The 115,343-nt window shown below is 45.2% G+C and carries 102 protein-coding genes and 1 tRNA gene (2 of these 103 only partly in view); 63 read left to right on the forward strand and 40 right to left on the reverse strand.

Annotation, left to right across the window (positions count from 1 at the left end; all coding sequences use genetic code 11):
- From OO016_RS02035 to OO016_RS02070, 8 genes are all read left to right on the forward strand, one after another.
- A protein-coding gene (locus OO016_RS02035) for a tetratricopeptide repeat protein (RefSeq protein ID WP_266010386.1) crosses the window boundary here: on the forward strand, positions 1-111 show its 3' end. The gene continues 738 nt to the left of window position 1, outside the view; only the last 111 of its 849 coding nucleotides appear in the window; the start codon falls outside the window, past its left edge; its stop codon occupies positions 109-111.
- A 23-nt stretch (positions 112-134) separates the two neighbouring features.
- Entirely contained in the window at positions 135-1,892 is a 1,758-nt protein-coding gene (locus OO016_RS02040) for a BatD family protein (RefSeq protein ID WP_266011920.1), read from the forward strand.
- Positions 1,893-1,894: 2 nt separating this feature from the next.
- Entirely contained in the window at positions 1,895-2,653 is a 759-nt protein-coding gene (locus OO016_RS02045; protein ID WP_266010388.1) for a tetratricopeptide repeat protein, read from the forward strand.
- 54 nt (positions 2,654-2,707) lie between these two features.
- A complete protein-coding gene (locus OO016_RS02050) occupies positions 2,708-3,007 on the forward strand; it encodes a hypothetical protein (protein ID WP_266010390.1) in 300 nt (99 codons plus the stop codon).
- Positions 3,008-3,083: 76 nt separating this feature from the next.
- Positions 3,084-4,664 (forward strand): SulP family inorganic anion transporter, encoded by a 1,581-nt coding sequence (locus OO016_RS02055; protein WP_266010391.1) that lies wholly within the window; start codon positions 3,084-3,086, stop codon positions 4,662-4,664.
- A 21-nt stretch (positions 4,665-4,685) separates the two neighbouring features.
- Positions 4,686-5,315 carry a carbonic anhydrase family protein gene (locus OO016_RS02060; RefSeq protein ID WP_266011921.1) on the forward strand — a complete coding sequence of 210 codons (630 nt, stop codon included), beginning with the start codon at positions 4,686-4,688 and terminating at the stop codon, positions 5,313-5,315.
- A gap of 105 nt (positions 5,316-5,420) precedes the next feature.
- Positions 5,421-7,280, forward strand: coding sequence for a SulP family inorganic anion transporter (locus OO016_RS02065; RefSeq protein ID WP_266010392.1), 1,860 nt, complete (start codon positions 5,421-5,423; stop codon positions 7,278-7,280).
- A gap of 108 nt (positions 7,281-7,388) precedes the next feature.
- Entirely contained in the window at positions 7,389-8,408 is a 1,020-nt protein-coding gene (locus OO016_RS02070; protein ID WP_266011922.1) for a phenylalanine--tRNA ligase subunit alpha, read from the forward strand.
- 17 nt (positions 8,409-8,425) lie between these two features.
- Here OO016_RS02070 and OO016_RS02075 read toward each other — a convergent pair whose 3' ends face one another.
- Both OO016_RS02075 and OO016_RS02080 read right to left on the reverse strand, forming a co-directional pair.
- On the reverse strand, positions 8,426-8,926 hold the full coding sequence (locus OO016_RS02075; protein ID WP_266010393.1) for a YciI family protein: 501 nt from the start codon (positions 8,924-8,926) through the stop codon (positions 8,426-8,428).
- A complete protein-coding gene (locus tag OO016_RS02080; protein WP_266010394.1) occupies positions 8,920-9,387 on the reverse strand; it encodes a CYTH domain-containing protein in 468 nt (155 codons plus the stop codon). The genes OO016_RS02075 and OO016_RS02080 overlap by 7 nt, the downstream gene beginning before the upstream one ends.
- Before the next feature lie 57 nt (positions 9,388-9,444).
- Between OO016_RS02080 and dinB the strand changes: the two genes are divergently transcribed.
- Both dinB and OO016_RS02090 read left to right on the forward strand, forming a co-directional pair.
- Positions 9,445-10,542: a DNA polymerase IV gene (gene dinB / locus OO016_RS02085; RefSeq protein ID WP_266010395.1), complete on the forward strand. Its 1,098-nt coding sequence runs from the start codon at positions 9,445-9,447 to the stop codon at positions 10,540-10,542.
- Positions 10,543-10,859: 317 nt separating this feature from the next.
- Positions 10,860-11,381 (forward strand): PAS domain-containing protein, encoded by a 522-nt coding sequence (locus tag OO016_RS02090; RefSeq protein WP_266010396.1) that lies wholly within the window; start codon positions 10,860-10,862, stop codon positions 11,379-11,381.
- Between the two features lie 27 nt (positions 11,382-11,408).
- On the opposite strand, the gene pyk is transcribed toward OO016_RS02090, so the two are convergent.
- From pyk to OO016_RS02115, 5 genes are all read right to left on the reverse strand, one after another.
- On the reverse strand, positions 11,409-12,851 hold the full coding sequence (gene pyk / locus OO016_RS02095) for a pyruvate kinase (protein WP_266010398.1): 1,443 nt from the start codon (positions 12,849-12,851) through the stop codon (positions 11,409-11,411).
- 3 nt (positions 12,852-12,854) lie between these two features.
- Positions 12,855-13,316: an IPExxxVDY family protein gene (locus OO016_RS02100; RefSeq protein WP_266010400.1), complete on the reverse strand. Its 462-nt coding sequence runs from the start codon at positions 13,314-13,316 to the stop codon at positions 12,855-12,857.
- Between the two features lie 113 nt (positions 13,317-13,429).
- Complete coding sequence (rnc, locus tag OO016_RS02105; protein WP_266010402.1) at positions 13,430-14,167, reverse strand: ribonuclease III; 738 nt, start codon at positions 14,165-14,167, stop codon at positions 13,430-13,432.
- A gap of 9 nt (positions 14,168-14,176) precedes the next feature.
- The gene (gene fabF, locus OO016_RS02110) at positions 14,177-15,427 is read right to left on the reverse strand and encodes a beta-ketoacyl-ACP synthase II (RefSeq protein WP_266010404.1); all 1,251 of its coding nucleotides are present in this window, start codon (positions 15,425-15,427) and stop codon (positions 14,177-14,179) included.
- A gap of 107 nt (positions 15,428-15,534) precedes the next feature.
- Positions 15,535-15,768 carry an acyl carrier protein gene (locus OO016_RS02115; protein WP_009778413.1) on the reverse strand — a complete coding sequence of 78 codons (234 nt, stop codon included), beginning with the start codon at positions 15,766-15,768 and terminating at the stop codon, positions 15,535-15,537.
- Positions 15,769-15,965: 197 nt separating this feature from the next.
- Here OO016_RS02115 and purN point away from each other — a divergent pair, with 197 nt between their 5' ends.
- The 4 genes from purN (at position 15,966) to OO016_RS02135 (ending at position 20,105) form a co-directional block, all read left to right on the forward strand.
- The gene (gene purN / locus OO016_RS02120) at positions 15,966-16,535 is read left to right on the forward strand and encodes a phosphoribosylglycinamide formyltransferase (RefSeq protein WP_266010430.1); all 570 of its coding nucleotides are present in this window, start codon (positions 15,966-15,968) and stop codon (positions 16,533-16,535) included.
- Entirely contained in the window at positions 16,536-17,165 is a 630-nt protein-coding gene (locus tag OO016_RS02125; protein ID WP_266010432.1) for a ribonuclease H1 domain-containing protein, read from the forward strand.
- 76 nt (positions 17,166-17,241) lie between these two features.
- The gene (locus OO016_RS02130) at positions 17,242-18,168 is read left to right on the forward strand and encodes a PfkB family carbohydrate kinase (protein WP_266010434.1); all 927 of its coding nucleotides are present in this window, start codon (positions 17,242-17,244) and stop codon (positions 18,166-18,168) included.
- A 38-nt stretch (positions 18,169-18,206) separates the two neighbouring features.
- A complete protein-coding gene (locus OO016_RS02135) occupies positions 18,207-20,105 on the forward strand; it encodes an amidophosphoribosyltransferase (protein WP_266010436.1) in 1,899 nt (632 codons plus the stop codon).
- Between the two features lie 706 nt (positions 20,106-20,811).
- Here OO016_RS02135 and OO016_RS02140 read toward each other — a convergent pair.
- Positions 20,812-21,420 carry a superoxide dismutase gene (locus tag OO016_RS02140; protein ID WP_266010438.1) on the reverse strand — a complete coding sequence of 203 codons (609 nt, stop codon included), beginning with the start codon at positions 21,418-21,420 and terminating at the stop codon, positions 20,812-20,814.
- A gap of 118 nt (positions 21,421-21,538) precedes the next feature.
- Here OO016_RS02140 and OO016_RS02145 point away from each other — a divergent pair, with 118 nt between their 5' ends.
- The 4 genes from OO016_RS02145 (at position 21,539) to OO016_RS02160 (ending at position 30,137) form a co-directional block, all read left to right on the forward strand.
- Entirely contained in the window at positions 21,539-24,658 is a 3,120-nt protein-coding gene (locus OO016_RS02145) for a UvrD-helicase domain-containing protein (protein ID WP_266010440.1), read from the forward strand.
- Between the two features lie 4 nt (positions 24,659-24,662).
- Positions 24,663-25,856, forward strand: a complete 1,194-nt coding sequence (gene kbl / locus OO016_RS02150; protein WP_266010442.1) for a glycine C-acetyltransferase — start codon at positions 24,663-24,665, stop codon at positions 25,854-25,856.
- A 114-nt stretch (positions 25,857-25,970) separates the two neighbouring features.
- Positions 25,971-27,329: an OmpA family protein gene (locus OO016_RS02155; RefSeq protein WP_266010444.1), complete on the forward strand. Its 1,359-nt coding sequence runs from the start codon at positions 25,971-25,973 to the stop codon at positions 27,327-27,329.
- A 63-nt stretch (positions 27,330-27,392) separates the two neighbouring features.
- On the forward strand, positions 27,393-30,137 hold the full coding sequence (locus OO016_RS02160) for a PD-(D/E)XK nuclease family protein (RefSeq protein WP_266010446.1): 2,745 nt from the start codon (positions 27,393-27,395) through the stop codon (positions 30,135-30,137).
- A gap of 2 nt (positions 30,138-30,139) precedes the next feature.
- On the opposite strand, the gene OO016_RS02165 is transcribed toward OO016_RS02160, so the two are convergent.
- From OO016_RS02165 to OO016_RS02175, 3 genes are all read right to left on the reverse strand, one after another.
- Positions 30,140-30,853 carry an SDR family oxidoreductase gene (locus tag OO016_RS02165; RefSeq protein ID WP_266010448.1) on the reverse strand — a complete coding sequence of 238 codons (714 nt, stop codon included), beginning with the start codon at positions 30,851-30,853 and terminating at the stop codon, positions 30,140-30,142.
- 127 nt (positions 30,854-30,980) lie between these two features.
- A tRNA-Ala gene (locus OO016_RS02170) sits at positions 30,981-31,054 on the reverse strand.
- Between the two features lie 67 nt (positions 31,055-31,121).
- Positions 31,122-31,919 (reverse strand): universal stress protein, encoded by a 798-nt coding sequence (locus OO016_RS02175; RefSeq protein ID WP_266010450.1) that lies wholly within the window; start codon positions 31,917-31,919, stop codon positions 31,122-31,124.
- Positions 31,920-31,968: 49 nt separating this feature from the next.
- Between OO016_RS02175 and OO016_RS02180 the strand changes: the two genes are divergently transcribed.
- The 5 genes from OO016_RS02180 to OO016_RS02200 all read left to right on the forward strand — a co-directional run bounded on the left by OO016_RS02180 (position 31,969) and on the right by OO016_RS02200 (position 35,941).
- Positions 31,969-32,469, forward strand: a complete 501-nt coding sequence (locus OO016_RS02180; RefSeq protein WP_266010452.1) for a GNAT family N-acetyltransferase — start codon at positions 31,969-31,971, stop codon at positions 32,467-32,469.
- 12 nt (positions 32,470-32,481) lie between these two features.
- On the forward strand, positions 32,482-33,816 hold the full coding sequence (locus OO016_RS02185; protein WP_266010454.1) for an MATE family efflux transporter: 1,335 nt from the start codon (positions 32,482-32,484) through the stop codon (positions 33,814-33,816).
- 19 nt (positions 33,817-33,835) lie between these two features.
- Complete coding sequence (locus tag OO016_RS02190; RefSeq protein WP_266010456.1) at positions 33,836-34,609, forward strand: enoyl-CoA hydratase/isomerase family protein; 774 nt, start codon at positions 33,836-33,838, stop codon at positions 34,607-34,609.
- A gap of 66 nt (positions 34,610-34,675) precedes the next feature.
- Complete coding sequence (locus OO016_RS02195) at positions 34,676-35,128, forward strand: 6-pyruvoyl trahydropterin synthase family protein (protein ID WP_266010457.1); 453 nt, start codon at positions 34,676-34,678, stop codon at positions 35,126-35,128.
- Positions 35,129-35,152: 24 nt separating this feature from the next.
- Positions 35,153-35,941, forward strand: coding sequence for a UDP-2,3-diacylglucosamine diphosphatase (locus OO016_RS02200; protein ID WP_266010459.1), 789 nt, complete (start codon positions 35,153-35,155; stop codon positions 35,939-35,941).
- Here the strand turns inward: OO016_RS02200 and recJ are convergent.
- Together recJ and OO016_RS02210 are read right to left on the reverse strand one after the other, a co-directional pair.
- Positions 35,925-37,613, reverse strand: a complete 1,689-nt coding sequence (recJ, locus tag OO016_RS02205) for a single-stranded-DNA-specific exonuclease RecJ (protein WP_266010460.1) — start codon at positions 37,611-37,613, stop codon at positions 35,925-35,927. The two genes, OO016_RS02200 and recJ, sit on opposite strands and share 17 nt — an antisense overlap.
- A gap of 73 nt (positions 37,614-37,686) precedes the next feature.
- Entirely contained in the window at positions 37,687-38,115 is a 429-nt protein-coding gene (locus tag OO016_RS02210) for an OsmC family protein (RefSeq protein WP_266010461.1), read from the reverse strand.
- Positions 38,116-38,165: 50 nt separating this feature from the next.
- On the opposite strand from OO016_RS02210, the gene OO016_RS02215 reads away from it, so the two are divergent.
- On the forward strand, positions 38,166-38,759 hold the full coding sequence (locus OO016_RS02215; RefSeq protein WP_266010462.1) for a carboxymuconolactone decarboxylase family protein: 594 nt from the start codon (positions 38,166-38,168) through the stop codon (positions 38,757-38,759).
- Between the two features lie 30 nt (positions 38,760-38,789).
- Here the strand turns inward: OO016_RS02215 and rsmI are convergent, their stop codons facing one another.
- Together rsmI and OO016_RS02225 are read right to left on the reverse strand one after the other, a co-directional pair.
- Positions 38,790-39,455: a 16S rRNA (cytidine(1402)-2'-O)-methyltransferase gene (rsmI, locus tag OO016_RS02220; protein ID WP_266010463.1), complete on the reverse strand. Its 666-nt coding sequence runs from the start codon at positions 39,453-39,455 to the stop codon at positions 38,790-38,792.
- A 91-nt stretch (positions 39,456-39,546) separates the two neighbouring features.
- Positions 39,547-40,227, reverse strand: coding sequence for a DUF8457 domain-containing protein (locus OO016_RS02225; protein WP_266010464.1), 681 nt, complete (start codon positions 40,225-40,227; stop codon positions 39,547-39,549).
- A 104-nt stretch (positions 40,228-40,331) separates the two neighbouring features.
- Between OO016_RS02225 and OO016_RS02230 the strand changes: the two genes are divergently transcribed.
- From OO016_RS02230 to arfB, 7 genes are all read left to right on the forward strand, one after another.
- On the forward strand, positions 40,332-40,976 hold the full coding sequence (locus OO016_RS02230; protein ID WP_266010465.1) for a thymidine kinase: 645 nt from the start codon (positions 40,332-40,334) through the stop codon (positions 40,974-40,976).
- Positions 40,969-42,075: an alanine racemase gene (gene alr, locus OO016_RS02235; protein WP_266010466.1), complete on the forward strand. Its 1,107-nt coding sequence runs from the start codon at positions 40,969-40,971 to the stop codon at positions 42,073-42,075. The genes OO016_RS02230 and alr overlap by 8 nt, the downstream gene beginning before the upstream one ends.
- A gap of 77 nt (positions 42,076-42,152) precedes the next feature.
- Positions 42,153-42,554, forward strand: a complete 402-nt coding sequence (gene mscL, locus OO016_RS02240) for a large conductance mechanosensitive channel protein MscL (RefSeq protein WP_266010467.1) — start codon at positions 42,153-42,155, stop codon at positions 42,552-42,554.
- A gap of 194 nt (positions 42,555-42,748) precedes the next feature.
- On the forward strand, positions 42,749-43,738 hold the full coding sequence (locus tag OO016_RS02245; protein ID WP_266010469.1) for an aspartate-semialdehyde dehydrogenase: 990 nt from the start codon (positions 42,749-42,751) through the stop codon (positions 43,736-43,738).
- 90 nt (positions 43,739-43,828) lie between these two features.
- On the forward strand, positions 43,829-45,985 hold the full coding sequence (locus OO016_RS02250; protein WP_266010471.1) for a prolyl oligopeptidase family serine peptidase: 2,157 nt from the start codon (positions 43,829-43,831) through the stop codon (positions 45,983-45,985).
- A gap of 30 nt (positions 45,986-46,015) precedes the next feature.
- Complete coding sequence (locus OO016_RS02255) at positions 46,016-47,023, forward strand: ABC transporter ATP-binding protein (protein WP_369413820.1); 1,008 nt, start codon at positions 46,016-46,018, stop codon at positions 47,021-47,023.
- A gap of 2 nt (positions 47,024-47,025) precedes the next feature.
- Positions 47,026-47,430 (forward strand): alternative ribosome rescue aminoacyl-tRNA hydrolase ArfB, encoded by a 405-nt coding sequence (arfB, locus tag OO016_RS02260; protein WP_266010473.1) that lies wholly within the window; start codon positions 47,026-47,028, stop codon positions 47,428-47,430.
- A 29-nt stretch (positions 47,431-47,459) separates the two neighbouring features.
- Here arfB and OO016_RS02265 read toward each other — a convergent pair whose 3' ends face one another.
- From OO016_RS02265 to pdxA, 9 genes are all read right to left on the reverse strand, one after another.
- A complete protein-coding gene (locus OO016_RS02265; protein ID WP_266010475.1) occupies positions 47,460-48,791 on the reverse strand; it encodes a GntP family permease in 1,332 nt (443 codons plus the stop codon).
- A gap of 116 nt (positions 48,792-48,907) precedes the next feature.
- A complete protein-coding gene (locus tag OO016_RS02270) occupies positions 48,908-49,555 on the reverse strand; it encodes a hypothetical protein (RefSeq protein WP_266010477.1) in 648 nt (215 codons plus the stop codon).
- A 9-nt stretch (positions 49,556-49,564) separates the two neighbouring features.
- The gene (locus tag OO016_RS02275) at positions 49,565-50,680 is read right to left on the reverse strand and encodes an NAD(P)/FAD-dependent oxidoreductase (RefSeq protein ID WP_266010479.1); all 1,116 of its coding nucleotides are present in this window, start codon (positions 50,678-50,680) and stop codon (positions 49,565-49,567) included.
- Between the two features lie 43 nt (positions 50,681-50,723).
- Positions 50,724-52,073, reverse strand: a complete 1,350-nt coding sequence (accC, locus tag OO016_RS02280) for an acetyl-CoA carboxylase biotin carboxylase subunit (protein WP_266010481.1) — start codon at positions 52,071-52,073, stop codon at positions 50,724-50,726.
- A gap of 87 nt (positions 52,074-52,160) precedes the next feature.
- Positions 52,161-52,649, reverse strand: a complete 489-nt coding sequence (accB, locus tag OO016_RS02285) for an acetyl-CoA carboxylase biotin carboxyl carrier protein (RefSeq protein ID WP_266010483.1) — start codon at positions 52,647-52,649, stop codon at positions 52,161-52,163.
- A 27-nt stretch (positions 52,650-52,676) separates the two neighbouring features.
- Entirely contained in the window at positions 52,677-53,672 is a 996-nt protein-coding gene (locus OO016_RS02290; protein WP_266010485.1) for a beta-ketoacyl-ACP synthase III, read from the reverse strand.
- 166 nt (positions 53,673-53,838) lie between these two features.
- Entirely contained in the window at positions 53,839-54,036 is a 198-nt protein-coding gene (gene rpmF, locus OO016_RS02295) for a 50S ribosomal protein L32 (RefSeq protein ID WP_266010487.1), read from the reverse strand.
- 8 nt (positions 54,037-54,044) lie between these two features.
- On the reverse strand, positions 54,045-54,578 hold the full coding sequence (locus OO016_RS02300) for a YceD family protein (RefSeq protein ID WP_266011924.1): 534 nt from the start codon (positions 54,576-54,578) through the stop codon (positions 54,045-54,047).
- A gap of 106 nt (positions 54,579-54,684) precedes the next feature.
- Complete coding sequence (gene pdxA, locus OO016_RS02305; RefSeq protein ID WP_266011926.1) at positions 54,685-55,731, reverse strand: 4-hydroxythreonine-4-phosphate dehydrogenase PdxA; 1,047 nt, start codon at positions 55,729-55,731, stop codon at positions 54,685-54,687.
- A gap of 59 nt (positions 55,732-55,790) precedes the next feature.
- Between pdxA and OO016_RS02310 the strand changes: the two genes are divergently transcribed.
- Positions 55,791-56,381, forward strand: coding sequence for a riboflavin synthase (locus OO016_RS02310; RefSeq protein ID WP_266010489.1), 591 nt, complete (start codon positions 55,791-55,793; stop codon positions 56,379-56,381).
- Between the two features lie 18 nt (positions 56,382-56,399).
- Here the strand turns inward: OO016_RS02310 and OO016_RS02315 are convergent, their stop codons facing one another.
- Both OO016_RS02315 and OO016_RS02320 read right to left on the reverse strand, forming a co-directional pair.
- Positions 56,400-57,488 (reverse strand): acyltransferase family protein, encoded by a 1,089-nt coding sequence (locus OO016_RS02315; protein WP_266010491.1) that lies wholly within the window; start codon positions 57,486-57,488, stop codon positions 56,400-56,402.
- 4 nt (positions 57,489-57,492) lie between these two features.
- Positions 57,493-59,304, reverse strand: coding sequence for a sodium:solute symporter family protein (locus OO016_RS02320; RefSeq protein WP_266010493.1), 1,812 nt, complete (start codon positions 59,302-59,304; stop codon positions 57,493-57,495).
- A 140-nt stretch (positions 59,305-59,444) separates the two neighbouring features.
- Here OO016_RS02320 and OO016_RS02325 point away from each other — a divergent pair, with 140 nt between their 5' ends.
- Complete coding sequence (locus OO016_RS02325; RefSeq protein ID WP_266011928.1) at positions 59,445-60,131, forward strand: sulfite exporter TauE/SafE family protein; 687 nt, start codon at positions 59,445-59,447, stop codon at positions 60,129-60,131.
- Positions 60,132-60,153: 22 nt separating this feature from the next.
- On the opposite strand, the gene OO016_RS02330 is transcribed toward OO016_RS02325, so the two are convergent.
- Entirely contained in the window at positions 60,154-61,521 is a 1,368-nt protein-coding gene (locus OO016_RS02330; RefSeq protein ID WP_266010495.1) for a glucoamylase family protein, read from the reverse strand.
- A gap of 162 nt (positions 61,522-61,683) precedes the next feature.
- On the opposite strand from OO016_RS02330, the gene OO016_RS02335 reads away from it, so the two are divergent.
- The 4 genes from OO016_RS02335 (at position 61,684) to OO016_RS02350 (ending at position 64,339) form a co-directional block, all read left to right on the forward strand.
- A complete protein-coding gene (locus OO016_RS02335) occupies positions 61,684-62,019 on the forward strand; it encodes a tellurite resistance TerB family protein (protein WP_266010497.1) in 336 nt (111 codons plus the stop codon).
- 134 nt (positions 62,020-62,153) lie between these two features.
- Positions 62,154-62,330, forward strand: coding sequence for a hypothetical protein (locus OO016_RS02340; protein ID WP_266010499.1), 177 nt, complete (start codon positions 62,154-62,156; stop codon positions 62,328-62,330).
- A gap of 158 nt (positions 62,331-62,488) precedes the next feature.
- The gene (locus OO016_RS02345; RefSeq protein WP_266010501.1) at positions 62,489-63,010 is read left to right on the forward strand and encodes a DinB family protein; all 522 of its coding nucleotides are present in this window, start codon (positions 62,489-62,491) and stop codon (positions 63,008-63,010) included.
- Positions 63,011-63,046: 36 nt separating this feature from the next.
- The gene (locus OO016_RS02350; protein WP_266010503.1) at positions 63,047-64,339 is read left to right on the forward strand and encodes an APC family permease; all 1,293 of its coding nucleotides are present in this window, start codon (positions 63,047-63,049) and stop codon (positions 64,337-64,339) included.
- A gap of 7 nt (positions 64,340-64,346) precedes the next feature.
- On the opposite strand, the gene OO016_RS02355 is transcribed toward OO016_RS02350, so the two are convergent.
- Both OO016_RS02355 and OO016_RS02360 read right to left on the reverse strand, forming a co-directional pair.
- The gene (locus tag OO016_RS02355) at positions 64,347-65,024 is read right to left on the reverse strand and encodes a class I SAM-dependent methyltransferase (protein ID WP_266010504.1); all 678 of its coding nucleotides are present in this window, start codon (positions 65,022-65,024) and stop codon (positions 64,347-64,349) included.
- Between the two features lie 17 nt (positions 65,025-65,041).
- Positions 65,042-66,352 carry a DUF418 domain-containing protein gene (locus OO016_RS02360; protein WP_266010505.1) on the reverse strand — a complete coding sequence of 437 codons (1,311 nt, stop codon included), beginning with the start codon at positions 66,350-66,352 and terminating at the stop codon, positions 65,042-65,044.
- 147 nt (positions 66,353-66,499) lie between these two features.
- On the opposite strand from OO016_RS02360, the gene OO016_RS02365 reads away from it, so the two are divergent.
- From OO016_RS02365 to OO016_RS02425, 13 genes are all read left to right on the forward strand, one after another.
- Positions 66,500-66,628: a hypothetical protein gene (locus OO016_RS02365; protein ID WP_266010506.1), complete on the forward strand. Its 129-nt coding sequence runs from the start codon at positions 66,500-66,502 to the stop codon at positions 66,626-66,628.
- A 2-nt stretch (positions 66,629-66,630) separates the two neighbouring features.
- Positions 66,631-67,512 (forward strand): aminotransferase class IV, encoded by an 882-nt coding sequence (locus tag OO016_RS02370; RefSeq protein WP_266010508.1) that lies wholly within the window; start codon positions 66,631-66,633, stop codon positions 67,510-67,512.
- Positions 67,513-67,551: 39 nt separating this feature from the next.
- On the forward strand, positions 67,552-68,289 hold the full coding sequence (locus OO016_RS02375; protein WP_266010510.1) for a DUF6090 family protein: 738 nt from the start codon (positions 67,552-67,554) through the stop codon (positions 68,287-68,289).
- Positions 68,286-69,011, forward strand: coding sequence for a DUF6090 family protein (locus tag OO016_RS02380; protein ID WP_266010512.1), 726 nt, complete (start codon positions 68,286-68,288; stop codon positions 69,009-69,011). Before OO016_RS02375 ends, OO016_RS02380 begins: the two co-directional genes overlap by 4 nt.
- A 205-nt stretch (positions 69,012-69,216) precedes the next feature.
- The gene (locus OO016_RS02385) at positions 69,217-71,913 is read left to right on the forward strand and encodes a prolyl oligopeptidase family serine peptidase (RefSeq protein WP_266010514.1); all 2,697 of its coding nucleotides are present in this window, start codon (positions 69,217-69,219) and stop codon (positions 71,911-71,913) included.
- Positions 71,914-72,060: 147 nt separating this feature from the next.
- On the forward strand, positions 72,061-74,673 hold the full coding sequence (locus OO016_RS02390; RefSeq protein WP_266010515.1) for a DUF2339 domain-containing protein: 2,613 nt from the start codon (positions 72,061-72,063) through the stop codon (positions 74,671-74,673).
- A gap of 151 nt (positions 74,674-74,824) precedes the next feature.
- Entirely contained in the window at positions 74,825-75,712 is an 888-nt protein-coding gene (locus OO016_RS02395; RefSeq protein ID WP_266010517.1) for an ABC transporter ATP-binding protein, read from the forward strand.
- A gap of 9 nt (positions 75,713-75,721) precedes the next feature.
- Positions 75,722-79,366 (forward strand): ABC transporter permease/M1 family aminopeptidase, encoded by a 3,645-nt coding sequence (locus tag OO016_RS02400; protein WP_266010519.1) that lies wholly within the window; start codon positions 75,722-75,724, stop codon positions 79,364-79,366.
- Positions 79,367-79,587: 221 nt separating this feature from the next.
- Positions 79,588-80,175: a DUF998 domain-containing protein gene (locus tag OO016_RS02405; protein ID WP_266010521.1), complete on the forward strand. Its 588-nt coding sequence runs from the start codon at positions 79,588-79,590 to the stop codon at positions 80,173-80,175.
- Positions 80,176-80,275: 100 nt separating this feature from the next.
- Entirely contained in the window at positions 80,276-81,409 is a 1,134-nt protein-coding gene (locus tag OO016_RS02410; RefSeq protein WP_266010523.1) for a helix-turn-helix domain-containing protein, read from the forward strand.
- A gap of 341 nt (positions 81,410-81,750) precedes the next feature.
- A complete protein-coding gene (locus tag OO016_RS02415) occupies positions 81,751-82,299 on the forward strand; it encodes a hypothetical protein (RefSeq protein WP_266010525.1) in 549 nt (182 codons plus the stop codon).
- A 134-nt stretch (positions 82,300-82,433) separates the two neighbouring features.
- Entirely contained in the window at positions 82,434-83,867 is a 1,434-nt protein-coding gene (locus tag OO016_RS02420) for a hypothetical protein (RefSeq protein ID WP_266010526.1), read from the forward strand.
- Between the two features lie 120 nt (positions 83,868-83,987).
- Positions 83,988-84,416, forward strand: coding sequence for an FKBP-type peptidyl-prolyl cis-trans isomerase (locus OO016_RS02425; RefSeq protein WP_266010528.1), 429 nt, complete (start codon positions 83,988-83,990; stop codon positions 84,414-84,416).
- Between the two features lie 100 nt (positions 84,417-84,516).
- On the opposite strand, the gene OO016_RS02430 is transcribed toward OO016_RS02425, so the two are convergent.
- Entirely contained in the window at positions 84,517-86,007 is a 1,491-nt protein-coding gene (locus tag OO016_RS02430) for a serine hydrolase domain-containing protein (protein ID WP_266010530.1), read from the reverse strand.
- Positions 86,008-86,188: 181 nt separating this feature from the next.
- Here OO016_RS02430 and OO016_RS02435 point away from each other — a divergent pair, with 181 nt between their 5' ends.
- On the forward strand, positions 86,189-87,133 hold the full coding sequence (locus tag OO016_RS02435; protein ID WP_266010532.1) for a DUF2268 domain-containing putative Zn-dependent protease: 945 nt from the start codon (positions 86,189-86,191) through the stop codon (positions 87,131-87,133).
- A 246-nt stretch (positions 87,134-87,379) separates the two neighbouring features.
- Here OO016_RS02435 and OO016_RS02440 read toward each other — a convergent pair whose 3' ends face one another.
- The gene (locus tag OO016_RS02440; RefSeq protein WP_266010534.1) at positions 87,380-89,008 is read right to left on the reverse strand and encodes a nitrilase-related carbon-nitrogen hydrolase; all 1,629 of its coding nucleotides are present in this window, start codon (positions 89,006-89,008) and stop codon (positions 87,380-87,382) included.
- 119 nt (positions 89,009-89,127) lie between these two features.
- Positions 89,128-90,237 (reverse strand): helix-turn-helix domain-containing protein, encoded by a 1,110-nt coding sequence (locus tag OO016_RS02445; protein ID WP_266010535.1) that lies wholly within the window; start codon positions 90,235-90,237, stop codon positions 89,128-89,130.
- 217 nt (positions 90,238-90,454) lie between these two features.
- Between OO016_RS02445 and OO016_RS02450 the strand changes: the two genes are divergently transcribed.
- Entirely contained in the window at positions 90,455-91,918 is a 1,464-nt protein-coding gene (locus tag OO016_RS02450; RefSeq protein ID WP_266010537.1) for a YiiX/YebB-like N1pC/P60 family cysteine hydrolase, read from the forward strand.
- A 31-nt stretch (positions 91,919-91,949) separates the two neighbouring features.
- Positions 91,950-92,351 carry a hypothetical protein gene (locus OO016_RS02455; RefSeq protein ID WP_266010539.1) on the forward strand — a complete coding sequence of 134 codons (402 nt, stop codon included), beginning with the start codon at positions 91,950-91,952 and terminating at the stop codon, positions 92,349-92,351.
- 39 nt (positions 92,352-92,390) lie between these two features.
- Here the strand turns inward: OO016_RS02455 and hemG are convergent, their stop codons facing one another.
- Entirely contained in the window at positions 92,391-92,918 is a 528-nt protein-coding gene (gene hemG / locus OO016_RS02460; protein WP_266010541.1) for a menaquinone-dependent protoporphyrinogen IX dehydrogenase, read from the reverse strand.
- A gap of 159 nt (positions 92,919-93,077) precedes the next feature.
- Between hemG and OO016_RS02465 the strand changes: the two genes are divergently transcribed.
- The 6 genes from OO016_RS02465 (at position 93,078) to OO016_RS02490 (ending at position 97,280) form a co-directional block, all read left to right on the forward strand.
- Positions 93,078-93,593 carry a hypothetical protein gene (locus OO016_RS02465; RefSeq protein ID WP_266010543.1) on the forward strand — a complete coding sequence of 172 codons (516 nt, stop codon included), beginning with the start codon at positions 93,078-93,080 and terminating at the stop codon, positions 93,591-93,593.
- A gap of 117 nt (positions 93,594-93,710) precedes the next feature.
- Entirely contained in the window at positions 93,711-93,896 is a 186-nt protein-coding gene (locus tag OO016_RS02470; protein WP_266010545.1) for a hypothetical protein, read from the forward strand.
- A 23-nt stretch (positions 93,897-93,919) separates the two neighbouring features.
- A complete protein-coding gene (locus tag OO016_RS02475; RefSeq protein ID WP_266010547.1) occupies positions 93,920-95,326 on the forward strand; it encodes a Gfo/Idh/MocA family protein in 1,407 nt (468 codons plus the stop codon).
- A 20-nt stretch (positions 95,327-95,346) separates the two neighbouring features.
- Positions 95,347-95,820, forward strand: a complete 474-nt coding sequence (locus OO016_RS02480) for a cupin domain-containing protein (protein WP_266010549.1) — start codon at positions 95,347-95,349, stop codon at positions 95,818-95,820.
- A 4-nt stretch (positions 95,821-95,824) separates the two neighbouring features.
- Positions 95,825-96,598 (forward strand): DUF6090 family protein, encoded by a 774-nt coding sequence (locus tag OO016_RS02485; RefSeq protein ID WP_266010551.1) that lies wholly within the window; start codon positions 95,825-95,827, stop codon positions 96,596-96,598.
- 175 nt (positions 96,599-96,773) lie between these two features.
- Entirely contained in the window at positions 96,774-97,280 is a 507-nt protein-coding gene (locus OO016_RS02490; RefSeq protein ID WP_266010552.1) for a VOC family protein, read from the forward strand.
- A 61-nt stretch (positions 97,281-97,341) separates the two neighbouring features.
- On the opposite strand, the gene OO016_RS02495 is transcribed toward OO016_RS02490, so the two are convergent.
- Genes OO016_RS02495 through OO016_RS02510 form a run of 4 tightly spaced genes read right to left on the reverse strand, consistent with a single transcriptional unit; the run spans position 97,342 to position 103,216 of the window.
- Positions 97,342-98,769, reverse strand: coding sequence for a TolC family protein (locus tag OO016_RS02495; protein ID WP_266010553.1), 1,428 nt, complete (start codon positions 98,767-98,769; stop codon positions 97,342-97,344).
- Positions 98,770-98,788: 19 nt separating this feature from the next.
- Positions 98,789-101,224, reverse strand: a complete 2,436-nt coding sequence (locus OO016_RS02500) for an ABC transporter permease (protein WP_266010554.1) — start codon at positions 101,222-101,224, stop codon at positions 98,789-98,791.
- A 30-nt stretch (positions 101,225-101,254) separates the two neighbouring features.
- Positions 101,255-101,932 (reverse strand): ABC transporter ATP-binding protein, encoded by a 678-nt coding sequence (locus tag OO016_RS02505; RefSeq protein ID WP_266010556.1) that lies wholly within the window; start codon positions 101,930-101,932, stop codon positions 101,255-101,257.
- A gap of 30 nt (positions 101,933-101,962) precedes the next feature.
- A complete protein-coding gene (locus OO016_RS02510; RefSeq protein ID WP_266010558.1) occupies positions 101,963-103,216 on the reverse strand; it encodes an efflux RND transporter periplasmic adaptor subunit in 1,254 nt (417 codons plus the stop codon).
- Positions 103,217-103,417: 201 nt separating this feature from the next.
- Here OO016_RS02510 and OO016_RS02515 point away from each other — a divergent pair, with 201 nt between their 5' ends.
- Positions 103,418-104,764, forward strand: coding sequence for a sigma-54-dependent transcriptional regulator (locus OO016_RS02515; RefSeq protein WP_266010560.1), 1,347 nt, complete (start codon positions 103,418-103,420; stop codon positions 104,762-104,764).
- Complete coding sequence (locus OO016_RS02520; RefSeq protein WP_266010562.1) at positions 104,754-106,094, forward strand: sensor histidine kinase; 1,341 nt, start codon at positions 104,754-104,756, stop codon at positions 106,092-106,094. The genes OO016_RS02515 and OO016_RS02520 overlap by 11 nt, the downstream gene beginning before the upstream one ends.
- A 23-nt stretch (positions 106,095-106,117) precedes the next feature.
- Here OO016_RS02520 and OO016_RS02525 read toward each other — a convergent pair whose 3' ends face one another.
- The 3 genes from OO016_RS02525 to OO016_RS02535 are packed head-to-tail and all read right to left on the reverse strand — an operon-like array spanning position 106,118 to position 112,264.
- Positions 106,118-107,524: a c-type cytochrome domain-containing protein gene (locus OO016_RS02525; protein WP_266010564.1), complete on the reverse strand. Its 1,407-nt coding sequence runs from the start codon at positions 107,522-107,524 to the stop codon at positions 106,118-106,120.
- A complete protein-coding gene (locus OO016_RS02530) occupies positions 107,524-108,945 on the reverse strand; it encodes a DUF1501 domain-containing protein (protein ID WP_266010566.1) in 1,422 nt (473 codons plus the stop codon). Before OO016_RS02530 ends, OO016_RS02525 begins: the two co-directional genes overlap by 1 nt.
- A 1-nt stretch (position 108,946) precedes the next feature.
- Positions 108,947-112,264, reverse strand: a complete 3,318-nt coding sequence (locus tag OO016_RS02535; protein WP_266010568.1) for a DUF1553 domain-containing protein — start codon at positions 112,262-112,264, stop codon at positions 108,947-108,949.
- A 282-nt stretch (positions 112,265-112,546) separates the two neighbouring features.
- On the opposite strand from OO016_RS02535, the gene OO016_RS02540 reads away from it, so the two are divergent.
- Both OO016_RS02540 and OO016_RS02545 read left to right on the forward strand, forming a co-directional pair.
- Positions 112,547-114,139 (forward strand): FG-GAP repeat domain-containing protein, encoded by a 1,593-nt coding sequence (locus tag OO016_RS02540; RefSeq protein ID WP_266010570.1) that lies wholly within the window; start codon positions 112,547-112,549, stop codon positions 114,137-114,139.
- Positions 114,140-114,302: 163 nt separating this feature from the next.
- Positions 114,303-115,343, forward strand: partial view of an acyltransferase family protein gene (locus OO016_RS02545; RefSeq protein WP_266010572.1) — the 5' portion only. Its footprint extends 198 nt past the window's final position; the window shows 1,041 of its 1,239 coding nt (coding positions 1-1,041); it begins with the start codon at positions 114,303-114,305; its stop codon lies beyond the right edge, outside the window.

Consider the following 115,343-nt stretch of genomic DNA (forward strand, 5'->3'; position numbering starts at 1 on the left):
CAAATAAAGAACCTGCTGGAAGCCATGCAAAATGAAGAGAAGAAGGTGCAGGAAAAAATGGATGCTAAAAAGGTGAAAGGAGCAAAAATTAAAAACGTAAAAGACTGGTGATAAGAAAAGGGCTTACATACCTGATGTTTTTGTTTGCCCTGGTGCTTTTTGTTCCCACTCAGGCACAGGATAAGGACGAGGTACTCTTTGAAGTAAAGCTCAGTAAGAAATCACTCGGGATTAACGAGCGCCTTTCTGTTGAATTCAGCATGAACCGCGACGGCGATAATTTTCAGCCACCTGATTTTGAAGGTTTTAGAGTTGTCATGGGACCTACCCAGTCTATCAGCTCCATGTGGGTAAATGGGGTGAGGAGCTTTTCAAAATCCTATTCTTACATTCTGGCTCCCACAGCGCGCGGGACTTTTACCATAAAACAGGCAACCATTGTGATTGATGGAGAAACCTATAAATCACTCCCTGAAAAAGTAACGGTAACGGCAGCTGTAGACAAGCCAAGTGATGAAAAAACCGTAGATGATATCGCAAGTGAAAACCTGCATCTGGTTGCCGAGGTTTCCAAAACAGACCCCTATCTGAATGAGCCTGTGAGCGTGGTATATAAACTTTATGTAAGCCCTGCTATCAATGTAAACGACTTCAGGCCCCTGGACAACCCAAAATACAATAACTTCTGGAGCCAGGATCTACCCCTGACCCGATACACGGTTGAAAACACCACCTATCAGGGCAAACCATATCGCTATGTGATCCTGAAACGGGTGGTCCTGTACCCTCAGAAAAGTGGAAAGCTGGAGATTGAACCCCTCTCATTGGATGTAACCCTTGATGTACCAACAGACAAGCGCGACTTTTTTGGACGCCGTACTTACAGGCAAACCAACATGACCGTAAGCGCTGGTAGGCGGACTATTAATGTAAAAGCCCTTCCCCTTGCCGGGCGGCCGGAATCCTTCAACGGTGCTGTTGGTAAATTTGATTTCTTTGTAAGCACTTCAAAAGAGGTACTCAACGCATCTGAGTCCCTCCAGGCAAAAGTATCTGTTAAGGGAAAGGGCAATCTGAAACTCTTTCAACTTCCTGAACCCAGCCTGCCAAGTGCCCTGGAAGTCTATGAGCCAGAGTTTGATGAAAATATAAGGACCACCCTGACCGGTATGCAGGGGGAGGTAAGCAATTCGTACACCATTGTACCGGCGTATCGCGGGAAATATCCCATTCCGGGGATCTCCTTTACCTATTTTGATCCGGAACTGGAGAAATATATAACGCAGAGTTCTGAGGAGATTACTATCAATGTGCTCGAAGGGCCTCAACGCGAAAGCCCTACAAAAGAAGCCACTACCACCAGACGACAGGCCGTGACCGTTGAAGCGGGGAGCCAGTTTAATTTTATTAAGCTCAAACCCAACTTACAGGAAATAGGATATAAATTTTTCTTTGGTTCAACCGGTTTTTATCTCTGGCTGCTCTCTCCCGTATTATTGATCCCTATCGCAGTTTTATTTGGGAAAAAGCGGGAAGCCATCGCCAAAGATATTGAAGGCAGCAAGGTCAAAAAGGCCAATAAACTGGCCAGAAAATACCTGTCTACCGCTAAAAAAGCACTGGGAAACAAAGAAGCCTTTTATGTGGCCATGGAAAAAGCGCTTCATAATTACCTGAAAGCGAAACTAAAGATTGAAACCTCCGAATTTGCCAAGGAAAAAATTGCCGCCCTTCTGAAAGAGAAGGGGTCGGATTCAGTGACGATAAATGGGTTTATAGGCCTGATCCAGAACTGTGAAATGGCCAGGTATAGTCCATTTTCCAATGTGCAGATGCAACAGGATTATGAGAATGCAAGTGACGTAATCTCCTCATTGGATAAACAGCTATGATTATGAAACGGCACCTGTTTTTGCTAATGCTTTTTCTCGCCCCAACGGCTTATGCTCAGTTGGAGGTTCGTTTTGACAGCGCTACCGTGGCCTACAACAACGGGGACTATGAGAAGGCCATCTCGTATTATATGGAGATCCTGGATGAAGGGCAACACTCGGCGGCCCTGTATTACAATCTGGGTAACAGCCACTACAAACTGAATCAAATTGCCCCAAGCATTTACTATTACGAGAAGGCCCTATTGCTGGCTCCCAACGACCAGGAAATCCGGAATAACCTGGTTTATGCCCAAAATATGACCCTGGATGCCATAAGCCCCCTTCCGGAAACTACTTTATCCCGCTTCTACAAGCAGGTTACAGGAATCCTCAGTTTTGATGGTTGGTCTTATCTGGCGGTTGTTTTTGTTTTGGCCTTTGTTTTGTCCTATATACTTTTCTATTACCTGAGATCTTCCACACACAAACGAATTGCCTTTATCAGCAGCCTGATTGCCATTACCCTAACGGTAATTTCGGTTGTAATTGCCTTTCTGCGTTACCAGGACTTTATGGAAGACCAACCAGCCATTATTTTTGACGAGGAGGTAAACGTCAAGGCGGAACCCAATGAAAGGAGTGAAATTGCATTCACCCTGCATGAAGGCACCAAAGTGAATGTCCTTGAGGAGTTTGACGCCTGGAAAAAGATTGAGCTTTCAGACGGACAAACCGGCTGGATGCTCTCCGAATCCCTCAAAGAACTAAAGGATTTTTAGTTTTTTAACAGCCTATTTCCCGTATTCTTTTATATTTGTTAGTAACGGTTTGGAATGTACAGAGCAAAAATCATACATGCGCTGCTGGCTATATGGCTATTTGCAGTTATTGCTCCCCCGCTGATCACCCTGGTCAACGAGGATGAGCGGGTATATATTTCCATTAACCAGAATGAGGAAGAACAGGAACAGGGAAAGAAAGACAATACTGAAGAAAAAATAGTACAGGAAAGCCTGGAATACGCTAGTCTGCTTTTTTTCAGGACAAGCAGGAACTTTAATTCTGAAAACACAGGCGAAGTACTTCCCTGCTTCCTTGAAATCCCGTTACCTCCCCCCGAATACAAGGTGTAGCCTAAGCCTTCAATTATTTCAACAAACCAATTATTAATTCACCTTAAAAGCAATTGAGGTGTAACACTTTTGTATTATGTTCAAGTATTTAAAAAATGACCTGCCGGCAAGCGTGGTAGTGTTCTTTGTAGCGCTTCCCTTATGCCTCGGGATCGCCCTTGCCAGTGGCGCTCCTTTATTTTCTGGTTTGATCGCCGGGATTGTAGGAGGTATTTTTGTTGGCTCCCTGAGCGGTTCCCACATAGGAGTAAGTGGACCCGCCGCCGGATTAGCAGCCATTGTTCTGACTGCCATAGCTACCCTGGGTAGTTTTGAAAACTTCCTCCTTGCCGTTGTACTGGGGGGTGTTATTCAGCTCCTTTTCGGGGTTCTTAAAGCAGGTATAATCGGGTATTATTTTCCTTCCTCGGTAATCAAAGGAATGCTTACCGGCATAGGAATTATCATCATTCTTAAGCAAATCCCCCATTTTTTCGGGTATGACGCTACTCCGGAAGGGGATTTTTCCTTTATTCAAATGGATGGGGAAAATACCTTCACCGAAATTTTGCAAAGCCTCAAATACATCAGTCCGGGAGCTACCTTAGTAGCAGTAATCGGACTTGGTATTCTGATCCTGTGGGATCGGGTACTCACCAAAAAGGCCAAAATATTCAAACTGATCCAGGGACCTCTGGTGGCTGTTATTGTGGGAATCGTTTTCTACGTACTTACCCAAAACAACAGCTTGTGGGGTATTTCCTCAGATCACCTGGTAAGCGTTCCCGTGCCAGGGGATATAGACTCCTTTCTGGGGCAGTTCAGTTTTCCCAATTTCGGGGCCATCCTGAACACGGAAATCTGGATTACCGCCTTTACCATAGCCCTGGTAGCCAGCCTGGAAACCCTGCTTTGTGTTGAAGCTACCGACAAACTAGATCCCGAAAAAAGGGTTACACCAACCAACCGCGAACTTCTGGCACAGGGAACCGGGAATATCATTTCCGGTATGATAGGTGGACTGCCCATTACCCAGGTAATCGTTAGGAGTTCGGCTAATATACAATCCGGAGGGCGCACCAAATTATCAGCTATTATACACGGTTTTTTCTTGCTCATTTCAGTATTGCTTATACCCAGGTTACTCAATATGATACCCCTTTCTGTTTTAGCAGCTATTCTTTTTATAGTGGGTTATAAACTAGCCAAACCGGCATTATTCAAGCAAATGTATGCACTGGGCTGGAAGCAGTTTGTTCCATTTACGGTGACCGTACTGGGTATAATTTTTACGGATTTGCTGGTTGGTATCGGATTAGGATTGGGTGTTGGTATCGTGGTTATCTTAATAAAAAGCTACCAGAACTCCCATTTTCTGCATATTGAAGACAGGAGCAATGGCAGGCACAAGCTTAAGATGACCCTCGCTGAAGAGGTTACTTTTTTCAACAAAGGAGCGATACTTAAAGAACTGGATGCCATCCCCGAAAATTCTTACCTTAAGTTAGACATTAGGAATACCCGCTATCTGGATAACGACATTGTTGAGATCCTTGAGGACTTTTCCGAAAAAGCCAAATCCAGGCACATAGATATTATCATTGTATCCGAAAGGGGAGAAGTAGAAAATCCGGATAGTTACATAGAATTTTTCAAACTGTGGCCGAAATCGGCTTAACCTTTTAAAACAAATAGCATGATAAACGCACAAACCAAAGAATCTCAGTCCCAAATTACACCGGAAGGGGCTGTATCACTTTTAAAAGAGGGCAATGCTAGATTTCGGGAAAATAGGAAGGCAGACCGTGACCTGATGGTACAGGTATCTCAAACAGCCGGTGGGCAATATCCCTTTGCCACCATCCTGAGTTGCATAGATTCACGCGTTTCCGCGGAACTGATTTTTGATCAGGGTGTTGGAGATATTTTCAGTGCCCGTGTGGCTGGCAATATTGTCAACGAAGATCTTTTAGGTAGTATGGAATTTGCCTGTAAGCTGGCTGGAACCAAAGTGATTGTTGTGCTTGGACATACCAGTTGCGGGGCTGTAAAAGGGGCCTGTGACGATGCCAAACTAGGTAACCTCACAGTACTTGTTAGCAAGATCAAACCAGCGGTGGAAGCTGTTACCCAGCCCGAGGATCCAAAAATGCGAAACTCCAAAAACCTCGATTTTGTTGACCGTGTAGCTGAAATGAACGTTAAGCTAACCATAGAAGACATCAGAAGGAAAAGTCGGGTGCTTCAGGACATGGAGGAATTTGGTGAAATCCAGATTCGCGGAGCCATGTATGATATTAAATCCGGTAAAGTTACCTTTATGGATTAAGGATAGTTGTTTAGAAGGTTCTAAAGCCCCTGAAACCAAAATCAGGGGCTTTTTTCATTTTAATACTTTAATTTGTATCCTCAACCTTTTCAACCTGACTAAAAATTGAGAAAGCATTTTGCGCATTTTAGGGGAGACCTGCTTGGGGGTATAACCGCTGGTGTTGTAGCCCTTCCTCTGGCACTGGCATTCGGGGTTTCTTCCGGTTTAGGGCCGAGCGCCGGGCTTTACGGTGCTATCTTTATCAGTTTTTTTGCAGCCTTGTTCGGAGGCACCAATACGCAGATATCCGGACCCACTGCCCCAATGACCGCTGTCAGTATGGTGGTCATTTCAGGGATAATTGGCCTTTATGATGGTAGTGTGGAAAAGGCTCTCCCCGCCATTCTCTCAGTATTTCTCCTTGCGGGCCTCTTCCAAATAGGGCTGGGCCTTCTAGGTATTGGCCGCTACATTCGCTATATCCCCTACCCGGTGGTTTCCGGCTTTATGACGGCAATTGGGGTCATCATCATAATTACCCAGATCATGCCGGCCATTGGCTATTATCCCAAGGAAGACGAGGCTTATGTTGAACCTTTTAAACCGCTGGCAGAAGAATTGATCCTCGAAAACATTTTAAGGGAGGAGGCTGGGGAAGGCATCCTGGTCCTTGAAGATTTTGAGGAAACTATAAAACGGGCAGAAGAAATCAGCGATTATACTATCGCTGAAGAAGCCCGTACCCTGGCCGCTAAGGAAGCTTCAGGTGTTATGGGCGCCATAAAGGCACTGCCCAGGGGGTTTAAAAACATCAATTGGCTGGAGCTCATCCTTACACTGGTCACCGTTGCCATAATTTACAGTTTTAAGCGCATTACGAGAGTAGTTCCCAGCACACTGGTGGCTCTGGTGATTGTTTCCGGGATTGCCTACGGATTTGGACTGGACTACAGGACTATTGAGGAAATTCCCGCAGGTTTTCCGGTTCCCAATCTCGAGGTTTTTACCGAATTTAAGTTCAGTGTAATCAGTCCCTACATATTCACAGCCCTGACACTGTCACTCCTGGGAGCCATCGATTCCCTATTGACTTCTGTAGTGGCCGACAACATGACCAAAACCAAGCACAAACCAAATAAGGAACTGGTGGGTCAGGGTATCGGGAACACCATTGCTGCCGTTTTTGGTGGTATCCCTGGTGCCGGAGCAACCATCAGAACAGTAGTCAACATAAACTCAGGAGGAAGAACCCGACTTTCCGGGATGATATCAGGTGTTTTACTATTGATGATCCTGCTGGCCATGGGGCCCGTTGCCTCCAGGATACCTGCGGCCGTACTTGCTGGCATCCTGATCACAGTTGGCATCAGCGTTATGGATTACAAAGGCCTCAGGGCAATCCCCAGCCTTCCCAGGGATATTAAATTAGGCCCGCTGAAATTGAGCTCAGAAGTAATTATAATGCTGGTGGTACTCGCACTTTCAACCTTCTGGAACCTTGTCTATGCCGTTGGGATAGGGCTGGTAATTGCTTCATTGATGTTTATGAAGCGTATAGGCGACCTTACCGGTAAAAGGTCTGATGTAAAATCATTGTCCAAGGAGGTTGCCTGGGCCGATGAAAAGAACTTCCCCTCATCCCTGAAAGACGAAGTCTTTATAAAACACCTTAAAGGTCCCTTGTTTTTTGGGACTGCCAGTGATTTCCTGCAATTGGCCCAGCAAATACCAGATACTGCCAGGACGGTTATTATTCGTTTGGGGCGCACGCAGTACATGGATCAATCCGGGCTGTATGCCATGGAAGAGGTACTGCAGGAATTACGGAAAAAGAAGGTTCAGGTATTGTTTGTGGATGTTATGGATCAGCCGCGTTACATGATGGAACGAATTGACATTATTCCGGATCTCGTGCCCCTGGAGCATATTTTTCAAACCTTCGATGAATGTGTGATCTGGATAAGGGAACAAAATTCCCAATAAAAAGGGTGTTTGCATATCATTTACTTTATCTCCGTGCACTAAAGGAAGAAATTTAAGAATTGTATTACCTTTGTCCCGGTCTGAAAAGCCCTGATCATGGAGCACAACATGATAAATGAACTCAAAGAGCATATAGCCGAGGTAGAAAATTTTTCTGCGGAAAACCTGGAAGCAGTAGAATCCTTTCGGATCAAATATTTGGGCAAAAAAGGGGTGTTGAACCAATATTTTGCTGCCTTCAAGACCATTCCCAATGATCAGAAGAAAGAATTCGGGAAGACCATAAACCTGCTCAAATCAAAGGCAACGGATAAGGTGGCTTCCCTGAAAAGTAGCCTGGGTGGCCAGGAGGCTACTGGCAAAAAGTATGGAGACCTAACCCGGCCGGCTGAGAGTATGCCCCTGGGATCAAGGCATCCTATTTCCATTGTAAAGAACCAAATAATTGATATTTTTTCACGGATAGGATTCAATGTTTCGGAAGGCCCCGAGATTGAGGACGACTGGCACAATTTCACGGCACTGAACCTCCCGGAACACCACCCTGCACGTGATATGCAGGATACTTTTTTTATCCAGACCAACCCGGACATACTGTTAAGGACGCATACTTCCTCCGTCCAGGTTCGCTATATGGAAAAACACAAGCCGCCAATCCGGACTATCTCCCCGGGACGGGTATATAGGAATGAAGCCATTTCTGCCCGTTCGCATTGCTTTTTCCACCAGGTGGAAGGTTTGTATATAGACAGAAATGTCTCTTTTGCTGATCTGAAGCAAACCCTCCAATATTTCACACAGGAACTTTTCGGAAAGTCAAAGATCAGATTGCGCCCCTCTTATTTCCCATTTACAGAACCTAGTGCCGAAGTAGATGTATACTGGGGCCTGGAGACAGAAACCGATTATCGTATGACCAAAGGCACCGGCTGGCTGGAGATCATGGGCTGTGGCATGGTAGACCCCAATGTACTGGACAACTGTGGGATTGATTCCAAGGAATATTCCGGATTTGCTTTTGGTATGGGAATTGACCGCATTGCCCTGCTGCTTCACCAAATTTCAGATATCCGCCTACTCAGCGAAAACGATATCCGTTTCCTGGAGCAATTCAGGAGTGCTCTTTAGGCTAATTCCAGGCATACTTATCTCAGTCCAAAGCCTTTGGCAGCCCACCACGGGTGGATCTCAATTTCGAGTCTGCCTGCTTCTACCATAGGATCCATTCGCGCCAGGCTGTCTGCCATTTCAAGGGTAGGTGTATTATAGATGGTAATGCCCCTTATCTCACCCTCATCCCCAAACGGACCAGATATATCGGCATATCCCTCCTCGTACATCCGGCCCAAATGTGCGAGGTGAAGTCCCTGTAAACTATCGGCTTCTGCTTTGGATTGGGATCTATTGGGTCCGCTCTTAAGGAAAGCGATAAAATACTGCTGCATAATAATGGTATCACCGGTCTTCCCATCAACATAATCGAAAACCTGATAGCCTTTGTCAACCAGCGTTTCTTTCAGTGAGGCCGTTGAAACCCTATCCCCGGATTCAACAACTGGTTTTTCACTAGTCCCTGTTTTACGCTGATTGCAACTTGTAAGTAAGAGCATGCCCATGAACAGGACTGCTAAAAAATATCTCACCATTGCTTATAGGAATTTATGCTTAGTTGGGCGTTGTAGTATTTAGGGTCTCCAGTGACCTCCCTGCCCAGCCAAGCGGGTTTTTCAAAATATTCGTCGGCAGTTTGAAGCTCTACCTCAGCCACGATCAATCCGGCGTTAGACCCTTCAAATACATCAACCTCAAAAATGTGGTTGCCAAAGGGTACCCTGTACCTGGTTTTGGTAATTTCAGTGCCGGTACACAGCTTCAGAAGCTGACCAGCTTCATCCCCGTTAATTTCGTGTTCCCATTCAAACCTGCTGATCCCGGCCTCATCCGATATCCCTTTTACCGTTATTTTCCCGAAACCATCCTGCAATCGGACCCTTACAGTCCTTTCTGGATCAGCACAGAGGAAGCCCTGCCTGATGTGCAATGCAGATTCAGCTGATGTCCTGAAGTCTTCAGAAGTGACTAAAAACTTTCGTTCTACTTCAATCATATGGATGTATCCCCTGAATGGTTGCCCCTCTAACGAAGATAAGCTTTAAATTTGTTTATGGAAGCGTCCCTGCCAATACGTAAGATCATTCATGTTGATATGGATGCCTTTTATGCTTCAGTGGAGCAACTGGACAATCCGGAGCTCAAAGGAAAGCCCTTAGCCGTAGGAGGAGGTGAAACCAGAGGCGTGGTTTCTGCAGCCAGCTATGAAGCGCGGAAATATGGTGTAAAAAGTGCTTTGAGCGGTTATCTGGCCAAACAGCGCTGCCCGGACCTCATCTTTGTAAAGCCCCGGTTTGACCGCTATCGGGAAGTATCACGTGCTATCAGGCAAATTTTCTTCGACTATACCGATCTGGTAGAACCACTTGCCCTGGACGAGGCTTATCTGGACGTAACCGAAAATAAAGTGGGTAACCCCTCTGCAACCCTAATTGCCAGGGAAATAAGGGCACGTATTTTTGATGAACTGGGCCTGACAGCCTCTGCCGGGATATCTATCAACAAATTTGTGGCGAAGGTGGCCAGTGATATCAACAAACCCAACGGTCAGAAGACGGTTGGACCGGAAGAGGTACTGCCCTTCCTGGAAAAACTGGAGATCCGGAAATTTTACGGGGTAGGCAAGGTTACTGCGGAAAAAATGTATCAGCTCGGTATATTTACGGGGCTGGACCTGAAAGGCAAATCCAGGGAGTTTCTGGTAACCAATTTTGGGAAAAGCGGCATACACTACTATGATGTAGTTAGAGGTATTCACTACTCCCCCGTAAAAACAGACCGGAACCCCAAAAGCATAGGGGCAGAGAGAACTTTTTCGGAAAACCTCAGCAGTGAGATTTTTATGCTGGAGCGGCTGGAGCGAATTGCCAAAGAACTGGACAGCAGGCTTTCCAAAAGAAAGCTGGCAGGCAAGACCGTTACTCTTAAGATCAAATACAGTGATTTCAATTTGCAAACCCGAAGCAAAACACTTCAGCAATTTGTTTCCAGCCAGCAAGATATTCTCAGAGAGGCCCGGTCTCTGTTGTATCAGGAAAAATTACATAACTCGGTACGACTGCTTGGGATATCACTGTCCAACCTGAATACAGAAGAGGATATGGAAAAGGATGATGAGAGTGTCTCCGTCCAACTGAGATTCGAATTCTGAGGCTGTTTGTTTGGAGAGATAAGCATTGCAAAACCGATTAAACAGGTCTGATTTTAGAATGTCCAGGCACAGCTTTTCAGCATAGTTCTTACCTATATCCCCATTTTTTTTGTTTATTCTTTCCCCTTTATTAATGAGGCTAACCGATCATCTTTTAAACAAAACTGTTAATCTGCTGCATATATTTTACGGGTTCTCAGGCTTTTCCTAGTATTGAATAAAAATTGTTATGAAAATGAAAGCTTTTTGTATCAATTCTGCTGCAAAAAACAGACTGTACAAATAGTTTAGAACTAAACTTCCCAAGCAATCCCTTTATGCAGGAAATAAAGAACTTTGATAAAGCCGCTAAGAAATATTACAACACGCTAAGCCTGAATCCGCTCCCATTGCTGTCCTGGGATATTTTTGGGCAACATTACCAGAAAATTAGCGCGTTTTTCAATGACCTGAGCGAGTTTAATGTTATTGCAAAAGACAGCAACTGGAAAGGAACCTCAGACATTAAAAAGGCGTTACTGGAAAAAGACCAGATTGTAGTGGTTACAGATCCGGAACTCAATATTGTAAAGGCCTCTCACAACATATTTGATATGAACGGGTACACCCAGGAGGAAATCATAGGTCAAAAACCAAAGATCTTTCAGGGGCCGGACACCTGTGCCGAGACCACCCTTTATATATCAAAAGCGATTAAACAGCAGAAACCTTTTGAAACTACGGTCCTGAACTATCGCAAGGACGGAAGTGCATACCGCTGCTGGATTAAGGGAGAACCCGTTTTCGATAAAAAAGGCAAGGTGGTACACTTCATTGCCTTCGAAAAAGAAGTTGCCTGATATATTCCCCAAATAAATAACCCTGATTTAGAAGCTGCAGGTTTCTATCTCTGTAACCCGGAGTGTATTGACCATCCCCTTGGCCTTTATGGGCATAGCTGCCAGGCTGATCAGCATATCGCCTACATCAAGGAATCCCTTTTTACAAGCAATGGCATTTACATCCTCGATAGTTTCATCTGTGGAGACGAAACGGTCGTAGTAAAAGGCTTTTACCCCCCAAAGCAGATTCAATTGGGTGAGGATTCGCTTGTTGGAAGTAAACACCAGGATATGGGCACTAGGGCGCCAGGCAGAGATTTGAAAGGCCGTATATCCACTATTGGTGAGCGTTGAAATAGCCTTTGCCTTAATCTCATTGGCCATAAGGGCTGCATGATAGCAAACCGATTTGGTGATATAGCGTTTGGTCCGTATATGTGGTGGTTCCTGGGGAACCTTGATCAGATCTGAACCCTCTACACTATGTAGTATGCTGGACATTTTTTCTATTACCTGAACCGGGTAATTACCCACTGAAGTCTCCCCGGAAAGCATCACAGCATCCGCACCGTCCATAACCGAATTGGCCACATCGTTTACTTCCGCCCTTGTGGGTGTTAAACTGGTGATCATGGTTTCCATCATCTGCGTAGCTATGATCACGGGGATACGTGCCTTTTTAGCTCTTAAAACCAGCTTTTTCTGAATAAGGGGCACTTCCTGAGCCGGAATCTCCACGCCAAGATCACCCCTTGCCACCATGAGTCCGTCGCAATAGGAAACAATCTTGTCTATATTCTGAACGGCTTCCGGTTTCTCAATTTTCGCAACAATAGGAATCTTATGTTCAGAGTTTTCCCTTATCAGGTTCTGTAAATCAATAAGGTCCTGGCTGTACCGAACGAACGAAAGAGCAATCCAATCTACCTGTTGTCCAATAGCGAACAAGGCGTCCTTAACGTCTTTTTCTGTAAGAGCTGGCAGCGAAATATTGGTATTGGGTAGATTCACCCCCTTTTTGGATTTAAGTGGTCCTCCCTGAACCACGCGTGCCTTTACTTTCTTTTTATGGTCGGTTTCCAGGATTTCAAAAATCAGTTTGCCATCGTCAAGCAAAACACGCTCTCCCGGATTTACATCCCTGGGAAAGTTCTGGTAATTCATATACACACGTTCCGCATCACCTTCAAATGGCTCACCGGTTTCAAAAACAATTTCATCACCGGGCGAAACTACTACTTCACCTCCCATGACCCCAACCCTGAGCTTGGGACCCTGCAGGTCGGCAAGGATGGCGGTAAATATTCCCAGTTCCTCATTTAATTCGCGGATCATGGCAATGCGCTCCTTAACATCGTCATAATCTGCATGCGAGAAATTTATCCTGAAAACATCCACACCGGCATTGATCATATCTCTAATGATATCCTTATTGCTTGTGGCTGGTCCTAATGTGGCTACTATCTTGGTCTTTTTTGTGTTTGGCATGTCCTAAAAAATCAGGTTTTCTTTTGACTTGAGCTTTTCCGTGTTAATTGAATAAGCGGTAATGACATGAGAAATAGCCAGAATTTTATTGCTGATAACTGCTGCTTGTTCATGCATTCCCAATTCCATCCGCAATATATAATCTGCATCTTTAAATTCCGGTATCAGGTAATGTCGATTTACGGTAAGCTCATCCGGAAACAGATTTCCCATTTGCTGGCTCCCGCTGCTAACACCACTGTTACAGAGCAGGTGCCAGTTCAGGTCCTGCACTTCATCTTTCCATTCAAAACAGGGGAATGAAACAAGATTATTTAAATCGTAATCTGAGCGGGAGCGTTTCAATTTCAATTTTAATGCTTGGTTAAGAGCAAAAGCCATAGCATGGTCTTCCACATTGCTGTGGATGGCGAACAGGCTGAAGTCTTCTTCGCTGTAATCATCAAAAATCCGGTGTGTTATCATAGCCAGATCCCTGGGGTTAAAGATAGGACTATTAAGCAAATACGCCTAGGGAGTAACTACAGAATAGCCTCTAAACCTGTTTCGAAAACGATTTCGCGGGTTTTAATGTCCGTTCAATTCTTACTAATGCGGTCCTGAAGCGCATAAAACGCCCTTTTAGATGCCTTTTCCTCTGCCTTTTTCTTTGAGGTTGCCCTTGCCTTTGCCATGACCTTACCGTTTATGTAGAGTTTTACGCCAAAATGCTTGACAGGATCATTGCCGGTATCTTCATATACTTCATACTCAAATGAGTACTTCTGTTTCTGGCACCATTCAATTACCAGGCTTTTATAGCTGATAACCTTTCCTTCGAGTTGTTCGATATCCACATAGGGGACAATTACTCGGTCGTGAATAAATTTTTCACAATACGTGTACCCCCTGTCCAGGTAAATAGCACCTATCAGGGCTTCAAAAACATTTCCGTGGATATTATCCCCAAAATGTGCCTTGGGGATCTTGCTTTCCACATGCTCAATCAGGTTAAGGTCCTTGCCCAGTTCATTCAGGTGTTTACGGCTGACTATCTTGGATCTCATTTTGGTGAGGTAGCCCTCATCTCCGGCAGGCACTTCCGTATACAGGTGTTTGGAAATAATAGTACCTAACATGGCATCACCCAGGAATTCCAGTCGTTCGTAGTTAAGAGGGTTCCCTTTTTTATCTCTTTTATTAACGGACCTGTGCAGGAACGCTTTTTTGTATACACCAAGCTTGCGTGGTTTGAAACCCAGGATTCTGGTCATCGCCAAAAAAAAATCCCCATCCTCTTTAGAATGGGAATTGAAAATTTTGCTGGCGATGTTCATTATGTGCTGTTAGCTTATTTTCCGAAATACTACACAGGCATTATGGCCCCCAAAACCAAAAGTATTGCTCATGGCCACATTAACCTCGCGTTTCTGGGCTTTATTGAGTGTAAGGTTCAACTTTGGATCGATATTCTCATCAACCGTAGTATGATTTATCGTAGGAGGTACCAGGTTGTTTTCCATAGCCAGTATTGAAGCTATGGCCTCAATAGCGCCAGCGGCTCCTAACAGGTGCCCGGTCATGGACTTTGTGGAATTAATGTTTATCCTGGTGGCGTGTTCTCCAAAGACCTTGGATATGGCCTTGAGTTCTGCCACATCACCCAATGGTGTAGAAGTGCCGTGGGTATTGATCGCATCCACATCTTCAGGATTCAGGCCGGCATCCTTCAGGCAATTCTCCATTACGCGTACCACACCAATACCATCCGGGTGAGGTGCTGTCATATGGTAAGCATCACTGGACAGGCCGCCTCCTGCTACTTCAGCATATATCTTGGCTCCCCTGGCTTTTGCATGCTCATATTCTTCAAGGATCAGGGCTCCAGCTCCCTCTCCAAGAACAAATCCGTCACGTGTGGCATCAAATGGCCTGGAAGCTGTTTCCGGGCTTTCATTCCGGGTAGAAAGTGCATGCATGGCATTGAAACCACCCATACCCGCAATAGTTACAGCGGCTTCACTCCCTCCGGTAACTACCACGTCACAATATCCCATACGGATATAATTGAGTGCATCGATCAAAGCGTTGGCAGAAGATGCACAGGCTGAAACCGTAGTGTAATTTGGTCCCATAAAGCCGTGGTTGATCGATATATTACCCGGGGCAATATCCGCAATCATCTTTGGAATGAAAAAGGGGTTAAAACGTGGAGTACCATCTCCCTGGGCATAACCAATCACTTCGTTCTGAAAAGTCTCCAATCCGCCAATTCCTGCTCCCCAGATAACCCCAACACGAAACTTGTCTACCTTGTCCATGTCAAGACCGGAGTCGGCAATCGCTTCGTTGGAGGATACCATTGCATATTGGGCAAACTTGTCTAGTTTCCTGGCTTCCTTTCTGTCAAAAAAGTCATTAGGGTTATAACCTTTTAGTTCGCAGGCGAACTTAGTTTTGAATTTCTCTGTATCAAAATAGGTTATCGGAGCGGAACCGCTTTTACCGGTCCGTAATCCTTCCCAGTATTCATCCTTGGTATTTCCTATAGGTGTTAGGGCACCAAGGCCGGTAACCACAACTCGTTTTAATTGCATGCAAACAAATTTTATGTTGTTTAACCTATGTGAAAATTAAAAAAAATTATCCATGCAGAACGTCTACTACATGGATAATTTTGATTCTATATGATTAGAGAGGGTTCTTATTTTGCCTCTTCTATGTAACTGATGGCTTGTCCTACAGTGGCAATGTTTTCAGCTTGATCATCAGGGATTTGGATATCAAATTCCTTTTCGAATTCCATGATCAGCTCAACAGTATCCAATGAATCTGCCCCTAGGTCGTTGGTAAAGCTAGCCTCGGCTACTACTTCATTTTCATCAACGCCCAACTTATCTACGATGATAGCTTTAACTCTTGATGCGATGTCTGACATAACTATATTGGTTTTAAATTTAAATTGTTGGCAAAAATAAAAAACTTTGGATTAATACCGCCTTTTGTCGATAAAATGTCTGTCAAGATAAGAAATTAATGTACAGGAGTAGTATTTTTACGGGATAAATCGAACCTCAGAAAAGGGTTTTTAACCACCTGTAAGGGCTCCGTCCAGAACCATACGCCAAAATTACCATGAAACGAATTGTTCTGTTTGCTTCCGGTTCCGGAACCAATGCCGAAAACATCATAAAATACTTCCGGGATAAGGATAAGGCAGAGGTTGCAGCCGTGCTGACCAACAAGCGCGATGCCGCAGTAATAGATCGGTGCAACAAACTCAGAACGCCTGCACTGTATTTCAATCGCAGCGCTTTTGAGGAAAATGATTTCCTCCTCCAAATCCTGCAATCCTTGAACCCTGATCTAATCGTACTAGCAGGTTTTCTTTGGAAGATACCAGCCGCTATTGTTGCAGCCTACCCGGATAAGATCGTCAATATTCATCCTGCGTTATTACCAAAGTACGGGGGCAAGGGAATGTATGGCAGGAAGGTCCATGAGGCCGTCCTTGCCAACGGAGATTCCGAGACGGGCATATCCATCCATTATGTTAACGAGATCTATGACGATGGTGCTATCATTTTTCAGGAATCCACGGCAATAGGCCCTGAGGATACCCTAGAATCTGTAATGAAAAAGGTTCACGAGCTTGAGTACCGTTACTATCCCCGGGTAATTGAAAATTTGTTATTCTCCTCCTAGATGGCAAAAAAGAATAAGTACTATGTGGTGTGGAAGGGGAAACGTCCGGGTATCTACAAAAGCTGGACTGACTGCCAGGCAGAAATAGAGGGGTTTAAAGGAGCACAGTATAAAGGTTTTCCTACCCTCGCAGAAGCCGAGGAGGCTTTTGAAAGTAATTATGAAGCCTACAAGGGCAAAAAAAAACCGGGTTATACCAGTGCTGAATTATTGAAACTGGGCGAGCCTAACTATCACTCCATAAGCGTTGATGCGGCATCCAGTGGCAATCCTGGAATCATGGAGTATCGGGGAGTAGATACCAGAACCGGCAGGGAATTATTCCGCCAGGGGCCCTTCCGGCAAGGAACCAATAACGTAGGGGAGTTCCTGGCTATCGTTCACGGATTGGCCTATTTGAAAAAAAGGAACAGCAACAGGGTGCTCTACTCAGATTCACGGACTGCAATGGGCTGGGTACGAAAAAAGAAATGCAACACCAAGCTGGCAAACACCAAAGAAAATCAGATTATTTTTGAATTGATCGAGAGGGCTGAAACCTGGTTGAAATCTAATTCCTACAACACGCCCCTGGTAAAATGGGAAACCAAGGCCTGGGGAGAAATCCCTGCTGATTTTGGCAGGAAGTAGCCATATTTTACAAATTGGGCTTTTGTGAAATTTTGGAATTTCAAAAGCGTATATTTGCAGCAAATTTCTATCCCCCATGGGTAAACTCCTTGTTGTTGGTACTGTAGCATTTGACGCCATAGAAACCCCTTTTGGCAAAACCGATAAGATACTGGGGGGTGCTGCCACATTTATTGGGCTGGCAGCCGCCCAGTTCGATGTGCAAACGGCCATTGTATCTGTAGTTGGAGAAGATTTTCCTCAGGAATACCTGGACATCTTTACCGATCTTAATATGGATGTCAGTGCAATTGAACGTGTGAAGGGAGGCAAAACATTCTTCTGGAAAGGCAAATACCACAATGATTTGAACAGCAGGGATACCCTTTCCACTGAATTGAATGTACTGGCAGATTTTAACCCGGTGGTTCCGGAAGCTTATAAAAATGCCAATGTAGTAATGCTTGGCAACCTGCATCCGAATATACAATTGAGTGTTCTTGATCAAATGACCTCAAGGCCACAGTTAGTGGTCCTTGATACTATGAATTATTGGATGGATAATTCCTGGGACGAATTGATTCAGGTAATGAAACGCATCGATGTGATTACCATAAACGATGAAGAGGCAAGGCAACTGTCCGGGGAATATTCCCTGGTCCGGGCGGCCAACAGGATACAGGCCATGGGACCTAAATATGTGGTTATCAAGAAAGGAGAACACGGTGCTCTTCTTTTTCATCACGACAATGTCTTTTTTGCCCCGGCATTGCCTCTGGAAGAAGTTTTTGATCCCACTGGTGCGGGCGATACCTTCGCAGGCGGGTTTGTCGGGTATTTGGCAGAGACCAGGAACACTTCGTTTAACAGCCTGAGAAATGCTGTTATTCACGGTTCCAACCTGGCATCGTTCTGCGTGGAAAAATTTGGAACAGAACGTATGCTGAGGCTTACCAAGAAAGAGGTCGAGCAGCGATTGAAGCAGTTTAAAGAACTAACACAATTTGATATCGAGTTATTATGATGCCCTTAATTTAACGGGCATTTTTTAGTTTTATCTCTATGAGCGATTCCATTAAACACGAATGCGGGATTTCACTGATCAGGTTGCTCAAGCCCCTTGAATATTACAGGGAAAAGTACGGGTCCATATTTTATGGCATCAACAAGATGTACCTGATGATGGAGAAACAGCACAATCGGGGTCAGGATGGTGCTGGTTTCGCAAGTTTAAAACTCGATATGTCACCCGGGGAACGATATATGAGCAGAGTAAGGTCTGCCCAGCCCCAGCCCATACAGGACATTTTTGACCAGATTAACAATCGGATAAACAATGTACTTGCCGATTATCCGGAGATTATAGATGACGTAAGCGCACAGAAAAGCAAAATACCCTATGTGGGGGAGGTGCTCCTGGGCCATGTTCGCTATGGTACTTTTGGGAAAAACAGCATAGAGAGTGTTCACCCATTCCTCCGGCAGAACAACTGGATGCACCGCAACCTTATCGTGGCCGGGAATTTCAACATGACCAACGTAAGCGAATTATTCGACAACCTGGTGCAGCTTGGTCAGCATCCGAAGGAAATGGCAGATACAGTCACCGTTATGGAAAAGATCGGGCACTTCCTGGACGATGCGGTTGCAAAATTATACAAGCAGATCAAAAAACAGGGGTACACCAAGATGGAGGCCTCTGCCCTTATCGCAGAGCGCATTCAGGTAACCAAAATACTTAAGAAGGCTGCCAAAAACTGGGATGGGGGTTATGCCATGGCCGGAATGCTGGGACATGGTGATGCCTTTGTTCTAAGGGACCCTGCGGGTATCCGCCCTGCCTACTATTACCAGGATGAAGAGGTTGTGGTGGTTGCTTCAGAAAGGCCGGCTATACAGACCGTTTTCAATACTACCTATGAACAGGTGTCTGAACTACCCCCGGGCAATGCACTTATCATCAAAAAAGATGGCAAGGTTTCCGTAAACGAAATCCTCCGTCCGCTGGAGCGCAAAGCCTGTTCCTTTGAGCGCATCTATTTTTCCAGGGGAAATGACAAAGAGATCTATGAAGAGCGAAAGGCCCTTGGTAGATTGATATTTCCCAAGGTCCTGGAATCCGTTCAGAACGATCTGAGAAATACGGTGTTCTCCTACATCCCCAATACCGCAGAAACTTCTTTTCTGGGTATGATCAGGGAAGCACAAAGCTACCTGAATGAAGCGAAGGAGAAGCAAATCCTCGAATTGGGTTCCAAGCTCAGTCCTGATTCGCTGCGCGAGATTCTTGCGGTTAGGCCCAGAATTGAGAAAGTAGCCATTAAGGATGCCAAACTCAGGACGTTCATCACCCAGGACAGTAGCCGGGACGACCTGGTTGCTCACGTCTATGATATATCCTACGGTTCTGTCAAACCAAAGGATAATCTCGTAATCATAGACGATAGCATTGTAAGGGGTACCACCTTAAAAAAGAGTATCCTGGGCATATTGGATCGGCTCGAGCCCAAAAAGATTGTTGTGGTCTCTTCAGCCCCCCAGATACGATACCCGGACTGCTATGGCATTGATATGGCCAAGCTGGAAGACTTTATAGCATTCAGGGCTGCCCTCGCGCTGCATAAGGAACGCAACTCAATGGATATTGCAGAACGTATTTACCAGAAGTGCAAAGAAAGTGCGGCCAGTGATTCCAGTGAGGTTGAAAATCATGTCAAGGAGTTTTACGCTCCATTTACCGCAGAAGAAATCTCGGCAAAGATAGGACAGTTACTAAGCCCTGATAAGATTAAAGCTGAGGTTCAGATCATATACCAAACTATCGAAAACCTGCATCAGGCATGTCCCGGAAATCTGGGCGACTGGTATTTCACCGGAAATTACCCTACTCCAGGTGGCAACAGGGTAGTAAATCGCGCCTTTATCAATTTCTACGAGGGCAAAAATCAGAGGGCATATTGACCTGAAATTCGGTAAAATGCGTAAAACTGTGCATTTCGTCGATAAAATAGTCCTTTTGTCGGAATTATGGTTACCCGGGAACAAACCCATTTACTTTTAGACTTGCCATAGCATAAGTAGGTTAAGTTCATGGTAAGATTTGGGGCAAAAAAGGTGGAGACTTCTCCGCCTTTTTTATTTGCATCCCAAACCAAATACATTTCCCCAATTCACATTTCATCTATCAGCACAGGTTCTGCATGATGTTCATAGTTGTACGACTATTCTTCAATCTTTATAGGGCTTCCTTGCATTAATGGCAGTTCATCCAATTAACGGGAATTTTATCCAAAACCTTTTTGGGGCGCGAAATGAACGCATATTTTTGGAGAACCATAGCATAAGTAGGTTAAGTTCATGGTAAGATTTGGGGAAAAAAGGCGAGATAACTCTCGCCTTTTTTATTTCTGACAATCAATTCTTTAGCTGTAATAAGTCTTGAATAGTACTGCTCAGACAGTGTATTTCCTTGTAAGAAATGGATTAAAAAAGCCTGAAATTTTTTGTTATTTCACACAATACCAGTAATTTAGTGCTGCCATAGCATAAGTAGGTTAAGTTTATGGTAAGATTTGGGACGAAAAGGGTAGAGGCTTCTCTACCCTTTTCTATTAAAAAAGCGCGACCAATAGGTCGCGCTTTTTTATTTATGTATGGAATTCCTTCCTTATTTGTTCGCGGCGTAGTTTTCTGCTACTTTGCTCCAGTTTATCACACTGTAAAATTCCTTGATGTAATCAGGGCGCCTGTTTTGATAGTGCAGGTAGTAGGCGTGTTCCCATACGTCAATCCCCAGAATGGGATATCCTCCACAACCAATACCCGGCATCAAAGGATTGTCCTGATTTGCCGTAGAGCAAACTTTTAGTTTCCCTCCCGGGTGCACACAAAGCCATGCCCATCCAGAACCAAATCTGGTAGCGGCCGCGGCACTAAACTGCTCCTTGAAGTTTTCGAATGATCCAAAAGATTCGTCTATTGCAGCTGCAAGTTCTCCTTCGGGAGCACCTCCACCATCAGGGGACATGATTTCCCAGAAAAGTACGTGGTTATAGAAACCCCCTCCATTATTCCTGACCGCACTATTGTCCATATCCATATTCCTCAGGATATCCTCAATAGACTTCCCGTCAAGATCGGAACCTTCTATTGCAGCATTCAATTTTGTTGTATACCCATTGTGGTGCTTGGTATGGTGAATTTCCATGGTCCTGGCATCAATATGCGGTTCTAAGGCATCATATGCATAGGGTAAATTCGGTAATTGAAAAGCCATTTTATCGGTTTTTATAGTTAACATTTTAATTGCCTCAAATTTACACTATTAAGCAGGATAATCCTATAAGAAATTGTTAAGAACCCGCAAAGAATCCTTACTTTGTAAGCAAAAAAGGGTGCAGGATTCCGCATTCAAAATTTACAACGCATCAGCAGGCTCCGGAAAGACCTTTACACTGGTCAGGGAATACCTGAAAATCGTTCTGGCTCCTGCCCACACGCCAGGTTTCCGGCAAATCCTGGCCATTACCTTTACCAATAAGGCTGTAAATGAGATGAAGCAGCGAATTCTCAAAAGCCTTTATAAATTTTCTACATCCAGCCCCGGAAAAAATGAGGATCCCCTGTTCCTGTCCTTGTGTGAGGATCTTTCATGCAGTCCCGAACAATTACAGCATCAGGCACAAAAGGCTTTGCGCTATGTACTTCACAACTATGCCTTCTTTGATGTATCTACCATCGATAAATTTACCCACCGCCTGATCCGAACCTTTAGCCGTGACCTGAAGCTCCCCTATCAATTTGAGGTTGTACTGGATCTGAAGGAATTAATGCAGGAAGTTGTAGGAAGACTATTGAGTAAGGCGGGCAGCGATGCTGAGCTCACTAAGACCCTCATTGCGTTTTCACTTGAGAAAATTGACGCGGACAAAAGCTGGGACATTGCAAATGATCTGAATGAAACCGGCGGGCTGTTGTTCGATGAAAACCAGCTCAGATACCTCGAGGCACTGGGCTCCAAGTCTGCAAAAGAATTCAGGGAACTTAAGTCATTTCTCAGGGAACAGGTATCGGCATCAGAATCAGAAATAAAAGAAACTGCTCTCCTATGCCTTGATTTAATAAGGACCAATGGCCTGGAAAGAACCGATTTCAAATCGGGGTACTTCCCAAAATTCCTGGATCAAATAGTAAATGATCAGGGGTCTCTGAATTTCGATGCCGGCTGGAAGGTTAAATTTGGTGAGGAACCCCTTTACAGTCAGAAGGTAGCCCTTGAAAAAAAGGAAATTCTGGATACCCTGCTTCCCCGGTTCGCTGAGCATTTCAACACAATCCGCAATGCCTTCTACAGAGCGGCCTTTCATAGGAATGCATATGGAAATCTGGTACCTCTTGCAATACTCAACGCCCTGCAGGCCGAACTGGAAGAACTTAGCAGGGAACGCGAACTACTTCCCATTTCCAAATTTAATCAGCTAATTGCCCGTGAAATCAAGGATCAGCCTGCACCCTACATATATGAACGCCTTGGTGAGAAATACCGGCATTACTTTATTGACGAATTCCAGGATACATCCGAATTGCAATGGAATAACCTCGTTCCCCTGATCAGTAATGCTCTGGAAGGTCAGGACGAGTCTGGTCGCAAAGGTTCCCTCTTTTTAGTGGGCGACGCCAAACAGGCCATTTACCGGTGGCGTGGTGGTAAAGCAGAACAATTTCTGAACCTGATTAATCTATCGGATCCGGTTTTTACCATCTCCCCCGAAATCAGAAACCTTCCCCGAAATTATCGCAGTCACAGGTGCATAGTGGAATTCAACAATGAATTTTTCAAAATAACAAGCCCGGTATTGAGCAACCCTGGCTATCAGCATCTGTTTAATGGTGGAGATGGCCAGCAAACCAATCAGCTCGAAGATGGTGAGATAATCCTGGAATTCATCGACAGGTCGGCAGAGGAAGAGGAACTCGCTTATGGTGCTCGGATTGTGGATTATATTGAAGCCGTCAGGGCCAAAGGATATGGCTATGAGGATATTTGTATTCTTACACGTAAGATCAAGCAGGGTGTCTCTGTCGCGGAATACCTTTTAAACTATGGCTTGCCCGTGATTTCCTCGGAAACTTTGCTATTGAGCTCTTCACCCGAAGTTCGGTTTTGCATGGCGTTACTGGAAATTTCCATCAGGCCGGAAGAAGCTAACCCTCGCTTTGAAGCACTTCAATTCCTAAACTCGGTTTCTGCTTCATTTAACTGGGCCATGGTAAACGATTTGGATGGATTTAAAGGCCTGCTCACCGATGTTTATGGAATAAAATGGAAAGACTTCAGCGAAATGAATGCAATCGATGCTCTTGAGTACGCTATCTCCTGTTTTAAACTCAATCCCGATTCCAATGCATATTTAAATTTTTTGCTCGACGAAGCCCTTCAGGTATCTCTGAGGGAAGGCCCGGATGTAGCTGTATTTCTTAACCATTGGCAAAATCGAAAGGAGAAGCTCAGTATTGTTGCTCCCGAGGGTCTCGACGCCATTACCATAATGACCATCCATAAAGCCAAGGGACTGGAATTTCCGGTTGTTATTTTTCCCTATGCCAATACGGCAATTTACGAGGATAAGAACCCTAAGCTCTGGGCAGATGTTCCTGAAACCTCGTATTGCGGGTTTCAATCCCTTTTGCTGAGCAAAAAAAAGGAAATGCTGCATTATCCGGGGAAAATTGCAGATCTGTTCCACGAGGAGCAGGCCAAATTAGAATTGGATGCTTTTAACCTGCTGTATGTTGCGCTAACCCGAAGTATTGCAGGACTTTACATAATTAGTGAATTCACCCCGGGAAAGGAGAATAATACAATCAGCCGCTACTCAGACCTCTTTGTTCAGTACTTGCAGGACACCGGACGCTGGGATAATGGGGAAAGTCGATACGTTATCGGCAAACTCCCCGAACCTGTTCAAAAAGTTCGGGAAGAGGAAAAACCGTTACAACAGGTATCGGCTAATATTTACTCCGGGAAACAACACCTTGAAAAAAAGCTTCTTCCGGCAAGAAAGATGAGTTGGGATCCGAGAAAGGAAAAAGCTGTGGCCTGGGGTAATCTTTTTCATGAACTAATGTCGCACATTATATATGAAACAGACGTTAACCATGCTCTGAGTACATTTACGGATGAACGTACAGTTGAAGCAGAGCAGCTGGAAATTTTAAAGGAAAAATCGGATACCCTGGTTACACATCCCGAATTGAATATTTTCTTCAGGCCTGGGAATGAGGTCAGAAACGAAGCAGAAATAATAACTGAAAATGGGCTAATTTTGCGTCCGGACAGGTTGGTGTTCCGGGATAATAAAGTATCTATCCTGGATTACAAAACCGGAAAGCCGGCGGAAGCCGACAAAAAACAAGTGAGGGAATATGCCGAAGCCCTGAGGGCAATGGGCTTTTCCGTTTCACGGGAAGTCCTTGTATACATTGATGAAGAAATAGCACCCATATTTATTTAATAGCATGTACGGAAAACTAAAAGAACACCTGCAACAAGAGCTGAATGAGATCAGGGAAGCAGGATTATTCAAGGAAGAGCGTATTATTACTTCTCCCCAGGGAGCTGTAATTACGCTGGACAGCGGCCAGGAGGTAATTAACTTCTGCGCCAACAACTATCTCGGATTGTCATCCCACCCAGAGGTGATTAAAGCGGCCAAGGATACCCTGGACAGCCACGGTTTCGGCATGTCGTCTGTGCGTTTTATATGCGGCACCCAGGACATCCACAAGGAGCTGGAAAAAAAGATTGCCCATTACTACGAAACGGAAGATACCATATTATACGCAGCAGCTTTTGACGCTAATGGTGGTGTATTTGAGCCATTGTTTACGGCCGAAGATGCTATCATTTCCGATTCCCTGAACCACGCCTCTATCATAGATGGTGTTCGTCTCTGCAAAGCCAAGCGTTACCGCTATCAGAACAATGACATGACCGATTTGGAAAAACAACTTCAACAGGCCAATGCAGATGGCAGCCGTTTTAAGATCATTGTTACCGATGGAGTGTTCTCTATGGACGGCCTAGTTGCACCTTTGGATAAGATCTGTGACCTTGCCGAAAATTACGATGCCCTGGTAATGATAGATGAATGCCATGCGGCTGGTTTTATTGGCGAGACAGGACGTGGTACACTCGAGGAAAAAAAGGTCATGGGGCGCATCGATATTATAACAGGCACACTTGGAAAAGCACTGGGTGGCGCCATGGGTGGGTATACCACCGGCAAAAAAGAGATAATCGAGATGCTGAGGCAGCGTTCCCGGCCCTACTTGTTTTCAAATTCCCTTGCCCCTGCAATTGTAGGAGCTTCCATAAAGGTATTTGACATGCTCGACAAGGATACCCGCCTGAGGGATAAGCTGGATGAGAATACACGCTACTTCAAAAAAGGAATGATCGAGGCAGGCTTTGATATTATAGAAGGAGATTCGGCCATTGTACCGGTCATGTTGTACGATGCCAAATTATCCCAGGAAATGGCCAATATGCTTTTGAAAAAAGGCATCTATGTTATAGGATTTTTCTATCCTGTTGTTCCCAAAGGTAAAGCCCGAATTCGGGTTCAACTTTCAGCGGCGCACGAAAGAAAACATCTGGATCACGCAATCCAGGCTTTTAAGGAGGTGGGACGGGAGTTAGGAGTCGTTTAAGTGTTCGATTTATCCCTCGAAATGCAGTAAAAAAAATAGATGATTGATTTTGTTAATAATTCTTAACAACTTACATTTGCAGCTAATAAACACTTTAAACTTAAAATTTTGAACATGAAACAGCTTAGCAGAATTTTGGTTGTTGGCCTACTTGTAATAGGATTTAACACCATTCAAGCGCAGGATTCTAACAATCCTTGGCAAGTTAGCTTTGGTGTAAATGCTATAGACGTTTACCCTACTAATGACCAAGACGCCGCTTATCCAGTTGGAGGCTTATTCGATGAGTATTTTAATGCAAATGACCATTGGAATATTCTTCCTTCCATTTCATATGTTTCCGTATCTAAATTCGTAGGTGATGGATTTTCTGTAGGAGTTAGAGGTTCCCTTAACCGCATTAGCAAATTGGGAGATCTTACTGTTGACGATCTTTCCCACTACGCTGTAGACGGAACTATCAAGTATAACATTCTGAAGAATACAAAAATCGATCCTTTTGTTGAATTCGGTGGAGGTTATACCTGGGTTGATGAAATTGGCGCTGGTACCGTTAATGGTGGTATCGGAGCAAACTTCTGGTTTAACGACAATATTGGTGTTACCTTACAAACTCAGTACAAGCACGCTTTCGAGGATTACGGAGTTAAGCACTTCCAGCACCTTGCTGGTGTATCTATCCGTTTCGGTGGAACTGATACTGACGGAGATGGCATCTACGACAAAGACGATGCTTGTCCGGAGGTTGCTGGTTTAGAAGCGTTCAACGGATGTCCTGATTCTGACGGAGACGGTATAGAAGACGGAAAAGACAGCTGTCCAAACGAAGCTGGATCCAAAGAAATGAACGGATGCCCTGATTCTGACGGAGATGGTATAGCTGATAAAGACGACGCTTGTCCTAATGAAGCTGGAACTGCTGCCCTTGGAGGTTGCCCAGATTCTGACGGTGATGGTGTGGCTGATAAAGATGATGCTTGTCCTAGCGAAGCAGGACCTGCTGAAAACAAAGGATGCCCATGGCCTGATACAGACGGTGACGGAGTACTTGACAAAGACGACCAATGTCCTGACCTTGCCGGTACTGTAGCTAACAACGGTTGCCCAGAAGTAACTGAAGAAGTACAGAAGCAATTGAACGAATACGCCAGAACTATCCTGTTCGACACTGGTAAGTCCAGCCTCAAAACAGAATCTGTATCTGTATTCGTGGATATCATTAAAATCTTAAATGAGTATCCAAATGCGAAGTTCACCGTTGAAGGTCACACAGACAGTGTGGGTAGTGCAAGTCTTAACCAGAAGCTTTCTGAGTCAAGAGCTAACTCAGTACGTGACTTCCTGATCAAAGAAGGAATTGCTGCTGACAGGCTTACTGCTATCGGTTACGGTGAAGACAAGCCAATTGCAACTAACAATACGAGAGCTGGTAGAGCTCAGAACAGAAGGGTTGAAATTAACCTTATCAAGTAAGAGATACCATACTCATTAGAATAAAGGCCCTGCATTACTGCAGGGCTTTTTTTATTTTTGATTATGACCAGTTTCCTAAAAGAGGTAGCCCAATCCGTATGCTCGGAAAACCGGAACATTGAACAATACATCTTTGTATTGCCAAGTAAAAGGGCGGGCAATTTTTTAAAAACACATTTAGCCAGTGAAATTGGCAAGACCATATTTGCCCCAAAGGTTTATAGTGTAGAGGAATTTATACAGCTGATTGCCGGACAGGAAAGTGCTTCCCGTATTGATCTCCTCTTCACCTTGTATGAAGCATACCTTAAGGTTGCAGGTAAGGAGCCCGAAAGCTATGACTCTTTTGTATCCTGGGGGAATACCCTCTTACAGGATATAATGGAAATAGATCGCTACCTGATCCCACCTGAAAAGGTGTTTACCTACCTCTCAGCCATACAGGAAATGAATCATTGGTCTCTTGCATCGGAAAAAACAGCCCAAATTAGCGGATACCTAAAATTCTGGGAATTGCTGCACCCCATATACGAACATTTTACTGCCAAATTGGTTGAGAAAGGCAAAGGACATCAGGGTTTGCTCTACAAATTAGCCGTTGAGCGATTAGATTCCTATCTTCTAAAAACCAAAGGACAGCGCCATATTTTTGCCGGTTTTAATGCCCTAAACCAGGCCGAAAGCAGGATCATTCAAACCATCCTGGGAGAATCTGATGCAAACATATACTGGGATACGGATCCTTACTTCCTCAATAATCCCGTTCACGATGCTGGTTATTTTCTGCGCCAGTATTTCTCAAACTGGCCTTTCTTTAAATCCAATCCTCCAAAGGAGACTGAATCAAATTTTCTAAAAAACAAGAAAATCCAGATCACAGGAATCCCAAAACAAGTTGCCCAGGCGAAATATGTTGGTTCCTTGCTGTCAGAAATACTACAAAACAAACCGGAGGAACTAAACAACACGGCATTGATCCTCGGAGACGAAAATCTATTGAATCCCATATTGCATGCGCTTCCAGATGGTCTGGATAAGGTGAATATTACCATGGGATACCCCCTGAGTCAGACCGCAGCCGCTACTTTAATCATTCAGTGGATTGACTTATTTATAAGCCAGGACAAACAAGGCTGGTACCACAAACCTTTCCTCAACTTCCTTACCCATCCAGCCATACAGGGGCTTCTGTATATTGGCGGAGATAGGTCTGCCCCATCCCTGAGAACAAAACTGGTGGAAAGCAATACCACTTATATCACCCTAAAAACACTGCGGAACTATTTATCTGACAATACTATCCTGGATATTCTCTTTGAAAACAAGAACAGTCCGTTGAAGTTCATTGAGGATGGTCTGGCACTCTTAGCAGAATTTCGCCAATCGGAAAATGAAAGAACAGGCTTAATTGCCTCACAGGCCTATATCCAAATGGAAAAGGTTTTGCGGGAATTGAAGTCTGCAGTACAGGACTTCCCTTATGTGAACGACCTGAAATCAATGAAAGGCCTGCTATTGGAAATAATGAGTTCGAAGTCACTCGATTTAGTAGGTGATCCTGCCTCAGGCCTTCAAATCATGGGGATGCTGGAAGGCCGGAACCTGGATTTCAGCACAGTCATCATAACCTCTGTTAATGAAGGTATCCTTCCTGCAGGGAAATCGGTGAATTCCTTTATTCCATTTGACGTAAAGCGGGAGCTGGGCCTTCCTACTTACAAGGAAAAAGATGCGGTTTATACCTACCATTTCTATCGAATACTTCAGAGGGCACAAAATATCATACTTTGCTACAATACCGAACCGGACACGTTGGAAGGTGGTGAAAAAAGCCGGCTTATATATCAATTAACCACAGACCCCAACATAACCCCTTTTATTACCCAGGTAATAGCTTCACCAAAGGTTCCCTTGCAAACAACACTGCTTACGCGCATAACGAAGGACGAGTTCATTATGGAAAAGATATCAGAGCTCGCCAAAAGGGGATTTTCACCGACAGCCCTGTCTGATTATATCCGGGATCCCCTGACATTTTTCAAACGGCATCTTCTGGGTGTTGATGACCCGGATGATATAGAAGAAACTCTGGAGGCGAGAACCTTTGGGACTATTGTTCACGAATGCCTGGAATCGCTATATAAACCATTTGTTGGCTCAATCCTGAATGCCGAAGCCTTAGGTAAACAACGGAAAAAGGTAAAACCCTTAGTACGTTCCTTGATGTCCGATCATTATCCAGGGCAAAGTAGTATTCAGGGAAAAAACCTCATTGCTTTCGAGGTGATTGTCAAATATATAGACAGGTTCATGGCCAGGGAAATGGAGGAATGCGGTAAGCATGAAATCCGCCTGATTGCCCTGGAAACCAGAATGAAACAACACTGCCGTATCCCTTCCCTTCAGCAAGAAGTATTCATCAAAGGAACAGTAGACCGGATAGATGAATACGATGGAACCCTTCGCATACTGGACTACAAAACAGGAACGGTGAAACCTTCAGAGGTTGAAGTTGTTGACTGGAAAACCCTGATCCGCGATAAAAATCACAGCAAGGCATTTCAATTGCTCTGCTACGCCTGGCTTTACAACAGGGAAAAGCCCATTAATAATATTCAGGCAGGTATCATTTCCATAAAAAGCATTGAAAGGGGAGCCATAACCTTTGCCAAAAAGGATAGCAGCAGGAGCAGGACCAAAGATTCACGGATTACACCAGAGGTAATTAGGATCTTTGAGCAGCATTTGACTTTACTAATATCCGAGATTTGTAATCCGATGCTGCCCCTGGAAGAAGAAAAAAACTGATCCTATTTCTTATCCGGACGGGTGGGCCTTACCTCTACCTTGCTTGGCAGGGTCCTGGCAGGCATCTTCAGCAAGTCTACCACAAGCTCACCCAGATCTTCCGGCTGAATCTTCCAGGCGTCCTTTTCCCCCGGCTGGTTATTGTTAAAATGTGTAGCTACCGATCCTGGCATTATAGTAGTAACTTTGATATCATACGGGCGCAGATCCAGCATAGCTGCCTGGGTAAATCCAACAACCCCAAACTTGGAAGCGTTATACCCGGCTCCCCTGGCAAAAAAGTTAGTCCCTGCCAGGCTGGCAATTGTAAAATAATACCCCTTTGAGGCTTTTAAGGCTTCCACAGCGGCGCGTAAGGTGAAGAAGACACCGCTCAGGTTAACATCTATCATTTCCCTCCAGGATTCCACGCTCAATTCGTCCACAGCATCAAAATGGCCAACACCCGCATTAGCTATTACTACATCCAGCGTTCCCCAGCGCTTTAGTATTTGTTGTACTGCTTTGTTTTCCTGATCAGGGTCCGATACCTGGGAAACGATGGGAAGAACCCTGTCTGATGGACCTAATTGTTTCGCAGCGGCGGAAACGCCATCTGCAGTTCTTCCACTAATGGCAACCCGCATTCCCTGCTCCAATAATTTCAGGGCAATTCCAAAGCCAATGCCCTTAGTTCCTCCTGTGATATACGCTACTTTGTTCTGAAGATTGTCCATCGTGAAATTGTGGTTTAAGGGTTTCTGTAAAGATAGGCACTCAAACAGGATACTGCTTATTAATTGCCTCGGGATTAAAACAAAAAAGCCACCTTCTGGTGGCTTTCCTGCATCGTGCTTAAACTTGTGGAGAATACCGGAGTCGAACCGGTGACCTCTTGCATGCCATGCAAGCGCTCTAGCCAGCTGAGCTAATCCCCCTTTTCATGGACTCGCAAAGAAAATACATTTTCCTCAAGTATCAAAATTACCTGCTCTTAACTTAAGGCTAGTCTTTTTTAACGCTGAGGACCAATACGGGTATGCGCGCATAAAACTCCCCTTTTGGAATGGTATTCTTTTCCCATAGGTTCTGAAAAATCCCCCTTTTCCTTCGGAAAACACATAGTAAATCCGGCTGCTTGGCCTGTAAATGTTCCAGTATGCCTAAATAAGTAGTTGCGTTTTCGGTCAAAGTGAGTTTCGCGCTCAAATCCATCAGAGCGGTATTGATCTGTAGGTCCTCTTCAGTATAGCCAGGGGTTTTAACCATCAGCAGGTTAACTTTGGATCCGAATTTCTGTTTGATCGCCATAAGGGGATCAAGGATCTTCTTATCCTTTAAAATCCCAGATTTAAACGCCGTGAGAATATTTTTAAAGGGGTTGAAAACAGTCCCTTTGGGTACGATCAGGGTAGGAATATCCGTGCGTTTTACTATTCTGCCTGAACAATGACCAAGATATAGTTCTTCCTGAATGTCGTTGCTTCTCGGAGCTATAATAATAAGATCTATGCCCAGTTCTTTGTAAACATCCCTGAGGCCGTCAATCAAATCTCCGTTATACGTTGCAATTTTAATATCTATTCCTTTCGCATCAACCAGGCCAATTATTTCCTTTAAGCGCTCCTGACTTTTTTCTGCAACCTTTTCCGAAATATTTACAAGTTTACCCGCACCAGCGGTTACGTTAAATACCTCCATGGCATACACCTGTGAGCCAAATTGTGAGGCAAAATCAACAGCGTACTGCAAGGTTTCGTGAGCGTCGGGAGAAGTGCCCACGGGCACCAGTATATTATTCATATGGTTAGGAATTAATACTATAAATTTACGGTTTATCTAGAATCTATAGATGATTAGAAAGGCAAAGTTACCGGAAATACCTGAAATTCTCGAACTTACAAGAGCCTGTGGCAAAGAAATGGCTAGCCGGGGAATCTACCAGTGGAACGAATTTTACCCTTCCCGAACTGTTCTTGAAAGTGATGTTGACCGCGAAGAACTTTATATCCTGAAAGATTCTGAAGTTTTACTGGGAGTCATTGCGCTTACCACCATAATGGACGCCGAATACGAGCAGGTGGCCTGGCTCACTCCCAATCAGGACAACCTGTATGTGCACAGGCTGGCAATAGCTCCCAATTACCAGGGCCAGGGGTATGCGCAAAAGCTCATGACTTTTGCCGAAGATTTTGCCAGAAAGGGCAACTTTAAATCCATACGCCTTGACACTTTCAGCCAGAATCCAAGAAACCAAAAATTCTATGAACAAAGGGGCTACAGCAGGTTGGGAAATGTTTACTTCCCTAAACAAAGTGCGTTTCCATTCTATTGCTATGAACTTGTTCTCTGATCTATGGAAATAATGAGAACTGCCATAAGTTTTAAAACCATCAACCGCCTGGCGGTTCCCGCCACTATAGCCGGTATTGCAGAACCGGTTTTATCTATTACAGATACTGCCATAGTGGGTAACATCCCGGAATATGGTGTAGAATCACTGGCCGCAGTTGGGATTGTAGGTTCCTTTCTTTCTATGCTGATCTGGATTCTCGGGCAAACCCGGAGTGCAATTTCGGCTATCGTTTCCCAATACCTGGGTGCGGGAAAAATAAGGGAAGTAGCGTCGCTCCCGGCCCAGGCCATTTATTTTAATGTTGTATTGAGCCTAGTTATTCTACTGTCCACTTTTTTTGTTGCTGAAGGAATATTTAAACTTTTTAATGCACAGGGGCGTATTTTGTCCTTTTGTGTTTCCTACTACAAAATCCGGGTATGGGGCTTTCCTTTAACCTTGTTTGTATTCGCCGTTATGGGAATTTTCCGGGGGTTGCAAAATACCTATTGGCCTATGCTAATAGCCCTGGTGGGTGCCGGTCTGAATATTATCCTCGATATTATTCTGGTATACGGTATTCCGGATATACTTGAGCCCCTGTACCTTGAGGGAGCTGCCTGGGCGAGCCTCATTGCGCAGGCCGTAATGGCTGTTATGGCCCTTATCCTGCTTTCACGGAAAACGGATATTTCACTACGGATCAAATTCCCGCTCAACCCCGAATTCAGGAGATTGGTTGGGATGACCTTTAACTTGTTCGTGCGCACAGTGGCCCTGAATCTAACTCTGATCCTGGCAGTAAGGGAAGCAACGGCTCTGGGCGACCAGTATATAGGGGCGCATACCATTGCCATCAATCTCTGGTTATTTGCAGCCTTCTTTATAGACGGGTACGGGGCAGCCGGTAATATAATGGGTGGCAGGCTCCTTGGAGCCAGGGATTATGAAGGCCTGTGGAAACTTATGAAGAAAATATGTCTCTACGGGGTAATGGTCAGTGTGGTTTTACTGATATCCGGGTTTGTCTTCTATGAGTCCCTGGGAGACTTATTTTCCAATGATAAAATTGTGCTGGATACCTTTTATTCCATTTTTTACCTGGTAATGATCGTCCTACCCATTAATGCCATAGCTTTTGTGCTTGATGGCCTTTTCAAGGGTCTTGGTGAAATGAGGTTTTTGAGAAATGTATTAATAGTGGCTACAGGCCTTGGTTTTATTCCCAGCCTTTTCCTTGGCAAATATCTGAACTGGGGCCTGCATGGTGTCTGGATAGCAATCACCGTCTGGATGCTTATTCGCGGACTTGCACTGGTATGGAAGTTCAACCAAAAATTTCGTCCCTTATTACAAAAGGGCTAATTTTAGAAAAAGTCTAAGTATGGGAACATCAAGGCCCAATGGAAGCCTGTATACAAAAATTGAAGGAGCAGTTGCCCAGGTAGAATTCGGTCATCCGGCAAGCAATTCCTTTGTGATGGAACTGTTAGACCGGCTAGCTGCTGAAATTGGAAAACTTTCAGAAAACCCGGATGTAAAGGTAATTGTGTTGAAATCCGAAGGTGACCGGGCATTTTGCGCAGGGGCTTCTTTTGACGAACTGGTTCAAATTGCATCCCTGGAAGAGGGAAAAAGATTCTTTGGTGGTTTTGCTAAAGTGATCAATGCCATGAGAAGCTGCAGCGTCCCAATTATTGGGAGGGTGCAGGGTAAAGCTGTTGGCGGGGGCGTAGGCCTGATCGCGGCTTGTGATTATGTACTGGCGACGGAACAGGCTGCTGTTCGCCTTTCCGAAATAAGTATTGGCATTGCCCCGCTGGTAATAGCCCCGGCAGTAGAACGCAAAATTGGCAAAGCGGCGCTCGCAGAACTCGCCTTTTCGCCAACCGAATGGAAGAATGCCTACTGGGCTCATGATAAGGGCCTTTTTTCAAAGGTCTATGACAATATAAAGGAACTCGACAAAGAACTGGATTTCTTTGTTTCCCAACTGGCCAAATACCAACGTACTGCCCTTGAGGCGATGACAAAAGTGCTCTGGGAAGGGACAGAACACTGGATTACCCTTCTTGAAAACAGGGCAGAAATGTCGGGAAAACTGGGGCTTTCCCCGGATACCAAACGTATACTGGAACGCATCAAAAAGAAGTCCTGAGCGAACATCATGATGCTGCTGTTCTTGATTGTGTTATTTTTGTGATCTTTCAAGCAGATAATATAGATGAATAAGATTCGAATTACCAAAGAATTCACTTTTGAAACCGGGCATGCCCTCTACGGATATGATGGGAAATGCAGAAATGTACACGGCCACAGTTATCACCTTTCCGTTACCGTAATAGGAACGCCCATAACTGATAATTCAGAAGTTAAATTAGGTATGGTAATGGATTTTGGGGACTTAAAGAAAATAGTGAAGGAAGAGGTGGTAGACCCTTTTGACCATGCCACCGTTTTTAATAAAAACACTCCCCATATTGAATTGGCAGAGGAACTGGAATCTAGGGGGCATAAGATTATACTGGCCAACTATCAGCCCACCAGTGAAAATATGGTTATCGATTTTGCAGAACGAATCCAAAGCAGGCTTCCTGAAAACATTAGGCTGCATTCCCTCAGATTAAGGGAAACGGGTACAGCGTATGCCGAATGGTATGCGAGCGACAACTCTTAGCCCTTTGATTATCTTTGTTAAGGTATGAACCAGATCGATATCCCTAAGGGCAGAAAAATTTACTTTGCCAGTGACAACCACCTTGGTGCTCCCAATCGGGCATCAAGCCTGGAGCGGGAAAAAAAGTTTGTCTCCTGGCTGGATACCGTCAAAAAAGACGCTGCTGTGATTTTCCTCCTGGGGGATCTCTTCGATTTCTGGTTCGAATATAAAACCGTAGTTCCCAAGGGATTTACCCGAACATTGGGAAAACTGGCTGAATTATCCGATTCCGGTATTAAGGTCTACTACTTTGTTGGCAACCACGACCTCTGGATGAAAGGTTACTTTGAAGAGGAACTACAAATTGAAGTTTTTCATGCCCCACGTGAATTCCTGATCCAAAACAAGCTTTTCCTTATTGGCCACGGAGATGGTCTTGGCCCTGGGGACAAGGGTTTTAAGAGGATGAAGAAGGTCTTTACCAATCCCGTTGCCCAGTGGTTTTTTAAATGGTTACATCCGGATTGGGGCGTACGGGTAGCCCAGTACTTTTCTGTGAAAAACAAGCTTATTTCCGGCAAGGAAGACATAAAGTTCCTTGGAGAGGACAAGGAATGGCTGGTACAATACGCCAAACGAAAACTAGAGCAAAAAGATTACGACTATTTTGTTTTCGGGCACCGGCATCTCCCTCTGGCTATTGACCTGGATGGGAAAGCCAAATACATAAACCTGGGCGACTGGATAAGCTACTACACTTTTGCAGTATTCAATGGGGAGACCCTTGATTTAAACAGTTATAAGTCAGGCAGCATTAGCGAATATCCCTGATTTTCAGCTGTATGCTTGACTTGCCATTCCAGACATTCTCTTCTACTGAAAATACAGCACTAAAAGACTGATTTCCGGTTACCATTGGTAGCTTGTCTCCCAGGTTAAAGCCTATAGCTCCAATAGGTAGGGAGCCCTCCTGTGAAACTGAAAGCCTCAGGTGCTTTCCCCCTTCACCAACCTGTTTGGCAAATCCCACATCTCTCAGGTTCTCGGCCATAAAAAGAGGTGTCATATTTCCGGGGCCAAAAGGACCAAACTGCTTTATAATCCTGAGGAACTTAGGGCTGATCGTTTTTAATTTAATCGGCGCATCAATAGCTATTTCAGGTGTCAGAAGTTGTGGGTCTATGGATGCTGCCACAACCTGTTCAAATTGTGCTTTGAACTTCTCGTACTGGTCTTCTTTCAGGGTGAGGCCAGCCGCATATTTGTGGCCACCAAATTGCTCTATAGTATCAGCACATGCAGACAAGGCCTGATAAACATCAAACCCTTTTACTGATCGGGCCGAGGCGGCCAGCTTTCCATTGCTCTTGGTAAAGACAAGCGTTGGCCTGTAGAATGTTTCCGTTAGCCGGGAAGCCACAATACCAATTACTCCTTTGTGCCAGCTATCCTTGTAAACCACCGAGGTATAACGCTCCTCCTCCCCTAAATCGGTAATCTGAGCCAAAGCCTCCTCCGTAATCTGCCTGTCCAGCCCCTTTCGTTCCTGATTGAAGGCTTCAATTTCTGCTGCATACTCCCGTGCTCTCTGGATACTACACTCAGTGAGCAGGCTAACCGCATAATTGCCGTGATGCATCCTTCCTGCAGCATTGATCCTTGGCGCAACAATGAATACTACATCGGATACGCCTATTTCACTCTTTTTGCTTTGTTCAGTTAACGCCTTTATACCTGGCCTTGGATTGCTGTTTAAAATTCGCATTCCAAGGGTCATCAGCACCCTGTTTTCCCCTGTCATGGGGACAATATCTGCGGCTATTGCCACTGCAACCAGGTCCAGGAAGGAACCCAGGTCCATATCCTCCGGTTCTAATTGCTCCTGTACGGCCTGTATCAGCTTAAATCCTATGCCACATCCACAAAGTTCTTTGTAGGGGTAACTGCAATCAGAGCGTTTGGGATCAAGGACAGCAACAGCATCCGGAATAGACTCCCCGGGGGTATGATGGTCACAAATGATAAAATCAATTCCCTTTTCAGCGGCATAGCGCACTTTATCGAGGGCTTTGATCCCGCAATCCAGCGCAATGACCAGACTGATATCATTGTCCGAGGCATAGTCAATACCCTGGAAGGAAATCCCGTATCCTTCCAGGTAGCGGTCAGGAATATAGGTGGTCACCTCAGGATACCATTCTTTGAAGTAATTGTAAACCAGGGCAACCGATGTAGTCCCATCAACGTCGTAATCCCCGTAGATCAGGATTTTTTCCTTGTTCCTTACAGCCTTCTCAATCCTGGATACTGCAAGATCCATGTCTTTCATGAGGAAGGGATCATGAAGGTCGCTCCACTCCGGTCTGAAGAACAACCGGGCCTGCTCATAGGTGAGAATACCCCTCTGAACCAGCAAATAGGCCACCCGGGCATCAACGCCCAGTTCACTGGCCAGTCTCTGCACCTGGGAGGTTTCCGGTTTGGGTTTTAATATCCAGCGCATAGCTTATAAATTAAGGCGTCTGTACGCAATAATCGAGCAGTACAAAAAGATTGTATCCTTGTCTTTGTTTGGACTATTCGTGGTGGAAATTGGTCTCGATTTTGACCTCGGCAAATCGCCTGAACATTTCCATTACGCCACAGTATTTATCCACCGAAAGGTCCACTGCACGTTTCAATTTTTTTTCATCAAGCTTATCCCCGTGGAAATGAAATGCTACTGTAACCTTGTCGTAATATTTGGGGTGCTCATCGGTGAGATTTGCAGTGATATCTATTTTAAAATCTCTTACATCCAGTTTCATCTTCCCAATCAGCATAGCAATATCAAGGCCTGAACATCCCGCCAAACCAGACAGCATCAGTGCCTTGGGCCGGAATCCACGGCCCTCCCCACCATCTTCTGGTCCTGCGTCTATAGTCAAATTAAGGCCGGAGGGGTTATTGCTTTCAAAGGCCATTTTACCCAGCCATTTGGTAGTAATTTGGTTTGTAGCACCCATATTTTTTTGTTTCTTGTAATTCGTGTAAAAATACATTAAATCAAAGGAAGATGCCATTAGTAAACCCCCTGGATCCCAGTCATGACGAGGAGACCCGAAAACTCGCAGAATTTTTTAATGAAACCCTGGGATTTTGCCCCAATTCTGTGCTCACCATGCAACACCGGCCCGCCATTTCCAAGGCATTTATCAACCTCAATAAAGCAGTTATGGCCAATGAAGGTCGGGTTAGTTCGGCCCTGAAAAGAATGATTGCCTGGGTTAGCAGCAATGCAACCGGTTGCAGGTATTGCCAGGCGCATGCCATACGGGCAGCTGAACGCTATGGTGCCGAGCAGGAACAACTCGAGAATATTTGGGAATACCGCACCCATCCGGCATTTTCAGAAGCTGAACGGGCTGCTCTTGATTTTTCACTGGCTGCATCACAGATCCCCAATAATGTTGGAGAAGAGATTAAACAACGGCTATATGAATACTGGGATGAAGGGGAGATTGTTGAAATGCTGGGAGTGATCTCCCTTTTTGGCTACCTGAACCGATGGAACGACTCTATGGGTACCACCATAGAAGAAGGAGCTGTGGAAAGCGGAAATCAATACCTGGGCAAACACGGCTGGGTAAAAGGCAAACACGGGGGTTGATCATACGGATTACATAACCGCGACTTTACGCTATTTTTTTCCTTCCAGGACCAACACCAGTTCTCCTTTTGGAGGGTGATTTTCAAAATGGGCTATTACTTCCGCTATAGTCCCGCGTATGGTCTCTTCGAACTTTTTGCTCAACTCACGGGAAACCGATACCGTCCTGCTTTCACCAAAAAATTCACCCAACTGGGTTAAGGTTTTGAGCAGCCTGTGGGGGGATTCATAAAAAACCATGGTCCTTTCTTCTTCTGCCAGTTTAGATAAGCGGGTGTTCCTCCCTTTTTTTGGAGGCAGGAAACCTTCGAAAACAAATCGGTCGCAGGGCAGTCCGCTTACAACCAGGGCTGGTACGAAAGCTGTAGCTCCCGGAAGGCAGTTAACTTCAATACCGGCGGCAATACAGGCCCTTGTAAGGAGAAATCCCGGATCTGATATTCCGGGTGTGCCGGCATCTGAGATGAGTGCCATGGAGGTTCCCTGTTCCATTTGCTGAACCAGTCCCGGAACCTGCTTATGCTCGTTGTGCATGTGATGACTCCTTAGCGGGGTATCGATACCAAAATGTTGCAGGAGTTTACCACTGGTACGGGTATCCTCGGCGAGGATAAGATCCACTTCTTTTAATATCCGCACTGCCCTGTAGGTGATATCCTCCAGGTTTCCTATTGGTGTTGGAACAAGGTAAAGCACTTTTAATCAGTTATATAATAATCAAAATAAAAAGCCGAAAGCTGTATCAGGAACTTTCGGCAAGCTTATATTCTCATTCTAGCGGAAAAGATTAGGAAAACCGCCTTTCTATGAGTGCCATAAAGCGATTTTCATAATTCTCTTTGCCTTTCCAGTTGTCGTATTCCGGTTTGATCAAATTCTCGATAAAAGCACGGGATCGCTCCTCGGAATCAATGGTGTTCAACTGTGAGATCACCCGGTTAAAATCCTCGGTACTCTCACGAAATAAATGCTTTACAAAGGCTAGACGATCGTTCAGATCCACTTTGATTTCACGTGCAACCAGCTTTTCATTCAGTGATTTAGCTGGGGGATTATCATTTTCCGGTACAGGGCTCAGGATTTCTTTATCTTCCTTGATCACTTCCTTTTTAGCCACGAACTCCCTGAATACCTGCTCAACCTCAGCAGCAGAGGGCATTTCAGAAATCATATGTTTGATAGTATCAATGCCTGGTGTAATAATATCCTCCTCATGAGGATTATTTTCCGGCACGGACCGATTTTCTGTCATAACGGCATTAGCCAGGGTTTCAAACTTTGAGGCCAGCACATTCTTGGAAACATCGATCTGTATATCGTCCAGCTTTTCTTCGATAAATTTTAAAACCGCCAGTTTTTCGTATAGGTTTTTGGCATTTTCATAAAGCTGGGAGATGTTCTTATCTTCCTGGGAAGTCAGGATCTCCGTTGCCATTTTAACCAATTCTTCTTTTAATTTCCTCTTCATCTTTTTAACCGTTAGCCGCAGGTTTAGGTCTTTCTTTTTTAATACTTTTATACTTTCCCTGTAAGTAAAACGCAGGAGCAACTACTTTCGTCTAAAATTACAAAATGTTTCTCGAAAACACTGTTAATCACAAAGAACAATTCGGCTGGATCGAGGTTATCTGCGGCTCCATGTTTTCGGGTAAAACGGAGGAATTGATACGCAGGTTGAAACGGGCGCAGTTTGCGAAGCAAAAAGTAGAGATATTCAAACCCATCATCGACACGCGTTACCATGAGGAAATGGTGGTTTCACATGATGAGAACGAGATTAGGTCTACACCTGTCCCCGCGGCAGCCAATATCAGATTGCTGGCAGATGACTGCGATGTGGTAGGGATAGATGAAGCCCAGTTTTTTGACGATGAGATAATTACGGTTTGCAATGACCTGGCCAATATGGGGATAAGGGTTGTTGTGGCAGGTCTGGATATGGACTTTAAAGGAAACCCCTTCGGGCCTATGCCCGCCCTTATGGCAACAGCCGAATACGTGACCAAGGTGCATGCCATATGCACCCGTACGGGAAACCTCGCGAATTACAGTTTTCGAAAATCCAGCAACAACGACCTGGTATTGCTGGGAGAAACTGAAGAGTACGAGCCCCTGAGTCGGGCAGCATTTTACAAAGCCATGCTAAGGGAAAAAATAAGCCATATGGATGTTGAGGCCGAGGAAGTGGTACATACCAAAAAGAAAGCGAATGGCTGATCCCCGGGAAACGGTCCTCGAAATAGATCTTGGGGCCCTAGAGCACAACTACCGATACCTTAAAGCAAGAATAGAGCCCAAAACCAAATTCCTGGCGGTGGTCAAGGCGTATGCCTATGGCAGTGATAGCATCGCGATAGCCAGAAAACTGGAAGCGCTTGGAGTGGATTATTTTGCCGTAGCCTATACCCATGAAGGTGCTTTTCTCCGTGATCACGGTATTATTACTCCAATTTTGGTGTTGCATCCTCAACCGGTAAACTTTGACCAGCTCATTGCCCGATGCCTGGAACCCAGCATTTATTCGGACCGTATTTTAAAAGCTTTTCAGGAAGCTGCAAAAGCAGCTGGCCAGAGGCATTACCCGGTTCATCTTAAATTTAATACGGGATTAAACCGACTCGGGTTCAGGGAAGAAGATATACCGCATATTGCGATGAAGGCTCAGCAGTCAGAAGCACTAAAGGTAATTTCTCTTTTTTCTCACCTGGCCGCTTCGGACGATCGCTCTGAATCCGTATTTACACATGCCCAGATTGATCGATTTAAGTCAATCGTAAAAAAAATATCAGGAAAGCTGGACAATAAACCCTTTCTGCATCTTCTGAATACCTCCGGTATTTTGAATTATCCGGAGGCACAATTCGATATGGTCCGCAGCGGTATCGGTCTATACGGCTACAGCAACAACCCGGACCTGGATCAGGAGTTAAAACCAGTTGCTACGCTGAAGACCGTAATTTCACAAATCCATGAAATAACCCCTGGTGAAAGTGTAGGTTACAACCGTGCCTTTACAGCCCGGAATAAGTGTACTATTGCCACCCTTCCCCTGGGACATGCCGATGGCCTTGGACGTATCTATGGCAATGCACGGGGTGTAGTAAGCGTTAATGGCCAAAAAGCCCCTATTGTAGGTAATGTATGCATGGATATGCTAATGATCGACATTAGCGGTATTCCCTGCGATGAAGGAGATGAGGTGATTCTTTTTGGAAAAGGGCATTCTGCAGAAATGGTCGCTGCCAGTGCTAAAACAATCTCCTATGAATTAATTACCGGCATTTCACAACGGGTTCGAAGGGAGATCCTTCCTTAATTCATTGCTATCTTAAAAAGAGCATCTTTTTTTTATGTATTTTAGGTTTCGCTATTAACTATTAAAAGAACACGATCATGTTTAAAGAATTCAAGAATTTTATCATGACTGGTAACGTAATAGATTTTGCCGTTGCCGTTATCATGGCAGGAGCCGTTGGATTGGTTATCAATGGATTTGTTGCAGACATTGTAATGCCTGTTGTGGGAGAATTTACAGGAGGTGTGGATTTTGCCAACCTCAAGTTTGTCCTGACAGAAGCTTCAGGTGTTGAAGGCGAGGCAGGCTATGTTGCCGAAAATGCCATCCGATACGGGGCATGGGTGAATACCCTGGTGAATCTGGTAACTGTAGGGTTTGTTATGTTTATCATTGTTAAAGCTTACAACAAGACCAAAACACCACCACCTCCACCAGCTCCAAAAGGACCTACCCAGGAGGAATTGCTGGCGGAGATCAGGGATCTGCTGAAGAAATAAAAATACTGTCCTTTTCAAAAGGGATTACCGCTACACTACAATTAAAACAATAAACCGCCGGCATGCCTGCTAAGCATACCGGCGGATTTTTTTGTGTAATATGTAACGTTTTTATCCCGTCTTATGATGAAGTTGGGCAGAACTTGTCCATCTAAGGCGCTTGAGGTACATTTACACACCAAATTTTATTCAAGATGAGAGTAGCTGTTGTTGGAGCCACCGGGATGGTTGGAGAAGTGATGTTAAAGGTCTTGTCTGAGCGCAAGTTTCCCATAACCGAGCTATATCCGGTTGCCTCCGAACGATCTATAGGCAAAGAATTGCAATTCGCTGGTAAGCCATATAAGGTAATCGGGTTGTCTCAGGCCGTATCTCTGAAACCCGACCTGGCTATTTTCTCTGCAGGAGGGGAAACCTCTCTGGAATGGGCTCCTAAATTTGCCGAAGTAGGTACTACCGTAATCGATAATTCCTCAGCCTGGCGGATGGATCCAACGAAGAAACTGGTGGTTCCGGAAATCAATGCGCATGTGTTAGGCAGGGATGACAAGATAATAGCTAATCCCAATTGTTCTACCATTCAACTGGTGATGGCCCTGGCCCCCCTGCATGATCGGTACCGCATGAAACGAGTTGTGGTATCTACTTACCAATCGGTTTCCGGGACCGGTGTCAAGGCAGTGAAACAGCTGGAAAATGAGATAGCCGGGGTTCAGGGAGAAATGGCTTACCCTTATCCTATTAATCGCAATGCCCTTCCGCACTGTGATGTTTTCCTGGAAAACGGTTATACTAAAGAGGAAATGAAACTCGCTAATGAACCCTTGAAAATACTGGGTGATAATTCCTTCTCTGTAACCGCAACTGCAGTCAGGATTCCTACGGCAGGAGGGCATTCTGAATCTGTAAATGTGGCCTTTGAAAACGATTTTACCCTTGAGGAGGTACGCCAACTTCTGCACCAGACACCAGGCATAGTGGTACAGGACAATCCTGAGACCAATACTTATCCAATGCCCATATATGCGCATGAAAAGGATGAGGTTTTTGTAGGGCGGATTCGACGTGATGAAACGCAACCCAACACACTGAATCTTTGGATAGTGGCAGATAATTTACGCAAGGGTGCGGCCACCAATGCCATCCAAATTGCCGAGTATTTGAAAAACAACGGACTTGTGTAATCCTGAAGTCCAAAATTCTTGTTAAAGACCTCACTACAGTAGGAATTCTGGTTGGTTTTATGGAATTTTATGGATACTAAATTTCCATATATGAAACCTTTTTTACTGATACTGGCAATAGCCTTTTCCTTTATTGCCTGTGAATCCAACCCTAAAAACGAACCCATTGCTGTGAACTACCCGGAAACCCGGAAGGGAGAAACTGTCGACACTTATTTCGGAACAGAAGTGAAAGACCCCTATCGATGGCTGGAAGACGACCGCAGCGCGGAAACAGAAGCCTGGGTTAAAGAGCAAAACAGTGTAACATTCGGTTACCTTGATAATATTCCTTTCCGTAAGGACCTGAAAAATCGACTGGAAAAACTCTGGAATTTCGAGAAACTCAGCACTCCATTTAAGGAAGGAGAATATACTTATTTCTACAAGAATGATGGGCTTCAGAACCAATATGTGGTCTACCGACAAAAAGAGGGTGAAGAACCGGAGATATTCCTGGATCCCAACACCTTTTCGGAAGACGGTACTACCTCATTAGCAGGCCTGAGTTTCACCAAAGATGGCAGTATGGTTGCTTACTCCATATCTGAAGGAGGAAGCGACTGGAGAAAAGTGATTGTCATGGATACCGAGAATAGGGAAATTGTTGAAGACACCCTGGTAGACATAAAATTTAGCGGTATTTCCTGGAAAGGGAATGAAGGCTTTTATTATTCCAGTTATGACAAGCCGGAAGGAAGTGAACTATCTGCTAAAACCGATCAGCACAAGGTATACTTCCATAAATTGGGAACACAACAATCAGAGGATGAACTGATCTATGGAGGCACGATGGCAGAAAAACACCGTTATATTTCTGCAAGTGTAACCGAGGATGAAAACTACCTCATCATTTATCCACGAATTTCAACTTCAGGGAACAAAATGCTGATCCGTGATCTCAGAGACCCCAATGGCCTCCTGGTCACTGCTTTGGATCATACAGATAGCGATAGCTATGTTTTGGATAACCAGGGAAGTACTCTCTTTCTGGTTACCAACTTAAACGCTCCCAACCAGAAGATTGTAAAAGTGGATGCTTCAAATCCCGGACCCGAAAACTGGGTAGATGTCATCCCGGAAACAGAAAACGTACTTAGTCCCAGTACTGGTGGTGGATACATTTTTGCGGAATATATGGTGGATGCCATTTCAAAGGTATTCCAATACGATTATGAAGGGAATCAGATCCGAGAGGTAAAATTACCGGGAATAGGAAGCGCCGGTGGTTTTAGCGGTAAAGCTGAAGACAAAGAACTGTATTTCAACTATTCTAACTACTTCACCCCAAATTCATCCTACAAGCTGAATGTAGAAAGTGGTGAATACGAGCAATACTGGAAGCCTGAAATTGATTATAACCCCGATGAATACCAATCTACCCAGGTATTCTACACTTCGAAAGACGGAACTAAGGTCCCTATGATCATAACCCACAAAAAGGGACTGGAAATGAATGGAAAGAACCCCACCATACTGTATGGCTATGGAGGCTTCAATATTAGTCGCACCCCGGGATTCAGTGTCGTCAATGCCGTATGGATGGAGCAGGGTGGAGTATACGCCGTTCCCAACCTGCGAGGAGGGGGAGAGTACGGAAAAAGATGGCATGAGGCGGGTATAAAAACCAAAAAACAGAACGTTTTTGACGACTTTATCGCTGCTGCCGAATACCTGATTGAAAACAAGTATACTTCTGCAGATTACCTCGCTATAAAAGGTGGATCCAACGGAGGACTCCTGGTAGGAGCAACCATGACCCAGAGACCAGACCTGATGAAGGTGGCGCTCCCCGCTGTTGGGGTGATGGATATGCTGCGTTACCACACCTTCACTGCCGGTGCAGGTTGGGCTTATGATTACGGTACCGCTGAAGACAGCGAGGAAATGTTCAACTACCTTAAAGGATATTCCCCGGTGCATAATGTAAAAGAAGGCACTTCCTATCCTGCTACTTTGGTTACCACCGGTGACCATGACGACAGGGTGGTACCTGCCCACAGTTTTAAGTTTGCCGCGGAATTGCAATCCAAGCAGGAGGGAGATAACCCTACCCTGATCCGAATTGAGACCAATGCAGGTCATGGAGCCGGAACTCCCGTAAGTAAACGCATTGAGCTAAATGCTGACGTTTTTGGGTTCACCCTTTACAATATGGGCTTCAAGCAGCTTCCAAATCAGGCGGTTATCAAGGAATTTAAGGACTAGAAATAGCTAATTGCAAATAAAATCCGTTTCTTGGGAAGCGGATTTTTTTTATTCCCGGAGATGCTTAGGCTGCAACAGATATCCTTTTCTTACAACACCAGGCCTGTACTGGAAAACATCTCGCTCGAAGTACAGGCAGGCGAGCATGTTGCCCTGATGGGTGAAAGTGGTTGTGGTAAAAGCACCCTGCTTAAGTTGATCTACGGTTTGATCAGTCCCGGTAAGGGCAAAATCTTCTGGGATGATCAGGAAGTCAAAGGCCCTTTGTACAACCTGATCCCTGGCGAACCTTTTATGAAGTACCTGTCCCAGGAATTTGATCTCATGCCCTTCACTACAGTGAGGGAAAATGTAGCCGAATTTCTTTCCGTATTCTATCCCGAAGAACGCGAGTCCCGCACAACGGAACTGCTTCAACTGATTGAATTGGAAGGCTTTGGCAACACAAAGGTCAGGTATCTCAGCATAGGCCAGCAGCAAAGGGTAGCCCTGGCCAGAGTGCTGGCCCAAAAGCCTCAGCTACTGCTGTTAGACGAGCCTTTTAGTCATATTGATAATTTCAGGAAGAACAGCCTGAGGCGCAAGTTATTCAAGTATCTTGAGGAGGAAGGAATTACCTGTATAACAGCCACCCACGACTACCACGACGTACTTCCTTTTGCGCAGCATGCCATTGTGCTGCGAGATGCCGAAGTGTTAGTTGAAGGACCCATAATGGACTTGTATAAACACCCTCGCAACCTTTATGTTGCCTCCCTGTTCGGTGAGGCCAACCTATTGCCGATTGAAGTAATAAAGTCCTACGCAGATACCAAACGAAGGATAATTGTTTATGCTCATGAATTCCGTGTATCTTTTTCATCCGGACTTCCGGTAACTGTAAACCGGTCTTATCCCATGGGCAGTTATTTCCTTGTTGAGGGAACTCATGAGGATGGGGAGATCGTCTATTTCAATTCCAATGAAACCCTTAAACCTGGTCGCCAGGTTTTCTTAAACATTTCGCTGGAAACCATAAATCAGCGCCTTGCCCCCTGAAAATGGACAAGCAGACACTCCTTAATGAACTTATTTTCAAGGCTGTTCGCAGCAGCGGCCCTGGCGGTCAGCACGCCAATAAAGTAAGCAGCAAAGTTGAACTGAATTTTGACCTCGAAAAGTCGAACGCCCTGAATGAAGCCGAAAAAACATTACTTAAAAAGTCCTTGAAAAACCGACTTACTACAAGCGGTACCCTAAGCTTGCAATGCGATGATTCACGTAGTCAGCACCAAAATAAAAGCCTGTTGGTTAAGCGGTTTTTAAGTCTTTTGGAAAAAGGATTGGAAATACCAAAGTCCCGGAAGAAAACCAGGCCAACAAAAGCCTCCGTTCGCAAGCGCCTGGACACCAAGAAAAAACAGGCAGAAAAAAAACAACAACGGCAAAAACCAAGTTCGGAGTAATATTCAAATTTCAGGTTGATTCAATGACCTTAACCTATAAACTGATAAAGCAGGAATACAGTTAAGGCAGCAGAAGACCCCAGCACGAAAGTCCCCAGGCTGAAGAGGCGATATCCATGGTTTACCTTCATGCCGCTCAATTGAGTTACCACCCAGAAGAAACTGTCGTTCGCATGGGAAATTACAGAAGACCCCGCCCCTATGGATAGGACTACCAGGGCTTTCTGCACATCCGTTTCAAATCCAAGGGTCGCCATCATAGGCATAAGGATTGAAGCCGTGGTGATCAGGGCCACGGTAGAAGAGCCCTGGGCTGTTTTCAAGGCGGCAGCAAGCACAAAGGGCAAAAGGATCCCTATATTCCAGGTTGATAAGGTTGCCCCCAATGTGGTTGCAATTCCGGAATCCTGGAGTATTTGTCCGAATATCCCTCCGGCACCTGTGATCAGGACAATAGACGCCGCATCCTTAACTGCCTTTCCCACCCAGCCCGAACTAGACAGCATTTCATAAGTGATCTTTCTGGGCAATAGCAGGCATAGGAAAACACCAATCAAAAGGGCAATTACCGGCTCGCCAATGAAGGCTATTATCGCCATAAGCTCAGATTTGTCCTCACTCCCTGCGGGATTTAAAACCGACTTAAGTATAATGAGCAGGATGGGAACAAGAATTGGAATGGAGGAACGCAGAGCACCAGGCCTTTGGTTTACTTCAACAGTTTTGGGTTCTTCTTTCGTTTCACCCTGAGGATCGATATAGGTCCTGGAAGCATATTTTCTGGCAAACAGTATAGCCATAAATAAGGCTACCAGGCTTACCGGAATTCCCAATCCGATAACCAACCCCAGGTCTGCCCCTATGATTCCTGCAGCAGCAATTGGTCCGGGTGTGGGGGGAACCAGAGTATGCGAGGCCAGCAGACCCAAGCCCAGTGCCACGGCTGTACCCGCCAGGGATAGTTTCGCCCCTTTGCTTAAGCTTTTATTCAGAGGGTGAAGCAACAAAAAACCGCTATCGGCAAAAACCGGTATGGAAACTACATAACCAATGATTCCCATTGCGGCTGTTACCCGCTTTTTACCAATGATCGATAATACCTTCTCAGCAATGGCAAAGGCCCCTCCAGTCTGTTCCAGAAAAGCTCCAATAATCACCCCCAGGAAAATAATAAGGCCCACTTTGCCCAGTGTATTCCCAAATCCCCCGTTGATGGCATTCACGATTGTTTCATAAGGCATCCCTGCTATGAAGCCGTAGCCAATTGAAATTATGAGCAGAGCAATAAAAGGGTGTACACGAAACCGGGTAGTTAATAGTATAATAAGTACAACTGCAATAAGTAAATAGGCTAACTCCATAGTTATATTATCAAGTTAATTCTTATATGATCCTCAGTTTCGCCAGTTGGGATGAAGGATCCCCGTCTGAATTTAATAAATGAATCCGTATTGCCCCTGCCCCGGTGAGGTAATTCTTAATCTTCCTGGTGGTAAAGGTCGGCCAGTTTATACATCAGATAGGCCACTATGGTAGTTTCCTTCTGCCCCGTGCGAAACAGTTCATATACCAGATCTTTATTTTCCGCACTGAAGAACTCCAGGTCATCTGAACCGTATTCATCAAATGCCTTCCAGGATTTCAGCCCTTCCAGCATCTGTTTGTGAGCCTGATAACGCCTTTTGGCCAGCAGCAATTTTTCCCTGAATTCCCTTTTGTTCAGTGAGTCCCGGTCTTTCCGTACTTCCTGCAGTCGCTCGTATTCTGCTCGGATGCCAGCGTCAGCCTCTTCCGCCTCGGCAATGATTCTAAAGTAAGCTTGTTTTACCCATCCGTTATATGATTGCTCAAATACCTCGCGCGTGCGCTCTGAATCCGGAAGCAAAGCCATCTTCAAATCTGAAGGACCCACAGCTATATAACGGAGCTCACTATCGATATAGGTAAATGTCCTTGAAGATCTGAGGGCATCCTTCCAGGCCTGAGATTGGATTATCTCCTTCCACAACCTCCTGTATTCCCGCTGGTACTTCCTTTTTTTAGAAACGCCACATTCGGAAAACATCAGGATGACCCCGAGGAGGAGTATGAAGAGAATACCATTATGAAAGGGTCTTTTGTGCATCTTAATCCACTATTGCGCTATCTCGGCCAGTTCCTTGCCAACTATACTCCCTATGGCAATTCCCATACCCCCCATGCGTACACCACAATATACATGATCTTCTAGCTGCTTAATAACAGGCTTCTTTTGAGGTCCCACCCCCATTATACCACTCCACCTGTGGGCAATTTGGAACTCCTTACCGGGTAAGATAACTTCCTCAAGCAGGTACTCCAAACGATCCTGTACAATACCCGTCTGTCCAAATTCTGTGGTTTCCTCAGCCTTAAAATCCAGGTTTCTCCCACCGCCAAGCAAGATCCTGTTCCCCACACTCCGGAAATAATAATACCCGTGTTCCAGATGAAAGGTACCCCGGATATGCAAATCCTTCACTGGCTCAGTTATCAGCACCTGAGCTCTGGCAGGTTTAACCAGGTTTCCCAATATTCCCGATGCGAATCCATTGGTTGCGATCAGTAGTTTTCCCGATTTGAAGTCAAATCCATCAGTATACACCTTAACCCCATCTGAAATACACTCGTAATTCGTTACACTTACTGAATTCAATACCAACACCCCCATTTCATGCACTTTTCCCAACAGGGAGAGCATCATGTTTCCGGTATCGATGCTGCCTTCATTAGGGTTGGTGATGTATTGGTTTACAATTTTGTTAAAGCCAAAAGTATTGGGAAGCCTTTCAAAGGCATTTTGGCCAAAAACAGGATTCATGAGTTTGTTTATGTATCCCAGGGCTTCCAGACACTCCCCATATAGTTGTTTGTCCTCATACAGAAATAACTCATGGCCACCTCCCTTTTGATATCCAAGGGCTGTATCCCCCAAAATTTCCCGGAGCAAGAGAATCCCGCGGTAACGCTGTTCTACAAGACCCATAACCTCATCTTCACTATGGCTTCGCAAATCGTCCAGGATCTCTGAAATACTACCAAAACAGGCAAAGCCGGCATTTTTGGTGCTTGCACCCTGAGGCAATATGCCCTTTTCTAAGACAAGTACCCTGGCATCCGGAAAGATCTTCTTTATATGCAGTGCACAACTCAAGCCTACAATACCGCTTCCTACCACGGTATAATCAATATCTGAAAACCAGCTTTTATGTTCCCAGTAACTAAGCTCCATAGCCAAAAAACTCCGAACAGTGCCGGAGTTTTAATGATTTAATTTATTCTTCTTCGGGTTTAATCTCAAAGTCCTCCATGAACTTGGTGGTGTAATTCCCTGCGAGGTAATCCGGGTGTTCCATCAACTGGCGATGGAAGGGGATTGTTGTTTTCACTCCCTCGATGACAAATTCCTCAAGCGCTCTTTTCATTTTATTGATAGCTTCTTCCCTTGTCTGGGCAGAAGTAATCAATTTAGCGATCATGGAATCGTAGTTTGGTGGAATGGTATAGCCACTGTATACATGGGTATCCAGGCGAACCCCATGGCCACCAGGCGGGTGCAAGGTGGTTATCCTCCCGGGTGAAGGCCTGAAATCGTTGTAGGGATCTTCGGCATTTATCCTGCATTCGATGGAGTGCAGTTTGGGATAGTAATTCTTCCCGGAAATTGGTACCCCACCGGCAACCAGAATCTGTTCGCGGATAAGGTCGTAATCCACCACCTGTTCGGTAATCGGATGTTCCACCTGTATACGGGTGTTCATCTCCATGAAGTAAAATTCCCTGTGTTTGTCTACCAGGAATTCCACAGTCCCGGCCCCTTCGTACTTGATGTATTTTGCTGCGCGAATCGCTGCCTCTCCCATAGCATCCCTAAGGCTGTCTGTCATAAAAGGAGAGGGGGTTTCCTCGGTGAGTTTCTGGTGCCTGCGCTGAATTGAGCAGTCCCTTTCGGAGAGGTGGCAGGCATTGCCATACTGGTCTCCAATGATCTGTATTTCTATGTGCCTGGGCTCCTCGATGAGCTTTTCCATGTACATACCCCCATTGCCAAAGGCAGCCAGAGCTTCCTGTACGGCACTCTCAAAAGCGGACTCCAGCTGTTCTTCGCTGAATATGGCGCGCATCCCCTTTCCACCACCACCTGCGGTGGCTTTGATCATTACGGGATAGCCCATTTTTTTTGCCGTCTTTTTGGCATCCTGCACATCCTTCAGCAATCCCTCTGATCCAGGAATGGTGGGAACACCTGCTTTTTTCATGGTTTCCTTGGCCGTAGCCTTGTCGCCCATTTTTTCAATATGCTCCCCGGATGCGCCAATAAACTTGATGTCGTGTTCGGCACAAATCCTGGAAAACTTGGCATTCTCGGATAAGAATCCATAGCCCGGATGTATGGCATCTGCATTGGTAATTTCGGCAGCGGCAATGATATTAGGGATCTTGAGGTAAGACTGGCTGCTGGGAGCAGGGCCAATACATACGGCCTCGTCTGCAAACCTTACGTGCAGGCTTTCCTCATCAGCTTTGGAATAAACCGCAACGGTCTTTATCCCCATTTCTTTACAGGTCCTGATTATACGCATGGCGATCTCACCCCTGTTTGCAATAAGTATTTTTTTGAACATAACCTTTTTATTTATTCCCTTACCCCTTTATAAACGCTGGTTCTGAAACATAAAAGTTCAAACCCAGCAAAGTAAAGATTGAGGATATTAAGAAGGATCAACTAGGAATAGAGGCTGATCAAATTCTACAGGGGAAGAATCTTCTACCAGAACCTTCACAATTTTGCCAGATACCTCAGATTCGATATCATTGAAAAGCTTCATAGCCTCGATAACACAAAGCACATCTCCCTTGGCAATGGTGTCTCCCACCTCAACAAATGCTGGCTTGTCCGGAGAAGGCTTTCTATAAAAGGTCCCGATAATCGGCGATTTGATAGCGATGTATTTTGAATCTTCATCTGCTTCCGCTGCAGGTTTTTCAGGAGCGGGTGCCGCTTCTGAAGGTGCTGCCTGCATTACGGGCTGTGCCATGGGCTGTGCCACTGGAATCTGCTGGACGATCGTGGTCTCAGGGCTTACTCCTGTTGCACCTGTCCTGATGGTAATCTTGATGTCTTCTGTCTCAAGCTTTACCTCACTCGCTCCCGATTTGGCAACGAATCTAATTAAACTTTGAATCTCCTTAATATCCATCGAATTAGGTTTTTTTAGTTAGTACGATTAGCTGTTATAGGCCCATTTCAAGTATATCGCTCCCCAGGTGAACCCGCCCCCAAAAGCAGCAAAAACTAAGTTATCTCCCTTTTTCAATTGCTTTTCATAATCAAATAAAAGCAGTGGAAGGGTTGCCGAGGTAGTATTGCCATACCTCTCTATATTCATCATTACCTTGGATTCCTCCAGCTCCATCCGCCTGGCCGTGGCATCAATGATACGCTTATTGGCCTGATGAGGAACTAGCCACTGTACATCATCGTGGGTAAGATTATTTCGTTCCATGATCCTGGCGGCTACATCGGCCATGTTGGAGACGGCAAATTTGAATACGGATTTCCCGTCCTGAAATACAAAATGCTTCTTATCCCTAACCGTTTCCTCAGTTGCAGGCATCAATGAACCCCCTGCTTCAATCTTAAGGAACTCCCTGCCGTTGCCATCTGATCTTAAATATTCATCAATCAATCCAAGTCCTTCCGTATTGGGCTCAAATAAAACTGCCCCAGCCCCGTCACCAAAAATAATACAGGTGGTGCGGTCTGTATAATCAATTATGGAAGACATTTTGTCTGCTCCTATGAGCAGTACTTTCTTATACCTGCCTGATTCGATATAGCGGGCTGCTGTAGACATTCCATATAAAAAATTGGAACAGGCCGCCTGCAAATCATAAGCAAATGCGTTAGTTGCACCAATCTTGGCTGCCACGTAAACCGCAGTGGAAGCAACCGGCATATCCGGAGTTGCGGTGCCCAAAAGTACCAGGTCTATGTCCTTAGGGTCGAGATTGCGCTTAGCAATGAGATCTTCCGCAGCTTTTATAGCCAAATAGGATGTTCCCTTATCCTTGTCTTTGAGAATCCTGCGCTCCTGAATCCCCGTTCGGGTAGTGATCCATTCATCAGTGGTATCTACCATGGTCTCCAACACCTGGTTGGTTAACCTGAAATCGGGGACATAAGCCCCTACAGCCGTGATGGCTGCTGTGATTTTACTCATGCTAAAGGTGGTTTTTTGTACATAAAACCTTCAAAATGCCTTAAAAAGCGGTGAAAATTAGTGATTTTTCACGACTTTCCAGCGAAAATGGCTCATTTCTGAAGAAAAGCAGTCCATAAAAAAACTCCCACTTTTCGGTGGGAGTCTTCAATTTTTTATTCAAAACCTATTCGCCGGCTTCATCGTTCTTGTCAACCAGAACCTGTCCGCGATAGTATAATTTTCCTTCATGCCAGTGTGCCCTGTGGAATTGGTGCAGTTCTCCTGTAGATGGATCTTTGGCAAGAGTTGGCGCAGAGGCCTTGTAATGAGTTCTTCTCTTGTCTCTCCTGGTTTTCGATATTTTTCGCTTAGGATGTGCCATCGTGCAACTTATTTATCCGTTAATAAATTTTTTAATGCATCCCACCTGGGATCTGTCTTATCTTGATTTTTCTTCGTGTCTTTTGGTTGAAGTTCCTCCAATCGCTTTAATGCTTCCGATTTCAGGCTTCCGTCAAGAACCCCGGGATGCACCCTTTTTTGTGGCACTGCAAGCACCAACATTTCGTAGACCAACTGAGCTATGTTAATCTGATGTTCACCGTGAGGCAGTATCAGAATTTCATCATCCTCATCGTTGTACTCTTCACCAAACTTCACCACCAGTTCCATTTCGCCTTTAATGGGCTGGTCAAAGGGTTCATTGGTAAGGTCACAATCCACGTTGACCGTGCCGCTGGCGTTCATCTCCAATTCAAGCATGGTACTCATGCGGTTCAGGATCAGAACCAGATCAATGCGAGCGTCATTGAATTCGCTATAACCAAAAGATTCAAAGAACGAATTATCTACCTTGAAATCAAACTGGTGTTTACCTTGCTTTAATCCCGAGAAAGGAATACTAAATTCCTTATGCTTCTCCATCATTAACACTAGTTTAAGGCGTGCAAAGATACCTTTTTTTTCCAATAACACAATTGAAAAGCAAAGATATTTCGCTGGCTCTCAGCTTGCCGCGCTATTTGCGTTTTTAACGCTTAAGTTTTTGCTTTTTAAGGGGGTTAGCCGTAAGCTCCCTGTATTCTTCCCTGTTTTTAAAAATCTGCAGGGCCATATATACCGCCTCCTTGAATGAACTCTCATCAGCTACGCCCTTGCCGGCTATATCCAGGGCAGTCCCGTGATCAGGTGAAGTGCGCACTTTGGACAGGCCTGCCGTATAATTGACCCCTTTTCCAAAAGACAATGTTTTAAAAGGGATCAACCCCTGGTCGTGATAAGCGGCTACCACACCATCGAACTGCAAATAGGTGGCAGAACCAAAGAAACCATCGGCCGCATAGGGCCCATAAACCAGGTGACCTTCATTGAAAAGGGCTTTAATAGTGGGTTTCATTACCTGTTCGTCTTCCTGCCCAATAACCCCATCGTCCCCACTGTGTGGATTAATTCCCAGGACCGCGATTCGCGGCTTTCGAATACCAAAATCCATCTTAAGGGATTGCTGTATAAGCATGACTTTCTTCCGGATAAGCTCAGGGGTAATGGCATCGGCCACATCTTTTACGGCAACATGATCCGTCAGAAGACCAACCTTAAGCTTATCGGTAACCATAAACATCAGGCTGTCTCCCTCAAGCTGCTGGGCCAGATAATCTGTATGGCCCGGGAATCCATAATCCTTGTCCTGTATGTTCTTTTTGTTGATCGGAGCCGTAACCAGCACATCTATATCATCCTTTTTAAGAGCATTCACCGCAGCCCTCAGGGATTTGATCGCATAGGTGCCGGCCTGTTTCTCCTCAACCCCAAACCGAATCTCAGGAGATTCCTTCCAGACATTGACCACGTTGATCTTTCCGTCAATAGCCTTTGAGGGTTCGGGAATACCCGTGAACTGAATATCTAATTGCAGGGTGCTTTTTAAATGTGAAATGGTCTTGTTGCTGGCGAAGATAACAGGCGTACAGAAATCCAGCATCCTGCTGTCCTCAAAGGTTTTCAGGGCTACTTCTCCACCAATACCATTTAGGTCTCCTATAGAAATTCCGAGCTTTATTTTAGCCTTCTCCTTCACCATTAATCCCGGTTTTAGTCTTAATTTTGTCAAGCAAAACTACTTATTTTAAACGATACATGTTTACTGGAATTATTGAAAGCCTGGGTCAGGTTGTACAACTGGAAAAGGAAGAAGGAAATCTGCACATAAGCATAAGGGCAGATATTGCCTCAGAATTGAAAGTAGACCAAAGTGTTGCCCATAACGGGGTGTGCCTTACCGTTGTTGAAGTCTCCGGAGACACCTACAGGGTTACCGCAATAGATGAGACCCTCCAAAAGAGCAATTTGGGACATCTGAAGGTGAATGACGGTGTTAACCTGGAACGGGCTATGGTACTGGGAAGCCGACTTGATGGTCATATTGTTCAGGGGCATGTGGACCAGACAGCGGTTTGTGTTGGAGTTGAAACCCTGGACGGTAGCTGGGTCTATAGTTTTGAATACGATCCCAAACTAAACAATGTAACAATTGAGAAGGGCTCCATAACGGTAGACGGTGTGAGCCTAACGGTTGTCGATTCCCGAGAGCATACCTTCAATGTAGCTATTATTCCCTATACCTATGAACATACCCGCTTCAAGGATTACAAAAAAGGGAGTGTAGTGAACCTGGAATTTGACGTTATTGGAAAATATGTTGCCCGCCTGCTGGAATTGCAAAAATAACCTTTGGGTTGCCCGGTACTATACCTTGATGAAAATTTTCCTGCGGTACATCACATAGGCGAGCAGCAGATAGAATGCCACTACACAGAGCGCATAAAGCAGGGATGATAACTTCATTGCCATAAAATCATGGACAAAAAGGTTCTCAAAAAGCCATCCATGCACGGAAGTATCCTCATTTACTCGTATCTGGTAGAAAAGTGAACTAATAAAACTCGAAAGAAAATACACTGTAATAGCATTAGCTCCGGCATACCGGAAAACACTGCCAAATCGCAAGCCCTGAACATCGGTCAGGAAATAGATGGCTGACAGGAACAAATTGGCCCATCCAGCCGTTACCAGGACAAAACTACTGCTCCATAATGCCTTGTTGATAGGAAATACCATATCCCACAAATTACCTAACAGGATCAGCAGGATTCCAAGCCCGGCCATCAGCCATTCTTTGTTCTTTTTCTTTCCAATCAGAATAAGTCCGGTAAATACCCCAAACAGGGCCGTTGCAATGGATGGAAGTGTACTCAGCAGGCCTTCCGGATCGTAATCTTCCTTATACATATGGGTGCCAAAAACATTCAGGTCTATATAATTGGCCCAATTGTTAGGGGCGCGTTCAAAGGTGGGTTCAACTCCATTTAAGGGAATGAATCCCATCCAAACCCAGTAGCCCAATAGCAAGAACAGGCATATCCCGATAAGGGCTTTCCAGTTCAGGTTGAGAAACAACAGGGCGGCAAAGAAGAATACCACTCCAATCCGTTGCAAAACTCCGGGGAATCGAATATCTGCAAATTCCCTGATAAATGGAAAACTCACCGTGAAAGCCCCAAGGAAAAGTCCCAGGCCCAGAAGTTTGAGGGTCCGTACCGATATTTTCCTGTAAACAGCCGGACTAGGTGATTTTTTGTGGTATGCAAATACAATGGATGTCCCGACAATAAAAAGGAAAAATGGGAAAACCAGATCCGTAGGCGTGTAACCGTGCCATTCGGCATGTAAAAGGGGTGCATAGACATCAGACCAGGTTCCCGGTGTATTGACCAGGATCATGAGCACGATGGTCAGACCACGAAAAATGTCGACCGATATAATTCTATCTTTCATTTGATCAGAGTATATTATCTTTTAATTTCAACCAGACCCTGGAGAGCGAATATCCGGATACCAGGGCTACTACCGTAAGCACCCCTGCCTGTATGTAATCTCCGTAGATCCAGAATCCAGTGGCGAACATGCAGGTGTAGATCAGGACGCAACCCAGCAACATGGCCCATATCCCGGCCGGAACACTCCACTTTTCATCCTTTTTGGCTATCTCCTGATTATCCTTTTCTGCCTCGCGGATAACACTGCTCCATCCGGGACCCCCCGGCTGTATTTTCTTATAGAAATCCCTCAAGACCTCTTTGGATTCTGGCTGAGTCATAAAAGTAGCAGCCAGCCATATAACAGTGGTAACCACTACTACAAAAGGGTATTCTGTCCAGGAAGGCAATAATCCTTCACTGGCGTCGAAAAGCCAGGGCCCGAGAGGTGTTAGTTTCAGCAATATTGAAATGATTCCTGAAGCAAACATGGCTGTAATTTCACTCCAGGCATTGATGCGCCACCAGAACCATCTTAAAATAAAAATGAGGCCGGTTCCTGCTCCAAAAACCAGCAATACCTCAAAGAGCTGCAAGGCATTTTGCAGGAGGAGGGCAAGAGTGGCACTGAAAACCATCAAGGCTACAGTAGACAAGCGACCCACTGCAACCAGTCTTTTTTCCGAAGCATTGGGGTTAATCTGTTGCTTGTAAAAATCGTAAACAATATAGGAAGAACCCCAGTTCAGTTGCGTGGATATGGTACTCATATAGGCAGCTACAAGGGAAGCCAGCACCAGCCCCAGGAGTCCGTTAGGGAGTTTGGTTAGCATGGCAGAATAAGCCAGGTCATGTCCCAGTTTATCTGAGGCAACATTGGGAAAAGCCTCGTGAATACTGGCTACATCTGGATATACCACCAGGGAAGCCAGTGCAACGAGGATCCATGGCCAGGGCCTCAGCGCATAATGCATTATGTTGAAGAAAAAAGTAGCTCCAATAGCATGGTTCTCGTTCTTGGCTGCCAGCATCCTTTGCGCGATGTACCCACCCCCTCCGGGTTCTGCTCCCGGATACCAGGAGCTCCACCACTGTACCGCCAATGGAATGATGAACAGGGTTATCAGGGCTTCCCGGTTAGAAAAATCAGGAAGGATGCTCAATTTACCAGCAACATTCTCATTAGCCATAATAGCACCAATACCCCCAACTTCAGGAAGGTTCACCAAATAATATGCAGCGCCTATAGCACCTCCCATGGCAACAAAGAACAGCAGGAAATCCGTATAAACGACCCCTTTAAATCCACCAAGTGCACTAAAAGTTACTGTAATAAGCCCTGCGCTGATAACGGTTTGCCAGGGCTCCAGGCCCAGCATGATGCTCCCGATTTTAATGGCTGCCAGGGTAACCGCAGACATGGTAATTACGTTGAAAATAACCCCCAGGTAAACAGCACGGAACTTTCTCAGGAACCTGGCAGGTGCACCACCATAACGAAGCTCATAAAATTCGAGGTCTGTATTGACATTCGACTTCCTCCAAAGTTTGGCGTAAACAAAAACCGTAAGCAATCCGGTTATGAGGAAGGCCCACCAGACCCAGTTTCCGGAAACCCCGTTGGTTCGTACAATATCTGTTACAAGGTTTGGGGTGTCTGTGGAAAAGGTTGTGGCCACCATGGAAAGTCCCAGCAACCACCAGGGCATGGTGCGCCCTGAAAGGAAAAACTCTGAGGTGTTCTTCCCGGAGGTTTTAGAAACAATAATTCCAATAAGTAAAACAATGGAAAAGAAACCGATGATCAGGATATAATCCAGCGTGTTTAGTTGCATAGTTGGAAATGGTTGAGGGATAAAGATATGTTTTTTTAAAATACCTTTGTTTGGAAACCATCCCTCTCAGAAATCCTTATTTTGTCCTGTTGGAAATCACTCTAACTTCCTGGATCCTTGCCCTGAGCGCTTCTTTTGTAATGGGCGTTTCCAAGGCTGGCCTTAAGGGCATTGCCATGGTTACCGTAACCTTGATGGCCCTGGCCTTTGGGGCACGTGAATCAACAGGGTTAATAGTTCCCATGTTACTGGTTGGTGATGTTTTTGCCGTATTGTTCTACTCCCGACATACCCGGTGGAACCACATTATGAGGTTTACTCCCTGGATGCTTACCGGCATTGTCCTGGGAACCCTGGTTGGGAAGGATCTGCCTGCCAGGACCTTCAAGGTATGCATGGTGCTGATTATCCTTGTAAGTGTGGTGGTAATGTACTGGTGGGACCTTAGAAAATCCAAAAGGGTCCCAGGGCACTGGGCTTTTGCAGGGGGCATGGGGATTGTGGCCGGTTTGGCCACAATGCTTGGAAATCTTGCCGGGGCTTTTACCAATATTTATTTCCTGGCCATGAGGCTTCCCAAGAACGAATTCATCGGTACGGCGGCATGGCTGTTCCTCATTACAAACCTGTTCAAACTGCCCCTGCATATTTTTGTCTGGGAAACCATCAGTTTGGAGAGCCTGCTCATTAACCTGAAATTATTGCCAGGGATTTTGCTGGGGCTCTTTACCGGGGTGCGACTGGTTAAAATAATCAGGGAAGGTTTTTACAGAAAAATGATACTGATATTGACGGCAATTGGAGCTGTGCTGATCCTGCTTCGTTGAAAGGAAATCCCTCGTCGATTTCTTAATTGGAGTAATTAAAGCCCAACTTTTCAAGCCCGGCCCTCACCTCTTCATTGGACATAAAAAGGTCCCAAAACAGCCCCGAGCGGTAATTCTCAATCATTACGGGTATGGGACCCTGGTCAATAGCCAGGTACCTTGGCAGGTACCAGTTGTATTCTGCACTGTAGGCGTCATAAGGACCGTACTTACCAACAAGTGAATCCTTTTCCGTGTAGAGTTTGCGCAGGAAATCCATGCTTTCTTCAGGAGTATAAGGAATAGAAGAAATTGCCGCCGTAGGTGAAATAACCCCCAGGTCGTTCCCCGGCCTGTGGGCATCATAGCCGTTAATGGAATAACTGGAAGTAAGACCCCATTCATCTGCTCCATAATCCCTGTAATCGTTCGGATTTTCCACACAGTAGCGATAGTGGATCAAGGCTTGGTTTCTGTTGAGTTCCCAATAGTCCGCATAGGCATCCGTCAAACCTCCGGGATTCAGCCCTAAATAGGAATAATGAGCCCAAAATAAAGGGCCAACAGGATCCGATCCAAATTCGTAGTGATCCAGTTGTGTACGCAAACCGTAGTACAAAGTATCGTTCCGGATATTTCCGTTTCGCGCCCAGCCTTCATCATAGACGGCCTTGCTTATGGGGTGGGTAGGTGAAGATGCCGCGAGTATATAAAGAATAAGGCATTCGTTGTATCCTCCAATGGGAAAGTTCATCGCCCAGCCAAAATTCGGGCTCCAGTGCCAGTACAGTACATTCTCCCCTCCCCGGGTGTACCAGCTCCATTCCACTTCTTCCCATAATTGCTGTATCCTTTGCGATAATTCTGCCTGTCCCGATGCCTCCCTGTCCAGGTATTCCTTTACCGTTAGCAGCCCCTGGACCAGAAATGCTGTCTCCACGAGATCACCTCCATCATCCTGAGGACTAAATGGCACGGTACTCCCATCCGGGTTCATCCAATGTGGCCAGGCCCCGTGAAAACGATCTGCAGTTTCAAGAAAAGTCACAATTTTATCGAAGTGTGCTATTACCTCCGATCTGGATATAAAACCACGCTCAACTCCAGCAAGCAGGGCCATCAAGCCAAATCCCGTTCCTCCGGTGGCAACCACATCCCGGTCGTTCGCAGGGTACACCCCATCCATATGCAATCGCTCCCTGGCCATCCCACTAATGGGCTCAGCCCCCTCCCAGAAATAGTTAATGGTCTGTTCCTGTACCAGGTCAAGCAGTTCTTCGTCTGTCAAAGCAACTGGTAAATCGTCCTGCCCTTCGTCATTCTTTTCAGTCCCCGGGCTGTTCTTGTTGCAACCGAACAGGAAAAGTAAGAGCAGGAAACAGCTGCAAAAAGGGATTCGATTATTGTTCATCCAGTGATGGGCTTAACACTTTAGCAGGAGAAGTTACAAAATAGCCGTCAAAGTCCGAATTTCAGCTTTTTTCAAGGGGATTAACCCTGTAATTACTTGGATTTTGATTACCTTTCAGGTACTGTTTCACCACTGTAACAGCCATTCTTTAAATTGAACAAAATGAAATACAATCTCGCAGAAAAACTGGCTATCGTAAAGGCCATCGACGAAGTAATACGGGTAGACGGACAGGTAGATCCGGCGGAAATTGAACTCCTGAGGCAATTGATGACCGTTTTGAAATTTGACCGTGGCCTCGTGGAAGAAGCCAGAAATATCACCGCCAAGGAATGTATGATGATCCTTAAGGGAATGCCCGATAACAAAAAGCACGCCCTGGCCGTAATGCTGAATGAGATGGCCAATGCAGATGGCAATTTCAATGAAAAGGAATACCAGCTGATCTTCAATATACTAATGGAAGCCGGTATTAAAGTAGAGGATTCCGAAGCCTGAAAACCATTAAAATAATGGAGCCTGATTTTCAATACTAATTGAGAAACAACCCGTTGCTTTAAACATATTCGTTAAAAAAGTGTTAATGTTTTAACTTTTTTCCTTATATTCGGGACGCTATACAACACTAACCCATGGAAAAAAGCGAAAAACTAATACTGGCGCGCGTGCTGGTTGGTATGATCAGCATTGCCATTGTTACCCTTGCCCTGTTGCTCTACAACGAATATTCGGATTTGTTTTATGAGCAGGTAGAACATTTATTGGTACAGTCCATGATCGGGTCAGAAAGCCCTCTAGTCAGTCAGTAAACTGTATCAAATGAAAGACCGGATCCAGCTTCACCAGCTGGATTTTTTGTTTTAATCCAATATTCAATAAAAAAGTTGGTTAAACTTTGCCCAAATCCCCGGAAGCATAGCAATTATTTCCTACCTTTTTGCTCAAACCACTCATAAACAAACACATCATGAAACAGCTCTGTCTACTATTATTTTGTTTAAGCGGGCTTCTTGCTTTCGCTCAAAACCCTACTATTGACCATCTTGTGGCCGACTTCGAACGCGGCAAAACGCTTTCCCTTGCATACGTGGATGCCATGCCCGAAGATCAGTTCAACTTTAAACCCACCCCGGAGACCATGTCCTTCGCCGAGCAAATGCTGCATACGGCGCAGGGAACATTTGGGTTGAGTTCCAATGCCTCCGGTGCTGAAAATCCCTATGCCGGCCAGAACCTGCAGAAGGACGAGTCCCTGCATTCCAAAGCCGAAGTAAAACGACTTCTTGCGGAAAGCTTTGATTTTGCCATTGCCGGTACCAAAAACATGGATCCGGCCCAATTCGAAGAAGTTGTAGAACGCTGGCAATTCAAGGTAACCCGCCTGGGCTGGATGCAAAAAACCAAAGAACACATTGACCACCACCGTGGCCAAACGGCCGTATATCTGAGGTTGGCTGGTATTACTCCACCACAGTACCAGTTGTTTTAGACTGGAAGGTGAACATTCATATTTTATCCAGGAACTATGACAAAGGCTAAAACCAGGATTGGCTGGTCTGTTGGCGCTGCCCTGGTTGTAGCCAATATGGTGGGCACCGGGGTCTTTACGAGTCTCGGGTTTCAGCTAATGGACATACAAAACACCTGGTCTGTGCTGGGGTTATGGGTTTTGGGAGGTATCCTGGCGCTCATTGGTGCCTTCTGCTATGCCGAAATTGGCAGTGCTATCCAGAAATCCGGGGGAGAATATGTTTTTCTATCCAGGCTTTACCACCCGGTACTGGGCTATATGGCGGGCTGGATATCGCTAACCGTTGGGTTTGCCGCGCCCATAGCCCTGGCGGCAATGGCCCTCGGAGCCTACCTGGGGAATGTGCTGGACGTACCACCCCAGACACTGGCTATAGGCGTCATAATAATTATTGCCCTGGTACATTCGTTTAATCTCTCGGTAAGCAGCCAGTTTCAGTCTTTTGCCACCTGGTTTAAAGTAATTCTGATCCTCTTCCTGATCGGGGCCGGGTTCTGGGTTTCTTCTTCGGCCTCTGCCCTCGACTTTTCAGCTAGCTGGACAGGGGAAATCCTCAAACCCTCATTTGCCATAGCCTTCGTATATGTTACCTACTCCTATACCGGCTGGAATGCAGCCTCGTATATCATTGAAGAAATTGACAAGCCGAGGATCAACCTGCCCAAAGCCCTGGTAAGGGGCACTCTAATTGTAACCCTGCTTTATGTCCTGTTGCATGTAGTCTTCCTGAAGCATGGTGACCTGGATTCCCTTAAGGGTCAACTGGACGTGGGCCATGTCTATGCTACCAATGTATTTGGGAATGAAGGTGCGGTGATCATCAACGTGCTGATAGCCTTTTTCCTCATTTCCAGTATCAGTGCCATGACCTGGGTGGGGCCACGGGTGTCACAGGCGATGGGGAGGGATTTTAAACTCTGGAAATTCCTGAACAGGCAAAACAAAAACCAGATACCTGTGCTGGCCGTTTGGTTTCAGGCTGGCATCAGTATCGTCTATGTGGTTACCGGGACTTTTGAAAGTGTGCTGTTGTACTGCGGTTTCATTCTACAACTGAGCGCTCTCCTTACCGTATTTGGTGTATTTATCCTACGCCGGAAAGGACTTAAGGAAAATCAGTTTAAATCTCCGTTATATCCCTGGCTCCCGCTGATTTTTGTTCTGATCAGCCTTTGGATCCTTATCTACCTGCTCATTGATCAACCCAAAGAAAGCCTGGTAGGCTTGCTTATCCTGGGTATTGGGGTGTTGACTTATTATGTGAGCCCCAAATCCAATTCTTCCTGATCGTGAATTATTTTTTTGAAAGCACCATGTAGATCAGCTTCTGTTCATCCATGCCATAATCCGCTATTCCATCCTTTTCCTCGTAAAGAAGCACTTCAAAGCCCCCTTCTTTTTCGAACATTTCTTTAATGGCATTTGCCTCGCAACCAAAGTTGGGTCGCCCCATGCCAATACCCGCTTCCCGGTGGAAGAATTCAAAGACAAAAAGTCCGCCCGGTTTAAGTCCTTTTTTCAGTCTTGCTGTAATGTCATCTACCCAAAGGCAACCTCCGTACAGCCAGGTGATCAGGTCCCATTGCCCATCTCCAAAATCAAATGTATCGAAACTCTCGATTTTAGTTGTCAGTTCCAGGCCTGCCTTCTCTGCCTGTTCCTCTGCATAGGCAACTGCCTTGTCTGCCAGGTCAAATCCGGTGACCTTCCAGCCATTCTTTGCCAGGAAAAGTGCATTCCTTCCCTGCCCCATTGCCACTACTAAAGCATTCCCCGGATCCACTCCATTGATGGTTGTAGCAAGCAGGTTGTTGGCTTCCTTGTTGAAAACATAGTTATCGTTATCTACCAGACTGCGGTTCCATCGCTGCCGGATACGTTCATTGCGTTCCTCTATAGACATAGTTTGAGCATAGGAAACAGCTCCCAAACATAAAGCGAGAATGATCAGTGTAATTTTTGGTGTTTTCATGAGATAGTATAATTAGTTTAGTGGGATATTCTTTTGAAGGGTTGTCGCTCCCTGTAAGTAAGGCTCCTCCACAGCCATTCCAAAGGCCCGAAACGGAAATACTTCAACCAGATAGGGCTAACAATAAGTTGAAATAGCCAGATGCCTCCAACAACGTAATACAGTTCATAGCGCTCCAGCTGCCCAAAGAGTGAAAATCCAATGCCGGTAAATACGAAAGCGCATATCACAGAGTGCATAATGTAGTTGGTCAGAGCCATCCTGCCTACTGCTGCCAGTGCATTTCTAAGGAATCCCAGTATACCTGATTTACAGAATAACATAATGAGTCCGATATGCCCAAAAGCCACAGCAACCCTTCCAAAGGGATAGGTAAGCCCGGATTTCATAAAGGCAAGCACTGAGAAATTGTCGTTTATAAGAATAGAAGTCTCGTAATAGTTTATGGAAACCCCTATTCCATATCCCAGGATCATCATTAGCAGATAATCGCGCCTGCGTAGACTTGCCGTGATAACCTGAAGCTTAAACAGAGCTATCCCCAACAGCATCATGGGGAGGACATCCCAGGGGTTGTAATCATAATTAAAGGACGTCTGTACCATGCGGTTTATAGGGGCAAGGAACAATACCAGGTCCAGGTAGCCCTTATGCATGCTTTCGGTGTTTTTATGGATACTTTTATCATCTGGCTTCATTTCGGCCATCATCCCCTCCCAGGTTTCTTTTCCTGCCTTGACCTCATCCGGCAGTTCGGCCCCTTCCTCATAGGTTTGGGCCAGCTGGTACTTTTCATAGGAGTCCATGTTAGAGCTGTACTGGTAATACTGCAGTCCAAACCCAAACATAATAAGCACAACAACCCCTATTATCAGTTTTTTAGCCGGTGCATTCCGGAAAGGAAAAAGAAAGAGTCCATAAAGCCCGTATGAAAACAATATCTCCCCGGGCCATAGTATGAGGTATGCGTGGATAACCCCGAAGATCAGCAGCCATATGGTCCGGCGGTAATAAATATCGGCTACTTCAAGTCCGCCTCCCCTATTGATCATACGGGAAGTCATCAGTACCATTCCTACACCAAACAGCATGGAGAACAAGGCTCGCATAGTTCCTTCAAAGAACAGGTTGTTGATTTTCCAGACCAGGAGATTTAGGCCATCGGCCCCACCCTGTACGGTTGGGTCTCCGTAAGCCATGAATACCAGGCCAAAGCCTGCAATGTTCATCAATAAAATTCCTAGGAGGGCTACACCGCGGAGCACATCCAGGGCAGCAATTCGCTCCGAGGCCGATACCGGCCCCAGCGCTTTGGTGAGATCAGACATGTTAGTTGTTAGGTTGGTTGTGATGGTAAGATAAGATAAATAATGCAATAACATACATGCTTCCCAAAATGCATTCTCCTCAATTTTTTTTGTACTTTCTGCTGCCGAAACAACTCTTTAATACTCTTCATACAAAATTCCTTTATTATGATCCAGCGCAAACTCTCCCTGAAGACAGTTGCACTTATGGCCACAGCACTGTCTTCTGTCCTGATGAATGTTACTTTTTCACAAGGTTTTGAAGGATCCTACCGCTTTCCCAGACAAGTCCTTTAATAATGGACCAAAAAACGGTACGCTATATGGGAAGCAGTCCTAAATATCCTGAAAAAGTCTACCTCAATGGAAAAATTCTCGATGCCGACCAGGCACAGATCTCCGTATTTGACCGGGGTTTTATCTTCGGAGATGGGATCTACGAGGTGATGGCCCGGATCAACGGGCGGTTTTTTTTCAAAAAAGCCCACCTGGACCGGTTAAAATGGTGCCTGAAACAAATTGATATTTCCCTGGATGTGGATGCCCTGGAACGAGAGATCCCGGCCTTGCTGCAAGCCTCCGGACTGGACAACAAGGACTGCCTGTTGTACATGCAGGTAAGCCGGGGCGTGGCACCCCGGCAACACAGCTTTCCCAAAGGGATAAGGCGTACCGTGATGATGTATGCCTGGGAGAAAAAGCTGCCCGATATCAACAATAATCATGCTTCCGTAGTCACCATGGCCGACTTCCGCTGGTCGCGCTGCGATATCAAAATGACCTCCCTTCTGGGCAATGTCATGGCCAACGAACACGCCATGCAAAACGATTGCTATGAGACTGTTTTTGAGCGCAATGGTATTATTACAGAAGCCTCACATTGCAACGTGTTCTTTGTGAAAGACGGGGTCGTCTACACGCATCCCACTGGGCCTTACCTGCTGGATGGCATTACCCGACAGGTGGTTCTGGAGCTTTGTGAACAACTAGCAATTGAAGTTCGATTAGAAGGTGTTCCAGCTTCCGAGATTCAAAACATGGATGAGGCCTTCCTTACCGGGACCAGCACCCAGGTGCTGGCGATACAAAAAGTGGATGACTATAGCTATTTTGAAAAGGAACCCGGACCCCTTACCCAAAAGCTGCAGCAAGCCTTTTTAGGTTTGAAAAGGACGGTATAACGGAGAATTTTATAAATTGATGACGCCAACCATCAATTAATGCTCCGCTTCTTTCGTCAAATCCGTCAAAAACTAATAACTGAAAATAGGTTCAGTAAATACCTGTTGTATGGAATAGGCGAGATTTTGCTGGTGGTAATAGGTATTTTAATTGCTCTTCAAATCAACAATTGGAACAATGAAATCCAGGACAGGGAAAAGGAAAAATACTACCTGAAGAGTGTCAGAACCAGTATTGAATTATCCCAAAACGAATTGGACCGTGTAATCCGCGATGCCAAACTGATCTCCTCCAGTGCGGATACCTTGTTTTTACTCCTGGCCCGGGAGAAGTACGGCTTGCTGAATGGTATTTTCCTGGACAGCCTGTTGTTCAGAGCGGCCGACTACAGCCAGATTTCCCTAAATGACGGTGGCATACAGGAAATATTAAATACTGGCTCCCTGGGTATAATTACAAATGATACCATCAGGGTTATCCTGGCGTCCTGGAATGAAAGGATGCACGTAATCCGGAAGTTCGAAGCGGAAACCAAAGAACTGAATCAAAAGTATGTGGCATACCTGAATAACTATATAAATGCATCCCGGTTTTTACTGGATTCTGTTAGTGTTGTAATCCCCGAAAAGAAGAAAACATTATTGACAGATCCGCTTTTACGCAATTATTTGGAACGCATCACGGGTCTGCATTATGACATGCATGACATGTATTCAGAAGAAAAGCGAATGCTGGATTCTTTATCTGGCTTGATTAAGCAGCACCTTAGGGAATGATTCGCTTCTTCCGACAAATCCGCCAACGTCTTTTAACCGAGAACCGGTTTACGAAGTACCTGCTATATGCAATCGGGGAGATCATCCTGGTGGTAATCGGGATCCTCATCGCTTTGCAGATCAACAACTGGAATGAAGAACAACGGTCAAAAAGACAAGCCGATGTATTTCGAGAAAAGCTAGTTCAGGACGTTATTCAGGACACGCTCAAGATCAATGAAATCCTTGAAGATCGAAAGCGCATCCAAAAAAATATCAAAGATTACTTTGAATATTTTGATTCAGGGCAACATACACCTGAAACCCTCATTGATTCTGCAAGGAGTGTAAAATGGTCCCTCTTCAGGTACCTTCCCCAGAACTACACTTTTAGGGATATGCAGGCTACCGGCAATACCTCTCTGTTAATGGAAAAAGAGCGCGAAGGTCTTATTGACCTTGCTAACACACAAGATTTCCTTATTCAAATTATTGAAAAGCAGATCGATGAGATTCTGGAAGAATTACACAAACGGGATGCCTATTTAGGCGACCATATGTCGGAAACCGATTTCTTTGAAACGCTGAACGCCCCTCTTAACCCTGCCGAATCCCGGAAAGGGTTGCTGCATCAACACAATGCCTTTACAGAAATAGTAGAATTGGGAGACATCATGGAAGCATTTGCAATTTCGATTAAGCAAAAATCCAAAAACCTGATCCTCCTCCTGAAACAAAATTGATTAGCATGATCCGCTTCTTTCGCCAAATCCGACAGCGCCTCCTCCCGATAGCTATCGGGACTGATGGCTATACAGGTTATTAGCTGCTGTGTACAGTTCAAAGGCTTATTTCAGATATTTAAGCGGAGACTAATCATAATCCCGGTATTACTTGCTTATGTGCCTAATATGTGCTTACTTCCCGTTTTTTAAAAACAAAAATCCTATGAAATATCTCAGCTTGTTTTTGATGCTGGCAATTCCTTTTGCAGGAACTGCCCAGGAAAATAAATGGACTCCTGAAGAGATTATCAATACGGTCTATGTAGGCAGCCCGGAATTTTCCAAAGACGGACAAAAAGTGGTCTGGTCCCAGAGAAAAGGCCTGAAAAAAGAAGACAAATTCGTTAACCAGCTTTACATGGCCCGTTTGAATAATGAGGCCGGCAAACCCAAAGTAGTACAGCTCACGCGCTCCAAGTCAAGTGAATCCAACCCCGTATTCAGTGCAGATGGGGAAAGCCTGTATTTCCTGTCGTCCCGGGAGAAAGGCAAAAAACTGTGGAAGCTCAACCTCTACGGGGGGGAACCCGAAGAGGTCCACACATTTGAAAATGGCATCAGCTCTGTAAAAAGACTGGATGCCGGAACCCTTCTCTTCATTAGCGAGGAAGGGAAAACGCTCTATGATATCTCCAACGAAAAGGACAATACCAACATTGTGGAGGATACGCTTCACTGGAACCCAAGGCGTATCTATTCTTTCGACCTCAAATCCAAAGAGATCAACAGGATTACTGAAAATGCGTACCGCATCAACAATTATGAAGTTTCCGAAGATGGACAATACCTGGTCTATCAGGAAATCACCACTCCAGATTATGGCGTGGACGGGAACCCCAAACCCAATTACGTGCTAGTAAATCTTAAGGAAAAGTCCTCTACCAAAATCCTGAGTGGTTTGCAAAGCCCAACGGCGTATCGCTTTACAAAAGATGGAAAGGGCTTTTATTTCTCTGCAGAAACCTCCTCAGACCCGGAATGGAATGGTTCAGGGATACGGGAACTGTATTACTACACATTTAGCACAGGAAATTACACCAAAGTCCCGTTGGAATGGGAAAATGGCCTTTCCGGGGAATATTTCCTGAACGGGAATGGCCTTATCGTACAACTGGCCAATGGCCCTTTAAGGAAAGTCAGATACTACGAAAAAAAGAACTCGGACTGGTCGTGGAAAGATATTTCACTGGGGGATCAGCAGGAACATGTTTCCGTAATGGCATTCAACCCGGCTTCCGGCAAAATCCTCTACCGGCACTCCACAGCCTCGAAACTCCCGGAATACTACCTGGCTAAAATTAAAGTAGGGCGAAAAAGCATCTCCCTTGAGGGATCAAAAACACTTACTTCCCTCAACGATAAACTCAAAAAGAAGCCTATTGCCAAATCTGAAATCATTTACTGGAAAGGGGCTAATGATGAAGAGGTAAACGGAATTTTATACTACCCCAAGAATTACGTGGCCGGGAAGAAATACCCGCTGGTCCTGAGTATCCATGGCGGACCAACCGGAGTAGACCAGGATCGCTGGTCCGAACGCTGGTCTACCTATCCCCAGATCTTTACAGACAAGGGGGCTTTTGTGCTGAAGCCAAATTACCACGGCTCAGGCAACCACAGCCAGGCATTTGTAGAGTCCATTAAGAATGGGAAATACTATTCCCTGGAGGAAGTGGACCTCTACAATGGCATACAGCACCTGAATCAGCAAGGCTACGTGGATATGGACAAACTGGGAATAATGGGCTGGTCTAACGGTGCCATACTGGCTACCTGGATGACCCTCCAATACCCCGATATGTTCAAGGTGGCTGCACCGGGTGCGGGTGATGTTAACTGGACATCAGATTACGGTACCTGCAGGTTCGGTGTGACATTTGACCAGAGTTATTTTGGCGGTGCCCCATGGGACGATACCAACGGAAAACATTACAACGAATGGTACATCAAGTATTCCCCAATCTTCGAGATTGAAAAAATCAAAACCCCGACAATCATTTTCCACGGGAGTGAAGACCGTTCTGTTCCGCGCGACCAGGGCTGGGAGTATTATCGAGGACTGCAACAGGTTGGGAAGGCCCCCGTTAAATTCCTGTGGTTCCCGGGTCAGCCACATGGCTTGCGCAAGATAACACACCAGCTAAGGAAGATGAAGGAAGAAATTGACTGGTTTGAAACTTACCTGTTTAAAGATAAAAAGGAGGAAAACGAGGCCTTCAAGAAAGATAGTCCGCTTGCCTCACTGCTGAGTTTGCAAAAGAACATGTCTGGTGATGGCCTGTTGGGGACTATGGAAAACGGAGTGCTTATCCCCAGCGTGGTAGCTACTGCTAAAGACAGCATATCCATTGGCACCCACGAGGTTTCAATTGCCCAGTACCATGCTTATACCGGAAAGGATTACGACCGGCTTCATGCCAACATGCCTGTTACCGGATTAAGCAAGGCAGATATAGAAGGTTACCTCTCCTGGTTATCCGAAAAAATGGGAGCTACCTACAGGTTGCCCAATGCAAGTGAAGCTAAAAAATGGCACAAGAAGGCCCGAACAAGCTATAAGAACCAGAACAACCTCAACCATTGGGCTGGCTATAAGCTGACCAATCTGGATGTTGCAGATTTACGCTCCAAAATGGGTGAATTGAAAGTCTCCCTGATCAGGAACGGGGGAAGCCATCCCATGCTTAAACTGAAAGAAGGGGTTATAATCTATGATCTGGGTGGAAATGTGGCCGAGTATTATTCTGATGGAGGGAATTTAAAGACCTACGATTACAGCGCTTATGATTTTGTAGATCCCGCCAGTACCGCTAATAAGCCTGCGCCAGAACATACAGGTTTCAGGGTGGTTAAGGAATAGGGATTGATTTAGCTCATTATAACACAAAAGACGCCCAGGATATGTTATCCTGGGCGTCTTTTTTTTTTATCCTCTAATAGAAAATATCCTATCTTTAAATCATCACGTCCTGCCCAATTCATAGTATTGGGGCCTTATACCTGACTAATGGACAACCAGACAACCCGTATTAAAGCACTTCAGCTAAAGCTGGAAGAGCTCTTGAAGAGGCAGGAGGCTTTTTCACAGGAAATATCAGAATTACGAGATGCGATCTCAGCCCTTCAGGAAGAAAACGTCGTAGAGGAAGCAATACCTCCAACCTCCGAAACCGAGACAGTAAAAGAACCTGCCCCTGAAGTAACCCGGGAGTTCGCTGCCAGCAAACCGCCGGAATATACTACGGCAGAAGTCCCGGGAAAACGAAGGAGCCTTTACCGGAAACAGCCAGAAAAAATACTGGGCGGGGTTTGTTCCGGGCTTGCGGAATACGTGGGTATGCCCACCTGGCTGATGCGGAGCATCTGGGTCCTTTTCAGCCTGCTTTTCTGTATAGGCGCCATCATTTACATAATCTTATGGGCCGCAATCCCGGTCGCACCCGGAACCTATCCTGTTATGGAAAAAGCTCCCTCACCGGATGCTGAAAAACCAACGAAGATTCCAGATTCACCCTCTAGTCAGGAACAGGAGCCGCCAACTCCCGGGCCAATAACTTCCTCAAGGGCTGTATTCAACCTGGAAAAATATATTGGGGAAAGCCTTATCAGCAAAATTGGCATGGTTGTCCTTATTATAGGGGCGGCTATAGGTGTAAAATACTCCATCGATAACGATTTGATCAGTCCGACCGTGCGAATTATACTGGGTTATTTGCTTGGTATATCGCTGCTATTCATAGGTGGCCGACTGAAGCAAAAGTATGAGACCTTCAGTGCCATCCTGGTAAGCGGTGCCATGGCTATCCTCTATTTCATGACTTTTGCGGCCTATTTATTTTACGGTATGTTCCCGCAATGGGTTGCATTTGCCTTGATGGTGGTGTTTACTGTAGCCACTGTAGGCATTGCCCTTAAATACGACAGGCAGATCATAGCACACCTTGGTCTTGTAGGTGCCTATTGTATTCCCTTTTTGCTGGATGAAGGTCGGGGTGAGCCTGCAGTTCTTTTCAGTTATGTAGCCATCATCAACCTGGGGATACTTTTTATCGCATTTCGGAAGTACTGGAAACCCCTTTACCTGTTTTCCTTTGGGGTAACCTGGCTTATCTATTGCAGCTGGTTCGTGTTCAATTTCAGTAATGATGAACACAGTGGCATGGCTGCTTTCTTTGCCTTCCTGTTCTTCCTCATTTTCTATATTACTTTCCTTGCCTATAAGTTCATCAAGAAGGAGGTTTTCAATGTACTGGATGTGTTCCTTTTGCTCGCCAATTCCTTTATATTCTTCGGTTTTGGCTACAGCATCATCGAACAATCCCCGGAAGGGGCATCCTATCTTGGTGCTTTTACCCTTTTCAATGCCCTCTTGCACGGCATAGTAAGTTTTGTAGCCCATCGCTTCAAACTGGCCGACAAGAATATTTTTTACCTGGTGACCGGGCTGGTGCTGGTTTTTATAACCATCAGCATTCCCGTTCAACTGGATGGCAACTGGGTTACCCTGCTATGGGCCGGTGAAGCGGTCCTACTTTTCCATATAGGAAGAACAAAAAACGCCGGGGTGTACGAAAGCATGGCTTACCCCTTAATAACGCTGTTCGCCCTTAGCCTTATTCATGACTGGGGAGATCTGGGTATGGCTGCTCGCTTTGCAGATGAAACCAATACTTATACTCCATTTTTCAATCGGGTTTTTCTTACCTCATTGTTAAGTGCTGCAGCCCTGGGCTATATCAATTTCCTGTTCTATAAACTACCCTCCTCAGCCAGCTGGGTTAAAGAACAGGGGCTCTATTCCCTTATCTCATACGGTTTGGGCGGATTACTTATCGGTGTTTTATATACTGCTTTTTCGATAGAAATATCCAATTACTGGAATCAGTTGTCATCGGTTTATTCTTTCCCATACCAGGGAAGTTCATACCAATACGTTCGGGATGCAGCATCATTCAAGGCAGTATGGCAACTCAATTTCACCCTGGTATTTCTTAGCCTGCTTGGTGTGGCCAATAATTGGAAGTTTAAGAGCCGCTCCCTGGGGATTGTCAGCCTCAGCTTAAATGCTCTTGCCCTGCTTTCATTTTTAACCTCTGGCTTGTTCCTTTTGAGTGAATTGCGAGAAAGTTATCTGGAGGCATCAATAACTAACGAGACCCTGATATCAGGTTTTCACATCGGCATTCGATACCTGTCTTTTGTGTTCCTCGCCTTGTTCCTGTTTACAAGCTACAAAACCTTAAATAAGGGTTACGTATCACTGAAAAAGGATATCGTATTTGATCTGGTGCTGGCTGTGACTCTTTGCTGGATTATTACCAGCGAACTGCTGCATTGGCTGGATCTTGCTGATGTTGTAGAGTCCTATAAACTATGGCTTTCCATATTATGGGGTCTGTATGCCATGGGACTCATCAGCCTGGGAATCTGGAAAAAGAAGAAACACCTGCGGATTGGTGCTATTGGACTTTTCTCCCTGACGCTGGTGAAGTTATTCTTTTACGACATAGCACACCTGAATACCCTCTCCAAGACCATTGTTTTTGTTTCCCTGGGGATTATCCTCCTCCTTGTATCCTATTTGTATAATCGTTTTAAAAATATAATTACGGACGATTAAAACAAGAACCCGTGTACAACATAAGCTGGCCCGGATATCATATCCGAGCCAGCTTATTTACAATTCATTTCCGTATATTTTGCCTTTGTTTGTAACAAACCAACAAAAAACACTACCAATTTAAATATCAACCAAAAACCAAAACTCCTCTATGGAACTTATTATCGACAGCCTGTCCAAAACCTATTCCAATGGCGTGCAGGCACTTCGGGATGTGTCCCTGACGATCCCCCAGGGCATGTTTGGACTCCTTGGCCCTAACGGAGCTGGAAAATCAACCTTAATGCGAACCGTTGCGACACTACAGGATGCCGACTCAGGCTCCATTACAATGGATGGTATTGACGTGCTTCAGGACCGGCAGGCCGTCCGGGAATGCCTGGGGTATTTGCCTCAGGACTTTGGCCTGTATCCGCGTATCAATGCCGAAACTATGCTCAACCATATCGCCCAGATGAAAGGGATTGGAAACAAGAAAGAACGTAAGGAAGTAGTATCGTCACTGCTGCATCGGGTAAACCTCTACAAGGATCGCAAAAAAGCCCTGGGAACCTATTCCGGTGGGATGCGACAACGCTTTGGAATAGCACAGGCACTTGTGGGTAACCCCAGCCTGATTATCGTGGATGAGCCTACAGCCGGACTGGACCCCTCTGAAAGGAACCGGTTCTATAACCTGCTCTCAGAAATTGGTGAAAATACCATTGTAATACTTTCTACCCATATTGTGGAAGATGTAAATACCCTCTGTTCCAACATGGCCATAATTTGCATGGGGGAAGTACTGATGCAGGGCACACCCAAGGACGGTCTTGCCAGGGTAGACGGCAAAATCTACCAAAAAGCCATAGACAAATCGGAATTAGACCAGTACAGGGAGGATTTCCATGTAATCTCAACCAAACTGATCGAAGGGAAACTAAGCCTGAGGATTGAAAGTGACACAGCCCCGGGAAATGGATTTGAACCCACCCCTGCTGAACTCGAAGATGTGTACTTCAGTTTTATTTCAAAAAAAGTAGATCCCATCACCATTTAATCCGAGATTATGTTTAAAGATATATTCCTGTTTGAATTGAAATATCGGTTCAAGCGCCCGGCCACATGGAGCTATTTCGGGCTCCTGATACTGGTTCCCATGCTCCTTATTGGGTTTGGGAATACCCCGGCTTCTGAAAAGGTATTCCATAACGCCCCAATAGTTGTAGCAGAATTGCTTCTGCTGGTCTCCATTTTTGGAATCCTGATCACATCAGCGGTAATGGGTGTGCCCATCTACCGGGACCTGGAACACAAAACAAGCAACTATTTATTCAGTTATCCCATCTCCAAAACAGCCTACTTTATGGGCCGTTTCTGGGGGTCTTTTGTTACCCTTTTGTTTATTTCCTCAGGTGCTTTGCTGGGGGTGTATCTGGGAAGCCTTCTGGGACCTGCTTTTGGTACCGAGGCAACACGATACGGGCCCAACCTGCTCGTGAATTATTTTCTACCCTGGTTTACCCTGCTTGTACCCAACCTCTGGCTGGCCGGATGTCTGTTTTTTGCATTGATTATTTTCACTCGCAATATCCGTTCCATCTATTCCGGAGGTATTGTTGTATTTATCGTTTATCTGCTGTCGAATTTCCTGGCACAGGATATTGAAAACAAGGAGCTGGTACAGTTGCTGGATCCCTTTGGGCTCAACTCTTTTAGTTATCAGACCCGCTACCTCACCCCCTTTGAACAAAACAGTTTTTTGCTTCCATTTGAGGGAAATTTAATGTGGAACCGAATCCTGTGGTCTGGCGTGGGGCTAGCCTTCTTCATCGCCGGATACTGGCGGTTTAGCTTTGAACGATTCTTCAAGACCGATCGCAAAACAAAAAAATCAAAAACAGAAGAAGAGGCTTTACAAGATGATAAAAAGGTTTCTGTTGTAGTCGATTTTGCTAAAGGTTACCAGTGGGCCAGCCTGAAAACACTGGCTGGCATTGAGGTGAGAAACATTCTAAAAGATATTTATTTCAGGTCTATTCTTTTAGGTGGACTAATCTTCCTTATCCTGGATTTCTGGATCGGTATTACATTATATAGTGTGCCCAATATGCCCTCCACTTCATTCCTGATGCAGTACAAGACCTTCGATTACAACCTGTTTGTCTTTATCATCATTGTATTCTTCACGGGTGAAAGCCTGCACCGGGATAAATCTACCGGCTACTCCGTAATTAACGACACCTTTCCAGTGCGCGATTGGGTGATCATTGCCTCCAAGTTCATCGGAATTGCAGCGATCTGCCTGGCCCTGACCACCCTGCCCATTATTGTGGGGATCATTGTACAGACGCTCAAAGGATATTTTAATTACGACCTTGGGGTATACCTTACGGACAGCTACCTCATCTCCCTGCCGGACTACCTGCAAATGGTAATGCTGGTATTCGCCGTGCACCTGGTAGCCAATAACAAGTTTGCCGGGCATGCCGCCGCCATTGGTATCTGGCTGGTTATCCTGATCCTGCAGAATTTTGCAGATTACAATTTCAACCTGTTCTTTTACAGCTACAAACCTGGCTACACCTGGAGCGACATGAACGGGCTCGGCCACTTTGGTCAATCGCTCTTCTGGTACAACCTCTACTGGACCGCCTGGGGCATCTTCCTGGTCCTGTTCTTCAGTGTTTTCTACAGCCGGGGAAGCGAAAGCAACTTTAAAAGTCGCATCAGGAAGTCCTTAAACCGCATCTGGCGTGGCCCGGTAAAGCTCTCCTTACTATTTCTGGCAATAGCAATAGGTTCCGGGGCATATATTTATAGTAATGTGGTTTACAAGAACAATTATCTAACCCCGGATGAGGGAACGGAACGTACGGTGGCCTATGAAAAGCAACTCAAAAAGTATGAGGGAATCCCGCAACCCAAGTATACTAAGGTCAATATCAAGGCAGACCTGTACCCCATGGAACGGGATGCGTACTTTGAGGCCCAGGTTGAAATGGTCAACAAAACGGACTCGCCCATAGATTCCATACATTTTAATTCTACCGCACTGAGTGATTTTAAGGTTATCCTGAATGGAGACACCCTGAAACACCGTTTTCCCCTGGTCTACAAGAAACCTAAATTTCAGGTGTTTGGCGAGAAACCTCAGCGCGAATGGTATAAGATCACTGCTTTACCAAAGACTATGATGCCTGGTGATACCTTGAACTTGACTATTGTGAGCGAGGTTATCAATACCGGTTTCCCAAATTCAGGGTTTGGCAGGGAACTGGTATACAATGGTAGCTTTTTTAGTGGGGGAATACCGGAAATGGGTTACGATTCCGGTTCTGAGATCAACTCGGATGAAGAACGCAGAAAATACGACCTCCCTGAAAAACCGGAGGACCTGCCCCCTCATGACGACCCCAAAGGACAAAGGACGCTGTTGTTTGTTGATGATGCCGATCTGGTCCAATTTGAAGCGGTGGTCAGTACTATCCCATCGCAAATTGCCGTGGCACCGGGGTACCTGCAAAAGGAAGAGATTATAGATGGCCGAAGGTATTTCCATTATAAACAGGATACCCCCATACAATGCTTCTTTACCTTTGTTTCGGCCGAATACGAGGTGCTGGAGGATGAGGCAGTGCTGCCAGACGGACAAAAGGTGGCTATTGAAATATTCCACCACCCTGATCATACTTATAATCTGGACCGGTTCCTGCAATCTTACAAGGATGGGCTTACTTATTTTTCAGAGACCTACGGTAATTTCCAGTTCAGGCAAATGCGACTGTTGGAATTCCCCAGGTATGCCGGGTTTGCACAATCCTTTCCCAATACCGTTCCCTTTTCGGAGAGTTTTGGCTGGGTAGCCGATTTTTCGGATCCGAATGATTTTGATTATGTGTACTATGTTACCGCCCACGAACTGGCCCATCAGTGGTGGGGTCACCAAATAACACCTAATAATACCAGAGGATCCAATCTGACCTCCGAAGCGCTGGCTGAGTTTTCGGCCCTTATCCTGTCCGAAAGGCGCTATGGGAAAGACAATATGAAGCGTTTCCTTAAGGACGAACTGGACGATTACCTCAGGGGAAGGTCCAATGAAGGCAAGAAGGAAAATGTATTCATCAACTGCAACCGTCCCTACCAATGGTATAACAAGGGCAGCCTTATCCTCTATGGACTTCGCGACCTGATTGGGGAGCAGGCCATGGACTCTGCCCTGTACAAGTTCAACCGGGATTTCGGGCTCAGGGAGGAACCTCCTTTTCCAGGCAGCTCAGACCTGTACCGCTACCTGAAGGAAGCTACACCAGACAGCCTGCAATATTACCTGGACGATACCTGGAACAAGATCACCCTGTACGATAACCGCGCGGAAAGTGTGGAGGCCAAAAAGCTAAGTAATGGGGAGTACGAGATCACCCTTAAGATCCAATCCCAAAAACGCTATGCTGACGAGACCGGTAAAGAGTCAGATGCCTCCTATAAAGCCGATTATATTGACATCGGGGTTTTTGCTGCGGATGATACGGATGAATATGGCCGTACGCGTGTAAATCCGCTTTATCTTGAAAAGCACCTGATCAAACCCGGGGAATCTACTATCACAATCCGCGTGAAGGGAGAGCCGGAGAAAGCGGGAATTGACCCTTACAACAAGCTTATAGACCGTATCCCGGATGACAATACTCAGGATGTCGATATAGGCTAAGCCTTATAACAATAATAGAGAAAATAGGAGCGCTCGGATATGATATCCGAGCGCTCCTTTTCATATCCTAAGTAGATACTCCTCCACGTTAACTTTAATTTCTTTGGGATTAGTAAACGACTAAAATAGCATATCTGAGGCGTCTATGTATTGTATGAAAGCAGCGATAATCCTTGTAACATATCATAGGTTTAAATCGTTTTCATTTCAAACAAACCACCATGAAAACCAAACAACTCCTGTCTCTGGGTTGGATTACTGCCCTTTTGTTTATTACCGGAACCTTTATTCTGGGGAGCCTGGTCCGCGATTATAGTTTTGTCGCCCAGACAGTAAGCGAAATTGGGCAGCAAGGATCTCCACAGGAACTAAGCTGGCAAATATTCAGTATACTGATTGGGCTTTTGATTATCCTTTTTTCTTTTGGACTGATTGCTTTTGCCAGACGAAACAATTGGTCCGTAATTCCCGCGATATTCGTTTTGTTTGCGGGGCTTTCGCAATTCGGGACTGCGCTTTTTCCCTCTCCGCATCCATTACACAACGTGTTCGGGCTATCCATGACCATAGGATATTTTTCGCCTTTGGTATTTGGGCTGCCCTGGAAGAACAAATTAGGCGGTTCCTTTAGGGGTTATTCGTTACTCGCTTTTGGGTTGATTATGATTGGAATATTTCTAAACCTATCACCCCTCTTTGCACACGATTTGTATCCCCTTGAATACTACGGGTTAGTTCAGCGGTTTTTGCTATTTACCTTCTACCTGTACCTGGGTTATGTAGGCGTTGTAGCATCCAAAAGGCCTTAACAATGCACATGCCGTTAACAACTTGAGGGTGTTTGTATTATTTTTTTACTATTTTTCTTGCTAGAAGGGTACTTTAGACCAACCAACCTTCGGAATCAGAATGAAGATAGATTCCATCATTAACTTCCTTCTGGTAGCAGGGGCCGTACAGGGCTTTCTGTTCAATTTTGTCACACTTACGATTCGCAGAAAGCACGGTCCGGCAATTATTTACCTTAACCTCGTAGTGCTGTTTATTTCCCTCAATAACTTGCAGGCCTGGCTGCCGGAAGCAGGGTACAGTAGTGGGAGTTATTTTATAAAACAGTTAATCGTCCCCTGGTACCTTTTAGTTTTTCCCTGTTTTTACAGTTTTGTGAGACATTTCCTAGGTATTCAGGACAAAATAAAAGGGTATGTGAAGATTGCGTTTATACTCTTTGCGGTACAAGTCCTCATAAGATCTATTCTCATCTTTTGGGTTATGCAATCCAATGAACCCGATCCGGATGCTATTATAGAAAAGTTCAATGTGCTGGAAGAACTGGTTAATATCATTTTTTCGCTATATGTTTTTGTTTTAGCATTTATCCTGATGTTCCGCAAAACAGCTCTGTATAAGGAAATACTTGATTATGACGATGTGCGCTGGATCAAGATATTTTTATTCCTTGGTATTGCCATTGCCTTATTGTGGAGCTTAGGGCTTACTTTACGTGCAATTAAAGGATTTGAAGATGGTGCCATTTACTACCCCTTGCGCCTGGCCACATCCCTCTTACTCTATTGGATAAGCTACCAGGGCTTGTATCGCTATACCCTTGTACAGGATAGGGTACAAGTCCGAAGAGGTATTCGCTCTAACAAGAAGCGAGCTGTACCAACGACCCAAATTTCCAATTCCAGCCTTGAAGAAAAACACGCCCGCGATTATGAATCTGTCAGGGACTATATTCTTTCTTCACAGCAATTTCTGGATCCCCTCTTCAGCCTGAAGAAACTGGCAGAAGAATTTAAGGTAAGTCCCGGGCACCTTTCCAGGCTGATCAATAAATACGGGAACAAAAATTTTACCGATTTTATCAATGAATTTCGGGTGGAACAGGCCAAAAAAATCATCCGTGACCCTGATTTTCAAAACTACACCATTGTTGCCATAGGCCTGGAATGCGGCTTTAATTCCAAGTCTACTTTTTATTCTGCATTTAAGAAGTTCACCTCCCAAAGTCCTTCGGAGTACAAAAGCCAGGGATAGGCCCCCATATACATATCCCGGATACACAAATTTTGTCTGAAAATTTGCCTGGCGCATCTTTTCGGACATTCCTTCTGTTTCTTGAAATTAAGTTTGAATAACTAAAACCATCCAACCCATGGAAGCAAACAATAAACCCCCTTTCTTCAGAAGACATCGCCATGTTATTGCTTTTAATCCTTTCATGAGCATCTCTGTTAGTCTGTCACAAATCCCTGATAAAACAATAACAGTTACGTCAGATTTCAAATCCGAGGTATCTGTAGCCTGCAAAGGCACATAATAATGATCCCATAGAAGGTGTAAACAATTAAATAATCAGAGTCTTAAATTTTAGAATTATGGAAACAATCCTAATACGCATCAAGCCATTTACATTTCTGCTTTCTGCCTTAATCTTGCTTTCAACCACGGTCTGCGCCCAATCCACTCCCAAAGAACCAAAACCCTATATGGCCCGGGTCTTGCTCAACTCTGGTGAGAAGGTAAAAGGGATATTGCATTCGGCCACAGACGATTCCATCTTCCTGGAAGATCCCAAAACGAAGGTTCAAACAACAGTTGCTCCGGAGCAGGTAGCGTGGATAAAAGTTCGCCGCAAAGGCAGGTTAGGCCGGGGGGCTCTGATTGGAGGAGTTTCCGGGGGCTTGCTGGCCGGCCTTACCGTTAACTGGTGGGACAACGAAGTTGATGAAAATTTAGGCATTGATGTCCCTGATAACGAGACCGTGCTCCCGGCTATTTTAGTAGGTGCTGCCAGCGGTGCTGCAATAGGTGGGCTGATTGCCTCCAAAAGCGATAAATTCTATATCAATGGCAATCGTGAGGTCTATTTATCAACACTCCCGGGTATTCAATCATACTGTCTGGTCAAAGTTAAAGGCAACTAAAAGATAGGTCAGATATCATATCCGACCTATCTGTGACGAAATCCGTCATGTTTCACATTCTTTAGGTGACATTTATCACCTTTCAGGCCGTTGAAATTTCCCAATTTTGTAAGGTTAAACCAACACCATAAATCATGGGAAAGCATAGCTACTCCTGGAAGACCATTATTCTGGTGTGTCTTTTATTTGCCTTACTTCCTTCTCTTAACGCACAAGAAAAGCCTCCTCAAAAAAATACAGAACCCCACAGTATCCTGGATAGCGACCGGGAGGTTACCCATGGGAGTTTGCACAACCTGAAGGAGTTGTTTGGACTGGGGACTATAACCGGCCACCTTCGCAATTACTTTATGTCTACCCTCAACGAGGGGAGCCTTACCGATTATTACGCAAATGCCATTGGCGGGGCTATGCGTTTTAGGTCGCACGAGTTTTACAATTTTGAATTTGGAGCTGCCGGTATCTTTACCTATAAAGCCTTTTCATCGGACCTGAACGAGGTTGATCCGGTAACCGGTGAATTTTCCAAGTGGGAACACGAATTATTCGATGTGCTGGACTTCGATAATTTTAACGACCTGGACCGATTGGAGGAATTGTATGTCCGCTATAACCTTGACCACGGATTTATCACCTATGGAAAGATGGAGATTGAAGAAACTCCCCTGATGAACCGGCAGGATGGCAGGATGAAACCTTTCGCATTTAAAGGCCTCTGGTTTCATTATGCTCTGGCCGATAACCACCATCTGCACGCCACCTGGATCGACAGGATTTCACCCCGCAGTACGGTAGAATGGTTTGATTTTAAAGAAGGTATCGGGTTATCGAATCAGGGCTTCCAGCCTGATGGCACTGAAGCCGAATACCATGAAGCACTTGAATCGGATGGCCTGGCCATGCTGGGATATCAGACCCATTATAAGGATTTCAGCCTGGAATTTTACCAGTGGTACATCCATCATCTTTCCCATACCTCCTGGATAGGTTTGGAATACGAGGGGGAACAATGGAAACTGGGTATTCAATACACCATTCAGTTTCCTGACGGCTTCCAGAAGGAACTGGAATATGAACAACGCTATATGCAACCCGGAGAGCAGGGCCAGGTATTAAGCGGTATGGTACAGTACTCCAGCGCTGACTGGGATCTCTGGGTTGCTTACACACACGCTTTTGACAGTGGCCGTTTCCTCTTCCCCAGGGAACTTGGAAGGGACCATTTCTATACGTCCCTTGCACGCTCCCGGCTGGAAGGATTTGGAAATACGGATGTACTTACACTGGGAACCACCTATCATTTTGGTCACGACCATTTTACCGGCGGCCTGGCATATACCCGCCTTTTTGGTCCTGAAACAGATTCCTTTGAATTCAATAAATACAACCTGGATTCCTACCAGCAGTTCAATTTCCACCTGGATTATGGTTTTACTGGTTTTTTAGACGGACTTCATATAAGCCTGCTCTATGTATACAAGAATAACCTCAATAACACAGATCCCGAAGCTATCTTCAACCGCAGCAATTACCACCAGGTGAATTTTATAACCAATTTTGATTTCTAAGGCTGCAAAAGACAGGGTTTTCCTAAGTTCCTGTATTTCCCCTGAATTATTCGTCCAGGCATTTGAAAATGCCTAGCTTTGTACCCATTTTAATTGAAAATCAGATAGATAAAAATAATTATGAGTAAAGTAAAGGCAAATGACACCATACAGGTTCATTACACAGGCAAACTAACTAACGGACAGGTATTTGACAGTACGGAAGAAAGAGGGCCGCTTAAGGTCACGCTCGGGCAGGGAAGCCTGATCCCGGGTTTTGAAAATGGACTGGTGGATATGACGCTGAATGAGAAGAAAACCATAACCATACCAAAGGAAGAAGCCTATGGTGAGGTGCGCAAAGAATTATTTCAAGCCATCAAAAATGAAGAACTGCCCGAGACCATTAAGCCCGAAGTAGGCATGGGTCTTGTTGCACGGGGACAGGACGGATCAGAGCAACAACTTCGGGTAGCCGAGGTAAATGAAGACCATATTGTGGTAGACGCCAACCACCCCCTGGCAGGACATGACCTGGTTTTTGACCTGCAGGTAGTTGAAATTGAATAAAATAGCCCTTGTTAAAATTTAAAAATTCAGAAAAGAGACCGCCTAAAAGCGGTCTTTTTTTTACAAATACTTCGGACTTCAAATACAAAGTATCTGGTATCTATTGTTCTAGTTTTTTAAAGCTATAATCCGCTTCTCCCTGAAAACCCCTCCTTTTTAACGCCATGTAGAATTCTCCGTCTTCCGGATTTACTTGAAAGACCAGGTTGCTTGGAAATTCTTCAACAGCAAACACATTATCCCCCAGATAATGCAATTGTGCGGGTATGCCTCCAAAAAACGGGTTGACCGTCAGGGTCCCATTTTCTTCAGTAACCTGGACTTGTGCGTTGTATAGTACATGCTGGTAACTGCCTGTAACCTTATTAAGCAAGGAGGCCGGAATGGAGTCCCTTACATCCAGATCCAGTGGCTTATGCCAGCCATGCGACGCTACTATACTATTCCGGAGCTGGTCCAGAACGGGGATGCGAATACCATTGGGGCCATTGCCGAAAAAGACCATGCCATTTCCCCCTTCCATGGTCCCATAGACATAACCTCCTGTTCCTGTATTGGCACCGCCATGCGAGAACCATTCGCGGTTACCAAATCCGTGAAATCGCTCCCAGGCAAGACCGGAGCCTCCCAGGGTTTTAACGGTTATGATATTAGTAACGCGTTTAGCTACTTCCCGGCTGATCACTTCAGTTTTCTGCCCGTCCAGCGCCTTCTGCATTTCGATCATAAACAGGGCCATGTCTTTAGGGGTAGACCACATGCCTGAAGGGGCTACCTGCGGAGTTATAGGAATACCTGTTCTGATAAGCTTGCCCTCTTCATCATGGGCCCTGGCTACGTTTTGCGGAAAGCCCTCCTCATTGGGTTGTTTCATGGTGGTGCGACTCATTCCCAGCGGAATAAAGAGGCGTTCTGCAGCCAAATCCGCAAGTGATTTTCCAAGGTGGTCTTCAACAGCCATTTGGACAATTACATACCCGCCTCCACTATATTGCCAGGTGGTTCCCGGTTTAAAAACCACACTTATTTCCTCCTTGTACCTGGGCAGTTTTCCCTGAAGGCTTTCAACCAAAGTAGGAATGGTATCTCCTTCGTAAAAATCGGCAAAGCCGTGCTGGGTTGTCCCTGCCATATGGCTTAGCAAATGTTCCAGGGTTACCGGGACCTCTTTGGTGAAATCATTTTCAGGAAGCTTCCACCTCTTTAAATAGTTGTTTACGGGCACGTTAAGGTCCATAAGCCCCTCCTCTTCTAACATGGCAAGCAAAGTAGCAGTTACGCCCTTGGAAATAGATGCAGTGGAAAAAGCGGTCTCCAGATTCACGGAATCCGCAGTTCCGGTTTCCTTGAACCCCCAGCTGTCTGCCCAAATTACCTCATAATCTTCAAAGACTGCCACACTAAGTCCTTTAAGCCCCCGGGCAACCAGAAATTCCTCAACGGACTTTACTGTACTGTCCCGGGAAATAAGTCCATTGATGGCCATTTCCTTTTTTTGGTCAATCTCAGTCCCGTTGTCCTCCTTACAACCCGACGGGAAGATCAAAACAACGATTATGAGGCTTAAGGCCTTTGCCAAAGCTCGTCTCATGTTTTTTATAAGTTAGGTGTTACTTAAAAATGACGAGGTAAGCCAAATTATGTAACAAGATGAATAGATGTACCCCATTAGATATCTGACGTACTTGTACCTGTCAACACCCTGCTGTAACATATCCAAAATATTATTGTCTTTATCCCGAAAACAATATCTAACCAATTCCATTCATATCATGAAACCTTTTTTATCCAGCTCACCCAGGGTCCTCTCATTGATAGGGCTATTTGTGTTTATGTGCTTTAAATTATCAGCCCAGCCTAATTATCCCAGGACTCCCCAGGAAGCAAAGCTTGTTTCCACAGACCTGGCCCATTTTGTAGAGGCCTACGAGGCGCTTGCAACTAATACGGATACCCTCGAGGTATTACAGACGCTTTATTTTGACCGGGGTACCCCCGGCCTGAAAGAATTTATCAATCGTCACCAATTGACACCGGAGCTGATGCGCGACGCCATGCGGGATGCCCCTGAGCGATACGCCCTGCTTCCGGAATTCATGGCGAACATCAGTCAGGTTGAGGCCTTATACCCTGAACTCATGCAGGACTTCGGAAAAGTGCTTCCTGCCGCTATGTACCCTCCAACCTATCTGCTTGTAGGGGCCAACCGGGGAATCGGACAGGCTTCCCTGCAAGGACAACTGATCACGGTAACCCGGGTGGCTGACAAATTGCCCGTATTGCGTAAACTGATTGTGCATGAGTTGTCCCATTTCCAGCAAGCCATGACTATGGGCGGCCAGCAATACGCGGCGCTTTATTCCACCCCTGACAATATGCTGGGACTCTGCCTCAGGGAGGGTGGCGCAGAATTTATTACCTCCCTGGTGGTTGCGGATATTACCCAGAAATCTGCGTTGGAGTACCTGGAAAAAGAAGAGAAACAGCTTAAAGAACGCTTTGTGGAAGACCTTAAGTCACAATCCAAAGACTATTGGCTTTGGGGTTCTCTTGAACAACCAGATCAGCCGAAACTGCTGGGTTATGTTATGGGATATAAGATTTGTGAAGCCTACTATAAAGGCGCCGGGGACAAAGCCACTGCTCTGCAGGATATCCTGAAGATGGATAATGCCCGGAGTTTTCTTGAAAAGAGTCACTACTTCGATAGCAATTAACAGGGCAAGGCTATTGGGAGTACTTCCTGACATTCAACTGTCACTTATTTAAAGACAGATTGTTGTGATTATTTTTCTTTTGCAAAAACAAGGCTCCCCGGTGTTTTCTTTTATCAAACTAATTCGTCATATAATGGTATGAAAATGCCAGTGGTTGTCTTAAAACCACTGGCATTTTTCCGAGGGTATGCGATCAGTTACCCTTGGTGTTCTGCTGATACATGCATGCCTTATGCCCGGGTATTATCAGGCATTCACAACATTAGGTTTTTGCCTTTTTGAAATAGTTCTTCTTCTCATGAACAGTTTCAACAAAGCTTCCAGGACAATAAAGCTTGACAATATAAGAGCCGTATAAGGCAGCAGGTCACCGATACGATTATAGATGGTATTTATCCCTTTCATGGGAACGTTAACCATTAACGTTTTCTCTTCGGAGCTGTAAAAATCCGTGCTCCCCAGTAAATTTCCATAGGGGTCCGTTGCAATGGAAGTTGCACGGGATACCGGCCTTACCACAGAGACCCCGTTTTCTATCCCTCTCAGGCTCGACATATAGGCGTGATATGGATCAATCGCCTTCCAGTCTCCCGATGGCACCAAAAGGATGTCGGTTCCAATTTGATTGGTTTGCCTTAAAAAGCCGGGGAAATCGGCATCGTAACAAATTACGGGTGAGAGCTTTCCATACGGGCTCTCTATGGCTGGTATTATATCATCAGACCCATATTCCTGTTCAGCAAAGGGCACCGGGTTACTTTTCAAGTAGGTATTTGCCAGTTCTCCCTCCGGGGTCAGGGTGATGGTTTTGTTGACTAAGAGCAACCTGTCCGGACTGTAGGGCCCGGGGTTGATTACTCCCAGGGATGCAAACAGATAGATCTGCTTCTCCCTGGCTAGCATTTTTGCCCTTTCAATAACTGCGTCTTCCTGATTACTCAGGGTTAAACCGATTGCCTCGGACCAAACGATAATCTTGGCACCCTGGTCTGCCAGGCGGGATGTTTTGCTAAAGAGCAGATCCAGGTTGGCTTCTATTGCCTTCCTCGAATTTGTAAACCGGTCTGCAAAAGGGTCTTCAATAAACGGGACCATCGCCCTGCTTGCTTCCTGCAGTTCAGGAGATGTTTGAGAAATATCCGGATGGATTTCAATTGTTTTACCAAACGCATCGTGATACATGGTCATTGTAATATTGCTATTGTCAATGGTAACACCCGCAACCTTCACCGTTTCGGATGTATTGTAATCTGCCTGTGATATCCTGATGACACCGAATGCCAGCACGAGAACATACACGGCCCCTGCGATCAAGCTCCCCGTCCTAATATGTGACCATTTCCATTGATGTGTGGTCATCCAGTTTACCAGAGAGGCAAACCAGGCTATCAGGAAAGAAATTCCCCAAATTCCAAAAACAGAAGCGATTTGTTGAATGGCAGGAAACTGATATTGGGTGTTGGCAATGGAACTCCAGACATCTCCACTCTGTAAGGAATTAAGGTATTCAAGGGCAACAAAGGCTGATGGAAAAATAAGTGTCCCAACAAAACCCCTTTCCCCAGCATTGCTTATCCTGTCTATCAGATAGGGAATAAGTGATTTTGCCGAAATTATCAGGAGGATAATTATAAGTACGGGCAGTGGGGCCGGAAACACCTCATTGACGCCGACATAACCCGAAAAAAGAAAGGCCAGAAAACCAAATACCAGGGCCTTCCATAATTTGACGTTTCGCATAAAATACAGGAAAAATACTAGGCCAAACCATGGGCCCAGGAATACAGTCCATTTCGCGGAACCGAGAACCATAAAGAACATACCCAGGACTAAAGCCAGGTAGGGATTCGATAAATAACGTTTTATTGTTTTCATGATATGATGATTTTCCATCAAAGTAATGGTATGCGCAAGCCAAAGTCGACTGATTACATGAAGTCGAACCCTTTAAATGCGTTCGACATTCCATGTAAAAAATCGAACCTCTGAAAACCTCAGGAAAATTGGGATTTATAGGCCGTTGGAGTATTTCCGGTATACTTCTTAAAGGCTGTATTGAAACTGGACTTGGAATTGAACCCTACGGCATACATAACTTCCAGAACGGTAAGTTTGCTATCCGTGGATTCCCGAAACCTTCTCTTTGCTTCCTCGATCCTGTAAGAATTGATCAAGTCAAAGAATGATTTTCCCAGTTCCGCATTGATGAGGATGGAAAGCTGCCGCGGAGAGACATTTAGTTGGGCGGCCAGGTCATTCAGGGTAAGTTCTGCCTCCAGGTATGGTTTGTTTTGGGTAAGATGCTGGTTTAGCTTATGCAATAGTGATTTGCTCTCCTCTGTATTATTTTCGGTGCCTGTACTTTTCCCCTGAGCGCCGAGGAAAATCTCGTTCTGGTGCAGGCCTTTCAGCAACACACTACTGATAAAAAACAATAACCCGACCAGCCCAAATACAATAGCCCCCTGGTCAAGTCGGATCAACTGGCTATGCCTGAGTATGTTGGCCAGCGTACTTGCCAGCATGGCAATAATAAAAACATTCACGAAAAAGGTCAGCCAATTCAGGTTGATTTTGTCCAGGTTGGAAAACTGCTGTACAATTGTTTCCCTGTAGTTTTTTATTATGATCCTTATGGCTAACAGGTATGAAAGTTCATAAACAAACCCGAAGACTGAAATCATGATGGTACTAAGGTCTTTGCCTTCGCTGACATCTTCCAACACCCTTTGCTGCATTTCCGGGCTCTGGTTGTAATAAAAGATATACAATAACAGCAAGGCAATAAAAAATGGTAAAGTATGTAGCAGATGAATCCATTTGAGCCTGAAATTTTTATTGGTCAGTGATTGAGTGTACAGTAAAAGCAATGGAGCGTGTAAGATAACCAGGCTGTTTAGGAACAGGGCATATTGGGTTTTGGATTCAAAATACCCTGAAATAAGAAAATAGTAATCCAGCAAACCCGCACCCAGACTCAGAAAGAAAAAAGCGAGAAGGTAATTGCTAAGTCTACTGCCCTTCCTGGAATAGAAAAGAAAAAAACTGACAAAAAACAGCTGGAAAAGTACCAGCAGGGTTAATATTTCAAAAATTTCCTGCATTACAAACAGCTGTATTAAACATGACCTCAGTCTAAAGGTATAAAATACTATCGCTTCTCAAGTTCACTTAACAGGAACCATCGGAAATTTCCAAATTAATCCAATACAGGATACCGTATTTGCTATTCCTTAAGCTGCAGCTAATGCAAATCTGGTTCATAACTCTGAGATAACCCCTATATTTATAAACATAAGATTGTCCTGGCTGTATCCCGTTATGAAGAAACTCCTTAAAATTATCCTACTCCTTACAGGGGTCTATCTCCTTCTTATGATTCCCCTGCCTCAAAAGGAAAGGGAATTGCAAAAAGCATCAAAAAGCGCATTTTTATGGGATCAGGATGCCCTGTGGAACCAACTGGAAAGGGCTTTTCTGGAAGGAAGGAAGATGCCTGCCGCCGTCCTGGACTCTTTGGTACTGGAAATGACGCAGGAAATGGACAGCTTGCTGCTAGCCAATAATGGCGACGCCATTACCCCCGGGGATGTTTTTTATCCTACTATAGAAAACAAATTTTTTCAGGTTGCTCCCCTGATTGCGGCACAACAAAATAGAACAGGATGGTATATCAATTTCTATAACCAGCTAAGAGAAAAACTAAAAGAAGACACGGTGCATTGGGACATAAATACCCCTGCGGCACGTCAGATGTCCTATCGCATCCTGTATGGGATCCGGGCTGCGGTGGAAGAAATAATGTTGCAATCTCCTGAGGAAGCATTCGTATCTACCATGCATGTTCATGAAGAACCTTCTGCCGCTCCTCAAGCGAATATCCTGGGGATAACAGTGCATAGCGGCGATCTTCTGGTTAGCCGGGGAGGGGCAGAAGTCTCTGCCTTTATTTCCAGGGGAAATGACTTCCCTGGGAACTTTTCGCATGTTGCCCTGGTTTACGTAAACGAGGAAACCCATGAACCCTTTTTTGTGGAAGCGCATATTGAAAAGGGAGTTGCCATAGCTACCAAGGAAGAATACCTGAAAGACAAAAAACTGCGGTTTATGGTGATGCGGCCCAGGGCAGACCTTCCGGAATTGAAAGCCAATCCTTTGCTCCCCCACGATGCTGCTCGCTATATGTACAAGGAATCCATTGCCAGGCATATCCCATACGACTTCAAGATGGACTATTTTGATTCGTCGGCCATGTTTTGTTCCGAAGTGGGGTCCTATGCTTACAAACAACAAGGAATACAATTATGGGAGTTTACCTCAACCATTTCCTCAGAAGGAATAATGGACTGGCTGCATAGTTTTGGGGTAGAGCATTTTGTAACCCAGATGCCGTCAGACCTGGAATATGACCCCATGCTGAGCGTTGTAGGGGAATGGAGGGACAGGGAAACCTTGTTCAAAGATCACCTGGACAATGCGGTAATGGATGCGCTTATCGAACGTGCCAACGCAGGGGAAAAGCTCGGTTACAATATCTGGCTGCTTCCCGTTGCAAGGGTAATTAAGGCCTATTCCTTTTTGCTTACCTCCATCGGAAAAGAAGGAGTAATCCCTGAAGGAATGCCAGCAACCGTTGCATTGAAAAACAACGATTTTGTAGCGCGGTTTCAGGCGCTTAAGTCTAAAACACTTTCGAAAGCAGAGGACTTTCAGAAGGAAAAAGGGTACACCCCGCCTTATTGGCAACTGGTAAGTTTTGCAGAGTCGAGTTTGGTTGATAAATAAAAGCATATAGCTATTCAATAAACTAAGTAATATGAGAAATACACTTACCCTCGTTTTATTGCTTTTGTTATGCAACCTTGTAAGTGTGAGTGCCCAGGCAAAGGTTGAGTTATTAGCAGACAATCAAAATTCACTTTCCATTCTGGGCAATTGGGAAATTGATCTCCGGCCTTCCCCGGACGCCCAGCCCTACTTACAGGAATTCCAGGTAAGGGAGATTGAAGGAAATACTTTTGAGGGGTTGTTCTACGGGAGCCCCATAAAGCAGTCAAAGCTCAACCGAAACTGGGACCGACTCTATTTTGCCTTCACCACGAGCGATCAGAACCACAATTACTATCATTCGGGCTACCTTCTCGAGGGTAAACTTTACGGGTTAAGCTATTGTCCGGGAAGGGAGTTTGTACAGCCCTGGACAGGGGTAGCAAAATAAAGACAGATTTTGCGGATTTAAAATCTGAGGCATCTGAGCCTAAAGGCTGGCTAACTTTTTGCCAAATGCATCCACCTTTTCCCAGTTGGTAAATTCCTTTACCGTCTTTGGGTCCGTTGGACCTTTGGTCATCCACATGATCAGGCGGATCATAGTACGGTCAAAAAACGAATACCTGGGATAATCCAGCATGCCTGCAAAGGTCTCAGCAATATCAGGACGCCAGCTTATCTTTTTGAAGAACTTCACCACATAAGGGTTGGTTTCCGGGCTGCTTTTTTCCGGTTTACGGGCCACCAGGTTTACCGAAAAGAAAGCCGTTTTTTTGGATTCCAGTTCCTGCTGCCGGGTATTGATCAATTCAGTGATTTTTTTGTCGTGTACTCCATAACGAATACTGGCCCCTATGATAACCCGGTCATAACCCGATAAGTCCCCGTCAAATGCCTCGATATTGACAAGTTCCACTGGCTGGTCTTTCTCTGAAAGTATCTTTTGCAGCCTTTCACAGATTTTACCAGTATGTCCATCAACAGTGGCGTAAATGATCAGGGTGTTTTTACTCATAGCAGTTCCGGATTAATTCTTTTGTTGACGTTGAGCAGGCCTAAACTACTATTTTTGGATTATTCACACAAAGGGAACCGGACAATATTCTGTTCATAAATAACCCCTGTCCCTTCAATAAACAGAATGCGATCCTTAGCTTTGCGCCAAAACAAACCCATGAAGAACATAACTGGTATCCTGTTTCTCAGCCTACTTTCTTATGCAGTTTCAGCACAGGAACTAAAGCAATCGGAAATCGATTCCCTGATGTCCCTGGATTTTCAGGAGTTTGACCAGGACATGCAGGGGGGCTGGCGCTATTACGGAAATAAAATGCAGTTTGACCTGGCAGCTTCCCTGATCAAAACCTACCTGGAGCAGCACCCTGAAATAAAGAAAAACGAAGCTGAAGTTATGCGCTGGCATGCAGGACAGATGTATGCCATGGCAGGGGAGAACGAATTGGCTATACCACTAATGGAATCCTCCCGAAAAGAAGAAGACTTAATGAGGTGGAACGAATACCTGGACGCCACCGTGGCCTTTTTAAAAAAGGATCGCAAGACCTTCGATGAAAACATAAAAGCAGTGGCTTCATTTGCCAATAACCCCAACCTGAGACTTCTTAAGATCCTGGAAGCCAATTTTGACAAAAGCTATCGGGAAGCGCTTATGGCAGCGATGAAAAAATAAAGTCCTTTCAGGCCTTAATAAAGATACCCCGGATATGATGTCCGGGGTATCTTTATTTTTCATATTTTCAGGACTGACAATTAATAAGAACTATTAAGAACTAAAAATCAACCTGACATGGACATTAAGAAATCACTTATCAACCTCCTGATTAGCCTAATTCTATCACCAATTGTGGTTTACATCATTTTATTTGCAGCCAGGGCAACGGGCGCTTCCTATGAAATGTCACATGGAGAAACCTTTATGATCTGGCTCCTAATGGCTATTGTGATCAGGCTTTCTATTCAGAATAAGGAATAGGAATTTTCTTAAAATAACAACGTATGGATAAAAGAACCTTTCTCAAGACCTCGGGACTGGGCGCTCTGGGTTTTTCCCTACTACCCTCTGCCTTAAAGGCTATGGGTCAGGAAGCTAAACTGCGCACAGCTCACATAGGCGTGGGCAATATGGGGTTTGAAGACCTCAGGGATGTGGCTTCCCACCCCCAGGTACAAGTTGCAGCCCTCTGTGATGTAGATGCGATCAACCTCGCAAAGGCCCACAAAATACACCCTGGGGCCCGCATCTTTTTCGATTACCGGGTGATGCTGGAAGAAATGAAAGACGAGATCGATGCGGTCATCGTTTCTACCCCGGACCATACCCATGCACCCGCTTCAATAATGGCGATGGAAATGGGTAAAAACGTCTACTGCCAGAAACCCCTCACACACTACGTGGCGGAATCTCGCGCCATGAAAAAAATGGCTGCCGAAAAGCAACTGGTGACCCAAATGGGGATTCAGGTACATTCCTTCTACGATTATAAGCTGGCTACACTTTTAATCCAGGATGGGATAATTGGCAAGGTACATACCGTACATGCCTGGAGTCCCAAGGATTGGGGATACGATGGTCCACCTCCTGAAGGTGAAGATCCCGTTCCCGATAGCCTGGACTGGAACTTATGGCTGGGTACCTCAGCCAAGCGACCCTATAAAGAAGGCTATTACCACCCAGGCAACTGGCGGAAACTGATGGATTATGGCTGTGGCACTTTGGGGGATATGGGTGTTCATATCTTTGATACGCCTTATAATGCCCTTGAATTAGACGTGCCCCTGACCATCAAAAACGACTGCCGTGAGCCTAATGGTTTTGGCTTTCCAGTAAACAATACGGTAACCTATGAGTTTCCTGGAACACCTTATACGGATAAGACCTTAAAATGGATTTGGTACGATGGCCCGGGTATGCCGCCGACCCATGAAGATCTTGTTTTGCCTGGGCAGGATAGTGGCAATGCAAAAAAAAGAGCGGCAGTAAAAACGGACATTTCTTTAGATGCCAGAACAGCTGCCATGAACGAATTGCCAGAGCAGGGCGCCATGTTTGTAGGCAGTAAAGGTCGTTTGCTCCTTCCTCATTTTATGCAACTGCCCCGTAAAATTGTACGTGGAAAATATGTAGACATCTCCAGGGATATTGCCAAGCATAATCTGGGCGAGCCCGTCCGCAATTATGCAACAGAAGGACCTAAACATTACCACCAATTTGTTGATGCCTGCCTGGGTAAAGACAAGTGTAGTGCCCCGTTCAGCTATTCGGCACGACTTACCGAAACGATTTTACTGGGGGTAATTGCAGGTCGATTCCCAGGAAAGACATTGCATTGGGATGCCGAAGCAGCACAATTTGCCGAAGAAGAGGCGAATAAATTTTTAAGTGGTGATTACCGGGAATTTTAAAATTAATAATCCCATGAAAAATGAATAGGCAATACTGTGCATTTTTGGTAATATTCATCCTCATCCTTTCAGGATGCAGGGAATCAAGGCCAATTGGCGAAATGAAGTTTCCAGAAGGCAGCGTGCAGCATGTTGTGCGTGCCGGTGAAATCAAATGGACCCCCTGCCCACCCAATTTGCCCTCGGATTGTGAACTGGCTGTTTTGGAAGGGAGCCCTAAAAACCCTGATTTCTTCTCTGTTCGCTTCAGGCTTGGCGGTAAATTTGTGATGCCACCTCATACACATCCCAAAGATGAGCGGGTAACCATACTGCAGGGTAATGCCTATGTGGCATTCGGAGAGAGAGGAACACGTGAAAATGCAAAACAGTTTGGGCCGGGGGATTACTACGTAAATGCCAGGGGGGCTATCCATTCAGTTTGGGCAGACTCCGCAACCGTTATCCAGATAAGCGGGATAGGGCCCTGGGAAGTGGACTTCCTGGAAAAATAAGCCCATGCTGCGCTTCTTCCGGCAAATACGTCAACGTCTCCTTGCGGACAATAAACTTAGCAAGTACCTCTTGTATGCCATCGGGGAGATTTTTCTGGTCGTGATTGGGATATTGATTGCCTTGCAGGTCAACAACTGGAATGAAGAACGCAAGGAGTTCCGGCAGGCCCTAAGCCTACTTGGTAATTTAAAGGATGAATTGCAGCAGGACAGCCTCCATTTCAGGAATGTTTTTACCGCCGAGAAAACCCTTTTCCTCCCGTCGGCACAGCGGCTCTTCAATGCACACCGGGGATTCTATAACCCCAGTCCCGGGGACAGCCTCCTCGGCCAAGCTTTCCGTTTTGCAACCTTTACCCCCAATATCAAATATTCAGACAATGCCTACCGGCGACTACTGACCACAGACCTTCTGGATGCCCTGGAGGATTCTGATTCCCTGAGATTGAAATTACTCGAATACTATGGGCAGATCGACTTCCTGAACCTCTATGCGGAACAGACCTTAGGTATCATCAATGATTTATCACGGGAGCTGGCTCCCTACCACTTGGTTATTCCTGCTACAAATCCGGACGGGCGGGATATCTCCAGTTTCTCAGGAGCCGGGGAAGAATACTTTAAGGCAGAATATGACCTGGAGGCATTTCGAAAGAATCCAGCCCTGAATCCCAAGCTTTTTGATATGATCGACATCCACAAAGACCGCCTCGGGGGTCTTGAAATTATCCGAAAGCTCAATGCTGATCTTCTGCAAATCCTGTCCTCCATAGACTGAAAGCATCTCTCAAAAAAGAAATTGAGCCTCTTCCTCTTTCTTTTCCCATATCCCTTAAAACGCTTTTTAAGCTGTAGGGATAGGCGGATACCATGGCCCCATACTCCCAATGCTCTGGTGAAATGACTATCTTTAAATACGTCCGCCCTGTTATAACCAACCAAATTCCACAAACATGAAAGACATCAAGTTAAACCTTCGCATTATTTATTCTGCTATTATCATATCGGTATTCTGTTTTCAGCTTCATGCCCAGGATAGTCCTTCCGGGGAAGAATCTGCGGCTATAGCAAGTTCATATAACCTTACCCTGCAACATACGACCCTGGTTGTTAGCAATTTTGAAGCAAGCAGAGAGTTCTACACCAAAATTCTTGGCCTTAAAGATTTAAATGCGGATTGGTTACCTGAAAATCAAATGTTTATTTCGCTTGGAAACAATCTGGAGCTGCATGTTGGGGAAGTTCCGGGAGTAGAAATAAAGCCCAGTACTTTTAATCATTTCGCAATATCCACCAATGATTTGGATGCCTATTTAAAGCATTTGAATTCCCATGGTGTGATACACTCTTCCTTAGGGGGTGGTGAAAAAAAATACATTCAAAAAAGACCTGATGGGGTAAGTCAGACATTTATCCAGGATCCCGATGGGTATTGGATTGAAATCAACGATGCAAATTAATTTTCTTATTGGAAAGACGATAATAAGGCTGCCCCGGATATTATATCCGGGCTAGCCTTTTTTAGTAAGAAGCAACTTCATTCGTACCCTTGTAAAAATCCAGTAGCTTTACCCTGAGCAGGTATTCATATTTGGCGTTATTTAAATTAACCCGGGCAGTTTCCAGATTATTTTTGGCAATAATATAGCTCACACTGTTATCAACACCATTGATAAACCGTATTTCATTGATTCGCATGGATTCCTGGTAGGCTTCATTTTGAGATTGCAAGATCTGATATCGCTCGTATGCAGCAGCCATGTCCTTGTACGTCTGTTCAATTGCGGTGCGTAATTGTAACTTAATACGATCCAGATTTACCCTAGATTCTTCTTTCTTAATCTTTTGAAGAACCACATTGTTCCTTGCCTGAAACCCATTAAAAATAGGGATATTCACCTGAATACCTACAGTTGAAAACAAATTGTTCTCAAATTGGTCCCGATAGGATATTTGTTCCGAATCGAAGCTCGATTCCTCCGTTAAAACGGGATACGTTGTCCCGGAAATATCTACAAAATCTCCCGTCTCAACAATGCTTGTACCTGTTTCATTGAAAATTTGGGCCACACTGGAATAGTTGGTGTTGAGGTTGGCAAAAAAGCTAATCTCGGGGACGTAACCTGCCCTGGTAACTGCTACCTGTTTCTCAGAGGCTTCTAACCTGAATTCCCCGGCCTTTACCGAAGCCATATTCTCAAGGGCCAGCTGGTAAACCTCCTCAAGTGAATCCCCGTATTGCACAAAGTCCAATGGTATATCAATTAATTCAACATCCAGTTCTTCCCCGGTGTTCAACAATTCTTTTAGTGCCGTTAAAGCATCCTCATAGTTGTTTTTGGCAGTAATCAAATTGGATTCATCGTTTGACCTCAAGCCTTGAAAGTCCCGATATTCTGCCGGATTTCCCATTTCTTCTTCAAACATTGATGCCAATCGCTCTAATTGACCATTGGTCGACTCAAGTCGGCTTTTAGCAATGTTATACAGGTCCTTTGTGTTAACCACCTGTAAATAGGCCAGGGTAACGTTCAGGATCAGATTATTCCGGGCATCCTCCTTTTCCATCTGCGCGGCCTGCCAGTTGAGTTTCTCCATCCGCCACTGATTTAACAGACGAAAACCGTTAAACACTGTAGCATCAAGGCTTAAGCCCGCATTTGAGAAGGTCAGCTTCTCATTAATGTAGGTGTTGGTAAACGGGTTGATACTCCGCCCTGCGGCATTACCAATGTTATAATTGCCGTTTAACCTGGGTAATAATTCGTTACGACTTTGCTTGAAATTTACTTCTGCCGTTTCCGTGCTCAGTTTGGCCAGGGAAAGATCCAGGTTGTTTGCCAAAGCCATATCAATACACTCCTGCAAACTATAGGTTGGAACTTGGCTCTGTCCTCTAGCCATAGAAAATTGAAGGGATAATAACAGGAATAATATTATATGTCTCATGAGAATCCTATTTAATCGATTACTCTGTCCTTAAGCTTTTTACCGGGTTAGATATAGCAGCGCGGACTGCCTGGAAGCTCAGCGTAAACAAGGCCACAACCAGTGCTATGAAACCAACTCCAGCGAATATCCACCAATCCAGGCTGATGCGGTAGGCAAAATTCTGCAACCACTTGCTCATAAACCACCAGGCAATAGGAGTGGCAATAACGAAGGCTATCAGAACCAGTTTTACAAAGTCCTTGGATAGCATTTTTACAATGTTTGAAACTGAAGCACCAAGGACCTTTCGCACCCCAATCTCCTTTGTGCGTTGCTCCGCTATATAAGTAGCAAGGCCTAACAGACCAAGACAGGCAATGATTATTGCTAAAATGGCGAAGGTTACCGCAACGCTCCCAACCCTTTGCTCCTGCCGATACATTTTATCAAATGATTCGTCCATGAAAGAATAGTTAAAAGGCATTCCCGGAGCCACAGCACTGTATTTTTCCTTAATGGTTTCTACTAATCCTGCTACGTCATCTGTATTAAACCTGTACGCAGACACCCAACTGTTATTATCCAGCCTGAAGCTCAGGGCACCCACATTTTGCTTGAGGGACTGATAATTGAAATTCTTAACTACACCAATAATATTGAATGTAGTTAGCTCACCGCTCTGGGTCATTCCATACAGATTTTTACCTACAGGGTCATCAAATCCAGCCAGTTTCGCAGCCGTCTCATTAATGACTATAGCAGTTGAATCCGAACCAAATTCCCTGGAAAAGAAGCGACCGCCTTCCAGTATTTCCATGCCCATGTTTTCCAGGTAGTCGTAATCCACTGCCCAGGTTTGCATATTAAAAGAATTAGTATCCGTAATAACGGTTTCGGTTGAAAATACGGTATCACTTCGTGATGAACCAGATACCGGTAAAAACCCCGCAAAAGAGGCGGAAATCACATCGGTCAATTGCCCAATTTCCTCCAGGAGAGATCCTCTTGTCTCTGAGGGGATACCGGTATTGTTAACCACCAGTACCTGTTCTTTATTAAATCCTAATTCTGCCTTTTGAATATGATTCAGCTGCCTGTAAATTACTGCAGTACCTACAATGAGGATTATGGAAGTAGTGAACTGAAAGATAACCAGGAAGTTCCTCAGATAATTCTTCTTGTGGCCCGTTCCCAGCTTACCTTTTAATACACTAATGGGTTGGAATGACGACATGAAGAAGGCAGGGTAGATTCCTGCAAAGATTCCGACTATAAAAGGGAACAGCAGTAAGAACACTATAAAATTGGTACTCAAAAGAGCATCCATCACCATTTCCTTACCGGAAATATCATTGAACCATCCCAAGGTCAGTTTTACAAATATCAACCCGATAATGAGGGCGAAAATCGATATGAGTGTGGACTCCGTAAGGAACTGATAAATCAATGACTTCTTTTCCGAACCCAGCACCTTGCGTATTCCAACTTCTTTGGCCCTCCCAGACGATCTGGCGGTGGTAAGGTTCATGAAATTGATACAGGCCAATATCAATATAAACAACGCCACAGCCGAAAAAATATATACATACTGGATGTTGCCATTGGCGTCCAATTCTACGCCGCGATCAGAACGAAGGTGGATGTCCGTCATTGGGAACAAGCTATAGGCCAAATAGTTGCCCGCCTTTTCAAACTCTTCCATGCTGCTAACCTGCATGAACTGTGCTGCCTGGGGCAAGATATATTTGTCTATTACCTCAGGGAAATTCTCATTAAATGCTTTATAGTCTGTTCCCGGACGCAAGACCACATAGGTGTGGAAGTTATGGCTCAGGTAACTGCCAAACGGATATTGCACATTGTCCATAGAAAAAAAGAAGTCGTACCGAAAATGCGAATTCCTGGGCATGTCCTCCATTACGGCGGTCACTTCGTAAAGTGTTCGTGTATTGTCATCAGTATCCAGAAACCCGCCAATCGCGTCTTGTGCACTGCCAAAGTAGCGTATAGCCGCTGACTCTGAGATGACTACAGTGTTAGGCTCATTTAAGGCTGTTTTCTTATTCCCCAAAATAATCTTGAAAGTAAAGACGTCAAACAGAGTCGAATCTGCATGGGTTACCCTGTTTTCTTCTATATATTCACTTCCTTTTTTGATAAGCTTTGCCCCTGAAGAAGAATATAGCCTTACGTATTGTTCAACTTCCGGATAATCATTCTTGAGTGTTTCCCCCATAGGATCAGCACTTACAGCCATAGATAGTTCTGTGCCGCCAAATATGGCGTCAGAATTAATTCGGTAAATTCTATCGGCTTTTTCGTGGTATTTGTCATAGCTCAATTCATCAGATACAAACATCATAATGACAATAAAACACCCAATCCCCAATGAGAGGCCAATAATATTGATGGCAGTAAACCCTTTGTTTTTCAAAAGGTTCCTCCATGCTATTTTTATATAATTTTTAAACATGACTTATGCGTTTTCGAATTGATGATTGTATTAGGCTAGTACGTTTTCGGTTACCTTCTGACCGTCCAGCATGCGGATGATACGATGGCTGTACTTTGCATCATGTTCGCTGTGGGTAACCATAATAATGGTGGTCCCCCCCTCGTTCAGTTCCGTCAGCAGATCCATTACTTCATTACCATTGCTGCTGTCCAGGTTACCTGTAGGCTCATCGGCAAGGATAAGCGTGGGGTTGTTTACCACGGCCCTGGCAACAGCTACCCGTTGCTGTTGTCCACCCGATAACTGCTGAGGGAAGTGCTTCCTCCTGTGCATGATCTGCATTTTCTCCAGGACTTCCTCAACCCGTTTTTTGCGTTCAGCGGGTTTTACGCCAGTGTAGATTAAAGGAAGTTCAACATTTTCGTACACCGTAAGTTCATCGATAAGGTTAAAGCTCTGGAAAACAAAACCAATGTTGTGCTTCCTCAAATTGGCCCGTTTGCGTTCGTTGTAGTTGGACACCTCGTGTCCTTTGAATTCATAGCTGCCCCCGTCGCAGTCATCCAGCATCCCTATAATGTTTAACAGGGTAGATTTTCCGCATCCGGAAGGACCCATTATGGCAACAAATTCACCCTCGTTAACAGAGAAGGACAGCTTATTCAGCGCTATAGTACGCACCTCGTCAGTGCTGTAGTACTTTTCAAGATCTTTGATTGTTATCATTTTTTGATTGTTTTAGTTTTTGATTTGTGATTAATCTTTAAGTATGAGTTCCTGAACGTCGCCATAATTGCTATAGCTTGATGTTATGACCTTGTCTCCGGGATTCAACCCATTCATTACCTCATAGTATTCTGTATTTTGACTTCCCAGGGAAATATCTACCCGGTAGGCGTGGGTTCCGTCTTCACTCAGTTTAAAGATCCAGTTACCCCCTGTTCCCTGGAAAAAGCCCCCTTTTGATACCAGTAATGCTTCCTTCTCCTCGCTCAATGCAAGTCGAATCTGTAGGGTCTGGCCGCGCCGGATTCCTTCCGGAACCTCACCTTCAAACTCCATATCTACCTGGAAACGTCCATTGGTTACCTGGGTATAGACTTTTTTGATTACAAGGGTATAGGGCTGGTTATTAAAGGTGAATGACCCCCGCTGACCTGAATATATCCGGGCTATGTAGTGCTCATCTATATCTACGCGCACCTTAAAACCGCTGAGCACATCGATTTGACCCAGGCGTTCTCCTTTTATTTTGGATTGTCCGATTTCAGCGTCCAGAGAAGTCAACTGGCCGTCGACAGGGGCTCTTACAACAAGGTCAGCCACTTTTCTACGCATCAATTCCAGAGCGTTCCGGGTCCGCGCATACGAGCTGTTCATCTGTTCTTGTTCCTGTCTGCTTGAGATGGAATCCTGCTTCAGGATTTCCTCGGCCAATTGCATCCTCTGTTTCTGGTAGTTGTATTCGTTTTCTGATCTTATGAGTTCTTGTCGGCCAATCGCGTCCTTTTCATAAAGTTTTCTGTTCAGGTCGAGTAAACGCTTAGCTTCTATAAGTCCATTTTCCACATCCGTATACTGGTTAAGCCTGTTTATTGTATTCTGACTGGCGGCATTTTGTGAAATCTGCATTTGGGTCAGCAGATTATAAACTGAGGTTTCCTGATTAACAAGACTTAGTTCCAGGTCCGTATTGGATAACCTCAAAATGGGATCACCCTGCTTCATGATCGCTCCGTCCTCCACAAACTTTTCTTCAACACGCCCTCCTTCGATGGCATCCAGATAAATGGTGGTTATTGGCATTACAACCCCGGTAACCGGTATGTTCTCCTGGAAAACACCCTGTTTTACAGTGCTGATGCTTAAACGTTCCCTTTCAACATTGAGTTTAGAATTTCCAGTGGTCGACATTACTATAAGAACCAACAGAATAACTGCCAGGATTCCTCCTCCTATCATTAAGATCCTGGATTTTGGGAATTTCTTTTTCTCGAGTGGAATGTCCATTAAATACCAATTTTATCTGTGTACTTAAAAAGACCGTGCCAAACACTTAACTAATTGATTATGTGGTATTTGCAAATTAATGGGTTTTCAAACTGTTTGGTATTGATACACACAGTGTCCGGAAACGATACACTTTTTCCTTAGATCAAATTAGTGGTGCAGATTAATCTGAAAAGGGCCTGAAAACCTTATTTTTGGGTAATGCAGTTAAAGGATGCCAAAATATTGATCATTGACGATGATGAGGATGTACTCACCGCTCTACGGCTTTTGTTGAAGTCACAGGTTAAGCAGGTGACGGCAAATAAAAACCCCAATAACATCAGCAACCTGCTTGCAAAGGAAAAGTTTGATGTGGTTATCCTGGACATGAACTTCAATAGTGTTGTGAATACCGGAAACGAAGGAATTTTCTGGCTTAAAAAAATTAAGGAGCTGGATCCCAAAATGTTTGTTATCCTGATTACGGCTTATGGGGACATTGACCTGGCTATACGATCACTCAAAGAAGGAGCGTCGGATTTTCTGGTAAAGCCATGGAAAAACGAAAAACTGCTCGAAACCATAAGGGCATTGGTTTCAAGAAAAAAAGGAATCAAAAATGCCACAAGGCTTACTTTCAGGAAAGGGATCAAAATTGTGGGTGAGAGTGAGGTCATGCAGGATGTCTTTACCAAGATCTCTAAGGTGGCACCCACGGATGCCAATATCCTCATACTGGGGGAAAACGGTACGGGAAAGGACCTCATCGCCCAGGCCATTCATGAAAATTCTTCAAGGAAAGACAGGCCGTTTATCAAGGTGGATGTGGGATCACTCACAACCTCATTGTTTGAAAGTGAGCTTTTCGGATATAAAAAAGGTGCATTTACCGGGGCTGCTGAAGATCGCATGGGCAGGTTTGAAGCCGCTAATGGAGGCACCCTGTTCCTGGATGAAATTGGCAATATTACCCTTGGGCAACAGGTACGTTTATTAAGTGTTTTGCAAAACAGACAGCTGACCCCGCTGGGGTCTAATGAGGTAATTGACCTGGATATAAGGCTTATTTGTGCCACCAACCTCAGCCTAACAGATTTGGGAGATGAGCAAAAGTTCAGGAAAGACCTTATCTATCGTATCAATACGGTGGATATCATTGTGCCCCCGCTTCGCGACAGGGGAACAGACATCACTTTACTCAGTCACCATTTTATAGACATGTATGCTGAAAAGTATTTTAAGGAGCCCTTTACCCTTGGGGAAGGTTTCATTAAAAAACTGAAAGGGCACCCCTTCCCGGGAAATGTAAGGGAGCTTCAGTATGTGCTCGAAAGAGCTGTTATTATGGCCGAAGGAAGGGTTCTCAAGGCAAATGACCTGGTTTTTTCCCCAATCGAAAGAAAGACAGAGCAATCTCAGAACAGAACCGTAAATCTGGAAGCCCTGGAAAAGGAAACTATTTTACAGGTAATAGAAAAGAACGAAGGCAATATTTCAAAGTCGGCCAAAGAATTAGGTATCACGCGTACAGCCTTATACCGCAGGCTTCACAAATATGATTTATAGATCCTTTTTCTTCTTTCTCGCATTAAGGGTGCTGTTGCTGTTGGGTACAGTAACCGCAGTGGCTTATGGGATCATAAATGACAACTACTTTATTATTCTGGGCGGCCTGCTACTGACCGTGATTTCGGTGGTAAGCATGTATCGGTTCGTAGCTAAACGTTTTGTTGAAATAGACGACTTTTTTGAAGCGGTTAAATATCGCGATTTCTCCAGGTGGTTCAGTGAAGATCGGGGCTCAGATGATATCAGGAAGCTGCATAAAGGCTTTAACCTGGTTAATAACACCTTCCGGGATATCAATAACGAACGTCAGGCGCAATTTCTTTACCTGCAAAAAATACTGGAGATCGTCAATGTTGGGATTGTTGCTTACAACCTGGAAAGCGGTGAAGTATTATGGCTAAATGATTCCCTTTTGAGTACCCTTGATTTGCCGTCCTTCAAAAATGTCAGTTTCGTTGAGAAAAGGCGCCCTATTATATTCGAGAAGTTATTTGAAACCTACCATTCCACGAATAATTCCCTCAAGCTCGACTTGCATGATGAGCAATTAAAAGTGCTGGTATCCGGCACTATTTTCCAGGTAGATGAAACCGCTTTTAAGCTTATTGCCGTCCAGAATATAGAGAAAACTTTAAACCAAAACGAGGCTGATGCCTGGAAAAAACTCCTGAGTGTCATGACTCACGAAATCATGAATAGCATTGCCCCAATCTCATCTTTGTCTGAAACCTTGCATAAACAGGTTGAAAATGAAATTAAGGATCCCGGGGGCTACAAGTTAGACCTGGAAGATCTTGATTCAGGGATTTTAAGCATAAGGAAACGGAGTGAAGGGCTGATGAAGTTTGCGAAAACATACAGGACGTTAAATAAAGTCAGTCAGATCAACAGATCGAGGATACTGATAAACGATCTGTTTGAAAACATTCAGCGGTTACTGCTGCCTTCACTGCAGCAAAAGGATATTGTAATTGAGTTTAAAAATACCAATCCCCGCTTAGAGGTTAATATTGATGTACACCTGATCGAGCAGGTGCTCATCAACTTAATCGTTAATGCCCGCCACGCCTGTGAAGGCAGGGAAGAGCCGAAGATTGTTGTCTCAGCCGAAAAATTCAGAGATGGGATCCAGATAAAGGTAACAGACAATGGGGTGGGTATACCCGAGGAAATCCTGGAGACTATTTTTGTGCCCTTTTTCAGTACCAAAAAGACCGGTAGTGGTATTGGGCTAAGCTTGTCTAAACAGATCATGATGCTTCATAACGGAAGGATACAGGTCCATAGCAAGGAAGGCCGGGGAACGGTAATGAGTTTAATTTTTTAGATACTGTTGGTCTGTGCTCTGGTCTATTCCTCCTGGCTTTGCTCGAATACAGATTTGGCTTCGGGCACTTTCTCAAATGTAAAACCAGCGATTATTTCTTTATCTGCATAGTTTTGAGACAGGCTTGATATTTCATCCTCAGACACCTTTGTATTCCGGATATAGACCCTGGCTATTCCAGATTCTGAAAGCAGTTTCCCCAATGCTTCCGCATCGATTTCAGTATCGTTCAAATTAACAGCTTCCAAATGCAATTGTTCCATGAGGTAGGCTGCTGAATGCCCGGTGAGGGGGTTTTTACTGAGGTCTGCCCGGGTAAGGTGAGGGATGGGGCTAAGCCCTTCAAGCATCTCATCCGAAAGTTTACATCCCGAAAGCTTAAGGAAGGTTATGTTTTTTGAAACCTGGTTAAGCAGTTGAATTTCCCGCTCCCCTATGGAATCACCCCCGTATTCCACATCCAGCAAAAAATTGTTCTCTCCAAGATAATTAGCCCTGAAACCCCCATTGCGAAGCTCCTTCAGAATCCCTTCGCTCAGGCTGTCTGCCTTAACCTTCTCGTAATAAGGCCTGGGACTGTAATCCAGGCCATAGTCCCGAATTAAAAGGGCAATCAATTCCCCGGAAATAGCATCCGATTTGAATATAGCCAGGCTGTCTGCTCCTTCTGCTATCCAATGCTTCAAGATCTGAATATTGGTATAGCCTATACTATTCCCCCTTGGAGGCATGGCAAGATCATCTTCCGCCGGCAAACTGATCCTCCTGAATAATTCGCTCTTTTCCGGGTTTCCGGCCACAACAGGTTTCCCGTGTTCTGCATCCTTAAAGAGGTCTCTATAAGATTCCAGCTTTAGTCCTCCCCTGCTTTGTTCAGAATTATGGCAGGCCACGCATTTATCCTGTAATACCGGTTTAAGAATGTCCTGGAAGATGAGGACGGAGTCCGGGTTCACCTCACTATTTTCCAGCAATCCCATCTGGCTTCCCCTGAGGATGCCAGGCCCGTATTCCACCAGGTAGTCCGGTCCGTGGGTCAGGTTGCCTCCCAGGTGGCCGGTGGCGGCAATTAATATTACTACAATAGTAGACCCCAGTAGTTTCAGGGTGTCTCTGGCAGCAGGAACTTTGATCTGGTAAAAGATCAGGATGAGCATCACTACCAATGTCAGGATGCCCAGCAGTTTATGATCGTCCAGGGCACTAAGGGGGTAATCATCGCTGAAAGAAAGCAGCCATCCGCTCAGGGCTGCGGCTATGCCAGCTAACAGACCCACGGTATAGGTCAGGATAATGATTTTTCTGGAAGAGATAATGCTGCGATACCCAAATTTTAACAGCAGCTCAAAAATATACCCCAGAATAAAGAATCCGATGGGTAAATGGACCAGGAGGGGATGAAATCGGCCTAAAAAAAGATCCCACTCCATCAACTGAGAATGTCTTTAACTACATCCCCGTGCACATCTGTAAGCCGGAAACGGCGCCCCTGGTATTTATAATTAAGCCTTTCATGGTCCAGTCCGAGGAGGTGTAAAATAGTGGCGTTTAAGTCGTGAACATGCACCTTGTTTTCTGTGATATGGTAGCCAAAATCATCAGTTGCGCCATAGGTGAGCCCTTTTTTAACCCCGGCGCCGGCCATAAGCATGGTATAGGCATCGGGATGGTGATCCCTTCCGAAATTGTCCTTGGTAAGCTGTCCCTGGGAGAAGCTTGTCCTGCCAAATTCTCCACCCCAGATAACCAGGGTGTCTTCCAGCAATCCGCGCTGTTTAAGATCCATGATCAAAGCTGCTGAGGCCTGATCTACCTCTTTGCACCTTTTCGGGATAGCCTTGGGCAAATTGCTATGGTGGTCCCAATTCCCATGGTACAGCTGCACAAAACGTACCCCCCGTTCTGCAAGCCTTCTGGCCAAAAGGCAATTACTGGCAAAGGTTCCAGGTTTTTTGCTGTCCTCTCCGTAGAGTTCGTAAATGTGTTCGGGTTCCCCGTCTGTGTTCATCACTTCCGGCACGGATGTTTGCATGCGAAATGCCATTTCGTATTGCGACATCTTGGCCTTGATAGCCGGATCTTCCCATTCGTTATAATTCTTTTGCTGTAGTTTTTGAAGATAATCCAATTGTTCCCTGCGAGTCTCCCCGGTCACACCAGGGGGATTATTTAAAAATAATACTGCATCCTTGCCGCTTCTGAACTGCACGCCCTGGTGCTCAGCAGGTAAAAATCCGCTCGACAGCAACCTTGTGCTGCCCCCTTCATTCCCCTTGGTCATGAGGGCAATATAGGTAGGCAGATTCTCATTCTCGGAGCCAAGCCCATAACTGATCCATGAGCCCATGGTGGGCCTTCCTGGAATCTCAGAACCCGTATGTGTAAACATCTGTGCGGGTTCGTGCTGTACGGATTCAGTATACATGGAGTTAATCATACAAAGCTCATCTGCGATCTGGGCCATATGTGGCAGGAGGTCGCTCATCCACATGCCGCTTTCACCTCGCTGACTGAAATTATAAAGTGGCCTTACAATGGGTTTGGTAGCCTGGGCAGCTACTGTAGCCGTTACCCTTCCCCCCATCACACTATCAGGCAACTCAACTCCGTGCATTTTCGTCAGGACCGGCTTGTAATCAAACAGGTCCAGCTGAGAGGGGGCGCCAATCATGTTCAGGAAAATCACCCTTTTGGCCCTGGGGGCAAAATGGGGGCCCCTCATACGACCAAGAGTGGATCCGTATAAGTTCATGGGATTCACCAGGGATGCCAGGGATATCGCCCCTAGCCCCAGGGTAGACTTCCCCAGAAAGTCCCTCCGGCTTAACGGTTTATGGTGGTGATCTTTCATGCTATCTTTTTGTGTATGACTCGTCAAAATTGAATATTGTGTTGACCACGAGGGTCATCGCAGCAGTTTTCTCCTTGGAGAGTTCCTTGTTAAAAGGTCGTTCCCCAACTGATAAAATAGAATCAACCAACATGGGTTTCCCGATAAACCTCTGTAGTGATTTCTCATAATGGGAATTCAAAATACTCAGTTGGTCCTGGCTGGGTTTCAGTCCAGTAGACCTTCGGAAGGCCAGGGTTATTTGTTTCTCCACACTGTCCGGGGATTCCATTTGAACCTTTTCCGATAACACCCTTGATGCTTCAACCATCTGGGGATCATTTAACAATGTGAGTGCCTGCAAGGGGGTGCTGGTAATATTCCTGCGTATGGTACAGATTTCCCTTGAAGTGGCGTCAAAATTGATCATAAACGGATTGGGTGCAAAACGTCTGGAGAAGGTATACAGGCTTCTTCGGTATAAATTTTTACCGGTGTCGGGTTTGTATTTTGAAAGTTTGCTTGAAGCCATAAAGACTTCCTTCCACAAACCGTCCGGCTGATAGGGTTTTACACTGGGACCACCTGTCTCTTCAACGAGCAGGCCGCTTGCCTTGAGGGCGTTGTCACGTATCATTTCAGCCGGCCAGCGATAGGATGGGCTCCTGGCCAGGTACCGGTTTTCAGGGTCTTTTTCACGCAACTCTTCCGGGCTGAAAGAACTTTGCCTGTACGTATGGGACATAACCATTTGCTTCAGCGCATGCTTCACATCCCAGCCGTTGTTCATAAAATCCTTAGCCAGCCAATCCAATAGTTTTGGGTGACTGGGGCGTTCGCCCTGGCTGCCAAAATCTTCGGCTGTTTTCACCAGGCCACTCCCAAAGACCATCTGCCAGTAGCGGTTGATGGCCACGCGGGAAACAACAGGGTTGTCCGGGTCAAAAAGCCATCGGGCAAGCCCCAGGCGGTTTTTTGGCAAGTCCGGGCCGTAGGGCAATATTTTATTAATACCCCCCGGCTCTACTTCTTCCCCGTGCTGATCGTACAGTCCCTTTTCCAGGATATAGGTCTTTCGCGGAGTTTCCATTTCCTGCATAACCATCACCTCATTGGCACTGTCGAGCATTTTGGTGATCGCCATTCGTGTCTCGTAGATTTTCTTTCTGTCTTTGATCAGGTTTTTGTCATGTAAAAACCAGTGTTCCCATTTTATCGCATCTGAATTAGGATCTAGATCAGCCTCGCCCAGGCCCGCCATTTCCCATTGGGAGAGCTGGCGGTCGAAAATTTTTATTTCATCAATTGCCCCCTGGAACATCCCTAAGTCATCCATCCACTTACGGTTGCTCTTCCCAACAACAAGAGGGATGGAATCTGGTTTGCCATTTTTCTGACTTATAGGGAGAATGGAGCGCTTTAGTTTATCAAAATGGGCTCTTGAAGGTACCTTCTGTCCATTCACAAAAATGGAAATCCCGCTTGCCGATTTACTCCCATCATATGTAAAACCAACCTGCTGCCATTGATTGGCAGGTATTGGTTCTGATGAACTTACAGAAATAATCTCATCTGGGAGACGGTGGATCAATCGGACCCTAACATGATTGCCAGAATCCAGGGCAAGGTCCCAGCCGCGATGATATTGAAAAACATGCCCGGAATTGCCAATGATGTTTTGGGAAGAACCCACCGAATCCTTTTCAGTTAAAATCCAGGTGCTTATACTAAAGGGGTCCATGTGGTTAAACTCACCCGTTTTAAGCAGTTTTATTATGTCGTATTCTTCATTAAAGTAAGCTGCCTTACCGTATTTCCCCTCGGTCAGTGTAATTTTCAAATTGGCTTCTGCTTCCTTGTTATTATCGAGCATCTGCAATTCCACAAACACTTTCTTTTTGTCCTCGGGCTTCTCTTTCTTTTTGTCCTTCTTATTCTTTTCTTCCTTTTTCTTTTTCGGCTTGATCTCTTTCTTATAGGGCTTTATGCTGTTAAACGCATAATGGCTTATATGGTCACCTGCAATTGTCTTGGGAAGGGGCTTGTTGTAATTAGTAATTGCATGTTTCTTTGTGTCCGCCAGAAGGCCCTCCTGTTTTCCAAGGGACTCCATATAGCTGTTCAGTTGTAATTTTTCCTCCTCACTCAAAAGAATCAAGGTGGGGGCCCTATCTGAATCGGTGGGTGCAAGTCCGTATTCTTCTGTATTGTTGAAAAATGCAGAGACCTGGTAGAATTCTTTCTGAGTAATCGGGTCAAATTTGTGATCGTGGCATTTGGCGCATTCCAGTGTCATTCCCAAAAGCGCAGTTCCGGTAAACCCTGCGCGTTCGTTCACATATTCTATCCGGAACTCTTCAGGAATGGATCCTGCAGAAGCTTCCAGTGGGTTCATCCGTAAAAATGCCGTTGCAATCCTCGACTGGTCATCTGCATTCTCAATGAGGTCTCCTGCTATCTGGTGGGTGATAAATTCATCGTAGGGCATATTTTTGGCAAAGGCTTGTATCAGCCAGTCCCGATAAGGCCAGGAAGTCCTGTATCCGTCAAAGGAGACCCCGTGGGAATCCGAATATCTCGCCACATCCATCCACTCCTGTGTCATTCTTTCCGCGTAAGCATTGCTAGCCAAAAGCCGGTCTACCAATTCTTCATATGCCTTCACCGAAGGGTCCTTGAGAAATGCATCTATCTCTTCCGGGGATGGGGGCAGGCCGGTAAGATCCATGGTGACCCTCTTTATAAGGCGTTCCTTGTCTGCTTCGGGTGATGGCCACAAACCTGTTTGCAGCAATTGTTCCTGTATGAAATTATCAATTTCATTTACCTGCTTCCAGTCATTCTCAATTTCCGGGACGCTTACATTATTTACAGGAAGAAAGGACCAGTGCTCCTTCCATTCCGCTCCCTGCTCCAGCCATTTGGAAATAAGGGCAATTTCCTCGGCGGTAACCGTTAATTCCGTGTCCGGGGGTGGCATCATTTCTTCCGGGTCAGTGCTCAGCATGCGATGTATCGCCTCGCTTTTTCCAAAACTTCCCCTTACCAAAGCGTAATTCCCGGATGCCAGTTTTTTGAAAGCTTCCTCCTCGATGTCCAGCCTGAGACCGGCCTTTCTGGTTTCAGGGTCCGGGCCATGGCAGTTGTAGCACCTGTCAGATAAAATAGGCTTTATGTGGAAGTTATAATCAATATGGTCCGGCAAGCTGGCATAGGCCTGCTCTACCTTCTCGGGAAGCTTCTGGGAACAGCTGAAAACCGAAAGAAGAATCGCCGTAAATCCCAAATAAAGAAAGTACCCGAAAATGGGGGTAGCTTTAAAAACAGTTCGGTTACTCAAGGGCTCTGGTTGGTTGTTTCAGAGGAAAGATAGGAAATAAATCAAAACTCAAGCCCTTTAAAGCTAGATGATTCCATTCTACCTTACTATTTACAGTATGGCAAGGGGTGAGGCAGGCGGGAGAATAATCTGAAAAAAACGTGTCAATCATGAGAATCCCCTCAAAACTGCTTTTATATTCAAATCCCTTTACAGGACATACATCATACGCCTGTATCAATTATATTTAAGCATCCTTCCTCATCATGGGGCAATGGGCAAACCTCCGGAAAAGCTTTTCTTATGACGCGTTTATCTTTCCTTTTTACAGTTGTTTCCTTCCTGACTTTGCTTTCTTGCAAGGACCAGGGAGGGCGGGCAGTTCCCGCTGTTAATAATACGCAAATTCAGAACCTGTGGGTAGATGAAACAGCAACTTATCTCCCAATTACCGCAGAATGGACCAACCGGGTAGAGGTGGCAGACATCAATGGGGACCGGAGGATAGACCTGCTTTTTGCCAACGGGGGGAACTATTCTGAACCCGGGGACCCTGAAACCAGTCGTATTTTCATTAATCAGGGGCCAGGGAAGAGGTTTAAGGAAATTACCGCTGATGTTTTCGGGGAAAACAAATACCTCTCCCGGGTTATAAAAGTTTCTGATGTAAACCAGGATGGGGTCCCGGATATTGTATTGGGAGCCACTTATCAAACCCAATCCCAGCTCTACCTGGGTATTGGCTCCGGGAAATTCAAAAACGTCACCGCAAATCATTTCCCTCGGGTAAAAGCCAGTGTGGGGGACATAGAGCTGGGCGATGTGGATGGTGACGGGGATCTGGATATGATACTGTCCGACTGGGGCCCCGGATCCAACATGGACAATTCAGGGGGGCGAACCATGCTCTGGCTTAATGATGGAAAAGGGGTTTTTACAAATGTTACGGAGGCCCAGATGCCCAACCTGCTTATTCAATTTTCCTGGGACCTCGAATTTTTTGATTTTGACAATGATTTTGACCTGGACATTGCTGTTTCATGCAAACGGTGCGCAACAAGCAGGCTCTTCGTTAACGACGGAAAAGGGAACTTTGAAAACCAGAGGCTTTTGCCGGCCTACACCAACAACTATGATTTTGAGGTCATGGATGTCAATAATGATGGTTTTTTGGACATGGTGACCATTAACGATGGTGAAATCGTAAAAGGGGAACGGTTTTCCAGGAGAGAACATGTTTTTCTGAACCAGGAAGGGAAACGTTTTATTGATGCAACCCACGCACTGTGGCCGGATTCTGAGAACATAGGCGAAGATGACAACAACAGCGTTTTTCTTGATTACGATTCAGACGGGGATCCGGATTTTTTGATCAGTTCCCTAACCGGGGAAGATCGGCTGATGGAAAATACCGGAGGTGGTCATTTTAAGCTGTTGCAGCCCGTATTAAAGGGCGCTCCAACACCCCTTACCCTTTCCATGGTACTGGGAGACATTGACAATGACAATAGATTAGACATTATAATGGGACAGGGTGAAGGGAGCGAGGGCATTGAAGAACGGATATTTATAGGCAAAAATATACCCCCGGATACGGCTGCTCCAGTTATTTCCCATTACCGCATAAGTGAAAACCAGGAAGAGGGAACGCTTATCGTAGAGGCCAGGATACACGACAACAAAAGTCCCAGTATGCCTCATGACTGGGATTCTGTTAGCCTTTCAATAGGAGAAGCAGGCAATCCCATTCCCATGAACTGGTACGGGGAATATCTTTGGCGGGCCAGTTTCCCTGCTCCGGCCGATGGAGATATCCTTAAAATCTGTGCTGTGGACTACAGCAAAAATGAAAAGTGTATCACCACTACCCTTCAAAGCGGACCTGCCAAAGAATGAGATGCCCTTTTTCACAGTAAAACCCATCGAAAAGTTGATGCGATTTAATCGCTGCGGGATTAAAGCCCGGGATTAAATAACTTTCATATTCCTCTTAATAGCCTAAAACCCCTATATTTAGGTCGTTAGATTTTTAAATACACCAACCAAACCACCTTTCCTTATGAAAACCCACCCAAGCAAAACGGAGCGCCTGCATGCGCTGGACTCCCTCAGAGCCATTATGATGATGCTGGGCATTGTACTGCACAGTGCCATAACTTATATCGGCGGAAACCCCAGTCCCGGCTGGCCCACCAGGGACTCCACAACAGACAGCGCCCTGATGGAATGGATTCTATACATAATCCATAATTTCCGAATGCCCATCTTTATGGTTATCGCAGGTTTCTTTGCGTCCCTGCTGTTTTTTGACCGCTCTCCCAAAAGGATGCTGGTAAACCGGATGAAAAGGATTTTATTCCCCTTTGCGGTTTTTCTTATCCTGCTATGGCCTCTGGTAAATGCGTCTTTCTGGTTTTCCAACCAGGTCTTTGGCTTTGCCGACCCGCTGGGAGCCACCAAAGGGTCTCAACTGGTCAACTCTTTCGCAGCCACCTTTACAGATCTGTCTGCATTGATCCCGGAAAGGACTATGCACCTTTGGTTTTTGTACTACCTGATCATGTTTTCAGTGGCATCATATGCCCTGGCACAATTATTTAAGAATTTTCCTGTGGTTACGGAAAAAACTACGGCCATACTCGATGTGCTCCTTAAGCGCCCGCTGGCCAAAGTGATTGTTTCCATTGCGCTTACCTTTGGGATACTCCTCTTCATGGACCGGGAATGGGTGGCTACCTCCCTGAGCTTTGTGCCTGACCTCAATACCTTTGTCTTTTACTTTTTCTTCTATATGTGTGGCTGGATCCTTTTCAAATCCAAACATTTGCTGAGTACCTTTATGAAATATGACTGGGCCCTTACCATCCTGGGAACCGCGATCTACACGGCTTATTTCCTGGCAGATACTGATTCCCTGGCTGCGGAAGTGCACATGCTCATAAATGCCACCTGTGTCTGGCTTTTTATTTTTGGGATCACAGGGCTGTTTTTGCGCTACTTCAGCAACCATTCTGCCCGCATGCGTTATATTTCCGATTCTTCCTACTGGGTGTATTTGCTCCACCTGCCCCTGACAGCACTCCTGCCAGGTCTGATAGGA

It is taken from the genome of Lentiprolixibacter aurantiacus (assembly GCF_026241225.1).
GTDB lineage: Bacteria > Bacteroidota > Bacteroidia > Flavobacteriales > Flavobacteriaceae > Lentiprolixibacter > Lentiprolixibacter aurantiacus.

Bases quoted from the DNA above. Each gene is read 5' to 3' on its own strand.
- OO016_RS02040 (WP_266011920.1), top strand. From the start codon at position 135: ATGTTTTTGTTTGCCCTGGTGCTTTTTGTTCCCACTCAGGCACAGGAT.
- OO016_RS02045 (WP_266010388.1), top strand. From the start codon at position 1,895: ATGAAACGGCACCTGTTTTTGCTAATGCTTTTTCTCGCCCCAACGGCT.
- OO016_RS02050 (WP_266010390.1), top strand. From the start codon at position 2,708: ATGTACAGAGCAAAAATCATACATGCGCTGCTGGCTATATGGCTATTT.
- OO016_RS02055 (WP_266010391.1), top strand. From the start codon at position 3,084: ATGTTCAAGTATTTAAAAAATGACCTGCCGGCAAGCGTGGTAGTGTTC.
- OO016_RS02070 (WP_266011922.1), top strand. From the start codon at position 7,389: ATGATAAATGAACTCAAAGAGCATATAGCCGAGGTAGAAAATTTTTCT.
- OO016_RS02075 (WP_266010393.1), bottom strand. From the start codon at position 8,926: ATGGTGAGATATTTTTTAGCAGTCCTGTTCATGGGCATGCTCTTACTT.
- OO016_RS02080 (WP_266010394.1), bottom strand. From the start codon at position 9,387: ATGATTGAAGTAGAACGAAAGTTTTTAGTCACTTCTGAAGACTTCAGG.
- dinB (WP_266010395.1), top strand. From the start codon at position 9,445: ATGGAAGCGTCCCTGCCAATACGTAAGATCATTCATGTTGATATGGAT.
- OO016_RS02090 (WP_266010396.1), top strand. From the start codon at position 10,860: ATGCAGGAAATAAAGAACTTTGATAAAGCCGCTAAGAAATATTACAAC.
- pyk (WP_266010398.1), bottom strand. From the start codon at position 12,851: ATGCCAAACACAAAAAAGACCAAGATAGTAGCCACATTAGGACCAGCC.
- OO016_RS02100 (WP_266010400.1), bottom strand. From the start codon at position 13,316: ATGATAACACACCGGATTTTTGATGATTACAGCGAAGAAGACTTCAGC.
- rnc (WP_266010402.1), bottom strand. From the start codon at position 14,167: ATGAACATCGCCAGCAAAATTTTCAATTCCCATTCTAAAGAGGATGGG.
- fabF (WP_266010404.1), bottom strand. From the start codon at position 15,427: ATGCAATTAAAACGAGTTGTGGTTACCGGCCTTGGTGCCCTAACACCT.
- OO016_RS02115 (WP_009778413.1), bottom strand. From the start codon at position 15,768: ATGTCAGACATCGCATCAAGAGTTAAAGCTATCATCGTAGATAAGTTG.
- purN (WP_266010430.1), top strand. From the start codon at position 15,966: ATGAAACGAATTGTTCTGTTTGCTTCCGGTTCCGGAACCAATGCCGAA.
- OO016_RS02125 (WP_266010432.1), top strand. From the start codon at position 16,536: ATGGCAAAAAAGAATAAGTACTATGTGGTGTGGAAGGGGAAACGTCCG.
- OO016_RS02130 (WP_266010434.1), top strand. From the start codon at position 17,242: ATGGGTAAACTCCTTGTTGTTGGTACTGTAGCATTTGACGCCATAGAA.
- OO016_RS02135 (WP_266010436.1), top strand. From the start codon at position 18,207: ATGAGCGATTCCATTAAACACGAATGCGGGATTTCACTGATCAGGTTG.
- OO016_RS02140 (WP_266010438.1), bottom strand. From the start codon at position 21,420: ATGGCTTTTCAATTACCGAATTTACCCTATGCATATGATGCCTTAGAA.
- kbl (WP_266010442.1), top strand. From the start codon at position 24,663: ATGTACGGAAAACTAAAAGAACACCTGCAACAAGAGCTGAATGAGATC.
- OO016_RS02155 (WP_266010444.1), top strand. From the start codon at position 25,971: ATGAAACAGCTTAGCAGAATTTTGGTTGTTGGCCTACTTGTAATAGGA.
- OO016_RS02160 (WP_266010446.1), top strand. From the start codon at position 27,393: ATGACCAGTTTCCTAAAAGAGGTAGCCCAATCCGTATGCTCGGAAAAC.
- OO016_RS02165 (WP_266010448.1), bottom strand. From the start codon at position 30,853: ATGGACAATCTTCAGAACAAAGTAGCGTATATCACAGGAGGAACTAAG.
- OO016_RS02175 (WP_266010450.1), bottom strand. From the start codon at position 31,919: ATGAATAATATACTGGTGCCCGTGGGCACTTCTCCCGACGCTCACGAA.
- OO016_RS02180 (WP_266010452.1), top strand. From the start codon at position 31,969: ATGATTAGAAAGGCAAAGTTACCGGAAATACCTGAAATTCTCGAACTT.
- OO016_RS02185 (WP_266010454.1), top strand. From the start codon at position 32,482: ATGAGAACTGCCATAAGTTTTAAAACCATCAACCGCCTGGCGGTTCCC.
- OO016_RS02190 (WP_266010456.1), top strand. From the start codon at position 33,836: ATGGGAACATCAAGGCCCAATGGAAGCCTGTATACAAAAATTGAAGGA.
- OO016_RS02195 (WP_266010457.1), top strand. From the start codon at position 34,676: ATGAATAAGATTCGAATTACCAAAGAATTCACTTTTGAAACCGGGCAT.
- OO016_RS02200 (WP_266010459.1), top strand. From the start codon at position 35,153: ATGAACCAGATCGATATCCCTAAGGGCAGAAAAATTTACTTTGCCAGT.
- recJ (WP_266010460.1), bottom strand. From the start codon at position 37,613: ATGCGCTGGATATTAAAACCCAAACCGGAAACCTCCCAGGTGCAGAGA.
- OO016_RS02210 (WP_266010461.1), bottom strand. From the start codon at position 38,115: ATGGGTGCTACAAACCAAATTACTACCAAATGGCTGGGTAAAATGGCC.
- OO016_RS02215 (WP_266010462.1), top strand. From the start codon at position 38,166: ATGCCATTAGTAAACCCCCTGGATCCCAGTCATGACGAGGAGACCCGA.
- OO016_RS02225 (WP_266010464.1), bottom strand. From the start codon at position 40,227: ATGAAGAGGAAATTAAAAGAAGAATTGGTTAAAATGGCAACGGAGATC.
- OO016_RS02230 (WP_266010465.1), top strand. From the start codon at position 40,332: ATGTTTCTCGAAAACACTGTTAATCACAAAGAACAATTCGGCTGGATC.
- alr (WP_266010466.1), top strand. From the start codon at position 40,969: ATGGCTGATCCCCGGGAAACGGTCCTCGAAATAGATCTTGGGGCCCTA.
- mscL (WP_266010467.1), top strand. From the start codon at position 42,153: ATGTTTAAAGAATTCAAGAATTTTATCATGACTGGTAACGTAATAGAT.
- OO016_RS02245 (WP_266010469.1), top strand. From the start codon at position 42,749: ATGAGAGTAGCTGTTGTTGGAGCCACCGGGATGGTTGGAGAAGTGATG.
- OO016_RS02250 (WP_266010471.1), top strand. From the start codon at position 43,829: ATGAAACCTTTTTTACTGATACTGGCAATAGCCTTTTCCTTTATTGCC.
- arfB (WP_266010473.1), top strand. From the start codon at position 47,026: ATGGACAAGCAGACACTCCTTAATGAACTTATTTTCAAGGCTGTTCGC.
- OO016_RS02265 (WP_266010475.1), bottom strand. From the start codon at position 48,791: ATGGAGTTAGCCTATTTACTTATTGCAGTTGTACTTATTATACTATTA.
- OO016_RS02270 (WP_266010477.1), bottom strand. From the start codon at position 49,555: ATGCACAAAAGACCCTTTCATAATGGTATTCTCTTCATACTCCTCCTC.
- OO016_RS02275 (WP_266010479.1), bottom strand. From the start codon at position 50,680: ATGGAGCTTAGTTACTGGGAACATAAAAGCTGGTTTTCAGATATTGAT.
- accC (WP_266010481.1), bottom strand. From the start codon at position 52,073: ATGTTCAAAAAAATACTTATTGCAAACAGGGGTGAGATCGCCATGCGT.
- accB (WP_266010483.1), bottom strand. From the start codon at position 52,649: ATGGATATTAAGGAGATTCAAAGTTTAATTAGATTCGTTGCCAAATCG.
- OO016_RS02290 (WP_266010485.1), bottom strand. From the start codon at position 53,672: ATGAGTAAAATCACAGCAGCCATCACGGCTGTAGGGGCTTATGTCCCC.
- rpmF (WP_266010487.1), bottom strand. From the start codon at position 54,036: ATGGCACATCCTAAGCGAAAAATATCGAAAACCAGGAGAGACAAGAGA.
- OO016_RS02300 (WP_266011924.1), bottom strand. From the start codon at position 54,578: ATGGAGAAGCATAAGGAATTTAGTATTCCTTTCTCGGGATTAAAGCAA.
- OO016_RS02310 (WP_266010489.1), top strand. From the start codon at position 55,791: ATGTTTACTGGAATTATTGAAAGCCTGGGTCAGGTTGTACAACTGGAA.
- OO016_RS02315 (WP_266010491.1), bottom strand. From the start codon at position 57,488: ATGAAAGATAGAATTATATCGGTCGACATTTTTCGTGGTCTGACCATC.
- OO016_RS02320 (WP_266010493.1), bottom strand. From the start codon at position 59,304: ATGCAACTAAACACGCTGGATTATATCCTGATCATCGGTTTCTTTTCC.
- OO016_RS02325 (WP_266011928.1), top strand. From the start codon at position 59,445: ATGGGCGTTTCCAAGGCTGGCCTTAAGGGCATTGCCATGGTTACCGTA.
- OO016_RS02330 (WP_266010495.1), bottom strand. From the start codon at position 61,521: ATGAACAATAATCGAATCCCTTTTTGCAGCTGTTTCCTGCTCTTACTT.
- OO016_RS02335 (WP_266010497.1), top strand. From the start codon at position 61,684: ATGAAATACAATCTCGCAGAAAAACTGGCTATCGTAAAGGCCATCGAC.
- OO016_RS02340 (WP_266010499.1), top strand. From the start codon at position 62,154: ATGGAAAAAAGCGAAAAACTAATACTGGCGCGCGTGCTGGTTGGTATG.
- OO016_RS02345 (WP_266010501.1), top strand. From the start codon at position 62,489: ATGAAACAGCTCTGTCTACTATTATTTTGTTTAAGCGGGCTTCTTGCT.
- OO016_RS02350 (WP_266010503.1), top strand. From the start codon at position 63,047: ATGACAAAGGCTAAAACCAGGATTGGCTGGTCTGTTGGCGCTGCCCTG.
- OO016_RS02355 (WP_266010504.1), bottom strand. From the start codon at position 65,024: ATGAAAACACCAAAAATTACACTGATCATTCTCGCTTTATGTTTGGGA.
- OO016_RS02360 (WP_266010505.1), bottom strand. From the start codon at position 66,352: ATGTCTGATCTCACCAAAGCGCTGGGGCCGGTATCGGCCTCGGAGCGA.
- OO016_RS02365 (WP_266010506.1), top strand. From the start codon at position 66,500: ATGATCCAGCGCAAACTCTCCCTGAAGACAGTTGCACTTATGGCCACA.
- OO016_RS02370 (WP_266010508.1), top strand. From the start codon at position 66,631: ATGGACCAAAAAACGGTACGCTATATGGGAAGCAGTCCTAAATATCCT.
- OO016_RS02375 (WP_266010510.1), top strand. From the start codon at position 67,552: ATGCTCCGCTTCTTTCGTCAAATCCGTCAAAAACTAATAACTGAAAAT.
- OO016_RS02380 (WP_266010512.1), top strand. From the start codon at position 68,286: ATGATTCGCTTCTTCCGACAAATCCGCCAACGTCTTTTAACCGAGAAC.
- OO016_RS02385 (WP_266010514.1), top strand. From the start codon at position 69,217: ATGAAATATCTCAGCTTGTTTTTGATGCTGGCAATTCCTTTTGCAGGA.
- OO016_RS02390 (WP_266010515.1), top strand. From the start codon at position 72,061: ATGGACAACCAGACAACCCGTATTAAAGCACTTCAGCTAAAGCTGGAA.
- OO016_RS02395 (WP_266010517.1), top strand. From the start codon at position 74,825: ATGGAACTTATTATCGACAGCCTGTCCAAAACCTATTCCAATGGCGTG.
- OO016_RS02400 (WP_266010519.1), top strand. From the start codon at position 75,722: ATGTTTAAAGATATATTCCTGTTTGAATTGAAATATCGGTTCAAGCGC.
- OO016_RS02405 (WP_266010521.1), top strand. From the start codon at position 79,588: ATGAAAACCAAACAACTCCTGTCTCTGGGTTGGATTACTGCCCTTTTG.
- OO016_RS02410 (WP_266010523.1), top strand. From the start codon at position 80,276: ATGAAGATAGATTCCATCATTAACTTCCTTCTGGTAGCAGGGGCCGTA.
- OO016_RS02415 (WP_266010525.1), top strand. From the start codon at position 81,751: ATGGAAACAATCCTAATACGCATCAAGCCATTTACATTTCTGCTTTCT.
- OO016_RS02420 (WP_266010526.1), top strand. From the start codon at position 82,434: ATGGGAAAGCATAGCTACTCCTGGAAGACCATTATTCTGGTGTGTCTT.
- OO016_RS02425 (WP_266010528.1), top strand. From the start codon at position 83,988: ATGAGTAAAGTAAAGGCAAATGACACCATACAGGTTCATTACACAGGC.
- OO016_RS02430 (WP_266010530.1), bottom strand. From the start codon at position 86,007: ATGAGACGAGCTTTGGCAAAGGCCTTAAGCCTCATAATCGTTGTTTTG.
- OO016_RS02435 (WP_266010532.1), top strand. From the start codon at position 86,189: ATGAAACCTTTTTTATCCAGCTCACCCAGGGTCCTCTCATTGATAGGG.
- OO016_RS02440 (WP_266010534.1), bottom strand. From the start codon at position 89,008: ATGAAAACAATAAAACGTTATTTATCGAATCCCTACCTGGCTTTAGTC.
- OO016_RS02445 (WP_266010535.1), bottom strand. From the start codon at position 90,237: ATGCAGGAAATTTTTGAAATATTAACCCTGCTGGTACTTTTCCAGCTG.
- OO016_RS02450 (WP_266010537.1), top strand. From the start codon at position 90,455: ATGAAGAAACTCCTTAAAATTATCCTACTCCTTACAGGGGTCTATCTC.
- OO016_RS02455 (WP_266010539.1), top strand. From the start codon at position 91,950: ATGAGAAATACACTTACCCTCGTTTTATTGCTTTTGTTATGCAACCTT.
- hemG (WP_266010541.1), bottom strand. From the start codon at position 92,918: ATGAGTAAAAACACCCTGATCATTTACGCCACTGTTGATGGACATACT.
- OO016_RS02465 (WP_266010543.1), top strand. From the start codon at position 93,078: ATGAAGAACATAACTGGTATCCTGTTTCTCAGCCTACTTTCTTATGCA.
- OO016_RS02470 (WP_266010545.1), top strand. From the start codon at position 93,711: ATGGACATTAAGAAATCACTTATCAACCTCCTGATTAGCCTAATTCTA.
- OO016_RS02475 (WP_266010547.1), top strand. From the start codon at position 93,920: ATGGATAAAAGAACCTTTCTCAAGACCTCGGGACTGGGCGCTCTGGGT.
- OO016_RS02480 (WP_266010549.1), top strand. From the start codon at position 95,347: ATGAATAGGCAATACTGTGCATTTTTGGTAATATTCATCCTCATCCTT.
- OO016_RS02485 (WP_266010551.1), top strand. From the start codon at position 95,825: ATGCTGCGCTTCTTCCGGCAAATACGTCAACGTCTCCTTGCGGACAAT.
- OO016_RS02490 (WP_266010552.1), top strand. From the start codon at position 96,774: ATGAAAGACATCAAGTTAAACCTTCGCATTATTTATTCTGCTATTATC.
- OO016_RS02495 (WP_266010553.1), bottom strand. From the start codon at position 98,769: ATGAGACATATAATATTATTCCTGTTATTATCCCTTCAATTTTCTATG.
- OO016_RS02500 (WP_266010554.1), bottom strand. From the start codon at position 101,224: ATGTTTAAAAATTATATAAAAATAGCATGGAGGAACCTTTTGAAAAAC.
- OO016_RS02505 (WP_266010556.1), bottom strand. From the start codon at position 101,932: ATGATAACAATCAAAGATCTTGAAAAGTACTACAGCACTGACGAGGTG.
- OO016_RS02510 (WP_266010558.1), bottom strand. From the start codon at position 103,216: ATGGACATTCCACTCGAGAAAAAGAAATTCCCAAAATCCAGGATCTTA.
- OO016_RS02515 (WP_266010560.1), top strand. From the start codon at position 103,418: ATGCAGTTAAAGGATGCCAAAATATTGATCATTGACGATGATGAGGAT.
- OO016_RS02520 (WP_266010562.1), top strand. From the start codon at position 104,754: ATGATTTATAGATCCTTTTTCTTCTTTCTCGCATTAAGGGTGCTGTTG.
- OO016_RS02525 (WP_266010564.1), bottom strand. From the start codon at position 107,524: ATGGAGTGGGATCTTTTTTTAGGCCGATTTCATCCCCTCCTGGTCCAT.
- OO016_RS02530 (WP_266010566.1), bottom strand. From the start codon at position 108,945: ATGAAAGATCACCACCATAAACCGTTAAGCCGGAGGGACTTTCTGGGG.
- OO016_RS02540 (WP_266010570.1), top strand. From the start codon at position 112,547: ATGACGCGTTTATCTTTCCTTTTTACAGTTGTTTCCTTCCTGACTTTG.